This is a genomic window from Duganella paludis, from assembly GCF_054461335.1.
Genome location: NZ_CM136922.1, coordinates 3,681,378 through 3,796,720, shown reverse-complemented (window position 1 = coordinate 3,796,720; position 115,343 = coordinate 3,681,378). Strand labels below are relative to the sequence as shown.

The 115,343-nt window shown below is 64.9% G+C and carries 87 protein-coding genes, 1 tRNA gene and 1 pseudogene (2 of these 89 cut by a window edge); 46 read left to right on the top strand and 43 right to left on the bottom strand.

From position 1 onward, the window contains the following. From ACXZ1M_RS16790 to ACXZ1M_RS16775, 4 genes are all read right to left on the bottom strand, one after another. Nucleotides 1-3,084 carry the 5' portion of a S8 family serine peptidase gene (locus ACXZ1M_RS16790; protein ID WP_459048806.1) on the bottom strand. It extends 90 nt beyond the left edge of the window, so the window shows 3,084 of its 3,174 coding nt (coding positions 1-3,084); it begins with the start codon at nucleotides 3,082-3,084; its stop codon lies beyond the left edge, outside the window. Nucleotides 3,085-3,100: 16 nt separating this feature from the next. Beyond that, complete coding sequence (locus ACXZ1M_RS16785; RefSeq protein ID WP_459048805.1) at nucleotides 3,101-3,862, bottom strand: NF038120 family PEP-CTERM protein; 762 nt, start codon at nucleotides 3,860-3,862, stop codon at nucleotides 3,101-3,103. Nucleotides 3,863-4,306: 444 nt separating this feature from the next. Beyond that, nucleotides 4,307-6,361, bottom strand: a complete 2,055-nt coding sequence (locus ACXZ1M_RS16780; protein ID WP_459048804.1) for a S9 family peptidase — start codon at nucleotides 6,359-6,361, stop codon at nucleotides 4,307-4,309. A 111-nt stretch (nucleotides 6,362-6,472) separates the two neighbouring features. Then, entirely contained in the window at nucleotides 6,473-7,195 is a 723-nt protein-coding gene (locus tag ACXZ1M_RS16775; protein ID WP_459048803.1) for a hypothetical protein, read from the bottom strand. Nucleotides 7,196-7,287: 92 nt separating this feature from the next. Here ACXZ1M_RS16775 and ACXZ1M_RS16770 point away from each other — a divergent pair, with 92 nt between their 5' ends. The 3 genes from ACXZ1M_RS16770 (at nucleotide 7,288) to ACXZ1M_RS16760 (ending at nucleotide 9,628) form a co-directional block, all read left to right on the top strand. Then, nucleotides 7,288-7,866: a TetR/AcrR family transcriptional regulator gene (locus ACXZ1M_RS16770; protein WP_459048802.1), complete on the top strand. Its 579-nt coding sequence runs from the start codon at nucleotides 7,288-7,290 to the stop codon at nucleotides 7,864-7,866. A gap of 75 nt (nucleotides 7,867-7,941) precedes the next feature. Then, entirely contained in the window at nucleotides 7,942-8,646 is a 705-nt protein-coding gene (locus tag ACXZ1M_RS16765) for an SDR family oxidoreductase (protein WP_459048801.1), read from the top strand. 412 nt (nucleotides 8,647-9,058) lie between these two features. Further along, on the top strand, nucleotides 9,059-9,628 hold the full coding sequence (locus ACXZ1M_RS16760; RefSeq protein WP_459048800.1) for a hypothetical protein: 570 nt from the start codon (nucleotides 9,059-9,061) through the stop codon (nucleotides 9,626-9,628). Here ACXZ1M_RS16760 and ACXZ1M_RS16755 read toward each other — a convergent pair. Beyond that, nucleotides 9,625-10,836, bottom strand: coding sequence for a glutamate carboxypeptidase (locus tag ACXZ1M_RS16755; RefSeq protein WP_459048799.1), 1,212 nt, complete (start codon nucleotides 10,834-10,836; stop codon nucleotides 9,625-9,627). The two genes, ACXZ1M_RS16760 and ACXZ1M_RS16755, sit on opposite strands and share 4 nt — an antisense overlap. A 194-nt stretch (nucleotides 10,837-11,030) precedes the next feature. On the opposite strand from ACXZ1M_RS16755, the gene ACXZ1M_RS16750 reads away from it, so the two are divergent. The 4 genes from ACXZ1M_RS16750 to ACXZ1M_RS16735 all read left to right on the top strand — a co-directional run bounded on the left by ACXZ1M_RS16750 (nucleotide 11,031) and on the right by ACXZ1M_RS16735 (nucleotide 17,151). Next, on the top strand, nucleotides 11,031-12,434 hold the full coding sequence (locus tag ACXZ1M_RS16750) for an MFS transporter (protein ID WP_459048798.1): 1,404 nt from the start codon (nucleotides 11,031-11,033) through the stop codon (nucleotides 12,432-12,434). 72 nt (nucleotides 12,435-12,506) lie between these two features. Continuing rightward, nucleotides 12,507-14,870: a S9 family peptidase gene (locus tag ACXZ1M_RS16745; protein WP_459048797.1), complete on the top strand. Its 2,364-nt coding sequence runs from the start codon at nucleotides 12,507-12,509 to the stop codon at nucleotides 14,868-14,870. Nucleotides 14,871-14,881: 11 nt separating this feature from the next. Further along, nucleotides 14,882-16,180: an alpha-amylase family glycosyl hydrolase gene (locus ACXZ1M_RS16740; RefSeq protein WP_459048796.1), complete on the top strand. Its 1,299-nt coding sequence runs from the start codon at nucleotides 14,882-14,884 to the stop codon at nucleotides 16,178-16,180. Continuing rightward, entirely contained in the window at nucleotides 16,177-17,151 is a 975-nt protein-coding gene (locus ACXZ1M_RS16735; RefSeq protein WP_459048795.1) for a DUF3616 domain-containing protein, read from the top strand. The genes ACXZ1M_RS16740 and ACXZ1M_RS16735 overlap by 4 nt, the downstream gene beginning before the upstream one ends. 3 nt (nucleotides 17,152-17,154) lie before the next feature. Here ACXZ1M_RS16735 and ACXZ1M_RS16730 read toward each other — a convergent pair whose 3' ends face one another. Further along, nucleotides 17,155-18,555, bottom strand: a complete 1,401-nt coding sequence (locus ACXZ1M_RS16730) for a M20/M25/M40 family metallo-hydrolase (RefSeq protein ID WP_459048794.1) — start codon at nucleotides 18,553-18,555, stop codon at nucleotides 17,155-17,157. Nucleotides 18,556-18,678: 123 nt separating this feature from the next. Between ACXZ1M_RS16730 and ACXZ1M_RS16725 the strand changes: the two genes are divergently transcribed. The 3 genes and pseudogenes from ACXZ1M_RS16725 to ACXZ1M_RS16715 all read left to right on the top strand — a co-directional run bounded on the left by ACXZ1M_RS16725 (nucleotide 18,679) and on the right by ACXZ1M_RS16715 (nucleotide 20,855). Then, nucleotides 18,679-18,754 (top strand) — tRNA-Phe (locus ACXZ1M_RS16725). A gap of 229 nt (nucleotides 18,755-18,983) precedes the next feature. Continuing rightward, nucleotides 18,984-20,366: pseudogene (locus tag ACXZ1M_RS16720) on the top strand (FAD-binding oxidoreductase); the annotation flags it as partial. A 45-nt stretch (nucleotides 20,367-20,411) separates the two neighbouring features. Further along, nucleotides 20,412-20,855 carry a nuclear transport factor 2 family protein gene (locus tag ACXZ1M_RS16715; RefSeq protein WP_459054029.1) on the top strand — a complete coding sequence of 148 codons (444 nt, stop codon included), beginning with the start codon at nucleotides 20,412-20,414 and terminating at the stop codon, nucleotides 20,853-20,855. A 60-nt stretch (nucleotides 20,856-20,915) separates the two neighbouring features. On the opposite strand, the gene ACXZ1M_RS16710 is transcribed toward ACXZ1M_RS16715, so the two are convergent. Beyond that, nucleotides 20,916-21,458: a hypothetical protein gene (locus ACXZ1M_RS16710; RefSeq protein ID WP_459048793.1), complete on the bottom strand. Its 543-nt coding sequence runs from the start codon at nucleotides 21,456-21,458 to the stop codon at nucleotides 20,916-20,918. A gap of 195 nt (nucleotides 21,459-21,653) precedes the next feature. Between ACXZ1M_RS16710 and ACXZ1M_RS16705 the strand changes: the two genes are divergently transcribed. Next, nucleotides 21,654-22,070, top strand: a complete 417-nt coding sequence (locus tag ACXZ1M_RS16705) for a YidB family protein (protein WP_459048792.1) — start codon at nucleotides 21,654-21,656, stop codon at nucleotides 22,068-22,070. A gap of 6 nt (nucleotides 22,071-22,076) precedes the next feature. On the opposite strand, the gene ACXZ1M_RS16700 is transcribed toward ACXZ1M_RS16705, so the two are convergent. Both ACXZ1M_RS16700 and ACXZ1M_RS16695 read right to left on the bottom strand, forming a co-directional pair. Then, nucleotides 22,077-22,817: an anti-sigma factor gene (locus tag ACXZ1M_RS16700; protein ID WP_459048791.1), complete on the bottom strand. Its 741-nt coding sequence runs from the start codon at nucleotides 22,815-22,817 to the stop codon at nucleotides 22,077-22,079. Continuing rightward, a complete protein-coding gene (locus ACXZ1M_RS16695; RefSeq protein ID WP_459048790.1) occupies nucleotides 22,814-23,317 on the bottom strand; it encodes an RNA polymerase sigma factor in 504 nt (167 codons plus the stop codon). The genes ACXZ1M_RS16700 and ACXZ1M_RS16695 overlap by 4 nt, the downstream gene beginning before the upstream one ends. Nucleotides 23,318-23,410: 93 nt before the next feature. On the opposite strand from ACXZ1M_RS16695, the gene ACXZ1M_RS16690 reads away from it, so the two are divergent. From ACXZ1M_RS16690 to ACXZ1M_RS16670, 5 genes are all read left to right on the top strand, one after another. Beyond that, nucleotides 23,411-24,727 carry a S8 family serine peptidase gene (locus tag ACXZ1M_RS16690; RefSeq protein ID WP_459048789.1) on the top strand — a complete coding sequence of 439 codons (1,317 nt, stop codon included), beginning with the start codon at nucleotides 23,411-23,413 and terminating at the stop codon, nucleotides 24,725-24,727. 97 nt (nucleotides 24,728-24,824) lie between these two features. Further along, nucleotides 24,825-25,469, top strand: a complete 645-nt coding sequence (locus ACXZ1M_RS16685; RefSeq protein WP_459048788.1) for a hypothetical protein — start codon at nucleotides 24,825-24,827, stop codon at nucleotides 25,467-25,469. Between the two features lie 154 nt (nucleotides 25,470-25,623). Continuing rightward, complete coding sequence (locus ACXZ1M_RS16680; RefSeq protein ID WP_459048787.1) at nucleotides 25,624-26,379, top strand: substrate-binding periplasmic protein; 756 nt, start codon at nucleotides 25,624-25,626, stop codon at nucleotides 26,377-26,379. Between the two features lie 23 nt (nucleotides 26,380-26,402). Continuing rightward, on the top strand, nucleotides 26,403-26,867 hold the full coding sequence (locus ACXZ1M_RS16675; protein ID WP_459048786.1) for a helix-turn-helix domain-containing protein: 465 nt from the start codon (nucleotides 26,403-26,405) through the stop codon (nucleotides 26,865-26,867). Nucleotides 26,868-26,887: 20 nt separating this feature from the next. Continuing rightward, nucleotides 26,888-27,295, top strand: a complete 408-nt coding sequence (locus ACXZ1M_RS16670; RefSeq protein WP_459048785.1) for a VOC family protein — start codon at nucleotides 26,888-26,890, stop codon at nucleotides 27,293-27,295. A 198-nt stretch (nucleotides 27,296-27,493) separates the two neighbouring features. Here the strand turns inward: ACXZ1M_RS16670 and ACXZ1M_RS16665 are convergent, their stop codons facing one another. Beyond that, a complete protein-coding gene (locus tag ACXZ1M_RS16665) occupies nucleotides 27,494-27,778 on the bottom strand; it encodes an AbrB/MazE/SpoVT family DNA-binding domain-containing protein (protein ID WP_459048784.1) in 285 nt (94 codons plus the stop codon). A 143-nt stretch (nucleotides 27,779-27,921) separates the two neighbouring features. Here ACXZ1M_RS16665 and ACXZ1M_RS16660 point away from each other — a divergent pair, with 143 nt between their 5' ends. Further along, nucleotides 27,922-29,595 carry a GH39 family glycosyl hydrolase gene (locus tag ACXZ1M_RS16660; protein WP_459048783.1) on the top strand — a complete coding sequence of 558 codons (1,674 nt, stop codon included), beginning with the start codon at nucleotides 27,922-27,924 and terminating at the stop codon, nucleotides 29,593-29,595. A 30-nt stretch (nucleotides 29,596-29,625) separates the two neighbouring features. Here ACXZ1M_RS16660 and ACXZ1M_RS16655 read toward each other — a convergent pair whose 3' ends face one another. Next, on the bottom strand, nucleotides 29,626-30,114 hold the full coding sequence (locus tag ACXZ1M_RS16655) for a hypothetical protein (RefSeq protein ID WP_459048782.1): 489 nt from the start codon (nucleotides 30,112-30,114) through the stop codon (nucleotides 29,626-29,628). 216 nt (nucleotides 30,115-30,330) lie between these two features. Between ACXZ1M_RS16655 and ACXZ1M_RS16650 the strand changes: the two genes are divergently transcribed. Continuing rightward, nucleotides 30,331-32,343 carry a S9 family peptidase gene (locus ACXZ1M_RS16650; RefSeq protein ID WP_459048781.1) on the top strand — a complete coding sequence of 671 codons (2,013 nt, stop codon included), beginning with the start codon at nucleotides 30,331-30,333 and terminating at the stop codon, nucleotides 32,341-32,343. A gap of 19 nt (nucleotides 32,344-32,362) precedes the next feature. Here the strand turns inward: ACXZ1M_RS16650 and ACXZ1M_RS16645 are convergent, their stop codons facing one another. Both ACXZ1M_RS16645 and ACXZ1M_RS16640 read right to left on the bottom strand, forming a co-directional pair. Further along, nucleotides 32,363-33,376, bottom strand: coding sequence for a LacI family DNA-binding transcriptional regulator (locus ACXZ1M_RS16645; protein ID WP_459048780.1), 1,014 nt, complete (start codon nucleotides 33,374-33,376; stop codon nucleotides 32,363-32,365). Beyond that, nucleotides 33,363-34,166 (bottom strand): polysaccharide deacetylase family protein, encoded by an 804-nt coding sequence (locus tag ACXZ1M_RS16640; RefSeq protein WP_459048779.1) that lies wholly within the window; start codon nucleotides 34,164-34,166, stop codon nucleotides 33,363-33,365. The genes ACXZ1M_RS16645 and ACXZ1M_RS16640 overlap by 14 nt, the downstream gene beginning before the upstream one ends. A gap of 244 nt (nucleotides 34,167-34,410) precedes the next feature. Here ACXZ1M_RS16640 and ACXZ1M_RS16635 point away from each other — a divergent pair, with 244 nt between their 5' ends. The 5 genes from ACXZ1M_RS16635 to ACXZ1M_RS16615 all read left to right on the top strand — a co-directional run bounded on the left by ACXZ1M_RS16635 (nucleotide 34,411) and on the right by ACXZ1M_RS16615 (nucleotide 42,222). Next, on the top strand, nucleotides 34,411-37,347 hold the full coding sequence (locus ACXZ1M_RS16635) for a TonB-dependent receptor (RefSeq protein WP_459048778.1): 2,937 nt from the start codon (nucleotides 34,411-34,413) through the stop codon (nucleotides 37,345-37,347). 105 nt (nucleotides 37,348-37,452) lie between these two features. Beyond that, on the top strand, nucleotides 37,453-38,979 hold the full coding sequence (locus tag ACXZ1M_RS16630; RefSeq protein ID WP_459048777.1) for a tryptophan halogenase family protein: 1,527 nt from the start codon (nucleotides 37,453-37,455) through the stop codon (nucleotides 38,977-38,979). Nucleotides 38,980-38,993: 14 nt separating this feature from the next. Further along, entirely contained in the window at nucleotides 38,994-39,698 is a 705-nt protein-coding gene (locus tag ACXZ1M_RS16625; protein ID WP_459048776.1) for a SapC family protein, read from the top strand. Continuing rightward, nucleotides 39,691-40,695 (top strand): cupin-like domain-containing protein, encoded by a 1,005-nt coding sequence (locus ACXZ1M_RS16620; protein WP_459048775.1) that lies wholly within the window; start codon nucleotides 39,691-39,693, stop codon nucleotides 40,693-40,695. The genes ACXZ1M_RS16625 and ACXZ1M_RS16620 overlap by 8 nt, the downstream gene beginning before the upstream one ends. Before the next feature lie 12 nt (nucleotides 40,696-40,707). Next, nucleotides 40,708-42,222: a tryptophan halogenase family protein gene (locus ACXZ1M_RS16615; RefSeq protein ID WP_459048774.1), complete on the top strand. Its 1,515-nt coding sequence runs from the start codon at nucleotides 40,708-40,710 to the stop codon at nucleotides 42,220-42,222. 115 nt (nucleotides 42,223-42,337) lie between these two features. Here the strand turns inward: ACXZ1M_RS16615 and ACXZ1M_RS16610 are convergent, their stop codons facing one another. Both ACXZ1M_RS16610 and ACXZ1M_RS16605 read right to left on the bottom strand, forming a co-directional pair. Beyond that, on the bottom strand, nucleotides 42,338-43,096 hold the full coding sequence (locus tag ACXZ1M_RS16610) for an MGMT family protein (RefSeq protein ID WP_459048773.1): 759 nt from the start codon (nucleotides 43,094-43,096) through the stop codon (nucleotides 42,338-42,340). Between the two features lie 4 nt (nucleotides 43,097-43,100). After that, nucleotides 43,101-43,637, bottom strand: coding sequence for a superoxide dismutase family protein (locus ACXZ1M_RS16605; protein ID WP_459048772.1), 537 nt, complete (start codon nucleotides 43,635-43,637; stop codon nucleotides 43,101-43,103). A gap of 174 nt (nucleotides 43,638-43,811) precedes the next feature. Between ACXZ1M_RS16605 and ACXZ1M_RS16600 the strand changes: the two genes are divergently transcribed. From ACXZ1M_RS16600 to ACXZ1M_RS16575, 6 genes are all read left to right on the top strand, one after another. Next, nucleotides 43,812-46,928 (top strand): alpha-1,6-glucosidase domain-containing protein, encoded by a 3,117-nt coding sequence (locus ACXZ1M_RS16600; protein ID WP_459048771.1) that lies wholly within the window; start codon nucleotides 43,812-43,814, stop codon nucleotides 46,926-46,928. An 80-nt stretch (nucleotides 46,929-47,008) separates the two neighbouring features. Next, nucleotides 47,009-50,398 carry a DUF4214 domain-containing protein gene (locus ACXZ1M_RS16595; RefSeq protein WP_459048770.1) on the top strand — a complete coding sequence of 1,130 codons (3,390 nt, stop codon included), beginning with the start codon at nucleotides 47,009-47,011 and terminating at the stop codon, nucleotides 50,396-50,398. 58 nt (nucleotides 50,399-50,456) lie between these two features. Continuing rightward, entirely contained in the window at nucleotides 50,457-50,741 is a 285-nt protein-coding gene (locus tag ACXZ1M_RS16590; protein ID WP_459048769.1) for a PsiF family protein, read from the top strand. Nucleotides 50,742-50,945: 204 nt separating this feature from the next. Next, entirely contained in the window at nucleotides 50,946-53,393 is a 2,448-nt protein-coding gene (locus ACXZ1M_RS16585; RefSeq protein ID WP_459048768.1) for a chemotaxis protein CheW, read from the top strand. Nucleotides 53,394-53,517: 124 nt separating this feature from the next. Beyond that, complete coding sequence (locus ACXZ1M_RS16580; protein WP_459048767.1) at nucleotides 53,518-54,144, top strand: GIN domain-containing protein; 627 nt, start codon at nucleotides 53,518-53,520, stop codon at nucleotides 54,142-54,144. Nucleotides 54,145-54,230: 86 nt separating this feature from the next. Further along, nucleotides 54,231-56,519: a putative bifunctional diguanylate cyclase/phosphodiesterase gene (locus ACXZ1M_RS16575; RefSeq protein WP_459048766.1), complete on the top strand. Its 2,289-nt coding sequence runs from the start codon at nucleotides 54,231-54,233 to the stop codon at nucleotides 56,517-56,519. On the opposite strand, the gene ACXZ1M_RS16570 is transcribed toward ACXZ1M_RS16575, so the two are convergent. Further along, nucleotides 56,516-57,394, bottom strand: coding sequence for a head GIN domain-containing protein (locus ACXZ1M_RS16570; protein ID WP_459048765.1), 879 nt, complete (start codon nucleotides 57,392-57,394; stop codon nucleotides 56,516-56,518). The genes ACXZ1M_RS16575 and ACXZ1M_RS16570 overlap by 4 nt on opposite strands. A gap of 127 nt (nucleotides 57,395-57,521) precedes the next feature. Between ACXZ1M_RS16570 and ACXZ1M_RS16565 the strand changes: the two genes are divergently transcribed. Continuing rightward, a complete protein-coding gene (locus ACXZ1M_RS16565; protein ID WP_459048764.1) occupies nucleotides 57,522-57,857 on the top strand; it encodes a nucleotide pyrophosphohydrolase in 336 nt (111 codons plus the stop codon). Here ACXZ1M_RS16565 and ACXZ1M_RS16560 read toward each other — a convergent pair. The 8 genes from ACXZ1M_RS16560 to ACXZ1M_RS16525 form a co-directional block, all read right to left on the bottom strand. Further along, nucleotides 57,850-57,999, bottom strand: coding sequence for a hypothetical protein (locus tag ACXZ1M_RS16560; protein ID WP_459048763.1), 150 nt, complete (start codon nucleotides 57,997-57,999; stop codon nucleotides 57,850-57,852). The two genes, ACXZ1M_RS16565 and ACXZ1M_RS16560, sit on opposite strands and share 8 nt — an antisense overlap. A 52-nt stretch (nucleotides 58,000-58,051) precedes the next feature. After that, on the bottom strand, nucleotides 58,052-58,948 hold the full coding sequence (locus tag ACXZ1M_RS16555) for an alpha/beta hydrolase (RefSeq protein WP_459048762.1): 897 nt from the start codon (nucleotides 58,946-58,948) through the stop codon (nucleotides 58,052-58,054). Nucleotides 58,949-59,036: 88 nt separating this feature from the next. Next, complete coding sequence (locus ACXZ1M_RS16550) at nucleotides 59,037-61,481, bottom strand: TonB-dependent receptor plug domain-containing protein (protein ID WP_459048761.1); 2,445 nt, start codon at nucleotides 61,479-61,481, stop codon at nucleotides 59,037-59,039. Nucleotides 61,482-61,535: 54 nt separating this feature from the next. Further along, nucleotides 61,536-62,048, bottom strand: a complete 513-nt coding sequence (locus ACXZ1M_RS16545) for a RidA family protein (RefSeq protein WP_459048760.1) — start codon at nucleotides 62,046-62,048, stop codon at nucleotides 61,536-61,538. 34 nt (nucleotides 62,049-62,082) lie between these two features. Then, on the bottom strand, nucleotides 62,083-62,502 hold the full coding sequence (locus ACXZ1M_RS16540; RefSeq protein WP_459048759.1) for a c-type cytochrome: 420 nt from the start codon (nucleotides 62,500-62,502) through the stop codon (nucleotides 62,083-62,085). Next, the gene (locus tag ACXZ1M_RS16535) at nucleotides 62,499-64,106 is read right to left on the bottom strand and encodes a flavin monoamine oxidase family protein (protein ID WP_459048758.1); all 1,608 of its coding nucleotides are present in this window, start codon (nucleotides 64,104-64,106) and stop codon (nucleotides 62,499-62,501) included. Before ACXZ1M_RS16535 ends, ACXZ1M_RS16540 begins: the two co-directional genes overlap by 4 nt. A gap of 243 nt (nucleotides 64,107-64,349) precedes the next feature. After that, on the bottom strand, nucleotides 64,350-66,173 hold the full coding sequence (locus ACXZ1M_RS16530; protein WP_459048757.1) for a Mu transposase C-terminal domain-containing protein: 1,824 nt from the start codon (nucleotides 66,171-66,173) through the stop codon (nucleotides 64,350-64,352). A gap of 371 nt (nucleotides 66,174-66,544) precedes the next feature. Further along, nucleotides 66,545-68,815, bottom strand: coding sequence for a DEAD/DEAH box helicase (locus ACXZ1M_RS16525; RefSeq protein WP_459048756.1), 2,271 nt, complete (start codon nucleotides 68,813-68,815; stop codon nucleotides 66,545-66,547). Between the two features lie 135 nt (nucleotides 68,816-68,950). Between ACXZ1M_RS16525 and ACXZ1M_RS16520 the strand changes: the two genes are divergently transcribed. Beyond that, complete coding sequence (locus tag ACXZ1M_RS16520) at nucleotides 68,951-69,931, top strand: alpha/beta fold hydrolase (RefSeq protein WP_459048755.1); 981 nt, start codon at nucleotides 68,951-68,953, stop codon at nucleotides 69,929-69,931. 87 nt (nucleotides 69,932-70,018) lie between these two features. On the opposite strand, the gene ACXZ1M_RS16515 is transcribed toward ACXZ1M_RS16520, so the two are convergent. The 3 genes from ACXZ1M_RS16515 to ACXZ1M_RS16505 form a co-directional block, all read right to left on the bottom strand. Beyond that, nucleotides 70,019-70,285, bottom strand: a complete 267-nt coding sequence (locus ACXZ1M_RS16515) for a hypothetical protein (protein ID WP_459048754.1) — start codon at nucleotides 70,283-70,285, stop codon at nucleotides 70,019-70,021. Between the two features lie 39 nt (nucleotides 70,286-70,324). Then, complete coding sequence (locus ACXZ1M_RS16510; protein ID WP_459048753.1) at nucleotides 70,325-70,564, bottom strand: hypothetical protein; 240 nt, start codon at nucleotides 70,562-70,564, stop codon at nucleotides 70,325-70,327. Nucleotides 70,565-70,670: 106 nt separating this feature from the next. After that, entirely contained in the window at nucleotides 70,671-71,474 is an 804-nt protein-coding gene (locus ACXZ1M_RS16505) for an SDR family oxidoreductase (protein WP_459048752.1), read from the bottom strand. Nucleotides 71,475-71,539: 65 nt separating this feature from the next. On the opposite strand from ACXZ1M_RS16505, the gene ACXZ1M_RS16500 reads away from it, so the two are divergent. The 3 genes from ACXZ1M_RS16500 (at nucleotide 71,540) to ACXZ1M_RS16490 (ending at nucleotide 77,155) form a co-directional block, all read left to right on the top strand. Continuing rightward, nucleotides 71,540-73,147 carry a M28 family peptidase gene (locus tag ACXZ1M_RS16500; protein WP_459048751.1) on the top strand — a complete coding sequence of 536 codons (1,608 nt, stop codon included), beginning with the start codon at nucleotides 71,540-71,542 and terminating at the stop codon, nucleotides 73,145-73,147. A 58-nt stretch (nucleotides 73,148-73,205) separates the two neighbouring features. Continuing rightward, nucleotides 73,206-76,385, top strand: coding sequence for a DUF6701 domain-containing protein (locus ACXZ1M_RS16495; RefSeq protein ID WP_459048750.1), 3,180 nt, complete (start codon nucleotides 73,206-73,208; stop codon nucleotides 76,383-76,385). A 68-nt stretch (nucleotides 76,386-76,453) separates the two neighbouring features. Beyond that, nucleotides 76,454-77,155 carry a dienelactone hydrolase family protein gene (locus ACXZ1M_RS16490; RefSeq protein WP_459048749.1) on the top strand — a complete coding sequence of 234 codons (702 nt, stop codon included), beginning with the start codon at nucleotides 76,454-76,456 and terminating at the stop codon, nucleotides 77,153-77,155. Nucleotides 77,156-77,255: 100 nt separating this feature from the next. Here the strand turns inward: ACXZ1M_RS16490 and ACXZ1M_RS16485 are convergent, their stop codons facing one another. Next, nucleotides 77,256-79,091, bottom strand: a complete 1,836-nt coding sequence (locus ACXZ1M_RS16485) for an EAL domain-containing protein (RefSeq protein WP_459048748.1) — start codon at nucleotides 79,089-79,091, stop codon at nucleotides 77,256-77,258. Between the two features lie 56 nt (nucleotides 79,092-79,147). After that, nucleotides 79,148-79,633, bottom strand: a complete 486-nt coding sequence (locus ACXZ1M_RS16480; protein WP_459048747.1) for a hypothetical protein — start codon at nucleotides 79,631-79,633, stop codon at nucleotides 79,148-79,150. Between the two features lie 118 nt (nucleotides 79,634-79,751). Here ACXZ1M_RS16480 and ACXZ1M_RS16475 point away from each other — a divergent pair, with 118 nt between their 5' ends. Continuing rightward, the gene (locus ACXZ1M_RS16475) at nucleotides 79,752-80,195 is read left to right on the top strand and encodes a thioesterase family protein (RefSeq protein ID WP_373990291.1); all 444 of its coding nucleotides are present in this window, start codon (nucleotides 79,752-79,754) and stop codon (nucleotides 80,193-80,195) included. An 18-nt stretch (nucleotides 80,196-80,213) separates the two neighbouring features. Here ACXZ1M_RS16475 and ACXZ1M_RS16470 read toward each other — a convergent pair whose 3' ends face one another. Further along, nucleotides 80,214-80,708 (bottom strand): DUF3016 domain-containing protein, encoded by a 495-nt coding sequence (locus ACXZ1M_RS16470; RefSeq protein ID WP_459048746.1) that lies wholly within the window; start codon nucleotides 80,706-80,708, stop codon nucleotides 80,214-80,216. A 178-nt stretch (nucleotides 80,709-80,886) separates the two neighbouring features. Here ACXZ1M_RS16470 and ACXZ1M_RS16465 point away from each other — a divergent pair, with 178 nt between their 5' ends. The 5 genes from ACXZ1M_RS16465 (at nucleotide 80,887) to ACXZ1M_RS16445 (ending at nucleotide 89,228) form a co-directional block, all read left to right on the top strand. Beyond that, the gene (locus ACXZ1M_RS16465) at nucleotides 80,887-82,812 is read left to right on the top strand and encodes a PhoX family protein (protein ID WP_459048745.1); all 1,926 of its coding nucleotides are present in this window, start codon (nucleotides 80,887-80,889) and stop codon (nucleotides 82,810-82,812) included. 135 nt (nucleotides 82,813-82,947) lie between these two features. Then, a complete protein-coding gene (locus tag ACXZ1M_RS16460; protein ID WP_459048744.1) occupies nucleotides 82,948-84,036 on the top strand; it encodes a PQQ-dependent sugar dehydrogenase in 1,089 nt (362 codons plus the stop codon). A gap of 253 nt (nucleotides 84,037-84,289) precedes the next feature. Then, nucleotides 84,290-85,795: a DUF3369 domain-containing protein gene (locus ACXZ1M_RS16455; RefSeq protein ID WP_459048743.1), complete on the top strand. Its 1,506-nt coding sequence runs from the start codon at nucleotides 84,290-84,292 to the stop codon at nucleotides 85,793-85,795. Between the two features lie 86 nt (nucleotides 85,796-85,881). Next, entirely contained in the window at nucleotides 85,882-88,317 is a 2,436-nt protein-coding gene (locus ACXZ1M_RS16450) for a TonB-dependent receptor plug domain-containing protein (RefSeq protein WP_459048742.1), read from the top strand. 8 nt (nucleotides 88,318-88,325) lie between these two features. Then, a complete protein-coding gene (locus ACXZ1M_RS16445) occupies nucleotides 88,326-89,228 on the top strand; it encodes an SAM hydrolase/SAM-dependent halogenase family protein (RefSeq protein WP_459048741.1) in 903 nt (300 codons plus the stop codon). Nucleotides 89,229-89,243: 15 nt separating this feature from the next. On the opposite strand, the gene ACXZ1M_RS16440 is transcribed toward ACXZ1M_RS16445, so the two are convergent. The 4 genes from ACXZ1M_RS16440 to ACXZ1M_RS16425 all read right to left on the bottom strand — a co-directional run bounded on the left by ACXZ1M_RS16440 (nucleotide 89,244) and on the right by ACXZ1M_RS16425 (nucleotide 93,212). Continuing rightward, complete coding sequence (locus ACXZ1M_RS16440) at nucleotides 89,244-89,825, bottom strand: hypothetical protein (protein ID WP_459048740.1); 582 nt, start codon at nucleotides 89,823-89,825, stop codon at nucleotides 89,244-89,246. 63 nt (nucleotides 89,826-89,888) lie between these two features. Continuing rightward, nucleotides 89,889-91,832, bottom strand: a complete 1,944-nt coding sequence (locus ACXZ1M_RS16435; protein ID WP_459048739.1) for a GAF domain-containing sensor histidine kinase — start codon at nucleotides 91,830-91,832, stop codon at nucleotides 89,889-89,891. 156 nt (nucleotides 91,833-91,988) lie between these two features. Continuing rightward, a complete protein-coding gene (locus tag ACXZ1M_RS16430; RefSeq protein WP_459048738.1) occupies nucleotides 91,989-92,537 on the bottom strand; it encodes an FxDxF family PEP-CTERM protein in 549 nt (182 codons plus the stop codon). 186 nt (nucleotides 92,538-92,723) lie between these two features. Next, on the bottom strand, nucleotides 92,724-93,212 hold the full coding sequence (locus ACXZ1M_RS16425) for a hypothetical protein (protein WP_459048737.1): 489 nt from the start codon (nucleotides 93,210-93,212) through the stop codon (nucleotides 92,724-92,726). Between the two features lie 79 nt (nucleotides 93,213-93,291). Between ACXZ1M_RS16425 and ACXZ1M_RS16420 the strand changes: the two genes are divergently transcribed. Beyond that, on the top strand, nucleotides 93,292-94,359 hold the full coding sequence (locus tag ACXZ1M_RS16420) for a porin (RefSeq protein ID WP_459048736.1): 1,068 nt from the start codon (nucleotides 93,292-93,294) through the stop codon (nucleotides 94,357-94,359). A 76-nt stretch (nucleotides 94,360-94,435) separates the two neighbouring features. On the opposite strand, the gene ACXZ1M_RS16415 is transcribed toward ACXZ1M_RS16420, so the two are convergent. Beyond that, nucleotides 94,436-94,678, bottom strand: a complete 243-nt coding sequence (locus tag ACXZ1M_RS16415) for a hypothetical protein (protein ID WP_459048735.1) — start codon at nucleotides 94,676-94,678, stop codon at nucleotides 94,436-94,438. Nucleotides 94,679-94,907: 229 nt separating this feature from the next. Here ACXZ1M_RS16415 and ACXZ1M_RS16410 point away from each other — a divergent pair, with 229 nt between their 5' ends. Next, nucleotides 94,908-95,300, top strand: coding sequence for a hypothetical protein (locus ACXZ1M_RS16410; protein WP_459048734.1), 393 nt, complete (start codon nucleotides 94,908-94,910; stop codon nucleotides 95,298-95,300). Between the two features lie 4 nt (nucleotides 95,301-95,304). Here the strand turns inward: ACXZ1M_RS16410 and ACXZ1M_RS16405 are convergent, their stop codons facing one another. Both ACXZ1M_RS16405 and queC read right to left on the bottom strand, forming a co-directional pair. After that, nucleotides 95,305-98,364: a CHASE domain-containing protein gene (locus ACXZ1M_RS16405; RefSeq protein WP_459048733.1), complete on the bottom strand. Its 3,060-nt coding sequence runs from the start codon at nucleotides 98,362-98,364 to the stop codon at nucleotides 95,305-95,307. After that, complete coding sequence (gene queC, locus ACXZ1M_RS16400) at nucleotides 98,365-99,072, bottom strand: 7-cyano-7-deazaguanine synthase QueC (protein ID WP_459048732.1); 708 nt, start codon at nucleotides 99,070-99,072, stop codon at nucleotides 98,365-98,367. 189 nt (nucleotides 99,073-99,261) lie between these two features. On the opposite strand from queC, the gene ACXZ1M_RS16395 reads away from it, so the two are divergent. Together ACXZ1M_RS16395 and ACXZ1M_RS16390 are read left to right on the top strand one after the other, a co-directional pair. Next, nucleotides 99,262-101,016 (top strand): autotransporter assembly complex protein TamA, encoded by a 1,755-nt coding sequence (locus ACXZ1M_RS16395; RefSeq protein ID WP_459054028.1) that lies wholly within the window; start codon nucleotides 99,262-99,264, stop codon nucleotides 101,014-101,016. Continuing rightward, the gene (locus ACXZ1M_RS16390; protein WP_459048731.1) at nucleotides 101,016-105,530 is read left to right on the top strand and encodes a translocation/assembly module TamB domain-containing protein; all 4,515 of its coding nucleotides are present in this window, start codon (nucleotides 101,016-101,018) and stop codon (nucleotides 105,528-105,530) included. Before ACXZ1M_RS16395 ends, ACXZ1M_RS16390 begins: the two co-directional genes overlap by 1 nt. A 138-nt stretch (nucleotides 105,531-105,668) precedes the next feature. On the opposite strand, the gene ACXZ1M_RS16385 is transcribed toward ACXZ1M_RS16390, so the two are convergent. Then, nucleotides 105,669-108,125, bottom strand: coding sequence for an alpha/beta hydrolase family protein (locus tag ACXZ1M_RS16385; RefSeq protein ID WP_459048730.1), 2,457 nt, complete (start codon nucleotides 108,123-108,125; stop codon nucleotides 105,669-105,671). 121 nt (nucleotides 108,126-108,246) lie between these two features. Here ACXZ1M_RS16385 and ACXZ1M_RS16380 point away from each other — a divergent pair, with 121 nt between their 5' ends. After that, a complete protein-coding gene (locus ACXZ1M_RS16380; RefSeq protein ID WP_459048729.1) occupies nucleotides 108,247-108,774 on the top strand; it encodes a hypothetical protein in 528 nt (175 codons plus the stop codon). Nucleotides 108,775-108,860: 86 nt separating this feature from the next. Continuing rightward, on the top strand, nucleotides 108,861-109,355 hold the full coding sequence (locus ACXZ1M_RS16375; RefSeq protein WP_459048728.1) for a hypothetical protein: 495 nt from the start codon (nucleotides 108,861-108,863) through the stop codon (nucleotides 109,353-109,355). Here ACXZ1M_RS16375 and ACXZ1M_RS16370 read toward each other — a convergent pair. The 5 genes from ACXZ1M_RS16370 to ACXZ1M_RS16350 form a co-directional block, all read right to left on the bottom strand. After that, on the bottom strand, nucleotides 109,352-112,186 hold the full coding sequence (locus tag ACXZ1M_RS16370) for an ATP-binding protein (RefSeq protein WP_459048727.1): 2,835 nt from the start codon (nucleotides 112,184-112,186) through the stop codon (nucleotides 109,352-109,354). The genes ACXZ1M_RS16375 and ACXZ1M_RS16370 overlap by 4 nt on opposite strands. Before the next feature lie 3 nt (nucleotides 112,187-112,189). Beyond that, a complete protein-coding gene (locus tag ACXZ1M_RS16365; RefSeq protein WP_459048726.1) occupies nucleotides 112,190-112,957 on the bottom strand; it encodes a hypothetical protein in 768 nt (255 codons plus the stop codon). Beyond that, nucleotides 112,950-114,308 (bottom strand): hypothetical protein, encoded by a 1,359-nt coding sequence (locus tag ACXZ1M_RS16360; RefSeq protein WP_459048725.1) that lies wholly within the window; start codon nucleotides 114,306-114,308, stop codon nucleotides 112,950-112,952. The genes ACXZ1M_RS16365 and ACXZ1M_RS16360 overlap by 8 nt, the downstream gene beginning before the upstream one ends. A gap of 83 nt (nucleotides 114,309-114,391) precedes the next feature. Next, nucleotides 114,392-115,132 (bottom strand): DUF3108 domain-containing protein, encoded by a 741-nt coding sequence (locus tag ACXZ1M_RS16355; RefSeq protein ID WP_459048724.1) that lies wholly within the window; start codon nucleotides 115,130-115,132, stop codon nucleotides 114,392-114,394. Next, nucleotides 115,129-115,343: the end of a DUF3108 domain-containing protein gene (locus ACXZ1M_RS16350; RefSeq protein WP_459048723.1), read on the bottom strand. The gene runs 958 nt beyond the window's last position; only the last 215 of its 1,173 coding nucleotides appear in the window; the start codon falls outside the window, past its right edge; it ends in the stop codon at nucleotides 115,129-115,131. Before ACXZ1M_RS16350 ends, ACXZ1M_RS16355 begins: the two co-directional genes overlap by 4 nt.

Sequence of the window (115,343 nt, the reverse complement as noted above, 5' to 3'; positions counted from 1 at the left end):
GACGCCGCTCAGCAGGTAATTCACCGCGCCGACGTAACGCTTGCCAACCGCCAGGCCAGACCAGCTGAAGCCCACGCTGGCGGTGCCGCCAACCGTCGCCGAGCTTGGTGCGGAAACCTTGAAGTTGCCGCCCGTCGAGCTCGAATTCACCAGCCAGCTCGACAGCGCATAGCTCGCCGAACCGCCGCGTGGCGCATAGCCGATCACGCACACCTTGTACTCGCCGGCAGCCGGATTGACCAGTTGCGCCGATTCGTTGGCCGTGTCGCCACCGCTGCTGGCCACCACGGTCGTGCCCTTGATGACCACCAGATCGAGGTCGCTCAGGCCCGCAGTCGCACCCTGCACTTCGTCGTCATACAGCGCGAAGCGCGCGGTCAGCGTGCCGCTTGGGATGGTCACGCTGTGCAGATTGACGCCGGCCGCACCACCGGCCGCGCACTGCGCATTGGCGGTCGACAGGCTGCTGCCCTGCACCACGGTGCGGGTTTCCTTGGTGGCTGGAACCAGGCCGCCCTTCACCGTGCTCATGGCGCCGGCAAAGCCGGTGCCCACGGTGATGACCTTGGCGCCGCTGGTCGCTTCGCTGTACACGCTCGATGCGGCCGCCAACGCGCTGCCGCGCACGGTCAGCGGACTACGTACCACGTGGGTGCCGTCGCTCCAGGTCAGCTTGCCGTACACCCAGGTATCGATCGGCGCGTCGGTACGCGTGACCTTGACCGTGAAGGTGCCCTTGGCGCCCGATGCCAGCACCAGCTGCGACGGCGAAACCACCACCGAGTAGCCAGGCACGGCGGCTACGGCGTTGTAGGTCGCCGCAGTGTCGCCGACGTTGGTCACGGTGCGGGTCATGGTCAGCGAACCGAGCACATTGCCTGCGGTCAGCGAAGCCAGGTTCAGGTTCTGCGCGGCCAGCGAGCCACCGAAGCCGGCGCACTGCGCGGTCGTGTAGATCAGGCCCTGGCCGCACAGGAAGCGTGCGTAGTCCACCGGGGCGATGTCGTACACCAGGCCGGGATCGGCGGCGGTGCTCGGCGCGACGTGGCCGGCGCCCTGTGCCCATGGCAGCGTGCCGGTGTTCTTGGCGGTCGCGTCCCACGCCACGCCGCTGGCCAGGCCGTCGGTGTAGGTGTCGTAGGCGGTGGTCATCAGCGCCGACTTGATGGCGGCCGGGGTCCAGTCCGGGTGACGCTGCTTGAGCAGCGCCGCCACGCCCGCCACGTGCGGCGAAGCCATCGAGGTGCCGGTGTAGAACGCCCAGTCGGTCACCGGCGCCACGCCGCCTGCCGCCACGGCGTTGCGCTGGTCCTTGGTCAGGCCGGCGGTCACGGCGGCCAGGATGTCGGTGCCGGGTGCGGTCAGGTCGGGTTTCAGGATGTTGGCGCTGGCCACGTTCGGGCCGCGCGACGACGAACCGTTCATGATCGGCGCCCGCACGCTGGTGTCGACGGTGGCGCGCAGATTGGCCAGTGCGCCCTTGGCCGACGCATCGGCCAGCACGTAGTCCTTGACGATCTTGCCGTTTTCCTTGGTGATGTGGATGGTCGAGATGGTGTGCGCCTGGGTCAGCGTGGTGGTCGCGCCGCCTTCCACGTTGGCGATGATCACGCCCACCGCGCCGGCGGTCGCACCGTTGGCGCTCTTGTTGACCAGCACGTTGTTGCCGCGATCGCAGACCAGCACCTTGCCGGCCACCTTGGCCGGATCGAGCAGTTGGCCCACGGGTACGGCGACGGTGGAGTCGGCGGGGCCGAAGCACTGCGCCAGCTGGGCCGGATTGGCGCCCGGCAGGCCGGCGTTGGACGACAGGATCAGCGGCGCCGACGGCGTGTTGGCGTTGCTCGACACACCGGTCACGCTGGCGCCGTTGGCCAGCAGGGCGTCGGCCAGGTACAGACGGTTGTGGGTCGAGTTGCCGACGGTGGTCAGCCATGGGCTGATATGGGCTACGGGCGCCGGCGCCGCTGCGGTCGGGCCGGAGTTGCCTGCCGATGCCGCCACGAACACGCCGGCCGCCGCCGCGCCGAGGAAGGCTTGCTCGGTCGCTTCGTTGAACTGGCCGCCGCCGCTGCTCGGGCCGATCGAGAAGTTGATGACGTTGACGCCATCCTTGACCGCCTGGTCGATCGCCGCCACGCTATTGGCGGTGGCGCAGCCATTCTTGGCGGTCACGCCGTCGGTCCAGCACACCTTGTACGCGGCGATGCGGGCGCGCGGCGCCACGCCGGCGGTGCGGCCCAGGTTCAGGCCGCCCGTCAGCACCGCCGTGTTGGCGTTGCCGCCGGCGGTGCTCGAGGTGTGGCTGCCGTGGCCGCCGGAGCCTTCAGTGCCGGCCACCGAGTCGCGTGCCGAGTTGAACTCGGTCCAGTGCAGGGTCTGCGATGGCTGCTTGTAGAAGCGCGCGCCGATCAGCTTGTTGTTGCAGTTGGCCACGCTGAAACCTTCGCCGCTGTCGCAGCCGCCCTTCCAGTTGGCCGGCGGCGCGCCGTAGGCCAGGGTCGAGCCGCTGTGGCTCGGGTTGCCGCTGTCGTCCACGCGATCGGCGTAGCTGGCATTTTCCGGCCAGATGCCGCCGTCGACGATGCCGATCACGATGTCTTCGCCGGAGGAACCCTTGCCGCCGAGCTGCTCCCACAGGCCGCCGGCCTTGTCCAGGCCGATGAACGAATTCACGTAGCTGTCGTCGAGCTGCATGATGGAGTCGGCGGTCACCGCCGCCACGCCGCTGTTTTTCTTCAGCGCACGCACTTCATCGTCGGTCAGCAGGGCGGCGAAGCCGTTGAACACCACGTCGTACTTGTGGGTCACTTCGGCGTTGGCGACGGTGCTGATGACGTCATTTTTTTTGCCGTCCAGGTAGCTGATGTAGGCCTGCACGTCGGCGGCGTCCACATTCAGGCGCTGGCCCTGCTGCGGCATGGTGGCGGCCAAGCCGCTGACCTGGCCGGTGTAGGTGGCGGCCGGCTTGTCGACCAACTGCACGATATAGGAACGGCGCTCCGCTTCAGCGTGGGCAGTGGCGCTCATGGCCGCCAGCATCAGCAGCACGGCGGTGGAGACAGGACGAAGTTTGAGTTTCATGGTGTGGTCTCCCCGCTTAAACGTTGTGGTTTTTCTTGGCGCGACGACGCGCTACCAGGCTCATCACCGCCAGCCCCATGCCCATCATGGCGTAGGTGGTCGGCTCCGGCACCGGCGCCAGGGTCAGGTTGTCGAACGCAAACTGGGCCTGGTTGCCATAGGGGTTGAGGCAATCGTTGCCGTCGAAGATGCAGGAGCTGATGGTGACGTTGCTGAACAGGGCGTTGCCGAACTTGCCGTGCAGGTCGGCCGTGATAAATGGCGAAGCGCCGCCATCCAACTCAGGGAAATCGAAGGCGTAGCTGACCGTGCCGCCGCCGGCCTTGGTGGCGCTGACCGTCAATTGGCCATAGGAATAGCTGGGCAGATTGTCCAGCGGCGCCAGGAACGCGAAGTCCACGCTGCCCAGGCGGAAGGCCTTGCTGTCGCCGCGCGAAATTTTCACGCTGCCGTCGTTCACGCCGAGGTAGTAGAAGCTGCCATTGCCGGTCGGGCAGGCGGCGATCTGGCACAGGAAAGGATCGCTGCCGTTGCCGATGGCGCCGGCAAAGCCGGTGCCATCCGGACCCGAGGCCGGGGTGTCGATGATCTGGAAGTGATAGGCGCCGGCGTCGAAGGTTTCGAGGCCGTTGTAGATGTTCGGGTCCAGGGAGTCAAAGTCGATGGTATCGGCCATGGCGGGCGCGGCGCCCATCAGTGCCAGGGCGCCAACGGCGGCGGCAACCATTTTTTTCAGGCCCGGCGTAGACGGTGCCTGGAATTGCATGAAGTCGTTCATTTCTCTGCCTTGTGGTTAAGGGATGGAGCCATGGCCCGCCCGGTCGATCCGCCTGACTGGACCCTGATTACTTTTCTTAAAAAGTAACAATCAATATAGCTAAACCCCGTGACCAAAGTAACGAAATGGTAACGTTTATTATTAATTTATGTTTTCAAAAACCAAATTTAATCTTGCTTGCGCTATGACAGCCATGTCATGACGCGGTCACCCAAATGGGTTAAAAACCCCTCATTTTCGTTGTAATTGTGCAAAAATTTCTTCAGATAAGCGTAAAAAAGGCCAGCGCGAAAGGCTGGCCTAATGTGGTACGACAACTTTCCGATTAAAATATTGTCATTACTTTCTTGACAGCAACGAAACGTTCGCCATCCTTTTTATTGCCATAAAGGAATGTTGCGTTCCCTTCGGAAATTTTTTGAATTTAACAATTGTCGCTTCCAATTACTTCTTGATGTAGGTATCGAGCCAGTCGATCACCGTGTGATGCCACAACACCGAGTTGGCCGGCTTCAGCACCCAGTGGTTCTCATCCGGGAAGAACAGGAACTTGCTCGGAATGCCCTGGCGCTGCAGCGCGGTGAAGGTGCCCAGGCCCTGCGCGGTCGGAATGCGGTAATCGAGGTCGCCCTGCACCACCAGCATCGGCGTCTTCCAATTCTTCACCTTCAGTGCCGGATTGAACTTCTCATGCTGTTCCGGCACGTCGTAGTAAGGACCGCCGTTTTCCCATTCCGTGAACCAGATTTCTTCGGTCGAGTAAGCCATGCCGCGCGTGTCGAACACACCGTCGTGATTGACGATGCACTTGAAACCGTCGGACCAGTTACCCTGGATCCAGTTCATCATGAAACCGCCGTAGGAGGCGCCCAGCGCGCAGCTGTTCTCGCGGTCCAGCCACGGGAATTTCTGCACTGCGGCCGCCAGGCCTTTTTGCAGATCTTCCAGCGGCTTGCCGCCCCAGTCGCCGCTGATGGCGTCGGTGAACTTCTGGCCGTAGCCGGTCGAACCGTGGAAGTCGATGAACACGGTCGCATAGCCGGCGCCCGCGTACACCTGCGGATTCCAGCGATAGCTCCACGAGTTGCCGAAGCTGCCCTGCGGGCCGCCGTGCACCAGGAAGGCCACCGGATATTTCTGGCCCGGCTGCGCGTTCCATGGCTTCATCACGTGGCCGTACACCGTCTCGCCGTTGGCGCCGGCAAACGAGAACTGCTCGTACTCGCCGAACTTGACGTCGGCCAGCGCGGCCTCGTTCAGGCGGGTCAGCTGCTCGGCCTTCTCACCGGAAGTGCCCAGCTTGAACTTGTACAGCTGCGCGCCCGAGGCCAGGTTGGCTTGCGCCATCACCACGGTGTCCTTGACGACGTCGAAGGCGCTGACATAACCCTTGCCGCTCAGCGCGCTCACCTTGCCGCTGGCGGCGTCGATGGCGAACAGGCGGTGCTGGCCGATATCGTCCGCGGTGGCCAGGATGGTCTTGCTGTCCGGGGTCCAGCGGAAGTCCGCGATGGAGCGGTCCCAGCTGTCGGCCACGGTGCGCTGCTTGCCGCTGGCGACGTCGATCAACACCAGGTGGAAGCGGTCGGCCTCGAAGGTCGGCTTGTCCATCGCCACGTAGGCCAAGGTCTTGCCGTCCGGCGAATAGATGGCCTTGGTGTCCCAGGCCTTGTTGTCGGCGGTCAGGTTCTTCGGCTCGCCGCCGCTGGCCGCCACGGTGTAGATGTCGAAGTTGGTCGACCACGCTTCGGTGCGGCCGGCGATGCGGGCCGAGAAGGCCACGGTCTTGCCGTCCGGGCTGAAGTGATACTCGTCGTGGTCGCCGAACGGCTTGGACGGCACGTCGCCATCGAGCTTGCCGCTCAGGCTGACCGGCTGCGCGCTGACCTTGCCGCTGGCGTCGATCGGCGCCGAGTACAGCACGTTGTTGCGGCCGTCGGCCCAGGTATCCCAGTGGCGCACGAACAGCTTGTCGTAGACCTTGCCGCTGGCCTTGTTCTTGGCCTGCTCGTCGAGGCGCTGCTTGCTGCACGCCAGGTCGGCGCAATCGCGGTAGACGGCCATGCTGAACAGCAAGCGGTCGCCCTGCGGCGACAGGCGGAAGTTGTCAACGTCGAGCGGCAGGTCGGTGACCTTGACGGCCTCGCCGCCACTCAGCGGCAGGCGCCACACCTGCGACGAACCGGAGCGGCCCGACAGGAAATAGATGGCGTCGCCGTTCGGCGACCATTCCGGATCGGTGGCGCTGGCGGCGGCCTGGGTCAGTCGCAGCGGCGCCGCTTTCGGATTGCGCAGGTCCAGCAAGCAGAGTTGGGTGTTGCCACGGTTCTTGTCCATGTCGGTGGCGCGCACGGTGTACACCACGCGGCTGGCGTCCGGCGACAGCGCCGGGCTGCCGACGCGCTCCATCTTCACCATGTCTTCAACGGTAAAGCCGCGCGGCGCGGCCATCGCGCTGGACGCCATCGCGGCGCCCAGCAGCAGCAGGGGGAATCTCATTCGGGGATCTCCGATGTTATAAGAAAGTTACCGGCTGGTGGCCGGGCATCGGACATGATACCAAGAGAGACGGGCGCGGCGGAAGTTGTTACGTTGCTGTTACTTACGGACCTATTTGGCCGAGCGCACCTGGCGGATCGCCTCCCAATAGCCATCGATCTGCGCCTGGTGCTTCTGATAGAAGGCCTTGTTGACGATCAAATACATGGGCGTGACGACCAGCGGCGTCGGCAGCATCTCGATCTCGCCCTTGTACTTGCGGCTGATGATCTGCTCGCCCTCGCCCTGCTGCGTGACGACCGCCGCCACCCGGTTCTGCGCCAGCATGGAAAACGCCTGCTCGGGGCTGGACGCGCTGTCGTCGATCACCACGTTGAGCTGGCGCAGCAGCGCCACATGCAGCAGGCCGGGCTGGGTGCCCACCGGCTGCCGGCCCAGGTTGATGAACTGCTTGCCGTCCCACTCCACCGTGCCGCCGCGCCGGCGCGACACGGAAAAATTCAGCTCGCCGACGGCGCGGCCGGCATCGGCCTGCGAATCCTTCATCGGAAACGCGCTATACGAGGTGCGGTCCTCGATGAACGCCGCCAGCATCGCATGGACCTGGCCGGTGCGCACCTGCTCCATGCACTGGAAGCGCGGCGCCACCACGGTCTGGATCTGCACCGGCGCCAGGTGCGAGGCGCGGCGCAGCACTTCCTGCGCCTGGCCGGAGCCGTCGGGATTGGTCATCGGCGGAAAAGGATGGTCGAAGACGCACATCTTCAACTCCAGCGGCGCGGCCAGCACCGATAGCGGAACACACAGCAGCAGCGACAGCAGAATCCGGCGCACGGCGGCCTCCTTTCATTGTTGACAACGCTGAGTTTATCGCGCCGCACAAAAAAGTTCTTGACTTAATTAAGACGACCGGTCATATTACAGTCATGGGCAAAGCAAACGTCAAAGAGCAGATCGTCACCACCAGCTTGCAGCTACTGCACAGCAAGGGCTTCAACGCCACCAGCGTGCAGGATATTACCGACGCAGCGGGAGTGCCGAAAGGCTCGTTCTACAACCACTTCACCAGCAAGGAAGCGCTGGGGCTGGAGGTCGTGCAGCGCTACATCGACAGCGTGGGCCAGTTGACGGCCGTGCTGAAGGACCGCTCCCTGGCGCCGCTGCAACGCCTGCAACAATATTTTGCCCGCATGATCGACGGCAACGCCGCCAATGAATTCAACCATGGCTGCCTGCTGGGCAATTTCAGCACCGAACTATCGAACCAGATCCCGGCCGTGCGCAGCGCCATGCGCGACGCATTCGGCGGCTCGACCGGCGTGCTGGCGGCGGTGATCGCCGAAGGCCAGCAGGACGGCAGCATCCATGCCGGCGCGCCGGCCGAGGAACTGGCCGGCTTCGTCAACGACGCCTGGCAAGGCGCCGTGCTGCGCGCCAAGGCCGAGCAAAGCCGTGAACCGCTGGACCGTTTCACCCGTATCGTATTGGGCCGCGTCCTGGCCTGATTTTTTTTCGGCCGTTTTTAAGACGACCGGTCATATTGCAGTCAAATTAACAACACCAACCTGAAAGGAAACATCATGAACTTCAAAGACTCCGTCGTCCTCGTTACCGGCGCCAACCGTGGCTTGGGCAAAGCCCTGGCGCAGGCCGCCATCGCCGCCGGCGCGCGCAAAGTCTACGCCGCCGCCCGCAACCCGGACACGGTGGACATCGCCGGCGTTACGTCGATCAAGCTGGATGTGACCAACGCGGCCGACATCGCCGCGGCGGTGCAAGCGATCCCTGACCTGACGATCCTGGTCAACAACGCCGGCATCTCCACCGGCGCCGGCGTCACCACGCCCGATGCGCTGACGGCCGCGCGCGCCGAGCTGGAAACCAACTTCTTCGCACCGCTGGCGTTGAGCCACGCCTTCGCCCCGGTCCTGGGCCGCAACGGCGGCGGCGCCATCATCAACGTGCTGTCGGCGCTGACCTGGATCAGCCTGCCGAGCACCGGCACCTACAGCGCCTCCAAAGCGGCGGCCTGGGCGCTGACCAACGGCCTGCGCGGCGAACTGCGCGCGCAAAACACGCACGTGCTGGGCGCGCACATGGGCTACATGGACACCGACATGACGGCCGGCATCGACGCGCCGAAATCGGCGCCGGCCGACATCGCCGCCGCGATCGTGAACGCGCTGCAAGCGAACGAAGACGAAGTGCTGACCGACGCCATCTCGCAGCAAGTCAAAGCCGGCTTCTCCGCCCCGCGCGCCGCCTACCTCGGCGAACCACGCTAGCAAGCTCAAGATTCGGGGTCAGTTCCGACAATCGGACACGAGCCCAACCGTAGCGCCTGCTACGGTTGGGCTCGTGTCCGATTGTCGGAACTGACCCCGAAGCGGGAAGCGATAGAGATAATTGTGGGCGCATGCAATAAATCGCGTATTTTCAGGCGCCGAAAAAAGGCATAATCGTTGACTCAGCCAAGTGAAAAAGCGCACGTTGCAGCCGGCTTGACGTGCGCACAAGTCATTTTCCCCGCCGGTAATGCTCCGTTTTGTATTGCCTCACAACTAGTTGTGAACAATTGTAACCGGGCGTTGTATGAGCCCGCCGCGCACGCTAAGGTAGAAGTCTTACCTCGGGGCGTGCGGGCTCCTCTGCGATGACCTCCGCGCAGCCGAAGTCTCACGGAATACGGGAAACGCTATGCTTACTGCCACCTACGTCTTGTTGACGCTGTCTATCGAACAAAAAAAGGAACGCCATTTTATTTCGCGTCTGCTGCAATACGTGCAGTCGATCGCGCGCCGTCCACAGGAAATCGATCCTGTGTTCATCGAGTCCCAACTCAAGGAGTTGACCAGCTTTGCCGAAGCGCGCCACCAACGCAAGGTCGAGGCCTGCCTGATGCCTGCCGTGCGCGCCGCCGCACCCAATTGCACGCCGCTCATGAACGACCTCGAATCGCTGAGCAAGCATGGTAGCGCCATGCTCAAGGCCGTCTACCGCTGCCTGCATCGCGCCATGCGCCGCAGCGCGTCACAGGGACGCTTCCTGTGCAAGACGGTCGACCTGTATTGCAACAACCTGCTCAAGCGCCTCGACAAGGAAGAACAGGAATTGCTGCCGCTGGCGCAGCGCGTCATTTCCAGCGAGGAGTGGTTCGAGATCGGCAGCAAGTTCCTGGCGCAGGACGACGACGATGCGGCGTCGCGCCCGGAACTGCGTCCGAGCCGCGCTTATCCGCACCAAAGCCACGGCCACGTTTCCGCCTAGCGCGAGGCGCCGGCCTCCTGCAACATGCGGCTCAGCAGGTAGAGGCGCGGCAGCACCGAGTCGAGCGTGATGTACTCGTCGTTGCCGTGCACGCCATCGCCGCCCAGCCCGAACGACTCCAGCACGATGGCCTTGCCGGAACGGCTGGCGTAACCGGCGTCCGTGCCGCCGCCCGAGCCCGGATACAGCGCCAGCTCGCGTCCGATCTCGGCGTAGATGCCCTGCGCCTTCGCCGCCCACATGCGCCCCGCTTCCGTCGCCAGATACGCCGGCCGCCCCGCCTTCAACTCGACCGTGGTGAAGGTGTCCGGCACCAGCGGCGTCGCCACTTTCTCGCGCAAGGCCTGTTGCAGGCGCTGCACGCCGTCGGGCGCGCTCAGGCGCACATCGCCGAGCGCGGTGGCGCTGGCCGGAATCTGGTTGGTCACCATGCCGACGTTGGCGCGCGTCCAGTTCAGCTGCGTGCCCGGCACCTCGATGTCCTTGGTCTGCAGCAGCTGGTGCGACAGCTCGATCAGCGCATTGCGGCCAGCCTTGGCCGCCACCCCGGCGTGCGAGGCGCGGCCCTGCACCGTCATGGTGGCGGTGGCGATGCCGCTGGCGCTGAGCAGGATGCCGTCCAGTTGCGCGCCGTGCGGCTCGCATGACAACACGAAGTCGTGCTCGCCGGCCTGCGCGGCGATCCAGTCGCCGGAAGCGCGCGAGCCGATCTCCTCGTCCGAATTGAACACCACCGTCAGCTGTGCGTAATCGCGCCAGCCGGCGGTGCGCAGCACGGCCAGCGTATGCAGGATCAAGGCGATGCCGCTCTTGTCGTCGGCGATGCCGGGACCATACACGCGGTTGCCGTCCACGCGGTAGGGCTGGCTCGCCAGGATGCCGGGCTGGTACACCGTGTCCATGTGCGCCATCAGCATCAGCTTGCGGACGCCCGTGCCCTTGAAGCGCGCGGTGACGATGCCGTCCTTGCGCTCGAGCGCCGCGCCCAGCTCCTTCAGGCGGCGCTCGGTGTAGTCGCCCATGCGCGCCAGGCCGGCGATGTCGCTGCTGCCCGATTCGATCAGCACCAGCTCCTTGAGCGTGGCCAGCAGCGGCGCTTCGTGGCGGCGCGCGGCTTCCAGCAACGCCTCGTCGGCAGCGGCGGCACACACACCGGAGTTGGCGGCCAGTGCCGCACCCAGCATCATCGCGTGTAGTAATTTTTTCATTGTTCCCCTTATTAAATGCGCCACAATGGTGCGGGAATTCGCCGCATTTGACCACTGTTGTTTTGATTTTGCCGCGCATGACTCTAATGCTTGCCTAAGCCAAAACGGGCGGCTAATATCGGCCATATGCAGACCCATTCCGCCACCGACCTTGCACCGCTCGCTGTGCACCCGCTGCCGGGGAAGAAGGCATCATGAACCACGGCGCCAGGATATTGCATCTACGTGGCGCCGCCGGCATGGACGCCATCTATCGAAAAATCAGCTGGCGCCTGCTGCCGCTGCTGATGCTGTGCTACGCGGCGGCTTATCTGGACCGCGTCAACGTCGGCTACGCCAAGCTGCAGATGGGCGCCAGTCTCGATTTCAGCGAACACATTTACGTCATCGGCGCGGCCGTCTTCTTCATCGGCTACTGCCTGTGCGCCCTCCCCGCCAATCTGCTGCTTGAAAAAATCGGCGCGCGCAAAACCCTGCTGCGCCTGATGCTGGGCTGGGGCGCGACCAGCGCCGCCTGTGCCTTCGTGCGCGAGCCGCTGGAATTTTACGTGCTGCGCTTTCTGATCGGCGTGTTCGAAGCGGGTTTCTTCCCCGGCGTGATTCTCTACCTGACCTGGTGGTATCCGGCCGCGCGGCGCGCGCGCGTGTTTGCCATCTTCGCCGCCGCCGTGCTGCTGGCGGGCGTGCTGGCCGGCCCGCTATGCGGCGCCACGCTGCGCCACCTGCGCGATTACGGCGTGCTCGATGGCTGGCAATGGATGTTGGTGACGCAAGGCCTGCCCGTCGTGCTGCTCGGCGTATTCGCCTGGTTCTACCTCGACGACAAGCCGGACGACGCGCGCTGGCTGTCGTCCTTCGAACAGCAGATGGTCGAGCAGGACCTCGAACGCGACGAAGACGCGCTGCGCCCGGCCGGCGACCCGACGCACGAGGACAAGCAAGAACACGAGCCGCCCTCGCCGCTGGCCACCGTCTGGGCGCTGCTGCGCCAGCCATCCTTCGCCCTGCTGGCCGTGGCCAACCTGCTGCTGACCGGCGCCGGCTACGCGCTGGCGCACCGCGCGCCGCAGTTGATGCAGCACTGGAGCGCGGGCCAGCACATGGAGCTGGGCCTGCTGACCGCCATTCCCAACCTGGTCGGCGCCATCGGCATGGTCCTGATCTGCTACGACTCCGACCGCCGCCGCGAACGGCGCGGCCACTTCATCGCAAGCGTGGTGCTGACCGCCGGCGGCCTGGCGTTGGCCATGGCCGCCGACGACCTGCTGGCCTGGTCGCTGACCGGCCTGACGCTGGCGACGCTGGGCATGGCCGCCGCCATGCCGCTGCTGTTCGCCATCCTCAGCGCCATGCTCGACCGCCGCCGCGCCGCCACCGGCATCGCGCTGGTGACCAGCATCGGCCTGCTGGGCGGCGCCGCCGCGCCGGCGTTCAGCGAGCGCATGCTGCAATGGGGCGGCAGCGCCGGCATGCTGGCCGCGCTGACCGTGCTGTCGCTGGCAGCCGGCGCCATCCTGCTGTGGGCGTGGAAGCTGGCGCCACGCCGGGGCGGCCCCGACGCCGGCCATGGCCAATCCGACAAGATGGCTCGCAACTAGCTGTTGGGCTAGAATCTGGGACGCGCCGCGATCCGGCGCTCCTGTTCACCCAACCTACAAGCGAACCTACCGATGCGTTTTGTATTGCCTCTCCTAGCCGCCGCCGTCGCGGCCAGCGCCACGGCTGCCACCTCAGCGCCAACGCCCATCACCCTCGACCAGGCCATGGCCAATCCCGACTGGATCGGTAACCCGGTGGAATCCGCCTGGTGGGGCTGGGACAGCCGCCAGGTCTACTTCAAGCAAAAGCGCAGCGGCTCCGTGGTGCGCGACACCTGGCAGATCGCCGGCGCCGCCGCCAAGCGGGTCGAAGAAAAACAGCTGGCCAACCTCGATAGCGCGGACCTGGTCTACAACCGCGAACGCACGCGCGCCATCGTGCTGCGCAACGGCGACCTGTTCGAGCGCGACCTGAAGACCGGCGCGCTGACGCAAATCGTGCGCGGCACCACCCCGGCCGCCGACCCGCAATATGCAGCCGACGGCAACCACGTGCAATTCCGCTCGGGCAGCGACTGGTTCAGCTGGAGCCGCAGCGAGCGCTTGGTGTCGCCGGTCGCCCTGCTGCGTACCGCTAAAGATCCAGACGCCGCACCGGACGCCGACTTCCGCCGCGACATGCAGCTGCGCCTGATGTCCACGCTGGCGCGCCTCAAGCAGGAAAAGGATGAAACCCGCGACCAGCGCAACGCCGAGCGTGCCGCCGACGCCACCCGCGCGCCGCAGCCGATCTACCTGGGCGAAAAAGTCACCATCGAAACCAGCTCGCTGTCGCCGGACGGCCGCTACCTGCTGGTGGTTACCGCCGTCAAGGACGGCGACAAGCGCCGCGTCGGCAAGATGCCGCGCTACGTCACCGAATCGGGCTACGAAGAAACCGACGACGAGCGCAAGCGCGTGAGCGAAGCCGGCCCGCTGCAGCAGCAATTGAAGCTGATCGAAGTCGCCACCCGCAAGGTCACCGAACTGTCGCTGGACGACCTGCCCGGCATCAAGACCGACCCGCTGGCCGAGATGCGCGCCGCGCAAAAACTCGACGCCCTGAAAGGCAACCGCGCCGTGCGCTTTGAAGGCCGCGAGGAATCGATCCGCTGGAGCGCCAACGGCGCCCGCGTGGCCGTGATGGCGCAAGCCATCGACAACAAGGACCGCTGGATCGCCAGCGTCGACCTGGGCGCCGCCAAGCTACAGCCGCTGCACCGCCTGAGCGACACCGCCTGGGTCAACAACCGTGGCAACGACTTCGGCTGGCAGCCGGACAACAGCACCTTGTGGTTCGAATCGGAAGAAAGCGGCTACTCGCACCTGTACCTGCAAGCCGCCGACGGCAAAGCGCGCGCGCTGACCTCGGGCAAGTGGGAAGAATCGAACGTCACCTGGTCGGGCGACGGCCAGACCGCCTACTTCATGTGCAACCCGAAACTGCCGGGCACCTATGAAGTCTGCTCCACCAACACCAAGGACGGCGCGCTGAAAGAGCTGACCTCCCTGGGCGGCGTGGAAAGCTTCGCGCTGTCGCCGGACGGCCGCAAGCTGCTGGTGCGCTACTCCACCGCCTACATGCCGACGCAGATCGGCACCGTCGCCAGCACCGGCGGCGCCGTCACCCAACTGACCGACACCCGCAGCGCCGACTTCAAGGCACGCGAGTGGGTCCAGCCGGAGCTCGTCGCCGTGCCATCGACCCACGGCGCCGATCCGGTCTGGGCCAAGCTGTACCGCCCTGCCACGCTGGAACCGGGCAAGAAATATCCGGTCGTGATGTTCGTGCACGGCGCCGGCTACCTGCAAAACGTCACCAAGCGCTACCCGGTCTACTTCCGCGAGCAGATGTTCCACAACCTGCTGGTGGAAAAAGGCTACATCGTGCTGGACATGGACTACCGCGCCTCGCTGGGCTACGGCCGCAACTGGCGCACCGCCATCTACCGCCAGATGGGCCACCCGGAACTGGAAGACTACGTCGACGGTCTGAACTGGATGGTCGCCAATCACCAGGGTGATGCCAAGAATGTCGGCATCTACGGCGGTAGCTACGGCGGCTTCATGACCTTCATGGCGCTGCTGCGCGCACCGGAACAGTTCAAGGCCGGCGCGGCGCTGCGTCCCGTCACCGACTGGACCACCTACAACCACGAGTACACCGCCAACATTCTGAACTCGCCGGAGCTGGACCCGCAAGCCTACAAGGTATCGTCGCCGATCGAATACGCCGACAAACTGAAAGGCCATATCCTGATCGCCCACGGTATGATCGACGATAACGTGTTCTACCAGGATTCGGTGCGCATGGCCCAGCGCTTCATCGAACTGAAGAAGGATAACTGGGAACTGGCCTCGTATCCGCTGGAGCGCCACGGCTTCGTCCATCCGGAAGCGTGGTACGACGAATACCGCCGCATCTACCAGCTGTTTGAACGCACCCTGAAACAATAAACAGGAGAGTTATGAAAAAGCTTGCCGCCTCGCTGATACTGGCGACCTTGTTCACCGCCGCCCACGCCGAGCCGAAACACCCGGCCTGGTCGCGCAGTTCCAATGTGTATGAAGTCAACCTGCGCCAGTACAGCAAGGAAGGCACGCTGAACGCCTTCAGCGACGGCCTGCCGCGCCTCAAGGCTATGGGCGTGGACATCATCTGGCTGATGCCGATCCACCCCATCGGCCAGAAGAACATGAAAGGCACGCTGGGCAGCTACTACGCGGTGAAGGACTACAGCGCCGTCAATCCGGAATTCGGCAACCTCGACGACGTGCGCAAGCTGGTCAAGCAGGCGCACGCGCTGGGCATGCACGTGATCCTCGACTGGGTGGGCAACCACACGGCCTGGGACCATCCATGGGCCGAACAGCATCCGGACTGGTACAAGAAAAACGACAAGGGTGAAATCGCCTCCGTCAGCTTCAAGAACGGCGCCGGCGAAACCGAGGAATGGGCCGACGTCATCGGCCTCGATTACGGCAACAAGGAACTGTGGCCGGCCATGACGGCGGCGATGGCGTTCTGGGTCAAGGACGTGGGCGTGGACGGCTTCCGCGCCGACGCCGCCAGCATGGTGCCGACCGAATTCTGGAACCAGGCGCGCACCCAGCTGGACAAGATCAAGCCAGTGTTCATGCTGGCCGAAGCGGACGCCACCGACCTGCACGACAAAGCCTTCGACGCCAGCTACGACTGGACGCTGAACGGCATCATGAAGAAGATCGGCAAGGGCCAGGCCGGCGCCGCCGAACTGCGCGCCTACGTCAGCAGCCCCGCCAAGACCTACCCGCGCGACGCCTACCGCCTGCAATTCACCAGCAACCACGACATCAACTCGTGGGAAGGCACGGACAACGAACTGTACGGCCCGGCGCGCGGCGCCATGGCGGTGCTGAGCTACACCCTGCCCGGCATCCCGCTGATCTACAACGGCCAGGAAGCCAAGCTGGACAAGAAGCTGGCCTTCTTCGAGAAAGATCCGATCGACTGGAGCAACGAGGAGCTGGTGGGCTTCTACGCCGGCCTCAACACCTTGAAGAAACGCCACCCGTCGCTGTCCAACGGCACGGCCGGCGGCGCGGTGCAATTGCTGGAGGTCGGCAACGACCAGCTGTTCGCCTTCAAGCGCCAGCAAGGCGCGGACAATGTACGCGTCATCGTCAACCCCACCGGCCAGCTGCAGAAATACAAGCTGGCCGGCGACGAAGGCCAGGCCTACCTCAAGCCGTGGCGCTGGCGCATCGTCGTGCCGACCACGCCATGAGCGGCCCGCGCGGCATCGCCGGCGCCTCGCTGATGTGCGCCACCCTGCTGGCCGATGCCGCGCCGCTGGAGCACGCCGGCATCTGCAACGCCTCGGCCGCCGTCGCCGTCGGCGCCAACCGCTTCCTGGTGGCCGACGACGAGGACAACATCCTGCGCCTGTACGACAGCGAGCGCTCCGGCGCCGAGCTGGAACGCTACGACCTGTCGGCCATGCTGCAACTGGCCGGCCAAAAAGAGAAATGGGAAGTCGATATCGAAGGCGCGGCGCAGATCGGCCAGCGCGTCTACTGGATCGGCTCGCACGGCACCAACGCCGACGGCGAGGCACGGCCCAAGCGGCAGCAGATCTTCGCCACCGACCTGGGCGAAGCGCAAGGCAAGCTCACCGTCACCTGGGCGGGCCGCTACACCGGCTTGCTGGAGGCCATGAACGCCGTGCCCGGCATCGGCCGCAACACGCTGCTCGACGCCTCGAAACGCGTGCCGGAAAAGGACAATGGCGTCAGCATCGAGGCGCTGGCGGCCTCGCCGGACGGCCACCTGCTGATCGGCTTTCGCGGGCCGCTCATCGATGGCAAGGCGCTCATCATGACGCTGGAAAATCCGGCCACGCTCACCAGCCCAACGCCGGCGCCGCGCTTTGCCGCGCCGATCACGCTACAACTGGGCGGCAAGGGCATCCGCAGCATGGAATATGCGCCAGCGTTGAAAGCCTACCTGATCGTGGCCGGGCCGAATGGCGGCGCCGGCGACTTCAAGCTCTACGCATGGTCGGGCCAGGCATCGGCCGCGCCCGAGGCGCTGGCCTTCACCCTGCCTGCCGGCATGCGGCCGGAAGCCATGTTCGCGCGGGCTGACGGTGTGCGTTACACGCTGCTCAGCGACGACGGCGACGAATTCTGCAAAGACAAGAAAACGCCAGCCGCCCGCAAGAAGTTCCGCAGCTTCACCATCAGCATCAAGCCCTGAGGTTTACTCGGTGGCGAGGCGCTTGCCGAGGCGGTACAGGTATTCCTGACCGTCGTACAGCGACTTCACGCGGATGTGCTCGTTCAAGCCATGCGCGCCGCTGCCTTCAGGGCCATGGAACATGCCGCTGATGCCATAGGTCCAGATACCGGCGTTATTCAAGAAGCGGCCATCGGTGCCGCCGGTCGACATGGTCGGAATCACCGGCACGCCAGGCCACATATCGTTGCTGATCTCCTCCACCGCCTTGAGCAGCGCCGGCGTCATCGGCGGCATCGCGCCGTCCACGCCGTCGCCCACGCGGGTGATCTTGATCTTGTCATTGGCCACCACGCGCTGCAGCGTCGCCTGCACTTCGGCGATCGGCTCGCCCGGCAGGATGCGGCAGTTGACGGTGGCGCGGGCGCGCTGCGGCAGCGCGTTGTCGGCATGGCCGGCATCGACCTTGGTCGCCACGCAGGTGGTGCGCACGGTGGAATTGTGCACCGGGCTCACCGCGTACAGGCGATCGAGCGCGGCCTGGTCCGGCGGATCTTGCAGGATCGCCTTCATGTCCGCCGCCACCTGGCCTTTTTCAACCGTGGACATGCGCTCGTAGAAGGTGCGCGTCACCGGCGACAACTTGAACGGGAACGAGAACTGGCCCAGGCGCGACAAGCCTTCGGACAATTGGTAGATCGCATTGTCCTTCGGCGGCGCCGAGCTGTGGCCGCCCGGATTGGTCACCTCCAGCTGGAAACTCTGGTAAATCTTCTCGCCGGCCTGGATACCGTGACGCACCGGTTTGCCTTCCTTGTCCAGCAGGCCGCCGCCGCCTTCGTTCAGCACGATCTCCGCATCGACCAGCGCGCGGTGGTGGGTGACCAAGTACTCGGCGCCATCGAACTTGGACGGCACCAGCTCTTCATCGCAGGTCAGCGCCATGACGATGTCGCGCTTGAGCGGCAGCTTTTCTTTCTTGTACAGCAGCATATTGTTGACGAAGGACGACGCCATGGCCTTGTCGTCGGACGCGCCGCGCGCGTAAAACATGCCGTTTTCCTCGACCAGCTTGAACGGATCGCGCTCCCAGTCCTCGCGGTTGGCCTCGACCACATCGATATGGGCCAGCAACAGCAGTGGCTTCTTGCTGCCGTCGCCCTTCAGGCGCGCCACGAGGTTGCCTTTTTTCGGGCCGCCGGGCGGCACGATGATCTGTAGCTCGCTATCCTTGAAGCCGCCGGCTTTCAGGCGCTTGGCCATGCGTTCCGCAGCCACGGTGCAGGAGCCGACCGAATTGGTGGTATTGGTTTCCACCAGCTCCTGATAAATCGCCCGCATCTGCTTTTGCACCGGCGTCAACTCCGCGCCGTGCGCAGCGCCCGCCACTGCCAGTCCCGCCAACAACCAAGTTGCCTTCTTCATATCGTCCTTGTTCTGATGAGATTGCACAATCGGTCAAATTTATACCTCGACCATATTGCTGTCAATAAAATGGATTCAGGGACTTGCCAAACTATGGAAGTGGTCGCTATAATTGCGGCCCTTGGCCTGGTAGCTCAGTTGGTAGAGCAGAGGATTGAAAATCCTTGTGTCGGTGGTTCGATTCCGCCCCGGGCCACCAAGAACATACTTCACGCAACGCCCACTCCTGCCAGTGGGCGTTGTCGTTTCTGGGATACGCAGCCTTCGGCTCCGGTCCATCTCCGTGAGCGCCTGTGCTTGCGTGAACGCGCACCGGCTTCCTATCATGAATCACGCCCCACCAAATCTTGTCAGTGCTGGCTGCGCGTCGACAACCAAGCCTGGCCCAACGATTTTCTTCATCGTCAGCAGTCACTTGGAGATGCCCTATGAATACTGTAACGAACGATCAGCTCAATGAACTTCGAACCTCGCTTAGGGGACAACTATTCCAAGCCGGCGATGCGGACTATGACGCTGCGCGCACGATCTGGAATGGGATGATAGACCGCCGACCGGCCGTTGTCGTGCGTTGCGCGGGCACAGCCGACGTCCGCACCGCGCTGGCTTTTGCGCGCGACCATGGCTTGCGCCTTGCCGTGCGCAGCGGCGGCCACAACATCGCCGGCAGCGCGTTGTGCGACGATGGACTGGTGATCGATCTTTCGGCCATGAAGTCGGTCCAGATCGATCCGGCGCAGCGCAGCGCCTACGTCGAAAGCGGCGCCACGCTCCACGACTTCGATCACGAAGCGCAAGCCTACGGGCTGGCCACGCCGCTGGGGATCAACTCGACCACTGGCGTCGCGGGGTTGACGCTCGGCGGCGGATTCGGTTGGCTCAGCCGAACGCTGGGCCTGGCGGTGGACAATCTGCTGGCGGCAGACCTGATCACGGCCGACGGCCAGCGCCTGCACGTCAGCGCCACCGAACACCCCGAGCTATTCTGGGCGATACGGGGCGGTGGCGGCAACTTCGGCGTGGTCACCCGGTTTGAATTCCAACTGCATCCGGTCGGCCCCAGCATCACCGCCGGGTTGATCGTTTTCCCCTTGGCCCAGGCCAAGGCCGTCCTGGCGCAGTACCGCGCTTTCGTCGACCAGATGCCCGATGACCTGACGGTCTGGGCCGTCTTGCGCAAGGCGCCACCGCTCCCCTTCCTGCCGCCGGATGTGCATGGACAGGACGTGCTGGTGCTGCCCATCTTTTCGCGCCTGTCACCCGATGCCGTTCAAGATGCGATCGATCGCATCACCTGTTTCGGCGAGCCGCTGGGCATGCACGTCGGCGCCATGCCCTACCTCGCCTGGCAACAAATGTTCGACCCGCTGCTCACCCCGGGCGCACGCAACTACTGGAAATCGCATAACTTCACGCAGATTAGCGATCCGGCCATCGACACCGTCATCCGCTACGCCGGCGAGCTGCCGACGCCGCAATGCGAGATCTTCCTCGGGCTGCTGGGTGGGCAGGCCGGTCGGCCGGCATCCAGCGACATGGCCTATCCGCATCGCGATGCGCTGTACGTCTTGAACGTGCACACGCGCTGGGAAGATCCGGCCGACGACGCCCGCTGCATCCAATGGGCACGCGACTTTTTCAGCGCCGCCGCGCCCTATGCCACCGGCAGCGTCTATGTCAATTTCCTGACCCAGGATGAGAGCGAGCGCACCGCCGATGCGTATGGCGCCAACTATCAGCGCCTGGCGCAGATAAAGCAACAATACGATCCCGACAATCTGTTCCGCACCAACCAGAACATCCGCCCGGCTCCGCCGTCGGCGGCCACCGGTCAACCGATATCATCTGGAGGCATCATGAACACGCAGCAAAACAAGCAAGTGGTGGCGGAAGGCTACCAGGATTTCCAAAGCGGCAATATCCAGCAATTGCTGGACCGCTATCACGACGACGCCGAATGGAGCACGCCGGAATCAGACGTGGTGCCTTTTTCCGGCAACTTCCATGGCAAGTCAGGCATCGCCGAATTCTTCGCCAAGCTCAACGACTCCGTGCAGCCCCTCCGGTTTGAACCCAAACAGTTCATCGCCGAGGGCGATAGGGTGGTCGTCACTGGCGATGCGAGCTGGCTAGCCAAGCCAAGCGGCCGCACCTACGACAGCCCTTGGGTTCATGTGTTCACTTTGCGCGACGGCAAGGTGGCACGGTTTGAGGCGTATTACGACACGGCGGCAAGCGAACGGGCGTTCCAGCCGGGGCAGACGGGCCGCCCATCGGCCGCCACCGAGATACATCATTGAGCTCAAGGATTGAAAATCCTTGTGTTTGCAATACAGCGATCACCGACGCGCGATGCGGGGTCACTTTCCCGGCGCATCCAGGTAGAAGATGGCGTAGACCTTGGCACCGGATTTTTCGGTCGGTTTCTCAATCTGAATCTGCGCGCAGTCTTCAGCCACCAAGCTGCGCCAGTTGGCGATGCCCGCATTGGCGAACACTGAATTGACCTTGCACGCCAGGCTCATGTCGAGCGCCAGGCGGGCGTTACGCTGCTCTGGCTTGGCGTAATTGACGCCGCGGATCTCGATGCCGAAAGCGCTCATCCACGGCTCCCACAAACCCAGCTCCACGCCTTGCACAATGCGTCCCAACATGACCTCCAGCGACTGGCCCTTTTTCACGACTGCACGCAGCAATTGCAGCGACGGCGCCGTGCGCATGTCGGTACTTTGCTTGCCCGCACCGGCGGCGGCGATCGCTGCCAACTCCTTCGAAAAGGCGGCGTCACGTTCGGTGTAGTCACGCATACGGTTGTAGAACTCTGCGTTCAGGAAGGGGTTTCCCACCCGCCCGGCGGGCGCCTCGGCTGGCTGTTTGGAAGGAGGCTGTTTTTTGTTGGTCATGGCAGAGCCTTTGGAGTGTAAGGGCGCAGTGTATCACCCCACGCCCTGGCGTTTTTGTTTGCGTTCTTCAGTTAGTTGATCCCCCGGCGCCGAAGCGCCTCGTAAAATCGGCAAGCGAGTGCTTGTGCCCTACTTGCAGGTCGAAGTAGTATGGGTATGTCACCGTTTTCCAACCACCACCACCGGGAGCACAAGATGGGACTACTAGATCAACTGGCAGGACAAGTCATCGGTTCACTAGGCGCGCAGAAGCAGGATCCCGTGTCGCAAACCGATTTGCTCGGCGGCGTGATGAACTTGATCAACAGCGCTGGCGGCGTGCAAGGGCTGTTGCAGCAGCTGCAATCCAGTGGCATCGCGGATCAAGTGATGTCATGGATAAGTACCGGAGAGAACCAACCGGTGTCCGGAAACCAGATCTCGGAGGCCTTGGGCGCGGAACAGATAACGCAGATCGCCCAGCACGCCGGGGTTGAACCCGAACACGCGGCGACAGGACTGGCCCAGTTGCTGCCTCAAATCATCGACAAACTCACACCGGATGGCCAGGTGCCGCAAAACGAATTGCTGGCGCAAGGCCTGAACCTTCTGCGCGGAAAACTTTTCGGCTGATACTTTTCAGCGTTGCCACCCCTTGGTTCGGGCGAGTTGTTCGGCTGGGGCATCGAGCGTCTGGCCGGCGATGCGCGCATCGATGGCGTCGCTGACGGCGGGCGGCATGGCGCTGCCTGCTTGCTGGTAGGCGCCACCGGCCTGCTTGTCGGCCTGCGTCATCACGGGCAATTGCCAGCGATTGCCCTGGCGGCAAGCCAGGCCGGCACCCTGCCCCATGATGAAGCTGCGGCAGTAATGTCCGTCGCTGCCGACAAAGCTCACACCGATGCGTATCCCCTGCGCCGACGGACCTGCAGCGGCAAGTTGCTCCGACAAGGCGGTCGCCAGCACCCCGTCCGCATACAGCGCACCATCCACACCGGCGATCGATGCCGGCGCCTCGCCGCCCTTCAAGCTCAGGCTGCCGACGCTGCCGGCCAGCACGCCCACCAGCAAGGTCGCGGCCATGGCGCCCCATTCCGGCCATGCCCAGCGCCGGGGCGGCGCAACGGAATTCAACCGGGCTGCGCGCGCCGCCCCCAGGTCGACCACACCGGCCGCCGCCGCGTTCAGGCGTGCCGGCACCGGCTCGTCGAGAATCGGGGCGAAAGCGGCGAACACGTCGCCGCGCAAGGCCTGGTGTTGGCGCACGCGGGCAGCCAGCTCGGCGTCGGCGGCAATCGCCAGGGCGACGGCGGCGCCGGCCTCTTCATCGAGCTCGCCATCGGCGTAGGCCATCAAGGTTTCATCGGAAATACTGTTCATGCCTTCCTCGTTTGATCGGATAAAGACGCTTGCAACGCTGCGCGCGCACGCGCCAGACGGCTCATCAACGTGCCCAAGGGTAAATCCAACACATCTGCGGCCTCCTGATACGCCATGCCGTCCACCAGCACCAGGCCGACCACCATCCGATGGTCTTCCGAGAGCAGGCTGATGGCCTGCTGGATGGCCATGCGCTGCTGGTGGGCTTCGGCAAAGCCGTCGCCGACATGCTCACCCGCCTCCTCCGGCGCAAAAATATTGTCGCGCCGGATGCGCGCACGCACCTCGTCGATCCAGGCGTTCTTCATGATGCGGAACATCCAGCTGTCCAGCCGCGTGCCCGGCTCCCACTGCATACTGCGGTTCAGCGCCCGCTCGACAGCGACCTGAACCAGATCGTCGGCATCCTCGCGGTTATATACAATGGTGCGGGCGAAGCGGCGCAGCCTTGGCAGCAGGTCGGCGATTTCGCCGTGAAGCGGAGTAGCGGCAGAAGTCATCGTAGTTATAGAACGTTTCGCGGTGGGACTTTAATCCCTGTCTCAGACGTTTTACCCTATAGAAATTTCAAACCATTATATGGCCAAGCCCGTATGAAACCCTATCCCTTCTCCCTGTGTATGTTGCTGCTGCTCGGCGCGGCGCCGGCGCAGGCCCAGTTGCGCCTGCCATCATTGAACCTGCCCTTGCCGCAGACGCAGGGCTTGATCGGCACCGACACGCTGCGCGACCGTGGCGCGCGCCTGCTGGCCGGGGTCGATACGCGCGCATTGGGTGATCTGCGCCTGCTGCAGGTGAACGAGCTGCTGCGCCGCCACCGCGACGTGCTGGAACCGGACCTGCGCGGCGAGCCGGTGGTGCGCAGCCAGATTCTGGCCTGGTCGCCCAGTCCGGCCAGCCTGCAGGCCGCCGAGGCGGCAGGGCTGAAGGTCATCAAGGTCAGCGCATTGGACGATCTGGGCGAGACCATCGTCGTGCTGGAGGTGCCGGCCGGCATCAGCACCACCGCCATGCTGGAACAATTGCGCGCACTTGATCCGGACGGCCAGTATGACTTCAACCACGTCTATACCGCCAGCGCCTCCCGGCCCCAAGCGCTGTCGGCGCCGGGCAGTACCCCGGCCTCGCCCGCTCCGCCCCCGCAACAGGCCGCGCGCATTGGCCTCATCGATGGCGGCGTGGCCGACAACCACCCGGTCTTTAGCGAAGCGACGATCACGCGCTGGGGCTGCGAGGGCAAAGTGGTTGCCGATGCGCACGGCACGGCGGTGGCGGCCCTGATGGTCGGCCACTCGCCCCGCTTTCGCGGCGTGGCGCCGGATGCGGCACTGTACGCGGCCGATGTATATTGCCAATCGCCGGTCGGCGGCGCGGTCGAACGCATCGCCGCAGCGTTTGGCTGGCTGGCCAGACAACAAGTCGCCGTGATTAATATCAGCCTGGTCGGCCCGCCGAACCTGATGCTTGAGCGCACCGTTGCTGCGCTGGTGCGGCGGGGCCATGTGCTGGTGGCGGCAGTGGGCAACGACGGCCCGGCCGCCGCGCCGCTGTATCCGGCCAGCTATCCGGGCGTGGTCGGGGTGAGCGGCGTCGACCGCAATGGCCGGCCCTTGCCGGAAGCGGCGCGCGGACCGCAGGTGATGTTTGCCGCGCCGGGCAATCAGATGGTGAGCGCGGCCCTGGGCAGCCCGCCGTACCGCGTGGTGCGTGGCACCTCCTTTGCCGCGCCCATCGTCGCAGCGATGCTGGCCGGCGAGCTGGGCAAGCCAGAGCCGCAGGCCGCAAGGCAGGCGATCGACACGCTGGCGCGGCAGGCGACCGGCGTGCCGGCGAATGGCGCCAGCAATGAAATCGGACGCGGCGTGCTCGGGGCCGCGTTCCGCAATGATCCATCCGCCTTCCGCGATTGAAAAAATATTTTTGCGAGCATGGATTAACCGGCGTCGCCCGAGCGTTCTCCTTGTAAGCACTGCAGATTGTCTGCGGTAATCAACAAGGAGAACGAACATGAAAGCCATCTACATCGCCAAGCAACTGACCCTGATCGCCACCATCGGTCTGGCCTTCTCAGCCCACGCCCAATTGCTCGGCGGCCGTGGCGGCCCCATCGGCGGCATGATCGGCGGCAGTGGCGCCGGCAGCTTCGGCGGCATGGGCCGGCTGGATCAGGCGACCCAGATGTCGGGACGCGGCGGCATCATGGGCGACGCCAATGGCGCCGCCGAGATCACCCGTAACAGCGTACGCAAATCGGCCAGCACCAGCGGTGACACCACCGCTGGCGGTGCAACAAGCAGCGCTGGAGCATCGGGCAACGGCAGCGGCAGCGCCGGCCTGGGCCTGGAGACGAGCGGTGGAGCGGGCGCACTCGGCAGCGCCGGGCAGGCTGCCGGCAGCGCGGCGCAAGCCACGCGCCAGGGTGCGCGCACGCAGGCGGAAACCACCCGCTCCTTCGCCCAGGCAAGCGGCGCGAATGCCCAAGACACCGTCGGCCAGACGAATGCCGCCGGCAATGCGCGCCAGATCGCCAGTGCGGCGCGTGCCACCTCCGTCCAGCCGCAGTTGACGGCAAACGGCAATGGCGCGACCCAGGGTACGGCGAGTGGCAACACCGCCGGCAACAACGACGCCGGCACAAAAAAGGCCGAATAGCCATTGAATAGCAAAAAAGGAGTGCCCGGGATTTCTTCCCTGGGTGCTCCAAGCTGAGGGCTTGATAAACCAAAAAGCCGCAGCGATGGTGTCCTGACGCGCCAGAAGGTATAAAATCAAGACCGGCTCCCGCCAGGAAATAGAAAGTCATCACATGATGCTCGGTCGACGAATTGCCCTGGCCGCATTGGTCTTTGCAGTAACAACCAACTCGCGTGCAGAGCCGCTACGTATTCTCACCACGGAAGTCCCGCCGCTTGCCTTCATAAAGGATGGAAAAATAAGCGGTTTCTGTGTGGAGATTGTCGATGAAATTCAACGTCGCCTGGGCCGCGATTTTTCGATCGAAGTACTGCCCTGGGCGCGTGCGTATAGACTAGCGCAAGAGGGACGCAACACGGTACTCGTATGTCCCAAGCGATCCCTGGAGCGAGAGCAGCTGTTTCACTGGGTGGGTCCGCTACTCACTGCAAAGACGGCCATTTATACCAAAGCTGAATCTCATCTTACTCTTCACCGGCTTGAAGATGCCAAACAGCTTTCGACCATACTTGTGCTCCGTGAGTCGTACTCCCATCACCATCTCTCAGCAAATGGTTTCCAAAATCTTTATCCGGTCAAAGATCCCAAAAGCATGCTCCACATGCTGACGGCAGATCGAGCGCCGGCCATGGTCCTTGAAAGCATTCAGCTCGATGCCTTGTTGCGGGAGGAGGCAATCCCCAAGAGCACAGTGGTACCCATTTTAACCGTACAATCGCCATCCAGCTTTCTCGCTTTTTCTCTAGACGTTCCGGATACAATTGTTAAGCAGTGGCAAGCGACTTTAGATTCGATAAAAAAAGATGGCAGTTACTCCAGAATTCATGAAAAATGGTTTTCTGTATCAAATGGAAGCAACAAGCCATAATATCCACTTGCAGGTCGACGCATATGGCGCAAAGCCCACCGATGCTACGCCGCCTGTTGCGGGCAAAAGATAAAATGGACGCCGCTCCGCACGAGGAGTGGCCAGTCCAGCGGCTGGCCGAAGTGAGTGCGGTCTCGCCCGCCTACTTCGCGCGCGAGTTCAAGCAAGCTTTCGGCCTGCCGCCCCATCGCTACCTGCTCACGCGCCGCATCGAACGCGCCAGCGCGCTGCTGCGCGACACCGACCTCTCCATCACCGACATCGCGCTGCAGACCGGCTGGACCAGCATCGGCACCTTCGGCCGCATCTTCCGCGACATCACCGGCGCCAGCCCGAGCGAGCTGCGCGAGCAGGCGGGCGAGCCGGCGCCGGCGCCGGCGCCGGCGGCGGCCCATATTCCCGAATGCGTCGCGCGTGGCGCGCAACGTCCCGACCTCAATATCGCAGTTTTGGAGAAGCGCCGCCGCAAGGCCGCTGGCACACTGTAATCTCTACTCAAGGAGGCGATATGACTCAAGGTATCAATGTGGCAGGAATTTACGTACGCGACCAGGACGAGGCGCTGGCGTTCTATGTGGACAAGCTGGGCTTCGTAGTCCACACCGACGTGCGCAACGGCGACTACCGCTGGCTAACGGTGCAGCATCCGGACCAGCCCGCAATTCAGCTCGGCCTGTTCAAACCCGGACCGCCGGTGCATGACGCCGCCACCGCGCAGACTCTGCAGCAGATGGTGGCCAAGGGCGCGATGCCACCGCTGGTGCTGCAAGTGGACGACTGCCGCGCCGCCTTTGAAACTTTGCACAAGCGCGGCGTTGAATTCACCCAGGAACCGGTGGACCGCTACGGCACGGTGGACGCCGGCTTCCGCGATCCTTCGGGCAATGGCTGGAAGATGATCCAGGCGCGAGCATAGTTACCCATGAAACCGCACTGACATCTGACGCATAAAAGCGCCACTTATCTCCAAGTGGCGCTTTTGACTTACAACAAGCGCGCCGATTGACCTAGTCGAACAAGTCGCGCAACGGCCTTTTTATCAAAAGACATAAACGTTTCTCCGCCGAGGCATTGCCCTTCATAGGCAATCACACCATCTGCAAAATCCCCTCCCTCATCCAGCATCGCCAGCCCCGCAGCAACCGCCGGCCTCTTCACCTGCCCATCCCAACTCCGCCGCCTCGTTGATTTCGTCCAAAGTAGCGACCTTCGCGGTTCGCCCTGCGAGCAAACCGATAAAACCATCTATGGTGGCACCGGGCGGAGCAGCTCTCAGCATGCCTCTGGCATCCGGCAGCAAGTCGATTTCAACCTTGCCGCCAGGCTTGATGCCTAAGTGCTCCAGCACTTCTTTTCTCAAAGTGACCTGTCCACGTGCTGTAACCGTCAGTATCGCCATGATGTCCTCCTGATCCTTGATTCAGAGTGTAATGTAACTCCGATATTCACTTCGATATACTAACCACAAGAAAATTCATTAGACCACGGTAGCGTATCGGCCTACTGTCGCAGCAACGGCTCCCCGTTCTACGAGAAAAAATAATGAAGAGACTGCTTTCCTCCCTGTGCCTGCTCGCCAGCGCGCAACTGTGCCTGGCCGCCACGCCGGCGCCCGTCAAGCTCAACGTCGACGCCACCCAGGTGCAGGGGCCGATGACCCCGATCTGGGCCTGGTTCGGCTACGACGAACCCAACTACACCACCGCCCCCAACGGCAAGAAGCTGCTCAGCGACATCGCCGCGCTCAGCCCGGTGCCGGTGTACGTGCGCGCCCACAACCTGATGACCTCCGGCGACGGCAGCTACGCCCTCAAATGGGGTTCGACCGGCATGTACAGCGAGGACAAGGACGGCAAGCCGGTCTACAACTGGACCATCGTCGACCAGATCTTCGATACCTACGTCGAGCGCAAGATGAAGCCGCTGGCGCAGATCGGCTTCATGCCGCAGGCGCTGTCGCAACGGCCGCAACCGTATCAGCATCAATGGAAGCCCGGCACGCCCTACCAGGACATCATGACAGGCTGGGCCACGCCGCCCAACAACTACGACAAATGGGCCGAGCTGATCTACCAATGGGTCAAGCACAGCGTGGCGCGCTACGGCCGCGAAGAGGTGGAGAGCTGGTACTGGGAAGTGTGGAACGAGCCGGACGGCTTCTACCTGATCGCCCCCGACACCAAGCTCGAATACTTCAAGATGTACGACTACGCCGCCGACGCCGTCAAGCGCGCGCTGCCGACCGCGCGCATGGGCGGCCCGCACACGGCCGGCGCCGGCCGCTTCATGGACGACTTCCTGCAGCACGTCCTGCACGGCCAAAACTACGCCACCGGCAAGACCGGTTCGCCGCTGGACTTCGTCGCCTTCCACGCCAAGGGCGCGCCCAAGGTGGTCGACGGCGTGGTGCGCATGGGCATGGACACCCACTTCAAGCGCCTCGACGAGGGCTTCGCCATCGTCGCCAAGTATCCGGAGCTCAAAGGCATGCCCGTCATCATCGGCGAGTCCGATCCCGAAGGCTGCGCCGCCTGCGGCATGCAGACCAATCCAGAGAACGCCTATCGCAACGGCACGCTGTACTCCAGCTACACCGCCGCCTCCATCGCGCGCGAATACGAGCTGGCCAGCAAGCGCGGCGTCAACCTGATCGGCGCCGTCAACTGGTCGTTCGAGTTTGAAGACCAGCCCTGGTTCGCCGGCTTCCGCGACCTCGCCACCAACGGCATCAACAAGCCGGTGCTGAACGTATTCCGCATGTTCGGCATGATGCGCGGCGAGCGCGTGGCCGTCAGCGGCGAGCGCGCCTACGATGCGGCGCGCATCTTGGCGCAAGGCGTGCGCGGTGCGCAGACCGACATCAACGCCCTGGCCAGCCGCGACCAGCACAGCATTGCCGTCATGGTGTGGAACTATCACGACGACGATGTGATCGACGCCGGCGCGCCGGTCGAACTGCAGATCGCCGGCATCCCGGCCAGGCAGGCGCGGCTGCGCCATTTCCGGGTCGACAACGACACCAGCAATTCCTACAACGCCTGGAAACGCATGGGTTCACCGGCCAGGCCGAGCGCCGCCCAGATCGCCGAACTGCAGCAAGCGAGCGAACTGGCCCAGCTGGGCCAGCCGGCCACGCTGGCCACGCCGGACGGCAAGGCCAGCGTGAAGATGCAGTTGCCGCGCCAGGCGGTGTCACTGATCGTCATCGACTACTGAGCGACTCTCGCCGGCGTCGGCGTCGAGCGCTCAGGCGCGTTCGGTTTGACGGCTGGCGAGGCGGGCGCGCAACACTTTGAGTTCGTCCGCGTAATTGTCGCGCGCGGTGACGGCGCCCACCAGCTCCATCTCGGCCGCCAGGCGGGCGTCGGACAGCGCGGCGGCGGCGGCCACGTTGCGCTCGATCTGCGCGCGCAGGTCGGCCAGTTGGGCGTCCTTGCCCTCGATGGCCAGCTGGTCCTTGGCCTTGCCGACCAGGGCGTCGGTGGCGATGCTGCGGGCGTTGCGCAGTTCGGCCATCAGCTGGTCGATTTCCTCCTGCCGCTCGGCCGCCTGCGTCCGCGCGGCGTCACGCGCGCTGCTGGCCTCCGCCAGCTCGCCGCGCGCGGCGGCCAGTTCCTCCTCGGTGCGCGCCAGCGCCGCGCGCGGACCGGCGCCCGCTTCCTCCGCCATCTGTTGTACCCAGTCGCCCAGGGCGGCGACGAGTGGTTCGGGGATTTCCAGTTTGGCTGCGGTCATTGCGGACTCCGGTAAAAGACAGCCCACACGATAGCGCATGAAATTGCCGTGAGGCAATAGCAATCAACGCCGCCAGCGCACACCTCAGGCGGCGCCCCACGGCCTGTTGCACCAAAGCCGCAATTCGTCGCAGCCGATGGCAGTCTGTCGCGGCAATCGGACTGGAAGATGCAAAATTGCTATGCTGGTTCCTCTTACATCAACCTCGAGGTCTCCATGATCCGCTACGCTCTGCCCGCCCTGCTGCTTGCCAGTGTTCTGCCGGCCCAAGCCCAATCTCCCGCCGCCGATGTGCCGCTGATCGAGCGCGCCAAGATCTTCGGCAATCCCAGCAAGACCGGCGCCAAGCTCAGCCCGGACGGCAAGTGGCTGTCCTGGATCGCGCCGCGCGACGGCGTGCTCAACGTGTGGGTGGCGCCGGCCGGCGACCTCTCCAAGGCGCGTGCGCTGACCGAGGAAAAAGCCCGCCCGCTGCGCAACAGCTTCTGGTCGCCCGACTCCAAATACGTGCTGTTCATCCAGGACAAGGGCGGCGATGAAAACTTCCTGCTGTACGGCGTGGATGTGGTCAGCGGCAAGCAAACCAACTACACGCCGTTTGAAAAAACCCGCGCCGCCGTGCTGCACATCAGCAGCAAGATCAAGGACCGCATCCTGGTCGGCGTCAACAACCGCGATCCGCGCTGGCACGACGTCTACAGCCTCGACCTAGCCAGCGGCAAGCTGACCCTGGTGCAGCAGAACGACGGCTACGGCGGTTTCCTGGCCGACGATCAGCTCAAGCTGCGCATCGCCGAAAAGCCGCGCAGCGACGGCGGCACCAGCTACTTCCGCATGAGCGACGGCAAGATCGAAGCCACGCCGCTGGTCGAAGTCGGCCTGGACGATTCCCAGACCACCAGCCCGTGGGCCTTCACGGTGGACGGCAGCACCCTGTACTGGACCGACTCGCGCAACCGCAACACCGCCGCGCTGGTGGCCCAGGACGTCGCCACCGGCAAGACCACCGTGGTGGCCGAGGACGCGCGCGCCGACATCGGCGACACCCTGTTCGACAAGCGCACCGGCCGCGTGCAGGCCTACAGCGTCGAATACCTCAAGCAGGAATACATCCCGCTGACCAACGACCTCAAGGCCGATCTCGCCTTCCTCAAGCAAAACACCAAGGGCAAGTTCACCGTCACCTCGCGCACCGAGGCAGACGACAAGTGGCTGGTGGCGGTCGATCCGGTCACCGCGCCGGCCTCGACTTGGCTGTACGACCGCAAGGCCAAGAAGCTGACCCAGCTCTACGTCAGCCGGCCGGAACTGGAAGGCGCGCCGCTGGCGGCCATGCATCCACAGGAAATCAAGACGCGCGACGGCCTGACGCTGGTGTCCTACCTGACCCTGCCGAAATCGGTGGACGCGGGCGGCAGCGGCAAGGCCGCCAAGCCGGTGCCGATGGTGCTGCTGGTGCACGGCGGCCCGTGGGCGCGCGACAGCTTCGGCTACAACAGCTACCACCAGTGGCTGGCCAATCGCGGCTACGCCGTGCTGTCGGTGAATTTCCGTGGTTCGACCGGCTTCGGCAAAAACTTCATCTCGGCCGGCGACCTGCAATGGGGCCGCAAGATGCATGACGACTTGCTGGACGCGGTGCAATGGGCGGTCAAGAGCGGCGTCACCAACGCCGACCAGGTCGCCATCATGGGTGGTTCCTACGGCGGTTACGCCACGCTGGCGGGCATGGCCTTCACGCCCACCAGCTTCGCCTGCGGCGTCGACATCGTTGGCCCATCCAACCTGTTCACCTTGCTGCAAACGATTCCGGCGTATTGGGAAGCGGGCAAGCAGCAGTTCTACAAGCGCATGGGCGACCCGACCACGGACGACGGCAAGGCGCTGCTGAAGGAACGCTCGCCGCTCAACTTCGCCGCCAACATCCAGCGTCCGCTGCTGATCGGCCAGGGCGCCAACGACCCGCGCGTCAACGTGCGTGAATCGGAACAGATCGTCGATGCGATGGCGGCCAAGAACATACCGGTGACCTACGTGGTATTCCCCGACGAAGGCCACGGCTTCGCGCGTCCGGTCAACAACATCGCCTTCAATGCAGTGACGGAAAACTTCCTGGCCAAATGCCTGGGCGGCCGCGCCGAACCGATCGGCGGCGCACTGAAAGCCTCCACCGCCCAAGTCAAGCACGGCGCCGAATTCGCGCCGGGTTTGGTGGAAGCGTTGAAGTAAGCGTCGCAGTGAAGCTGGCTCAGGCCTGATCGGCCCGGGCCAGCGAGGCGCGCAGGGTCATTGTTACCGGGTAGTTGCGGGTGACAGGGCGCTGCAGGCCGTAGCAGCGGTTGAGCAGTTCGCTCACGCCGTTCTGCGTCATCTCGCGCCACGGCATGTGCACCGTGCTCAAGCGCGGGGCCGAGAATTCAGCGCTCGGCGTATCGTCGTAGCCGATCACCGACAACTCGTGCGGCACGCGGATGCCGGCCTCCTGCAGATACGACAGCGCACCGGCCGCCATTTCATCGTTGGCGCAGAACATGGCCGTGCAGCGCCGGCCCGATTCCACCAGCTCCTTGGCTGCCGACCAGCCGCCCGCCGGCGAGAAGTCCTTTTCCACCATCCACATCTTGCCGGTATCGACGCCGCCCGCCGCCAGCGCGCGCTTGAACGCTTCCACCCGCTCGACGTTGTCGGGCAGGCTGGCCGGGCCGGACACCAGCGCGATGTCGCGGTGGCCGTGGTCCAGCAGGGTGCGCGCGGCGATGGTGCCGCCCAGCGTGTGGTCGACCGTGAAGCATTGTGCGGCGATGCTGTCGAAAGCGTGGTTGAGCACCACCATCGGCGTCGGCCTCGGCCCCAGCGCGGCGATGTCTTCCTCCAGCAGCACATTGCTCATCAGGATCAAGCCGTCGCAGCCGCGCTCGACCAGGAAGGCCAGCCCTTCGATCGCCTGCTGGCGCGCGCCGCCCAGGCCGGCGCCGAAAGCCACCACCATGTGCAGCCCCGCCGCCCGCAACTCGGTATCGATGATCTGCAGGATCGGCGTGTAGAAGGTGCCGCTCAGCACAGGGATGTAGACGCCGATCATCTTGCTGTTGCCGGACAATAGGGTGCGCGCCGCATGCGACGGCCGGAAGCCCAGTTCGTCGATGGCGGCCCGCACCTTGGCCAGCGTCGCCGGCGACACGGAACCCTTGCCGCTGACCACGCGCGACGCCGTGCCCAGTCCCACGCCCGCCAGGCGGGCCACGTCTTTAATGGTCGCCACGTTGTTTTTTCACGTAAGTCATGATGTTGAGGAAAGTATCGGTCCAATAAAGCTGCCGGTTCGCAGCCAGATACTGTACCAGTTCCTCATGCGCCTGTGCGCTGGTGCTCAGGTAATCGCCGCCGACGCCGTGGAAGGTGAAGTTGACCATGGTGCCCTGCTCGCCCGCCTGCTTGACCATGGCGATCAGCTGCTGTCCGCTCAAGCCCTCCGGCGCCGCCACCCCTACCGCATACGGATCGAGCGCCCGCATCGACGGCGTGACGGCCGCGCCGCCGACCTTGATCGCGGCCACGCTGTCGCGCAGCAGCGGCAGATACGGCGCGCCTGCCGCCAGCAGGTCGCCGCACGGCGCCGTGTAGGTGCGCTCGCGCTTGCCGTCGATGGCGTACAGCATGGTATTGGCCAGCAGCACCTGGTCGCGCATCTGCGCCGCCGTGGTGGTGTCGAGGTCGCGGTGCGGCTGCACCCAGTCGTGCCCCGGCGCCTTGCGCGAACACTGGTGGAACAGGCTGTGGTTGCCTAGCTCGTGGCCGTTGGCCGCCGCGCGGCGCCAGCCGTCCATGCGCTGGTCCACCGCCGGATTCGACATCTGCAGGTAGAAGCTGCCCTTCAGGCCGTATTTGTCCAGGGTCGGAATGGCAACGTCGAGCTGCGAGTCGAGCGCGTCGTCGTAGGCCAGGCTGACGGCGGCGCGCGCGCCTTGGGGCCAAGGGAAACTCACATCGGCGGCGGCCAGGTGCGGCGCCATCAACATCGCTGCCAGGGTAAAGCAGGTGCGTAGTGTCATCCGGGTCTCTCGTTTGGAAACGTTCCCAGATAATGGCACCGGCTTCCCCCTGTGTCAACGCCGGACCGAAATTGGAAACGTTGCCAATTAGCGTCACTTCCCACGGTTTACGACCAAACTGCTGCGCTGCGAATTGACTTTGATTTTTGATGAATGCTATATTCATCACATTATTGGAAAGCTTTCCAACTAGTTTTCCAAGCGGTAGGCAGTCGGAGTTATTTACAAAAACACAGGAGATAACATGCATTATCCAAAGGCACGACAAACACTCATGAGCCTGGCGGTCGCCAGTGCCTGCGCCACGGCGGCCCTTCCGGCCTTCGCCCAGGAAACCCAGATCAAAGCCGGTGAAGACGTTCCGGTGCAAAGCGTGGTCGTTACCGGCCTGCGCGCCTCGCTGTTCTCGTCGATGAACCTGAAGCGCAATTCCGACGGTATCGTCGACGGCATCGTCGCCGAAGACATCGGCAAATTCCCGGACACCAACCTGGCCGAGTCGCTGCAGCGCATCTCGGGCGTGTCGATCGACCGCTCGATCGGCGAAGGTTCGAAAATCACCGTGCGCGGCGTCGGCCCCGACTTCAACATGGTGCTGCTGAACGGCCGCCAGATGCCGACCTCCAACCTGGGCGACCTGAATGGCCGCGCCTTCGACTTCGCCAACCTGGCGTCGGAAGCGATCTCCCAGCTGCAGGTGTACAAGACCAGCCGCGCTGAAACCGCCACCGGCGGCATCGGCGCCACCGTCAACGTCATGACCGCGCGTCCGTTCGACCGTCCGGGCCTGCACTCGAGCGTCGGCGTCAAGGGCGTGTACGACACCTCGAACGGCAACCTGCCGGGCGACGTCAAGTCCAGCAGCTCGCTGACGCCTGAAGTTTCCGGTCTGTACAGCAACACCTTCGCCGACAACACCTTCGGCGTGGCGCTGACCGGCAGCTACCAGGAACGCAACCTGGGCTACAACACGGCCGCCGTCTCCAACGGCTGGAAAGGCCCTTACCTCGGCAACGCCGGCCCGCTGCCGGCCACCGGCGCCACCAACCGTCCCGGCCCGACCGACCTGTACTCGCTGCCGCAGAATCTGAACTACAACTTCAACGGCGTACAGCGCCAGCGCACCAACGCCCAGCTGACCCTGCAGTACAAGCCGAGCACCACCCTGGTCACCACGCTGGACTACACCTATTCGGAAAACAAGATCCAGACCAAGCGCAACGACATCTCGGCCTGGTTCAACCACGGCGATTCGAAGAGCTCTTGGACCACGGGCAAGGTCAACAGCCCGCTCAGCTACACCGAATTCCTGCCGGGCGGTTCGGGTGACATCGCCATGGGCGGCGCCAACTTCGCCACCAAGACGCAGAACAAATCGCTGGGCTTCAACGCCGTGTGGAAACCATCGGCCGACCTGCGCTTCGAAGTCGATAGCCACCACTCGACCGCCACCTCCGGCGCCGACAGCCCATTCGGTTCGAGCAACACCCTGGCCACCGCCAGCTTCAGCCGCGGCAACACCACCGCCGATTTCAGCAAGGACTTCCCGGTGCTGATCATCGAAGGCGCCGACTTCGTGCGCGCCGGCCAGCAGGTCACCGGCTCGGTCTTCACCAATTCGTACATGCGCGGCGAAGTCGACCAGCACCAGGTAAAAGGCGCATGGAAAGTGCTGGAAGCGTCCGAGCTGAAGTTCGGCCTCAACTACAGCAAGGTCGACAACCGCTCGGCCTTCTCGAACAACCAGCGCGACAGCTGGGGCGGCGCCACCAAGCCGTCCGACTACCCAAGCAGCGTCTGGCACAAGGACAGCATCCGCCAGTACTTCGACAACATCAGCGGCAGCGACAACCCTGCCATGTTCAACACCTTCTACACCTTCAACTTCGACGAGGTGCGCAAGCTGGTGGCGGCCGCTTCGGGCCTGCCGGGCCTGTACATGCCGAAGTCCACCTTCGACAACGACGCCCGCACCGGCGAGAAGTCGAAGGCCGGCTACCTCCAGTTCAACACCGACTGGGATACCGCGCTGCCGATCCGCACCGCCATCGGCGTGCGCTACGAGAAAACCGACGTGGTCTCGACCGCGCTGGTGCCGTCGGCCACCGCCATCAACTGGGGTTCGCAGAATGAGTTCCCGATCGAGTTCGGCACCCCGACCTTCACCACGCTGACCGGTTCCTACCACCACCTGCTGCCGAGCTTCGACTCCGACATCGAGCTGACGCCGAGCCAGAAGGTGCGCTTCAGCCTGGGCGAAACCATCGGCCGTCCGCGCTACGACCAGATCCAGGGCGGCCAGACGCTCGACCGCCTGGTGCGCGTCGACGGCGGCACCGGTTCGCAGGGCAATCCGGCGCTGAAACCGGTCAAGTCCAAGAATCTGGACCTGTCCTACGAGTGGTACTACGGCCAGCAGAACTTCATTTCGCTGGGCTACTTCCGCAAGAACCTGGAGAACTACGCTGGCCAGACCCAGATCAACGCCACCCCGTTCAACCTGCACACCCCGGTGGGCGGCGCGTTCTGGAACGAAGCGCTGTCTAGCGGTTGCGCCAAGGCCGACACCACTTGCATCCGCAACTTCATCCTGCGCAAGTACAACGGCACGGCGGGCGTGACCATGACCGGCACCGACCAGGTCGGCAACGCCACCGGCAACATCATCGGCCAGCCTGGCGATCCGGTGGCCCAGTTCCGCATCAACTCCTTCTCCAACCAGAAGAAGGCCAGCCTGGACGGCCTGGAGGTCAACCTGCAGCACATGTTCGGCAACAGCGGCTTCGGCGTGTCGACCAACTACACCTACGTCAACTCGGGCCTGAAGTACGACGACGCCAAGCTGGGCGAGCAGTTCGCGCTGGTTGGCCTGTCGAACTCGTCGAACGTGGTCGGTATCTACGAAGACAAGAAGTTCAATGCCCGCGTGGCCTACAACTGGCGCGGCAAGTTCCTGTCCTCGACCTTCGACGGTTCCGGTCCGAACCCGCAATACGTGGAGTCGTATGGCCAGGTCGACATCAGCCTCGGTTATCAGTTCAACGAAAACCTGAGCTTCCAGCTCGAAGCCATCAACGTCACCGACGAAATCCAGCGCGTGCATAGCCGCACTAAGAACCAGCTGGAATCGGTGACCCAGGCCGGTCCGCGTTACATGATAGGCGCCCGCTACAAGTTCTAATGCGGTAAAAACGTTGTAAGAACGCCACGAAAAGGCCGCTGTTCCGTCAGCGGCCTTTTTTCGGTTAAACTTTGTGTAACCCATTACGTAATAAAATAAAAAAACATGTTGAGACGCATCGTGATCGTAGGCGGCGGTTCTGCCGGCTGGATGACCGCAGGCCTGATCGCTGCGGAGCATCGCGCCCTGCAGGTCACGCTGATCGAATCGCCGGACGTGCCGACCATCGGCGTCGGCGAAGGGACCTGGCCCAGCATGCGCGACACGCTGCGCCGCATCGGCGTGTCCGAATCGGACTTTTTCCGCGAGTGCGACGCCTCCTTCAAGCAGGGCTCGCGCTTCAACCGATGGGTCGACGGCGGCGACGCCGACTGCTATTTCCATCCATTCTCGCTGCCGCAGGGCTATGGCGAAGTCAACCTGCCCGAACAATGGCAGGCCCAGCATCCGGGCGTGCCGTTCGCCGACCTGGTCAGCTTCCAGCCGCACCTGTGCGTGCAGGGCCGCGCGCCCAAGCAGGTGGTCACGCCCGAGTACGCCTCCGTGGCCAACTACGGCTACCACCTGGACGCCGGCAAGTTTGGCGTGTTCCTGCGCAAGCACTGCCTGGAGCATCTGGGCGTGCAGTACGTGCCGGACCACGTGGACACCATCAACAGCCATGCCAACGGCGACATCGCCTCGCTGCAAACGCGCACGCACGGCGCGCTCGAGGGCGACCTGTTCATCGATTGCACCGGCATGCAGTCGCTGCTGCTGGGCAAGCACTACGGCATTCCGCTGATCCCGCAGCATCACGTGCTGTACAACGACTCGGCGCTGGCGGTGCAGATCCCGTATCCGGACGAGCACTACCCGATCGCCTCGCAAACCTCCTCCACCGCGCAAAGCGCGGGCTGGATCTGGGACATAGGCCTGCCGACCCGGCGCGGCGTCGGCCACGTCTACGCCGGCCGCTACATCAGCGACGACCAGGCCGAAGCGGAACTGCGCGCCTACATCGTGCAGACCGGCGGCCCGGCCGACATCCCGCAGCCGCGCAAGCTGAGCTTCCAGCCCGGCTACCGCGAGCAATTCTGGCACCGCAACTGCGTCGCCATCGGCCTGTCGGCCGGCTTCATCGAACCGCTGGAGGCATCGGCGCTGGCCATCGTTGAAATGTCGGCCGCCATGGTCAGCGACGACATGCCGGCCTCGCGCGCAGCGATGGACATTGTCGCCAAACGCTTCAACGAAGCCTTCACCTACCGCTGGGAACGGGTGATCGATTTCCTCAAGCTGCACTACGTGCTGAGCCGCCGCCGCGACACCGCCTACTGGCGCGACAACACCGCGCCCGAGGCCGTGCCCGAGCGCCTGCGCGAGCTGCTGACCCTGTGGCAGCACCGCGCGCCCTCGCGCAGCGACTTCAACCGCATCGAGGAAGTGTTCCCCTCGGCCAGCTATCAATACATCCTGTACGGCATGGGCTTCCGCAGCGACTTCAGCCGCGCACCCAAGCCGCAGGAGGCCGCCATGGCCGACAACTATTTCCAGGAAGCTGCAGCAATCACCAGGAAAATGCTGGGCGCCTTGCCCGACAACCGCGCCCTCATCAACCACATCAAGCTTCACGGCTTGCAAAAAATCTAGAACGAGAGACAGAGATGCCTAAACCAGTTTTACTGAACAACCTCGAACACCGCGACGTGCGCGTCATCACCCGCCGTGGCGCGGAATTCGGCGACCGCGTCATGGCGGCCCCGACCTTCCCGGCCGAGTTCCGCGACGTCCAGGCCTGCTACCCGATCGTGTTCCGCAAGACCGTGGACGGCCTGGGCTTCGAATCGATCGCCCTGTTCGGCCTGCAGGAAGGCGAGAACCTGTTCCTCAACGGCGACCGCTGGGATGCGTCCTACCTGCCGATGATGGTCGAGCGCCAGCCTTTCCTGATCGGCCTCAACGGCGAAGAGCTGATGATCAACATCGACATCAACCACCCGCGCGTGAGCCTCACCGAAGGCGAGCAAGTGTTCAAGCCGCACGGCGGCAACAGCGAATTCCTGGAACGCAGCAACTCGCTGCTGTTCACCATCCACAACGGCCTGCAAGCCATGCCGGGCTTCCTGGCCGCGCTGCTGGAGCACGAGCTGCTGGAAAGCTTCGTGCTGGAAGTGGAACTGAACGACGGTTCGCAGAACCAGCTGGTCGGCCTGTACACCATCAACGAAGACCGCCTGCAGGCGCTGGGCGACGAGGCCGTGGTCAAGCTGCACCGCGCCGGCTACCTGCAGTCGATCTACCTGGTGCTGGCTTCGCTGTCCAACTTCCGCGCCCTGATCGACCGCAAGAACGCCACGCTCCATGGCTAAAACGATCCGCGAAGTCGGCGGCCTGGGGCCGGCTGATCTGACCAACGAGATCCTGGCCGCCACCACGCCGCTGGTGTTGCGCGGCCTGGCGTCCAGTTGGCCGATGGTGCAGGCCGCGCGCGAATCCGATCGCGTCGGCCTCGCCTACCTGCGCAGCCACTACCAGGACGCCACCGTCGGCGCCATGCTGAGTCCGGCGGACGCGGGCGGCCGCTTCTTCTACAACAGCGACATGAGCGGCTTCAACTTCCAGGCCGTGCGCACCAAGCTGAGCGGCGTGCTGGAAGAAATCGACGCCAAGCGCGAGATGAACCCGGCGCCGACCATCTACGTCGGCTCGACCACCATCGACACCTGCCTGCCCGGCTTCCGCGAATTCAACGATATTCAGTTGGGTGAGCGCGACGCCCTGGCCAGCATCTGGATCGGCAACCGTACCCGCATCGCCGCCCACTACGACCTGCCGGACAACCTGGCGGTGGTGGCGGCCGGCCATCGGCGCTTCACGCTGTTCCCACCGGAGCAGCTGCAAAACCTGTACGTCGGTCCGGTCGACTTCACGCCGGCCGGCCAGGCCATCAGCCTGGTCGATTTCCAGAATCCCGATTTCGACCGCTTCCCGAAATTCAAAGAAGCGCTCGAGAACGCGCAGACCGCCGAGCTGGGACCGGGCGATGCCCTGTTCATCCCCAGCATGTGGTGGCACCACATCGAGGCGCTCGATCCGTTCAACGTACTGGTCAACTACTGGTGGCGGCAGTCGCCGGACTACATGGACACGCCGACCAACGCGCTGATGGCGGCCTTCCTCGCCGTGCGCGACCTGCCGCCGGCGCAGCGCAAGGCCTGGCAGGAAATCTTCCGCCACTACATATTCGAAGCCGACGACGCCACGGCCGCGCACATCGCGCCGCACGCGCGCGGCGTCATGGCGCCGCTGAACGAAGCCGGCGCCCGCGCCCTGCGCGGCCAGCTGCTCAAAAGACTAAACCGCTAAGGAGACAGAACCATGCGTGACCCGAACAATCGCAAACCCATCCGCCGCGTCGTCATCTGCGGCGGCGGCACCGCCGGCTGGATGGCGGCGGCCGGCATTTCCAAGGTGCTCGGCAAACTGCTCGACATCAAGCTGATCGAGTCGGAGGAAATTGGCACCGTGGGCGTGGGCGAAGCCACCATCCCGACGTTGATGAACTTCCACAACGTGCTGGAGATCAACGAGCAGGAATTCATGGCCGAGACCCAGGCCACCTTCAAGCTCGGCATCAGCTTCGAAGCCTGGCGCAACGTCAAGGAAGACTACATCCACTCGTTCGGCGTCACCGGTACCGACCACTGGACCGCCGGCTTCCAGCACTTCTGGCACAAGGGCGTGGAGCGCGGCGTGGCCGGCGACTACGGCGACTACTGCCTGGAGCTGAAGGCGTCGATGGAAAACCGCTTCGCCCACTTGCCCAACAACGGCATGAACTACGCCTACCACCTGGACGCCAGCCGCTACGCCAAATACCTGCGCCGCCTGAGCGAACCGCGCGGCGTGCAGCGCCTCGAAGGCAAGATCGTGCGCTACACCAAGCACGACAATGGCGACGTGCGTTCGGTGGTGCTGGAATCGGGCGTGGAAATCGAAGGCGACCTGTTCATCGACTGCACCGGCTTCCGCGCGCTGCTGATCGGCGACGCCATGCAGGAAGAGGTGGAGGATTGGTCGGAATGGCTGTTCTGCGACCGCGCCATCGCGGTGCAGACCTCGTCGGTGGGCGACGCCGTGCCGCTGACGCGCTCCATGGCGCACCAGGCCGGCTGGCAGTGGCGCATTCCGCTGCAGCACCGGGTCGGCAACGGCATCGTGTTTTCCAGCCGCCACATGGATGAAGAAACGGCGCACAAGCAGCTGCTGGCCAACGTCGAAGGCAAGACCCTGATCACGCCGCGCGTGATCAAGTTCAAGCCGTGCCAGCGCCGCCAGACCTGGAAGGGCAACGTGGTGGCGATCGGCCTGGCCAGCGGTTTCCTGGAGCCGATCGAATCGACCAGCATCCACCTGATCCAGCGCAGCGTGATCCGCCTGATGCAATCGTTCCCGGCGGACGGCATCCAGCAGGCCGAGATCGACGAATACAACGACCAGTGCAACCGCGAGATCGACCACATCCGCGACTTCATCATCCTGCACTACCACGTCAACAACCGCACCGACTCGCAGTTCTGGATCGACGCGCGCGAGATGAGCATCCCGGCCTCGCTCAAGCACCGCATCGACCTGTTCAAGGAAACCGGCCGCGTGTTCCGCATTCCGAACGAACTGTTCGCGGAAAACTCATGGATCCAGGTGATGCTGGGCCAGGGCATCATGCCGAAGTCGCACCACCAGACCGCCGACCTGATGGGCGACGAGGAATTGAAGGCCTTCCTCGGCGGCATCAAAGGCCGCATCGACCGCACGGTGGTGCAGCTGCCGACGCACCAGGCCTACGTCCAACGCTACTGCGGCCGCCCGGACGCCGGCGCCAAGGCGGCATAACCCAACTCCGTCGTTCCCGCGCAAGCGGGAACCCATGCCGAAGCAGCACGCACGCGGCCTATGGATTCCCGCATGCGCGGGAATGACGGTTTTCGCGGTACAAACAAGCGGGCTCCTAGGCCGCACTCCCGTTCCACAGATAGCGCGTCAGATCGACAGCAGGGTGGTCGCTGCGCAACTGCACGCCTTCGGCGCGCAATCGCGCGGCCTGCTCCGGCAACAGCGGCAGCAGTTCTCCCCGCGCGTTGACGATGCGGTGCAACGGCAGGCCCATGCCGCCGCTGCGCTTGATATAGCCGGGCAGAGCCCGCACAAAACTGTCTGCCGCGCCGATGGCGATGGTGATGTCGCGATAGCGCACCACCCGCCCCGGCGGCACCGTCGGCAGGAACTCCAGGAATTTCTGATACGGCGATTCCGGCAGCGCCGGATATTTGTCGGCGATCAACTCGATACGCTCGCCCGGCCGCAGTTCGCCGCCGGTTGCAATCACGCCCAGCACACCGCGCCTGCGCAGCAGCGTGGACAGCTTGTGGCCGACAGCGGCAATGCGCTGGCAAGGCTCGCAAAACATGGTCAGACGGATCTCCACGCCGGACGCCGTGACGATGGCCGCCCCCGGCTGGAACAGCGCCGGCTCATCGCAAGCAATCACGATATTTTCCAGCAGCGCGCCGGGCGCAATGCGCAGCGCATCGAGCTCGCCGGCCAGAGTCACCAGCACCTGGCGCGGGCTGAGGCGGTTGGCGTGCACATCGCCGAGCAGGCCATAGCCCGCCACGCACGCCACAAACTCGCCGGCGCCAACCGCTTGCATCGGTTTGCCGCGCGCCGGCTTCAAGTACAAATGCTGGATCGTTCCGGTCGCGCGCAAGCGCTTACTTCCCTGCCACCACCACGCCGCAAGCCACGCGCTTGCCGGCGTTGCCGGTCGGCTGGGTGACGAAATCGTCGGGATCGGCATGCACGATGATGCCGCGCCCGATGATGCTGTTGGCCACGCCGGTTTCCAGCGTGATCTGGCTGGTCGGCACGCTCAGGCGCAGCGAGGCCTTGCCGTTGGCGTCGGCCGTGATGTTGCCGAAGTCGCCGCCATGACGCGCGCCATGCTCAGGCCCGCCATGCTGCAGCCCGGCCGGATTGAAGTGACCGCCGGCGCTGGTGCCGTCCGGCGCGCTGCAATCGCCTTTCTCGTGCAAATGGAAACCATGGACGCCCGGCGACAAGCCGGCGATGTCCGCATCGATCTGCAATTTGCCATCCTGCTGCGTGAAGCGCACGCTGCCGGCGGTGGCGCTGCCCTGCGTCGGTTTCAGCACCACGTCGGCAGTCAACGGCGCCGCCTGCGCCACGCCCAAGGTCATCCATGCCAGGATGGCGGCCAGCACGCCGGCTGTAGTCGAAATACGTTTCATCGCACGCTCCATTTCAAGAAGTGGTTAAAAAAGCCATTGTCACACCCTTGTGCCCGACACGCCACACTCCAGAAAAATATTTAGCATTTTCCTATTTTTTAAGTAGTAATATTACAAACCCATCCAGTCACGAGAAGCTGGAGGCTAAATCACTACAACAACACGGAGACAATTATGAAACTCAACTGTAGTTTAGTTTCAGGGCTGAAACTCGCCCTGGCCACCGGCACTCTCGCCGTGCTGGCCGCTTGCGGCGGCAGCGACGCCGCCGTCGAGACGCCGGCCGTCAAGTCGCTCGGCAACCGCATCCAGGGCGGCCCCGCCGCCGCCATCGCCGCCGCCCCGGTCACGGCCGGCAACATCCGCATGCACTTCCACCGCACCCAGGGCGACGCCGCCCAGTGGGGCGTGTACTCGTGGGACGGCCCGGTCAACCCGAGCCCGGCCTGGATCAGTGGCCGCTTCATGATGACGCAGAGCGACAGCTTCGGCGGCTACGTCGACATCCCGGTCGACACCGGCAAATCGGCGATCTGGTTCCTGGTCACCGACGGCAGCGGCAATAAAAACTGCGGCAACGACCAGTCCGCCGCCTTCAGCGGCAACATCGCCACCGCCGGCCAGGAAGTCTGGATGCTGGAAGGCGATTGCACCGTCTACAACAGCCAGCCGGCCATCAGCTTCGGCAACCTCAACAGCGCCAACGCCCACTGGCTGAGCGCCTCCACCCTGGCCTGGCCCGGCGTGCCGGCCAGCGGCGCCAGCTACAAGCTGTACTACGCCGCCAATGGCGGCCTCGGCTCCGGCGTCGACGGCATCAGCGGCGCCGACGGCAGCATCGTGCTCACCAGCGCGGCCGCCCTGCCCGCAGCCCTGCAGCAAAAGTACCCGCACCTGGCCGGCGCCACCGCGCTCGCCATGTCGGACGCCGACAGCAACAGCATCGCCGCCAAGGCCAGCCATCAGTTCGCCATCGCCCAATTCGACGCGGCGGGCAAGCTGGTGCAGGTGACTTCGCTGCAAACCGGCGGCATGCTCGACAGCGTATTCGCCGGCGCCGCCCGCAACGCCACGCTAGGGCTGAGCTATGCGCGCAACGGCGCACCGACCTTCCGCGTATGGGCGCCGACCGCCAAGTCGGTCAGCCTCAACCTGTACCCGGACGCCAGCAGCGCCGCCACCGCCACGCGCGCCATGAGCAAAGATGCGGCCAGCGGTGTGTGGAGCTACACCGCGCCGGACGCCAGCTGGGTCAACCGCTACTACTACACCTACAACGTGCAGGTGCTGTCGCGCTGGGCCAATAACATGTTGGTCAACAACACGGTGACCGATCCCTATTCGCTGAGCCTGAGCGCCAACAGCCAGCGCAGCTTCGTCGCCAACCTCGACAGCCGCGAGCTCAAGCCGGACGGCTGGGACCACCACCCGCTGCCGCGCCTCGCGCATGCCACCGACATCTCGCTGTACGAGCTGCACATCCGTGATTTCAGCGTCAACGACAGCAGCGTGCCGCCGGCCCATCGCGGCAAATACCTGGCCTTCACCGATGACAACTCGAATGGCATGCGCCACTTGAGCGACATGCAAAAGGCCGGCCTGAGCCACATCCACCTGCTGCCGGCGTTCGACATCGCCAGCGTCAACGAAACCGGCTGCGGCACGCCGACGGTGCCGAACGCGGCCGCCAACGGCACCGAGCAGCAGGCCGCCGTCGAAGCGGCGCGCGGCACCGACTGCTTCAACTGGGGTTACGATCCGGTGCACTACACGGCGCCGGAAGGCAGCTACTCGTCCAACGCCGCCGACGGCGCGGTGCGCGTGCGCGAATTCCGCGCCATGGTGCAAGGCTTGCACAAGCAGGGCCTGCGGGTGGTGATGGACGTGGTCTACAACCACACCAGCAGCTCGCAGCAGGGCCCGCTGTCGGTGCTCGACAAGATCGTGCCGGCCTACTACTACCGCCTGAACGCCGGCGGCGGCATCACCAACGACAGCTGCTGCGCCGACACCGCCTCGGAAAACGTCATGATGGCCAAGCTGATGATCGACTCCACCAGCACCTGGGCGCGCGACTACCGGGTCGACGGCTTCCGCTTCGACATCATGGGCTTCACGCCGCTGGCGGTGATGCAGCAGTTGCAAACGGCCGTCAACCAGGCCGCCGGGCGCGACATCTACCTGTACGGCGAAGCCTGGAACTTCGGCGCCGTCGCCAACGACAGCCGCTTCGTGCAGGCGCGCCAGGCCAATATGTACGGCAGCGGCATCGGCTCGTTCAACGACCGCATCCGCGACACCATGCGCGGCGGCGGTTGCTGCGACAGCGGCGATGCCCTGCTCACCCAGCAAGGCCTGATCAACGGCGTCTACTACGACCCGAACGGCCGCTCGACCCAGACCAAGGACGACCTGCTGCGCCTGGGCGACCTGGCCAAGGTGGCTCTGTCCGGCACCTTGCGCGACTACCGCTTCACCGACCGCTTCGGCGTGCAACGCAAGAACTCGGAGATCGATTACTTCGGCCAGCAGGCCGGCTTCGCGGCGCAGCCGTCGGAGACCATCAACTACGTCGAGGCGCACGACAACCAGACCCTGTTCGACCTGAACGCCTACAAGCTGCCGCCGAACACCAGCGCAGCGGACCGCGTGCGCGTGCAGAACCTGGGCGCGGCCTTCACCGTGCTGTCGCAGGGCCTGCCCTTCCTGCACGCGGGCCAGGAAATCCTGCGTTCGAAGTCGATGGACCGCGACAGCTATGACGCCAGCGACTGGTTCAACAAGCTCGACTACAGCTACCAGTCGAACAACTTCGGCGTCGGCCTGCCGCTGGCGGCCGTCAACCAGGGCAACTGGCCGCTGATGGCGCCGATCCTGGCCAACCCGCTGATCAAGCCGGACACCCGCTCCATCATCACCGCACGCAACGCCATGAACGAGCTGCTGGCGATCCGCCAGGACAGCAGCCTGTTCCGCCTGCGCACGGCGCAGGACGTGAGCCAGCGCCTGCGCTTCCACAACACCGGACCGGCGCAGGTGCCAGGGGTGATCGTGATGAGCATCGATGGGCGCGGGTATGCGGACGCCAAGTACAAGTCGGTGGTGACGCTGTTCAACGTGACCAAGACTGCGCAGACGGTGGTGGTGCCGGAGTTGGCCGGCCGCAAGCTGGCCGGGCACAAGCTGCAACGCAAGCTAGACAGCGCCAGCTACGTCAGCGCCAGCGGCAGCTTCACCATCCCGCCGCGTACGACGGCGGTGCTGGTGGAAAAAGACGGGCGCAACGACTAGCGGAGTAGATGTGAGGATGTGTGAGTTTTCCAGCTAAGCAACAATGCTATGCTGCAGCTCCCACATCTTCCCCCGTCTCCATGCCGCCTCTCGACGACGACTACAGCAACGATTCCTCCACCACCGGCGAACTCGTCATCGGCGGCACCATCAACGGCAAGCTCGACTACAGCTACGACCAGGACACGATCAAGGTATGGCTGCAGGCGGGCGTGAGCTATATGTTCTCGCTGGCCGACAGCATGCCTTACCAAGGCCTGGCTGAAGCGGTGGGGCTGCTCCTCAGCGACTCGCAAAGTATCGTGGCCAAAGCAGACGGGCTCTATCCCAGCACCGGGCCGGCGTTCGAGTTCACGCCCGCCACCAGCGGCCAATACTACCTGAGCGTGCATTCCTGGTACGGCGCCACCGGCGGCTATATCGTGAGCGGCGCCATCAAGCCACCCGATCCGATTGGCAGCGACATCCACACCACCGGCGTGCTGAACGTAGGCGAAACCGTGCGCGGCGTGTTCGAAGTGGCGGGCGACACGGACTGGTACAAGATCCATGTGGAGGCGGGAAAGCACTACGGCTTTACCGTGCCGAAGGACGGCGCCACCACCTCCGTCAACGGTTTCCAACTCTACGACGCCAGCGGCAAGGCCTTGGACGGGACCGTACTGGAATCGGCCACGGCCGGCGACTACTTCGTTGGCGTCAGCGGCTACCGGCCGGGTGACTACAATCTGAAGGCAACAGTGCTGGAGGACGACTATTCGCAGAACCAGAGCTCACCAGGCGTGCTGCGGCCAGGCGCTTCAATCAGCGGCGAGATCCAGTATGCTGTCGACGTGGACCGCTTCACGCTGGACGTCGAGGCCGGCAAGATCTACACGCTGCAACTGGCCGGCAGCACGGTGGACTTGCGCACGCTACAATTCGAGCTCTACGACGAGGCCGGCAAAGTCATCGACCGTCTCGGCGAGCAGTACAACTACGACGGTGTACGCACCGTCGGCTTCACCGCCGCCGCCAGCGGCACCTATTCGGTGCTGGTCAGCGCCAGCAGCGCCAGCCTGACCCTGCACCGCGCTTACACACTGAACGCCAGCGCCGGCGTGGTCGATGATTTCGGCGATACGCCGGACAAGGCCACGACGGTGGCGCTCGGCGCCACCATCCACGGCGTCAACACCTATAAGGGCGACACCGATGTGGTCAAGCTGCTGCTGTCGGCCGGCACCACCTACGCGCTGCAGCTACAGCCCGACGCCGGTGAAACCCAGCTGCTGAGCAGTCTCACCCTGTCCGGCGCCGACGGCGTCAAGCTGGGCAACATCAACGGCGGCGGCTCGGAGTACACCTACACGCCGTCGGCCACCGGCTACTACTATGCCAGCATCAAGGCCAACGGCGCCGCCCACTACCAGTTGACGCATGTCGAGGCCGTCGACGACTGGGGCGCCAACAGCGCCAAGGCCGGCCGCCTGGCGCTCGGCGCCAGCGTCACCGGCACCCTGGAGACAGGCGGCGGCGACCGCGACAGGTTCGCGCTCGACATCGGCGCCGGCGAAACCTATGCGATCGCGCTGCAGAAGGCGCCGACCGATACTGCGCCGGCCTCCGGCTACCTGGAACAGGCGGTCAAGCTCAACATTCTCAACGCGCAGGGCCAAGTGCTGTCCACCGTGACCAGCGGCAACGGCGGTACCGCGCCCTTGCTGGCCTACACTGCGGAGCAGGCCGGCACTTACTACGTCGAGATCGCCTCCACCTACGGCTATCCAAACAACTTCAAATACCAGCTGAGCGCCAGCAGCGTCCCCCGCGACGTCGTCGGCGACACGACCGCCAGCGCCACGCTGCTGACCGACAACGTGCCCACCAAGGGCGTGCTGGAGGTCAGCAGCGACATCGATATGTACAAGCTAAGCGTGACGGCCGGCCACACCTATGCGATCCAGTTCAGCGCCAGCGCCCTGCTGGCCGGTCAATGGGCGGACGTCGACCTGACCGCGTCCGACAGCGGCGGCACCGTCTACCTGCGCAGCGTGAGCGGCAACAGCGGCACCAGTGGCGGCGAATCATTGCTGTACACCGCCAGCAAGGACGGCGAGCTGTATCTCAAGATAAACGAACGCTACGGCGATCCGGCGCTCGGCTACCAGTTGAGCGCGACCTCGCTGGGCGCCGATGACTATGTGGGCAACCGAAACACCACGGCTGTACTGCCCATCGGCGGCACACTGCGCGGCACGCTCGGCTATGCCGACGACATCGACATGGTCAAGCTGGCGCTGACGGCGGGTCAGTCCTATCAGTTCGATCTACTGGACAAGGGCGACGGCCAGGGCACCTTACCCGGCAACAGCGCGGGCCTGAAGCTGTACGCCGCCAATGGCGCCCAGATCTACGACGGCTTGGGACGCAGCGGCACCACACTGGGCTATACCGCTACCGACAGCGGTGATTACTACCTCGCGGTCGGCTCGCCCTCCGCCAGCATCTACGCCATCGGCAGCTACGCGCTGCAGGCGACAACGCTCAGCCCGGTCCCGCTGCTACAGGGACCGACGTCCGGCGTCCCCGGCCTGCATCGGGTCAGCGACAACATCCTGCTCGATTTCAATCAGCAGGTACGCGTAGCCGATTCCAGCGGCATCCGGCTGTTCGATGCAAGCGGCCAACAACTGGGCTTCGGCGGGTTTTCGTCCAACAATCCACTGAACTCCCACCTGACGATCAATCCGAGCTGGACTCTGGCACCGGACACCACCTACACGCTCAACATCGCCGCCGGCGCGATTGTCGACGCGGCCGGCCACCAGTTCGCCGGCTTGCAGCGCTACACCTTCACCACCGCGTCGGCGGCAGCGGCCGCCACCGATGGCAACGACCTCCTCGTCGGCGCGCACAACGGCGCCACGCTGCACGGCGGCGCCGGCATCGACACCGTGCTCTACAAAGAAGACGGCCTTTTGTTCTACATCCTGCGCAACGGCAGCCAGACGGAAGTAAGGTATTCCTTCGGCGCGACGCCTGGCACCGATCTGCTGGACGGTGTCGAGCGCCTGTTGTTCAGGGACAGCGCCTACGCCCTCGACATCGACGGCAATGGCGGCCAGGCCTACCGGCTGTACCAGGCGGCCTTCAACCGCACGCCGGACCAGGCCGGCCTCGGCTACTGGATCGACGCCATGGACCACGGCGTCAGCCTGCACCAGGCGGCCAAGGATTTCATCGCCAGCACCGAATTCAGCAACCGCTACGGCAGCGCGCCGAACGACGATGCTTTCCTCACGCTGCTCTACAACAACGTGCTGCACCGCGATCCCGACGCCGCCGGCAAGGATTACTGGCTCGGCGCCATGCACGACGGTGTCAGCCGCGCCGGCGTGCTGGCCTCGTTCAGCGAAAGCGCCGAGAATCAGGCCGCCCTGATCGGCACCATCGGCAACGGCTTCGAGTACACAGTCTACGGCGGCTAGTGACGATGGCCGCACAAAGCCGTATAGTAAAGCTGTTGTCCAACCCTTTGGAGTGACCATGAAAAAACTGTTCGTAGCCAGCCTGATGCTCTCCCTGTGCGGCGCCGTGTTTGCGGCCGAACCGACCGCGCAGCAGAACAAGATGAAAACCTGTAACGCCGACGCCGCCGGCAAAAAAGGCGACGAGCGCAAGGCCTTCATGAAAGAGTGCCTGACCGCCAAGCCGGCCGAAGCGCCGAAGATGACGCAGCAGGACAAAATGAAAAAATGTAATGCGGACGCCACCGGCAAAAAAGGTGATGAGCGCAAGGCCTTCATGAAGGAATGCCTGAGCAACAAATAACGCCGCGCATATCTCCGGCCGACGCCGCCCAAGGGCGGCGTTTTCCATGAACGGCAATATTTCTCTTGGCACATGATTTGCTTAAACACTTTGTTTTAGCGAAAACGAGCGATGAGCACTTACCAAGTAGCCAACGCTGGCATGTTCCTACCCCATATGCCTGACGTTGCCCGCTGCGAATTATCCCTGCGGGAATTGAACCAAATGTGGCGACTTATCGAGTCGTCCGCCAAAATGAATTGCCCGGCCGAGGCGCGCCTGCTGTTACCGGCCATGGTGGCCACGCGCACCGGTTTCGCGCACCTGGAACAGGCGCTGGTGGCCAATCTGGTGCAAGAGAAGGTGCGCCAGGTGCTGGCCGAACTCGGCACCCAGGCGCGCTACGCCATCGACATCCTGGTGCGCAACCTGTTCGAGCGCACCGCCGATGTCGGCTTCCTCGCCACCGACGTGGAACTGTGCCGCTTCGTGGCCGGCCTCGACGACGGCGAGCCGGCCCGCGAGGCCGCACGCCGGCGCCTGTCCGACTACCGCGACAAGTACACCGTCTACGATGAAATCGTGCTGCTCGACACCGCCGGCCGCGTGCTTGTGCAGGCCGATCCGGCCACGCCGCTGACGCATAGCCGCGACCCGCTGCTGGCGCAGACGCTGGACGCCGACGGCTACCTGGAAACCTTCCGCGCCACCGACCTGCGTCCCGGCAAATCCCGCGCTCTGGTGTACTCGCACCGCATGCTGCATCCGGAGACGGGCGCCCCGGCCGGCGTGCTGTGCCTGTGCTTCAATTTCGAGCAGGAGATGGACGCCATCTTCGCCGCCTACCGCGACCCGTCGCAACGCGCCAACATGCTGCTGCTCGATGCGCAGGATTGCGTGATCAGCAGCGCCGATCCGCTCTGGATACCGGCCGGAGTGCGGGTGCCGGTCAACACCGGCGGCGAACCGCATTTGCTGATGTTCGGCGGCCGCGAATACCTGGTGCGCACCTTCGGATCGGCCGGCTACCAGGGCTATCCCGGCCCGGCCGGCTGGAAGGCGCAGCTGATGGTGCCGGTCGACCTGGCCTTCCGCACCGGCGGCGAGCAGGCGCTGTCCGACGTCGAGCCGGCGCTGATGCAGGGCCTGCTGTCGCACGCGCAAGCGTTCAGCCCCGCGCTGCACGAGCTGATGAATTCCGTCACGCGTACCACCCGCACCATCGAGCGCATCGTCTGGAACGGCAAGGTCACCAGCGCCGCCAATGATGGGGGCCAAGGCGGAACCAACAAGCTCAACACCGTGCTCGACCAGATCACCGAAACGGGCGAACGCAGCGACGCCCTGTTCTCGCACTCGATCCGCGACCTGTACCAGACCGTGCTGGCCTCCAGCCTGAGCGAAGCGGGACTGACCTCGCAGCTGCTGGTCGACATGCTCGACCGCAATCTGTACGAGCGCGCCAACGACTGCCGCTGGTGGGCGCTGTCGGCCCAGCTGCGGCGCGGGCTGGCGCAGCCATCGGAACAGCAATACGCGGACATCGCCTCCGTGCTGCGCTACATCAACCGCCTGTACACGGTGTACGCACGGCTGTTCGTCTACGACCGCAGCGGCCGCATCATCGCCAGCAGCGGCGACCAGCAGGCGCTGGGCGCCAGCGTCGACGCCGAAACGCTGGCCCGGGTGCTGGCCCTGCGCAGCGAACTCGATCACTACCCGGAGCCGTTCGCGCCGTCGCCGCTGTACGACGGCCGCCACACCTTCATCTACCACGCGGCGATCCGTCATCCGGAGCACAGCGCCAACGTGGTGGGCGGCATCGGCATCGTGTTCGACGCCGAGCCCGAGCTGCGCAACATGCTCAACAGCGGCGTGGCCGGCCGCCCCAATCTGCGCGCGTACTTCGTGACACCGGACGGCCACGTGCTGGCCAGCACCGACGACGCCTGCGCGCCGGGCGATCTGCTGCAACTGGACGACGGCCTGCTCGAACAAACCGCCGCCGCCGGCAGCGACGCGCCGAGCGTCACGCGCATCCTGCGCCACGACGGCCAGTACGTGATCGCCGCCTGCACCCGCGCCGCCGGCTACCGCGAATTCCGCGCCGCCGACGGCGTCGAGCAGCCGGTGATCGCCGTGCTGCTGCAAGCCTTCGGCCCGCTGCGCGACAGCCTGCCGGCGCCGGCCGGCGTGCGCATCGAGCGGCTGCGCGACAGCGGCCCGGACTACGCCATCTTCAGCGCCGGCGGCGCGCTGATGGCGCTGCGCGCGTCCCACATCCAGGAAGCGGTGCCGTTCGTCAAGGTGCAGCGCACCAGCAGCGCCGGTGCCGGTGCGGCAGCGGCCCGCATCGGCATGCTGGACGTGGCCCTGGCCCGCGGCCACAAGCATTTCGTCTGGGTCTTCGACCTGACGCAGCTGACGGCCGGCCGCGCCGCCGTGGCCGGCGACAACAGCCAGGTGATGCTGGTGCGCCTGGGCCAGGCCACCATCGGCCTGCTGGTCGACGACCTGCATGCGGTGCAGCAGTTCGACGCCGCCGACCTCACTGCCTCGCCGCTGGGCGGCGGCGAGGACACCCTGGCGCCGCGCCTGATCCAGGCCAACGGCGGCGCGCTGCTGATCCAGGAACTCGATGTCGAGCGCCTGTTCGCCCGCCTGCGCGGCTGAAGCTCGTAGTCCGGGCGCAACACAGCCCCGGATTTACGCAGTTCGTCGTAAACTTGTCGGCGCATGACAATAAGTTCAGTAAAATTAATATTGTAGGATTTGTTAACTTTACCGAGGAATTCTCATGCGCCGTACTGCTGTCGCCGTCCTGATCCCTGCCCTGTTCGCCGTCCATGCCCACGCGGCCGAATCCACCCGCACGCTGCCCGGCTTCATCGCCATCAACGCCAAGGGCGCCTTCGCCATGAAGGTCGAGGTGGGCAAGGCGCAGTCGGTGGTGATCAGCGGCGAGGACAAGTTCGTCGCCGCCCTCAGGACCGAGGTGGTCGACAACGAGCTGCAGGTCATCCTGCCGGAGAAACAGTTCAGCGGCAGCAAGGGAGCGCCGACCATCACCATCACCATGCCCTCGCTGAGCCGGGTCAAGGTGGAAGGCGCCGGCGAAACCCTGCTCAGCAAGGTCAACTCCGACCGCCTCGACATCAGCTACCTGGGCGCTGGCCACCTGGCCGCCGACGGCAAGGTCAAATACCTGCGCCTGAACGCCAAGGGCGTGGGCGAGGTCGATACCAGCAAGCTGCGCGCCGAGCGGGTCGATGTCCAGTTCGAGGGCGTGGGCAATGTCAGCGTCTACGCCTCGGAGCTGCTGAACGCGGTGGCCAAGGGCATCGGCGGCCTGACGTATTACGGCAAGCCGAAAACCGTGAACAAGGACGTCTCCGGCATCGGCAACGTGCGCGCCGGCGACTGAGGTACTTAATTGCCACGGTGACACGAAGTGCGAATGCAGGTACTATAAGTTCCATAAGAACATAACGCATCTGGAGGTTTTTCCCCGTGGCTGTGGCAAACGACATAGCGCACTGGCGCGCGCAGATCTTCGCCAAGCTGCTGCTGGTCGTGTTCCTGCTCGGACTATTCACGGCGGTGCCCAGCGTGCTGCTGGCCGTCAGCGAGGGCATGTGGTCGATCGCCGTCGTCGACAGCGTGGCGCTGGTATGGATAGGCGTGATCTGGCGCTGGCGCAGCCTGGCCTACACCGTACGCGTGATCAACTTCCTGGCCGTAGCCTTCGTGGTCGGCTTGGCGTTGCTGCTCAAGGTGGGGCCGGTCAGCCAGATCTACCTGATGGCGGTGCCGGTGCTGGCCGCGCTGCTGCTCGGCCTGCGCCCGGCGTTGTGGACCCTGGCCCTGGCCGGCCTGGCCGTCATGGTGCTGGGCTTCGAGGACAACGCCAGCCTGCATATGGAAGGCCTGCCGGACTACGGCTTCCTGAAGGCCGCCATCATCTCCATCAACTTCATGTTCATGACAGCGGTGCTGACGCTGTCATGCGCGGTGCTGCTGCAGCACCTGGAGCGCTCGCTCGACAAGCTGTCCGAGCTCAACGCCGAACTGCGCCTGACCGCCGCCGCCGTGGCCCGCCTCAACGACATGGTGCTGATCGCCGAAGTCGACAAGGACTCCACCACGCCGGAAACCGCGCAGCACATCATCTTCGTCAACGAAGCCTTCGAGCGCCGCACCGGCTACACGCGCGCCGAGGTGCTGGGCCAGAACCTGCGCATGCTGCGCGGGCCGGACACCGAGTCGTCCGTGGTCGACGACATCGAACGCCACATGGCGCGCAGCGAACCGGTGCGCGCCGAGCTGCTCAACTACACCAAGGGCGGCGAGGCCTACTGGGTCGAGACCGAACTGGTGCCCTTCGCCGACGAGGGCGGCGTCAACACCCACTGGGTGGCGGTCGAACGCGATATCACCGAGCGCAAGAAATCGCAGGACGACATCCACCGCCTGGCCTTCTTCGACGTGCTCACCGGCCTGCCCAACCGCCGCCTGCTGATGGACCGCATCGACAAGCTGCTGGCCAGTTCGGAACGCGGCGGCACCTACAGCGCCGTGATGTTCATCGATCTTGACCGCTTCAAAACCATCAACGACGCGCGCGGCCATGCCATCGGCGACGCCCTGCTGTGCAACGCCGCCGCCCGCCTCAGCAAATTGATGCGCAAGGCCGACACCGTGGCGCGCATCGGCGGCGACGAATTCGTGGTGCTGCTCGGCCACCTGTCGCACGAGCTGCCCGGCGCCACCCACGCGGCGCAGACGGTGGCCGAAAAAATCCGCCACGCCATCGGCCAGGATTTCGAGATCGAGGGCCAGAGCTACACCTCCACCGCCAGCATCGGCGTGACCATGCTGCCCAAGGCCGGCGCCGCCGCCGAAAGCCAGAGCGCACACGACCTGCTGCGCGAAGCCGACACCGCCATGTACCGCGCCAAGTCCGACGGCCGCAACGGCGTGGCCTTCTTCGAAGCGGCGATGCAGGCCGACGTCGAGCGGCGCCTGACCATCGAGCGCGACCTGGCCGCCGCGCTGGCCGCCGGCGACCTGCAGATGCATGTGCAGGCGCAGGTGGACCGCAACGGCCGCGCCGTCGGCGGCGAATTGCTGATGCGCTGGCCGCAGGCCGGCGGCGGCATGGTGCCGCCGAACGTCTTCATTCCGGTGGCCGAGGAATCGGGGCTGATCGTGGAGTTGGGCGCCTGGGCCCTGCGCCAGGCCTGCGAGGCCGTGCTGCGGCTGCAGGCGGCGGGACTGGAGATGCCGCTATCGGTCAATGTCAGCCCGACCCAGTTCCGCCAGGCCGACTTTGTCGAGCAGGTGCAGCGCACGCTGGCCGACACCGGCGCGCCGGCGCGGCTGCTGGTGCTGGAGGTGACCGAGGGACTGTTGATCGACAAGATGGACGACACCATCGCCCGCATGCACCAGCTGACGGCGATGGGCCTGCGCTTCTCGATCGACGATTTCGGCACCGGCTATTCCAGCATGGCCTACCTGAAGAAGATGCCGTTGTACGAGCTGAAGATCGACCGCAGCTTCATCATGGACACGCCGGAAGACGCCAACAGCAAGGCGCTGGTGCAATCCATCCTGGCGATGGCGGGCCACCTGGGCCTGCGCGTCGTGGCCGAAGGCGTGGAGACGCAGGCGCAGGCCGATTTCCTGATCGCCCACGACTGCAACTGCATGCAAGGTTATCTGTACGCCCGGCCGATGCCGCTGGCGGCCATGATCGCGCAGATAACCGAAAAAGCCGCCTTGGCGGCGGCCGGTTAATTCACAACGGTCACGCGCTTGCCGCTGACATTGCGCTGCGACGGATTGCCGTAGACGGTCACGCCGCCGGAGCCGTTGGTGTTGGCCACCAGCGACTGCGTCACGGTGGCGGCGATGCTACCCGAGCCGTTGCTGCTCAGGTCCGCGCTCTGGCTGCTCAGGCTCACCAGGTCGGCGCTGCCGGAACCGTTCACGCGCACTGTCATATTACGCACATTGCCGCTGGCGTTGGCGCCGCCGGAGCCGCGCAGGTCCAGGTTGAGCGTATCGCCGTTGATCTGGCCCAGGTCCAGTCGTCCGGAGCTGTTCAGGCGCGCCACGGTGGCGCCGCTGCGCAGGCCGGAAGCATTCAGCCCGCCGGAACCGTTGAGGCGCACGTCCAGGCGTTCCACGCTGCCGTGCAGGCGCACCGAGCGCGAGCCGTTGAGCGACAGCTCCAGCGGACCGCCATTCAAGCCATTGACCGACAGCGAGCCGGAACCGTTGGTTTCCAGATGGCGCAGCGACGGCGTGGTGTAGGTCACGCGCAGCGGATTCACGGTGCGCACATTCCCTTCGACCCACACGCGCAGCGTGCCGCCGCTGGCATCGGTGCGCAGCAGCGGCAGGATATTGCTGTCGCCTTCCACCTGCAGTGTAGCGGCCTGGCCGACGCGGATCTCGACCTGCATCGGGCCGTTGATATCGACGCCGTCGAGCGTGGCGATCTGGCGGTTCTCGACGGCGCTTTGGCCATTGCCCTGCACCGCATCGGCGCTGAAGGCGGACTTGAAATTGACGCTGCCGTCGCCGTTGTCCGGCACCACGATCACGGCGCAGCCGGCGAGGATGGAAAAGGCGGCGATGGTGGCGAGAGCGATGGAAGTGCGGCGCATGATGGGTGTCCTGTGAGTTTAAAGTAGCGCCACTATAGCCAGCAGCGCCGGCGCTCACCGGGGCCGTGCGACGAACGGTAGAAAATCGTGGATGAAACGCGCAAACGCCGGTGCTACCATAGCGGGCATGAAAACCTCTGATCTGAACGACCTGCGCGAACGCACGCGCCAATTCGCCCGCGAGCGCAACTGGGCGCCCTACCACACGCCGAAAAACCTGGCCATGGCCATGTCGGTGGAAGTGGCCGAAGTGGCGGAACACTTCCAGTGGCTGCAAACGGGCGCCGGCGACGAACTCGATGCCGCCACCCGCGCCGCCGTGCGCCACGAACTGGCCGACGTGCTGCTCTACCTGGTGCAGCTGGCCGACAAGCTGGACGTCGACCTGCACGCCGCCGCCGTCGAAAAAATGGCCCTCAACGCCATCAAATACCCGCCGGGACAAGGCTCCACGCTTACTTGACCTTGGGCGGCTCGGGCTTCTTCTTCCGATCGTCGACGATCAGCACATGCTTGTCGACGGCGCCGGATTTCTGCTGCTTGACCACCTGTACAGCCACCGGACGCGAGTCGTGCACTGACCGCGGCGCTTTCGGAACGAGCATCGTATTTCCCCATTGTTGTTGGTGAAAACGCAAATGGGAGCGCTTAAGGTTTTTACAAGCCCAGCGCCTTGCGGATTTGTGCGGAGACGATGGTCCATGACGGCGAGGTGGCGGCCACTTCGTCGTAGTGACTGCCACCGGGGAGCACCAGCACCTCGGCGGTATCGCCGGCGGCTTGTGCGCGGCGCGCGTAATCCTGGCCCACGCGCAGCGGCGAGATGGTGTCGTGCTCTCCGTGGATCAATACCGTGCGCACGCCGGCCGGCAGCAGTTCGGCCGGCGAGGTGTCGCTGAAGATGTCGGGACGCGCGGCGCTGGCCACGCCGGCCAGTTGCGTCATGTCGCGGTCGCAGCTGCTCTTGATCAGCGCCTGCTCGTTGCGCAGGTCGGCCAGGCCGCCAAGGCTGATCACCGCCGGCACCGGCAGCGGATCGGCCACGTAAAGGGGACTGCTGCGCGGCAGCCTGGCGCGCGAGCCGGCCCACTGCGCCAGGTGTCCGCCGGCAGAATGACCGATCAGCACAATGCGCGACAGATCGAGCTTGTGTTCAGGCGCCAGGGTGCGCAGCCGGTCCATGGCGCTGGCCACATCGCGGTACATGCCGGGGTAGCCGCCGCCCTCTTCATCGTAGCGGCGATACTCCACGTTCCACACCGCGATGCCTTGGGCGGCAAGGTCGCCGGCCATATTGCGCATCTGCGTGATGCCGCCGAACTCCTTGGTCCAGCAGCCGCCGTGGATGATCACGGCCACCGGGAACAAGCCCTCGCCGGCCGGTTGGAACAGCTCCGCAAACTGCGACGGCGCAGCGCCGTAGGCCACATGCCGCGTGGGAGCCGGGCCGTTCAAGGCCAGGTAATCCTGCAAAGTCATAGGCGCGGCGGCGACACCACCCACACCACCGGCGATGGCCGCAGCCAGCAAAGTCCTGCGCATTTTCTTCAGCATGCATCACTCCTTGATCGATCCCGCATGCTACACCACAAATAAAAAAAGGCCACCCTGAAACAGGGTGGCCCAAACTAAACGCCCCCGCTTAGAACTTGTAGTTGGCGCGTGCGTAGTAGTAGCCGCCGTTGATACCGAACGGCGAGAACGTCGCCAGCACGTGCACCGCCGCGTTGTCGCCCGCCGCGCGCTGGTCGGCCAGCAGCGCAGGATTGACGCCGTTAGGATAGATGTTGAACAGGTTGTTCGCACCCACCGCCACCGACCACGCGTTGCTGATCTTGTAGCCCACTTCCAGATCGGTGATGGCCTTCGGCTTGATCTCCGTCAGGTGATACACCGAGCCGTCTTCGCTGCCGTACTCCGATGCCTTGCCGTAGATCGCTTCGCGCAGGTTGACGGTCCAGTTACCGATCTTCCACAACGCACCCAGGTTGACGCGCATCTTCGGCGATGCGGTTTCCAGATCCGAAATCGCGGTCTTGTCGAGCAGCGTTTGCGGCAGCAACTGCGCCGGCGCCTGGTTGATCTTGGTGACTTCAACCTTGTTGTAGTTGGCCGCGATCGACCAGTCCACCTTGCCGGCGGTGCCGTAGTTGGAGTTCACCGTGGTCACGAACTCCAGGCCGCGGCTACGGGTGTTGACCGCGTTCGAGAAGATGTTGATACCGGTCTGGCTCACGGTGCTATCCAGCACGTTGCCGTTGGCCTTGATCGCCGCGATCACGGCCGGCGAGTTGGTGCCGCCGCCCGAACCGTACAGCGCGCCCGAACCGACGATGCGGTCGCGGATCGAGATCTGGTACACGTCCATCGTCACGGCCACGTTGCTGGCCGGGTTGAGCACCAGGCCCATGCTGAAGTTGGTCGAACGTTCAGGTTTCAGGCCATCCACGCCCACCAGCTTGGCGCCGGCCGAATTCGGCGCCAGCTGCACGAAGGCCGAGGTCGGGCCGACGTTGGTGGCCGAGTAGTAGGACTCGGCCAGCGTCGGCGCGCGGAAGCCGTTGGAGAAGGTGCCGCGCAGCGCCACCACCGGCGAGAAGTCGTAGCGGCTGGTCAGCTTGCCGACCTTGGCGTTGCCGAAATCGCTGAAGTGCTCATAGCGTCCGGCCAGGTCGACCGTCAGGTCGGCGATCGGGCTGCCGGCGAAGTCGAGGTAGGCCGCCTGGTTGGTGCGGCGATGGCTGCCGGCGTCGGTCAGCGAGAAGCCGGGATAGGACTGCGAACCTTCCTTGTAGCGCGAAGCAGGGTCGCCGGCTTCGATCTCGTACTTGTCGATGCGGTGCTCGATACCGCCGGCGATGTTCAGCGGCTTGCTCCAGCCGATGTCGAACTCCTTGCTCGCCTCCAGCGTGGTGGTCAGCTGGCTGGCGATGAAGGTGCCGGCCTTGAACACGGTCGGCGTGTAGCCGGTGTCGTTGAACAGCGAGACGTTGCCCGAATCCTCGACGCCGATGCGCGACTTGTCGCGGCCGTAGGTGGTGCTCAGGTCCAGGTTCCAGCCGGCGGCCTTGCCTTTCAGGCCGGCGGTCAGGCCCATGTCTTCCTCGCGGATGGTTTCCTTCGGCGAGAAGCCGGTCGGATAGATCTTCGGCAGGCGGCTCGGCAGGCGGTAGTTCTCGAACGCGCGCGCTTCCTTGCGGCCGGCCGTGGCGATCGCGTACAGCTGCGTGTCCGGCGAGATGTCCCAGCCGAAGTTGGCGGCGAAGATGCTCAGGTGGTACTGCGCGTCGCCGGAAATGTGGTTGACGTGCGGGTAGCCGGGCTGCTGGAACATGCCGGGGTAAGCGGCCTGGTTGGCCGGCGTGATCACGCGCGGGTCGATGCCGCCACGGTCGCTGTAGCCGTGGTACTTCGATTCGGCCGTCAGGCTCAGAAAGGCGTCCGTGAACGGCTCGGTGCCGATGTTGGCCGAGGCGCCCAGGGTGCGGCCGCCGCCGTCGACGTAGCCGCCGGCGTTGGCGGTGGCGGTGCCGCCGTGGTTGTTCGATTTCAGGATGATGTTGACCACGCCGGCGATCGCGTCCGAGCCATATTGGGCGGCCGCGCCATCCTGCAGCACTTCAATGTGGTCGATGGCCGAAACGGGAATGAAGTTCAGGTCGGCCGCTGCGCCGCCCTGGTATGGTCCGCCCAGCACCGCCAGGTTCGAGGTGCCGTGACGGCGCTTGCCGTTGATCAGGACCAGGGTGTTGTTCGGGCTCAGGCCGCGCAGGCGGGCCGACAGCGTCAGGTTGGCGGTGTCGCCGCCGAAGGCCTGCGCCGTGAACGACGGCAGGTTCTGCGCCAGCGCCTGGATCAGGTCCGGCTGGCCGGTGCGCTGCAGCGATGCCGCATCGAGCACCTGGATCGGCGAGGCGCTGTTCTCCACCTTGATGCCGCTGGTGCGCGTACCCGTCACGATCACCGCGCCGACGTTGGGCGTGGCGCCCGCGTCGGCCGCTGCGGCGACGTCATCTTCAGCAAAAACACCGAATGCCAGCGTGGACAACACGGCTGCGACGCCGATCTTTAGTGTGGCCTTATGCATATTTATATTCCCCGTTTTTGAATGAAAAAAGTTAAGACCTGAAGCACGAACAAATTATTTTTTAGCGGCGACCACCTCGATCTCCACCAGCCAGCCCGGATTGCTCAGTCCCGCCACCTGCACCACGGCGCGCGCCGGCAGGTTGAGCTGGGGAGCAGGTTGGGCGGTGGCGCCGAAGTACTGGGTGTAAGCCTCCATGAAGCCCTTGGTGTCGGCCTTGCCGCCCTTGGCCGGATCGCCGACCAGGAACACCTGCATCTTCACCACGTCCGACATGTCCAGCTTCATGCCCTGCAGGATTTCCTTGATCTTCTTGAGCACCGTTTCGGTCTGGGTCTTGGTGTCGCCGAAGGCTTCCAGGGTGTCGCCCGCCACGTCCTTGTTGACCACCCCCGGCACCTGGCCGCTGATGAAGTGGATGGTGGCCGTCGGCGGAATCGTCACCGCCAGCGCGATCGGGAAGTCCGAACCCGGAATCTTATGGCGCACGATGTCGGCCTTGGGGGCTGCGGCGTGGGCGCTGCCGAAAGCGGCGCAGATCGACAGGGCGGCAAGTGCTTTTTTCATGGTCATGGTCTCTCTTAAAATTTTCAGTGTTGGCTCAGTGTTTATTCGACATCACGGAATTACCGAACGGGTCGATGCCCAGCGTGGCGCGCAGCGAGCCCACGTCCGCCTCGCTCAGGCCATCGGCCTTGTTGCCCCAGTTCGAGCGCACGAACGTCAGCACGGTGGCGATATCGCGGTCGCTCAGCGAGTCGCTGAAGTCCGGCATGCCGCCGCGTCCCTTGAGCAGGACGGCGGCCACCTCGGTGCCTTTGCCCTGCACGAACTTGCTGTTGGCCAGCGCCGGGAAGGCGCCCGGGATGCCCTTGCCGCCGGCCTGGTGGCAAGCCGCGCAGTTTTTCTGGAACAGCGCCTTGCCGTCGACGGCCGCCTCCTGCGCCCGCAAGGGCGAACTGGCCGCCGCCGCGAACGCCGCCACCACCACCATCGCCGCCTTGATCAATACGACCTTCATGCGCTGGCCCTTTCATGGATCTTGGCGATCTGCTGCCACGCCGATTCGATGGCGCCGGCCTGCCAGCCGGTCAGGTAGCTCAGGTGCTCGCCGGCCAGCAGCACGCGGCCCTCGCCCTCTACCAGCGTCGGGTAGGCGGCGGCGCGGGTCTTGTCGGTCCACTCGGCCCAGCCGCCCAGGTTGTACTGCACGCGGTGCCACGCCACTGAGAACGCCGTCTCGAAGCTCTCCTTGTACTGCGGGAAGATCTTCTGTCCGGCCTCCAGCGCGAACTGCGCGCGCTCCTGCGGCGACAAGGCGCTGATTTCAATCGCCTGCGTCTGATACTGGTAATAGCCGAGCAGCACGCCCTTCTTCTTCTGGAAGCCGTAGGACGGCACGGAAATGGTGTTGATGCCTTTCAGGTCGGTCATGATGTGACCGCCGTAGATATGGTCGTCCTCTTCCCAGAAGCGGCGCTTCATCTGCAGGCCGATCTTGCCCACCGGCGCATACGCCACGGAGGCCACGGCCTGCTTGAATTTGTCCGAGAAATCGGTGTCGAGCTGGCGCAGCACCGACAGGGGAATGGTACACAGGCAGTAGTCGGCCTTGATGGTGCCGAGCTGGTTGGTGCCGGTGTCCTTGTAGGTCACCGTCACGCCCTTGCCGTCCTGGCGCAGGGTCTGTACTTCCGCCTTGTAGCGGATGTTCTTGCCGACGCGTTTTTCAAACGCCTTCGGAATCGCGTCCATGCCGCCGACCGGCTGGAACATGGTGGCCTGCATCGGAAAGTCGTGCACGGCGGTGTAGACATTGCCCAGCTTCGAGGCCAGCAGGTCCTTGAAGCCCAGCGGATCGGACGGCGTGCCCGGTCCCGGCGACAGGCCGGCGCCCGGATTGACCGTGAAACCACGGCCGCTGCGGCCCTTGTATTGCAGCTCGCCCGGCGTCAGCGCGCCTTCGCGCGCCAGGTAGTCGAGCAGCAGGCGCTGGTCGTCGGCGGTGAGCTCCTGGTCCAGCGCATGATTCTTGACCGACTTGGCCAGCAGTTCGGCCACGTGGCCGCGCATGTCGGCCTTGATCTCCTTGACGCGCATGCGCTTGCCGGCGAACGGCCCGGCGTTCTCGGAGTAGACATAGGCGTGGTCGTTATCGTTGACCATCACCTCCAGCGGCACCTCGAACAGCTTGGTGTAGTGCAGCGTCGACTGGTGGTGCAACGGAATGCGCCATGGACCGTGGTTGATGTAGTGGCCGTCGTCGAAGGCGCAGGTCTGCTTTTCGCCACCGAGTTCGGTCAGGCTGAAGCCCTTGCGGGCGGTCTGGCAGCGGCCGCCGGCGAAGGCGCGCGCCTCCAGGATCTGCACCTTGTAGCCCAGCTTCTCCAGCTCGAAGGCGGCGGTCAGCCCGGCCAGCCCGGCGCCCAGGATCAGCACCTTCTTGCCCTTGCCGCTGCCGCTCAGGGCCGGCGGCGCCGAGGCGGTGGATTCGATGCCCATGCCCCACGCGCTCATGGTATTCAACAGCAATCCCGTACCGCCGACAGCTGCCGCGCGATACAGGAAGTCCCTCCTCGTAAATGAGCTAAACGATTTATACTGTTTTACGTTTTTACTATCCATCTGCTTCCTCACCAGTCTGCTGAAAGATCCTTGGGCGACTTGCTATCCCATAGTTCCCATCTAGCAATTGGCGTGCCACAGCATGACCAGAAAATAAAGACGTTTCGCAGCTCAGGGCTTCCCTTACGAAACTAGATAAACAATATAAAACAATGTTTGTTCACACGTGTCAGCGCCGCCGTCCGGACACGCGGAAATGCGTGACCGGACGGCGGCGGTGAACAGACTTTATTTGAAGGACGGTCAGGCGACCAGGCTGCGCGGGCTCTGCGTAGTGCTACGTAGCGCCGTTGCGGCAAGCGCCATTTGGGTGCGTGGCAGGCGCGCGATCTCGGCCGCCGACAAGTGCTGGTGCGCCGCGCTGGCGTCGGCCAGGTGGCAGGCGTGGAACTGCAGCGGCGCGGCCGGATCGAGGAAGTAGATCGTATCCAGGTTGGCCGGATCGTAGGCCACCCGCACCGGCCATGGACCGCGCGTGCGCGCCCGTTCGAACCAGCGCTCGTCGATGGCGCGCGTGCAGCAATAAAGACTGTCGAACAGCGCGATGCCCTGGCTGGTGACGGTGGCCTGGGCCACCGGCATCAGGCTGCAGCGGATCAAGTGTTCGGGATAGATCTTCAAGCCGCCGCCGCGATGCTCGCGGCCCCAGTCCCACAACTGCAAGGGCGTGGCGCCGCTGGCGTGGGCGCATTGCAGGCGGCTGTTGTAGTACAAAATACAGTCGACCACGATGCGGGTGAACTGCTCGATATCGAGCACGCCGTCGAGCCGCCCCGGCGCACCGGCCTGCGCCGGCGCCAGCAGGCGAAAGCGTTTTTCCAGCACGGCGCGCCAGTCGTCGGGACCGCTGTCCGCCGCCACGCAGCGCAGATTGAAGTTGTTGAGCAAGGTGTCGCCGCTCCAGCCCAGCGTCAGCGCCGCGTTGGCGAACAGCGCCTCGGGCAGGTGGCGGCAGGGCCACTGCTCGGCCTCGATGCGGCGGCCGAACTGCTGGCTGAAGCGCTGCTTGTCGGCGCTGCAATTGGCCAGGGCCAGCATGCCGTGTGTCCACTGCACCTCGCCCAGGGCGACGTACACGCCACACACCATGTGGCTGAAGCAATCGGTCACCAGGTAGACCAGCGGCCGGCCGATGGCCTGGTTGCGGTCCGCTCGCGACACCAGCTGCACCTCGGCGCGCACCGCGTCCAGGTAGAAGCCGGCGCCGGGGCGGCCCGGCGGCAGTGCGGTCGCCGGCAGCGACGGCGGTGCGACCTGCAAGCTGGCCGGCAGCACGCTGGGCGCGCGTCGCCCCACTTCCGGCGGCCGGTCGTCGTCGTGGTCGAGCCAATAGTTGAATTGGCCGAAGGTCGGCAAGGCCTGCACCGGAGCCGGCATGGTCAGCACCCGGCCGGAGTCGGGATCGATACGGCGCTCGACAAAGAAGTCGGTCAGCATTTGCTGGTAGGCGCCCAGGCGCGAGAACTTGGGGTTGGCGGCCGCGTAGCGGGCCGTGGCGACGCGGAAGGTGCGGCGGATGTCCTCGTCGGCATTCAGTCCGGCGCCGGCGTCAGCGGCGTTTTTACGCGGCCTGCCGCGCTTGACGCCGTCCGAGGACTGGCGCACCTTGCCGCGCGCGCCGGAATTGCTGTAATCGGGCAGCAGCGCGTTGGGGGTCTGGCCGCGCTGCCAGTAGCGGCGCAGGTAGCGGTAAATGGTGGGATGCGACACCTGGTGCCGCGCCGTGGCCTGCGCCACCAGCTGGCCGCGCAGGCGCGGCTCGTAGATCTGCGGCTCCTGCGCCACCAGGCCTTCGATGATCTCCCAGGCCCGCGCGCGCAGTTGCAGGTGTTTCGCCGGCAGCAGCTCCTGGCTGACCACCATCAGATAGGGATCGGCCGGCAGCACGCTGGCGCGGCCGGCACGAATGTCGGCGAGCACCGCCGGCAGCTGGATCAGCTCCACATCGACCGTAGAGGTCGCCACGTCGAAGGCATAGGCGTGGCTTTGGTCGGGAGCAATCCACAGAATGCGGACAGTGCGCGGCGACGGATCCGTATATTGCAACAAATCGTTCCGCAGCAGCATTTACCGCTCCTGGAAATTGGCGACGTTGAAAGGCCGCGTATCGACATGGAATACATGCCGGTCTGCGGAAGGAACCGCGCGTGCTGCCTGCGGCGTAATCGCGTCAACCAAGGTCGTCCACAGTTTCCTGAATGAAGTCATTGCCAAGCTCCCATGCCCAACGTCTCCAGGTTAAGGGGCTTCGTTGCCGCCTTTTATCACGATGTGCTATCACATATGCAATAAACGGGCCAGCGACCTTCTACTATGACAACAATATGAGCGTGTCACTATTTGATCTTTCTTAAGCTTTGTTTTGGTGCAATGCAGCACAGGAACTGTGCAGTGCGCGCCCAATGAAAAACGGGGCCTTGCGGCCCCGTTGTATTGACTTAGTATTTCTTGGACTTCGGCTTGGCGCCCGGCGCCGGCTTCTTCGGTGGCGTGTGCTTGACCGACTCCGGCGGCATGCGGTCGATCTGGCTGATCTTCAGCTGCGCGCCGCCGACCCAGACCTTGCCCAGGCTCTTGAACATATCGTCCGGCATGCCGTCCGGCAGTTCCAGCATGGTGTGCTTGTCGAAGATCTCGATGCGGCCGATGTACTTGGCTTCCAGGCCGGTCTCGTTGGCGATGGCGCCGACGATATTGGCCGGGGTGATCTCGTTCTCGCGACCGACTTCCACGCGGAAGGCCGACATCGGCACCGTTACCTTGCCCGGCTTTTCCTTTTTCTTCTTGGCCGGGGCATCGCTGTCGCTATCGACAGCGGCCGCGCGCACGGTCTGGTCCAGCGACGACGCGGCCGGCTTGGCCGGACGCTCCTGCGGTTCCGCACGGGCCGGCGCTTCGGCACGCACCGGCTTCTCGGCGCGCGCCGGCTTGGCGAACGACTGCGACGGCGCCGACGCTGGGGCCGGGCCCTGGCCGTCGATGCTGATGCGCAGCGCCTGGCCGGCCACACGGATGCCGGCCATCAGGTCCAGCGCATCCTTGCTCAGGGTGTCCGGCATGTCGAGCACGGCGTAGTCGTCGTAGATCTCGATGCGGCCGATGTTCTTGGAATCGATGCCGCCTTCGTTGGCGATGGCGCCGACGATATTGCCCGGCTTGACGCCGTGCTGGTAACCGACTTCAATGCGGTAGGTGCGCATGCCCGGTTCCGATTCGCGCACGATGCGTTCTTTTTTCGGGAAATTGCGCTCTGGACGGTCGCCGCGATCGAAACGGTCGCCGCGCTCCGGGCGGTCGCCACGGTCGAAGCGGTCGCTGCGTTCAGGACGGTCGAACGAGGCGGCGCGGGCCGGACGCTCTTCCCACTGGGTGACCTGCTTCTTGTCCAGCAGCAGCGGCACATCGCCACGGGCCAGCTTGGCCAGCGCGGCGGCGATTTCCACCGCTGGAATGTTCTGCTCCTGCTCGAAGTCCTCGATCAGCGCCTGGAACTGCTCCAGGCCGCCTTCGGCCAAGGTCTCGGTGATCTGCTGCTTGAACTTGGCGATACGCACGTCGTTGACGGCCTGGATGGTCGGCAGTTCGAGCTGGCCGATCGGCTGGCGGGTCGAACGTTCGATCATCTTCAGCAAGCCTTTTTCGCGCGGCGTGATGAACAGGATGGCTTCGCCGCTGCGGCCGGCGCGGCCGGTGCGGCCGATGCGGTGGGTGTAGCTTTCCGGATCGTGCGGCACGTCGTAGTTGACCACGTGCGAGATGCGTTCCACGTCCAGGCCACGGGCGGCGACGTCGGTCGCCACCAGGATGTCGATCTTGCCGTCCTTCAACTGGGCGATGGTGCGCTCGCGCTGGGCCTGCTGGATGTCGCCGTTGATGGCGGCGGCCGAGAAGCCGCGCGCCTGCAGCTTCTGCGCCAGTTCCTCGGTGCCAAGCTTGGTGCGCGAGAAGATGATCATGCCGTCGAAGTTCTCGGCTTCCAGGATGCGGGTTAGCGCGTCGAGCTTGTGCATGCCCGAAACCAGCCAGTAGCGCTGGCGGATGTTTTCGTTGGTGCCGGTCTTGGCGGCAACGGTCACTTCCTTCGGCTGGCGCAGGTAGGTGTTGGCGATGCGGCGGATGGCCGACGGCATGGTGGCCGAGAACAACGTGGTCTGGCGCGACTCAGGGGTTTCCTGCAGGATGCGCTCGACGTCGTCGATGAAGCCCATGCGCAGCATTTCGTCGGCTTCGTCCAGCACCAGGGTTTTCAGCTTGGACAGGTCGAGCGAACCCTTGTCCAGGTGATCGATCACGCGGCCCGGAGTGCCGACCACCACGTGCACGCCGCGGCGCAGGGCCGACAGTTGCGGGCCGTAGCTCTGGCCGCCGTAGATCGGCAGCACGTGGAAGCCAGGAATATGCTTGGCGTAGGTCTGGAACGCCTCGGCGACCTGGATCGCCAGTTCGCGGGTCGGCGCCAGCACCAGCGCCTGCGGCGTGGTCTGTTTGATATCGATGCGCGCCAGGATCGGCAGCGCGAAAGCGGCGGTCTTGCCGGTGCCGGTCTGGGCCTGGCCCAGCACGTCCTGGTTGTTCAGCAGCAGCGGGATGGTCGCGGCCTGGATCGGCGAAGGCGACTCGTAACCGACGTCGCTCAACGCCTTCAGCAGCGGAGCGCCAAGATCAAGGTCGGAAAAAAGGGCAATAGGGGAGACTGGAGTTTCAGACATGGCGTCACTCAAAAAGATTGTTCGAATCGCCGAATTGCGAAAGAAATTTGTGCGTAGTTTACTCTGTCTGGGCCGAACCAGCTGTTTTTTGCAATAATTAGGCTCAACTTGCACGCTTTTCCGGAGAAATTCGCCATGCGCACCCTGCTTTTCACCGCCCTGCTTGCAGGCTCCGCGTCTGCCGCCCCCTATGGCCCGCAGCTCGAAGGTTTCGCCTATCCGCACCCGCTCCACAAGTACAGTTTCGCCTCCCAGGGGCTGAACCTGCAGATGGCCTACATGGACGTGGCGCCGACCGGCGCGGCCAACGGCAAGACGGCGGTGCTCCTGCACGGCAAAAACTTCTGCGGCGCGACTTGGGAGCAGACCATCACGGCGCTGAGCCAGGCCGGCTACCGCGTGGTCGCCCCGGACCAGATCGGTTTTTGCGCCTCCACCAAGCCCGAGCACTATCAATACACCTTCCAGCAACTGGCGGCCAACACCGACGGGCTGTTGAAACACCTCGGCGTCAAGCAAGCCGTCCTGGTCGGCCACTCGACCGGCGGCATGCTGGCCACGCGCTACGCGCTGAGCTACCCGGACGCGGTGGCGCGGCTGGTATTGGTCAACCCGATCGGGCTGGAAGACTGGAAGGCGCTGGGCGTGCCGTCGCAAAGCGTGGACCAGTGGTATGCGCGCGAACTCAAGCTCAGCGCCGACAGCGTGCGCGCGTATGAGCGCGCCACCTACTACAGCGGCAACTGGAAGCCGGAATATGAAAAATGGGTCGACATGCTGGCCGGTCTCAACAACGGTCCCGGCAAGAAAGTCGTGGCATGGAATTCGGCGCTGATCTACGACATGATCTTCACGCAACCGGTGGTGTACGAATTCCCGCTGCTGAAAGTACCGACCACGCTGCTGATCGGCGACGCCGACACCACGGCCATCGGCAAGGACGTTGCGCCGCAGGAAGTCAAAGCGAAGATTGGCCGCTACGATGTGCTGGGCAAGGAAACCGCGAAGAAGATACCAGGCGCGCGGCTGGTGGAATTCAAAGGCATGGGGCACGCGCCACAGATGGAAGACCCAATGGCCTTCCATCGCACGCTGCTGGAGGAGTTGAATCGCTAAACGCAGAAAAGACGGAGTTGGAATCCGTCTTTCCTCTTGCGCCGCCCAGGCCCTGCGGGTCCGGGGCGGCACGTCAGGCCACTACACTTACTTGCTGGCTGCCGGCGCTGCTGCTGCCGGTGCTGGCGCCGACGCTGCGGCCGATGCCGAAGCCGATGCACTGGCTTTGTGGTGAGCTTTCTTGTGTGCGGCTTTCTTGACCACCGGCGCCGAAGCGGCCGGTGCCGAAGCTGCTGGTGCCGAAGCGGCCGGCATCGATGCGGCGGCCGAAGCCGAGGCGGAAGCGGCTGGAGCTTGTGCGAAGGCAGCGGAAGCGAACAGGCCGGCGATCAGGGTGGCGATTACTTTTTTCATGATTTAATCCTCTTTAGTTTATACGGTTTATATCGTTAATTACTTGGCTGGTGCCGAAGGTGCTGCTGGAGCTGCTGGTGCTGCCGGCGCGGCGACCGCTGTGGCCTCCGCCGGCTTGGATTCTTTGGCCAGCTGCACTTCCTGCTTGGCGGCCGGTTTCGCTTCGTTTTTTTCCACTGCCGGCTTGCTTGCAGGCGCCGTAGGAGTGGTCGCAGGCGTTTGAGCGAAGGCTGCGGTTGCGAACAGGCCGGCGATCAGAGAAGCGATTACTTTGGTCATGGTGGTTTTCCTTTTCGGAGTTCGGCGTCGGGACAATTCCCGTCTCGCATGAGCAAAAAACGCGGCCTGTAATGGATGAGTTGACGGACATTACAAATGCTTACAATCAAGGTTTCACATCATCCTTGAGCGCCGCCAGCGCCATCTTCTCCACCAGCCCCGGCGCGATAAGTTTCATCCAGCGTCCCAGCTTGCCCTTGGCCGACATCACCACCTCGCGCTTGCGTGCTTCCATGCCGTCGACGATCAGCGACGCGCACTCCTCCACCGGCATGGCCTTGTCTTCCTTCAGGCTGCTGCTGCCCAGCGCACCGCCGGCGGCGTTGAAGCCGCGATGGCGGATCTGCGTCGCCACCACGCCCGGATAGGCGGTGGTCACGCTCACGCCGAACGGCTTCAGCTCCGCGCGCAGCGCTTCGAAGAAGCCACCCATGGCGAACTTGGTGGCGCTGTAGGCCGTGCGTCCCGGCACGCCCACCAGCCCGGCCAGCGACGACACCGCGACGATGCTGCCGCGCGCCTTTTTCAGGTAAGGCAGCGCGGCGTGCGTGCACCATACGCTGCCCCACAAATTAATCCGCATCAGTTCTTCGTACCAGGCCAGGTTCTCCACCTCCGAGAACAGCGCATGCGCCGAGCGCCCGGCGTTGTTGATCAACGCGTCGATGCGGCCGAAGCGCGCCACGCAGGCGTCGACCAACGCCACACACTGCGCCTGCACCGAGACGTCGGTGGCCACCACCAGCGTTTGCGCGCCCGCCGCCGCGCACTGCGCCGCCACCTGCTCCAGCATGGCGGCGTTGCGCGCCGCCAGCACCAGCGCCACTTGCGCACCATGCCTGCGCGCCAGTTGCCGCGCGACTTCCGCGCCGATGCCGTCCGATGCGCCGGTGATGATGATGGTTTTCATAGGTCTCCTTGATTGGTCGATTTACAGTAAGATTACCGCCTTCCGTACCAAACCATGGAGTAAATATGCGTCTTCCAGTTATCGCCCTCGCCGCCGGCCTGGCCTTGCAGGCCCACGCCCAGCAACCGATCGTCGCCGAAGCGCCGCTGCGCGCCCACCTGTCCTTCCTGGCCGACGACCTGCTCGAAGGCCGCGGCACCGGCCAGCGCGGCGGCGATCTCACGGTGCGCTACCTGGAAACGCAGGCGGCGGTGCTCGGCCTCAAGCCGCTGGCCGACGGCACCTACCGCCAGCTGGTCAAGGCCGAAGGCAGCAAGCTGCTGCCCGGCAGCTTCGTGCGCGTCACCGCCGATAACGGCAAGGTGCTGACGCCGGCCATCGGCACCGAAATCCTGATCGGCACCATGGGCGGCAAGGAAGACATCACGGTCGATGCGCCGGTGGTGTTCGTCGGCTACGGCGCCATCGCCCCGGAAGAAAAATGGGACGACTACAAGGGTGCCGACATGAAGGGCAAGCTGCTGGTGATGATGGTGAACGATCCGCAGCCGACCGCCGCCGAGCCGAACCGCTTCGCCGGCAAGGCCTACACCTACTATGGCCGCTGGATGTACAAGTATGAAGAAGCGGTGCGCCAGGGCGCGGCCGGCGTGCTGCTGATCCACACCACGCCGTCCGCCTCCTACGGCTGGAGCGTGCCCGCCACCAGCTTCGCGCACGAGCGCTTCCACCTGGCCGGCAGCGGCAATCCGCTGGAAGGCTGGCTGCAGGAAGACACCGCGCGCGCCCTGTTCGCCGCCGGCGGCTTCGACCTCGACAAGCTGCGCGCCGACGCCGAGCGCAGCGACTTCCGCCCGGTCGACCTCAAGCTCAAGCTGCGCGCCGAGGTGAAGAGCAAGATCCGCCAGATCGAGCAATACAACGTGGTCGGCATCGTGCCCGGCACCGACGCCAAGCTGAAATCGGAAGCCGTGGTCTACTCGGCGCACTGGGACCACCTGGGCATTGACACCAGCAAGCAGGGTGACAATATCTGGAACGGCGCCATCGACAACGGCTCCGGCGTGGCCGCCCTGCTGGCCATGGCGCAGGAGGCGGTCAAGCATCCGGCCAAGCGCAGCCAGGTGTTCCTGTGGCCGGCCGGCGAAGAAACCGGCTTCCTCGGCAGCATCGCCTACATCCGCAACCCGGCCTGGCCGCTGGACAAAACCTCGGCCGACCTCAACCTCGACTCCATGAACTTCGTCGGCAAGACGCGCGACATCGGCGTCGCCGGCGCCGAACGCAGCAGCCTGTACGCGGCGGCCGAGGTGGTGGCCAGGCAAATGGGCCTGAAGCTGGCGCCGGCCATTCCCGACCTGTCGGGCGCCTACTTCCGCGCCGACCACTTCAGCTTCGCCAAGGCCGGTGTGCCGGCGTTCAACGTCGGCTCGGCCGTGTTCTCGGGCGACGGCTACTTCGACTTCACCGACAACCTGGAGCGCAACCGCGCCCGCCTGGTGGCCTTCAAGCAGGACTACCACCAGCCGAGCGACGAATACCACGCCGACTGGGACCTGTCGGGCATGGTGCAGCAAGCGCAGTTCACGCTCAACCTGGGCTACCACGTGGCCAACGCGCCGAAGATGCAAACGTGGAAGGCAGGCGACGCTTTCGGCAAGATCAAGCGTTAATTGCACGGTGGCCGGGCATGTCCGCCTATAATTCGGGCAGGCATGCTCAGGTGATCGAATGAAATCAATTTTCGGATGGCTTATCGTTTTAACCACGTTGCTGGCGACCGCGCCGGCGTCTGCGGTCAATGTCGATTTCAACGGCGGCGCCGTCGCCCACTGCACGCTGAGCGGCAGCACCTATAACTGCAACAACGGTTTTACCATGGGCGCCACCGACGTCGTCGTCATCGCCGGCGGTTACACGGTGGTCATGACCAGTTTCACGCCCAGCTACAACCAGGGCCTGACGATCAGCGGCACCGGCGCGCTGCAAACCAGCGGCAACCTCGACCTCTCGGGCATCAATCCGGCCAGCGTCAGCACCGGCGGCAGCACCCTCACGGCGGGCGGCAGCTTCAAGCTGGGCTCCAGCGTCACCATCAACGGCTCGATCGTTGCGGCCAGCATCAGCACCAACTCGGGCGTTACCATCACCGGTTCGGTCACCGTCAGCGGCTTGGCGGACCTGGGCTCGGCCATCAAGGTCAATGGCAACGTCACCGCCAACGCGGTCCAGACCAATTCGCCCGGCACCATCGGCGGCGCCATCGTCGCCACCACCACCGTCGCCATGGGCTCGGGCCTGACGGTGGGCGGCAACGTCAGCGGCACCACCATCACCTCGACGTCGCCGGTCACGGTCAATGGCAGCGTCACGGCCAGCACCTCGTTCACGCTGGCCTCGGGCAGCACGGTGAACGGCAACATCACTTCGCCGGTGGTCACGCTGAGTCCCTCCAGTTCCACGGTCAAAGGCAATATCACCGCCAGCACCTCGCTCGACATCGGCAGCGGCAACACCGTCACCGGCACCGTCAAGGGCGGTACGCTGACCATGCGCGCTTCCGGCGCGGTGATCAACGGCAGCGTCACCATGACCGGCGACGTCGACATGGGCTCGGGCACCACCATCAACGGCGACCTGTCGGCGCGCAACGTCAACACCCGATCGAGCAACGCCACCATCAACGGCAACGCGGCGGTCAACGCCATCTACCTGGACTGGGGCGCGGCCGTCACCAAGACCATCACCTGCACCGGTCCCGGCGCCGTGGGTTGCAGCTGCGTGACCAAGGCCGACTCCAGCTACAACCCGACCTGTGGCTCGCCGCCGCCCAGTTTGCCGCACCACTTCCAGATCAGCCACAGCGGCACCGCCCTGACCTGCCAGCCGCAGACCGTGACCGTGACCGCCTGCGCCAACGCCAACTGCACCGCGCCGCACTACACCGGCAACATCGACGCCACGCTGCAGCCGGGCGGCAAAGTCTTCACCATCAGCGGCGGCGTCAACACCGCCGCCACGGTGGAGAACAAATCGCCGGGCATCTCCACCCTGTCGGCCAGCGGCGCCAGCAACGCCAGCACGTGCGTCAACAGCGGCAGCGGCGCAGCCTGCGATATGGATTTCAAGACCACCGGCCTGAAGGTCAGCGGCACCAACCACATCTCGATGAAGCCGGGCGCGCTGGTGACGGTCGAAGCGCTGACCGCCTCGGCCGGCAACCAGAGCTGCGTACCGCTGGTGACCAACAAGACCGTCAACGTCGACATGAGCTGCAGCTTCAAGAACCCCGTCAATGCGACCGGTGCGAAAGTCAAAATCGGCACACAGGACACGATCTGCGGCAGCGGCCAGGCGGGGGCGACCGTCAGCGTGCCATTTACCTTCAACGGCGCCGGCCTGGCGACAACGGCGCTGCAATATCCCGACGTCGGCCAGGTCGGGCTGGGCGCCAGTATCACGACGTCGACCGCTACCGCCACCGGCACCGGAGTTTTTATCGCCGCACCTGCCCGCTTGCAATTGCGGGCCATCAGCGCACGCACCACCATCGACGTATCGCCGTCCCTGACCTCATCGCCCACCACGGTGTTTGCCAAGGCCAGCGAAAAGTTCACCCTCGGCGTCGTCGCCACCGGCTACACCGGCGCCATCACGCCCAGCTTCGGTAAGGAAAGTCCGCTCGCGGACGTGGCCATCGCCCTTTCCGTGGTCAACCCGGCGGACAGCAACAACAAAGGTGCGCTGACGGTCGACGCCTTCGGCTATTCCACCGCCTCCAAAACGCTGAACGCGCAAACCAGCTTCAGCGACGTGGGTTCCATCATGCTGACGCCGTCGCTGGCGGCGACCTACTACATGGGCTATCAGTCCGCCGAATTCCAGCCGCAGGGCATTGCGCAATATGTGGGACGCTTCATTCCCGATCACTTCGACACGGTGCTGCTGACCGATGCGGAAATCACTGCAATCGATCCCACCATCAAAGCAGGCCGCGCCATGAAATGCAGCCTCGCCGTCGGCAGAAGCCCTTGCGACTACGCCAGCGGCACCCTGACCGACACTTTCATCAATGCCCAGCAGCCCTTCTTCGTCGTGGTAAGCGCCTACAACGGCGAGTCGCCGCCGCAGCCGACCCTCAATTACATGGGCTCGCTCGCCAAGGAAATCACCCTGAGCGCCTGGACCGCGAACGATGGGGGCACGCTGGTCAATCCTGCGGCAGACGCCGTCAGCTGGACCGGGGAGGCGAACACCCCCAAGCCAGCGCGCTACACCTTCACCAAGGGGGTCGGCGCGCTGGCCTTTCCGGGGCCGCTCAACTACAACCTGCCAGTGTTCAAGTTCGCCTATCCCTACCCGCAGGCAGACACCAAGCCAACCACGATCTACCTGCGCGCCGTCGACGCGGACCTGGCGAGTTCGCTACGCACGACCGCCAGCGCTTCGGTGCAAGCGCCCATGACCGTGGTCAGCGGCCGCCTGAACCTGGGCAACGCGCACGGCTCGCCTACCGCAGCGCTGCCGATGCCGGTCAGGGCCGAGTACTACACCCAGGCCGGCTACGTCTTCAATCCGCAAGTCAACGAAACCAGCACGCTCAAAATCAGCGCGACGGTCAACTTCAAAAAATGCCAAGGTGGTTTGGATACAGGCGGCGGCAACTGCCCGGGCGACAGCACACTGCACGCCGCCGATGCGGTGCTGACGCTGAGCGCCGGCAAAGGCAACTTCCGGCTTGCGGCGCCTACACCGACCTTGACGAAAATCGGCTCGGTCGAGGTCAACCTGAGCAGGCTCAACGGCACCACGCCGGTCGACCTGATCCCCGGACTGCCCTCGACGAGCGGCCGCGCGACCTTCGGCGTCTACCGTTCCGGCCCGGTGATCTACACGCGCGAAGTGTATTGAGGCGCGCTGCAAGGCGGCGCGTTTCGGGTTACGATGGCCGCTTTGCGAATTTCAGACCAAAGGACACCATGGAAACCAACGCACAGTGGATCGATATTGAAACGGCCGATGGCAAGTTCGGCGCCTACCTGTCGCTGCCGCGCGGCGGCAAGGGCCCGGCCATCGTGCTGCTGCAGGAAATCTTCGGCGTCAACCAGCACATCCGCAACGTCGCCGACCAGTACGCCGCCGACGGCTACGTGGTGCTGGCGCCGGATCTGTTCTGGCGCGAAGGCGCCCGCATCGAACTGGGTTACGACGACGCCAGCTGGAAGCGCGCCGTGGAATTGATGCAGGCCACCGACTTCGCCAAGGCCCAAGCCGACATCGCCGCCACCATCAAGGTGCTGCGCGGCCTGGACGGCGCGGCCGGCCAGAAGGTCGCCTCGATCGGCTACTGCTTCGGCGGCCGCCTGTCCTTCCACGCCGCCGCCAACGGCCTGGTCGACGCCGCCGTCTGCTACTACGGCGGCGGCATCCAGAACGCGCTGCAGCGCGCGCCGGAAATCAAGGTGCCGATGGTGATGCACTTCGGCGCGGCCGACAGCCACATCCCGCTCGACGCCGTGAAGAGCATCGCCGAAGCCTTCGACAGCAATGAGGAAGTCGAGATCCACGTCTACGACGGCGCCGAGCACGGCTTCAACTGCAACCACCGCAGCGCCTACAACCAGCGTGCCGCCGCCCAGGCGCACGGCAACTCGCTGTTGTTCCTCGGCGAGCAGCTGTAGTCAGCTCCGTCATTCCCGCGCACGCGGGAATCCACAGACCGCGTGATTGCCAGCTCGGCATGGATGCCCGCTTGCGCGGGAATGACGGCGGGAGGCCATGCTAAGTCCGCAGCAAGGCGCGCAGCTGCGCCACCGTCAGCGGCTGCGCATCGGCCGCGCGGTCGCGCAGCTGCGTCAGGATGCGCACGATGGCTTCCGGCGTGCGCGCCGCGCTGAAGTACCAGCCCTGCACGCGGTCGGCGCCACGCTGCGCCAGCCATTGCAGGTCGTCCTCTTCCTCCAGCCCCTCGCACAGCAGCTCGGCCTTGAACAGTTCCGCGATCCCCTGGATCAGATGGAACAGGCCGGCCACCTTCTCGCTTCCCGCCACGCCATTAACGAACTGCCGGTCCACCTTGAGCCGGTCGAACGGGAAGCTGCTGATCGCATCCAGATTGGAATAGCCGGTGCCGAAATCATCGACCGCGATGCGCGCACCGAGCGCGCGGAACTCCGCTACACGCGGCGCCACCAGCTCCACGGTTTCCAGCAGCTGGCTCTCGGTCACTTCGAACTCCAGCATGTCGCCGGGGATCTCGTAGCGCGCCAGCAGCCGCGTGAGGTCGCCGATCACCTGCGGGTGCAGCAGTGAACGGCGCGAAAAATTCAGCGACACCGGCACCACCGGCAGCCCGGCGTCCAGCCAGGCGCGCATGTCGCGGCACACCTGCGCCAGCACCACCATGTCGAGCTGGTAGATCTTGTCGGTGCTTTCGGCCAGCGGAATGAAACTGTTGGGGAACACCATGCCGCGCGCCGGATGCTGCCAGCGCACCAGCGCCTCCAGCCCGATCAGGATGCCGCGCGTGTAATCGACCTGCGGCTGGTAGTGCGCCACCAGCGCGCCGTGCCGGTCCTCGCCGTCGAGCGCGCCCTGCAGCTCGAACACCATGTGCGAGCGCGTCAGCAATTCGGCGCCGTATTCCTTGACGGTGGTGCGCTGCAGATGGCCGGCGATGGACGACGAGGCCGTGTCGGCCGCATCCAGCAGCGCCACCGCCGAACCGCTGTAGGGCGTGTCGTGATGCTCGATGCCGACCCGCGCATGCAGCACATGGGCGCCGCCCTGCCCCAGCGGCAGCGGCCGGCTGATCACCTCGCGCAGCTGATCCAGCAAGGCCGCGTGTTCTTCGCGCTCGCCGAACAGGGCGAAGGCAAAACGGTCGCCGCCCAGATGGCCGACCAGGTTTTCCGCGCCGGCCCACACGGCCAGGCGCTCGCCCATTTCACGCAGCACCAGATCGCCCTGTGCCCGGCCGAAAGCCTCGTTGAGGCGGCGGAAATTGGCCAGGTCGACAAAGCCCACCGCCACGTGCGGACGCGTGGTCTGCTCCAGGCCCAGCTGCAGGTGGTGCAGGAACACATGGCGGTTGGACATGCCGGTCACTTCGTCGCAATAGCGCAGCTCCAGCGTATCGACCACCAGCCGCGCCATGCCCTGCAACATCATCACCTGTTCGGGATCGAGACGGCGCGAACGCGCGCCCATCACCCACAGGGTGCCCAGCAGATAGCCGCGCGCGCCCAGCAGCGGCACGGCGGCGTAATGATGGTAATGGGGGGCGTGCGTGACCAGCGGATTGTGCTGGAAGCGCGCGTCGGCGCTGGCGTCCTCCACCTCGAAAAAATCGGCCTCGGTGGCGGCGCCCACGACCCAGGTGCAAAACGACCCCGAGCGCGGCACGTGGCGCGCCTCCATGCCCACCCGCGACGGCAGCCAGATCTGCGACTGGTACACGATGCTGATGCCGCCGATGTCCGCCCCCACCGACTTGATCGCCAGCGAAGTGATCAGGTCCAGCTTGGGGTCGGATTCATCGAGCGTAATGGCATAGCGGGACAGTTCGGCCAGGCGTCGTTGCTCGGCCTCTGGCTCCTGTAAGGTGCTGCTTTCCATGCGCGCTCCCTGCAAAGGCTAGCTCCCATGGTGACATAAAAATGTGCTTATTGCATCTATTTTCCCTGTGCTTTCAGGCGCCGTAGCTGCAATGTCACGCCGGCCAGGAGCAGCAGCAACATCACGCCGGTGATGGCCTTCAACTCGGGCGCTTCGGGGCTCGGCAACAGAGGCGCGCCCAGCGGCAGGCGGGTGCTGGTTTCGGTCACGGCCGGAATCATGTGGAAGAAAAACGTCAGCGAATAGCTGATGACGGCGACCTTGGCCGAGGCCGCGCCGAGCTTGCGCTGGTCGGCCAGCCAGGCCACGCCCAGCACCAGCAAGGTCAAGATGCCCAGCACGTGCGGCTTGCCGAAACCGCCATGCTGGAAAATGCCGAAGCCGGTCAGGCAGGTCAGGACCGTGGTCCAGACGTATACCTTGCCGAGCGTGCTGGGGCCGACGATGCCCTTGTCGCGCGCGAAGGCGATCAGCGCCGCCGCCACCGCGACCAGGCTGATCAGGGTGTGGATCACTCCGAGGGTGGTAAGTCCGTAGATCATGGCGCATCCTTTCGTAAAAGATGAGCTGATCGTACACACTATCGGCAGTGCGGTCTTACCACTAAAGGGCTATTGCGGACTGCGTTAGAATGGCGGGATCATTAACGAGGATCGCATCATGGCCCGCCTGAAACTGGATTTCCCGGACGAGTTGTTTATTTTTTCCACGCAGCTGACGGTGCGCGTGACCGACATCAACGGCGCCAACCACCTGGGCAACGACTCGATGATCTCGATGATCTCGGAAGCGCGGGCGCGCTTCCTGTATGAACACGGCGTGCCGGAGACGGGCCAGGACGGCACCGGCATCATCGTCACCGACCTGGCCACCACCTACCGCGCCGAAGCCCATGCGCGCGACCAGCTGGTGTTCGAGGTCGGCGTGATGGACTTCAACCAGTACGGCGGCGACATCATCTTCCGCATCACCCGCCCGCGCGACGCCAGGCTGGTGGCCATGGCCAAGTACGGCTTCGTCTTCTTCAACTACAAAAGCAGCCAAGTCACGCCGATGCCGCCGGAATTCCTGGCCAAGTTCCCGAAAGTGAACCGGCTCGATTAAGTATTAAGCATCAATGCGTCAGCGCTTCGCCACCTTCGGCACGATCGACTTGTTGAACCAGTCGTCCAGCATCTGCTTCTCGTAGCGCAGCGGATCGCTGTCGAAGTAGCCGCCCAGCCGGCCCTGCTGGTAGTTCATATTCGACAGCTGCTCCTCGCCGCTGCGCAGCACCTGGCCGTCCTGCTCCAACGTGTACTTCAGCTGCATGCGCGGCCAGTCTGCGCCGCCGTTCATGACGCGGATGTCGTCGGCGGCGCGGCGCGGATACAGGCGCCCGGCCAGGTCGATATCAAGCACTTCTATTTTCAGTTGCTGTCCGGGCGGCAGCTTCTTGTCCAGCGACTTGAAATAGTCGGTGAAATCCTTGAGCGTGCGATCGCGGTCGATCACGCCACGCGGCACATCGCTGAAGTCCTCCGGTTTGACGTACGTCACCGAGACTTGCGCCATCACGGCGCTGGAAGCCAGCAACGCCGCTACGGCGGCCAGCACGGTTTGTTTCAACAGGCGCATGATGCATCTCCTTCAATGAAATTCATATATCCAACAAAGCCAATATAGACCTTTTCGCCGGGCCGCGCCCGCGCTGAATAAGTTTGTTACCAATCGGCTTGCAGGAAGCTTGTCACAGTCCTGTCATACCTTCTCGATAATATTGCGCCCGGCCACCCACTACTCAAGGTAACCCTCCATGACCGAGCAATTAGATTCATCCCGTCGCAGCCTCCTCAAATTCCTGTCCGGCGCACCCTTGCTGCCGCTGGCCGGCGGCAGCGCCACCGCCGCCTTGCTGGCCGCCTGCGGCGGCGGCGACGCCTCGACCCCGCCCGCACAACTGATGTCGGTGAGCTTCTCCGGCATGGCCGCGCCATCGCTGGCCGACGCGCCGAAAATGGCCACCACCACCGTGGCCTCGGCCATGCAGGCGCTGTATTCGGACGGCAAGACCGTGCCGTACAATCTGGCATACCAGACCTTCTTCATCACCGGCGCGCAAGTGCCGAACGGCAGCGGCGGCACCACCCTGGCCGGCGGCTACTGGGACATCAACAACAAGCCCATCCTGGACAAGACCGATGCGAACTCGCGCCAGTTCTTCTCCGACGCGCCGGACGGCACCTCGCTGCTGAAACTGGCCTCGACCACCGTGCCCAACATCAAGGGCAACGCCGTGTTCGCCGTGGTGCAGTTCGAATACACCACCCGCAACGTCAAGGGTGACTCGGTGTACGGCATGCTGCCGTCGCCGATCGCCATCCTGACGCTGGACCAGGACAAGACCACCGGCGCGCTGACGCTGGTGAAGTACCACAACGTCGACACCAGCCCGGCCAACGGCCTGTGGATCACCTGCGGCGCCAGCCGCTCGCCGTGGAACACCCACCTGTCGAGCGAAGAATACGAACCGGATGCGACCGTCATCGCCAGCAACACCCAGTTCGCCAACTTCAGCACCAACCTGTACGGCGACGCCACCAAGGCCAATCCCTACCACTACGGCCACATGCCGGAAATCACGGTCAACCCGGACGGCACCGGCAGCTGTAAGAAGCACTACTGCATGGGCCGCATCTCGCACGAGCTGGTGCAGGTGATGCCGGACGAACGCACCGCGCTGATGGGCGACGACGCCACCAACGGCGGCCTGTTCATGTTCGTGGCCGACAAGGCCAAGGACCTGTCGAGCGGCACCCTGTACGTGGCCAAGTGGAACCAGACCACCACCGACAACGGCGGCTCGGCCACGCTGTCGTGGATCAAGCTGGGCAGCGCCACCTCGGCCGAGATCAAGGCCCTGGCCGACACGCTGAAAGCGGCCGACATCATGGACGTGAAAACGGCCGATCCGGCGGACGCCTCGTACACCAAGATCCCGTTCAACGGCAAGTTCAACTGGATCAAGATCATGCCGGGCATGGAGAAGGCCGCCGCCTTCCTGGAAACCCACCGCTACGCCGCGTTCAAGGGTGGCAGCATGGGCTTCACCAAGATGGAAGGCACCACCGTCAACGCCAAGGACAAGATCGCCTACTCGGCCATCGCCGCCATTGGTTCGGCCATGACCAACGGTTCGGGCGGCATCGCGATCAAGGGTCCGAGCGCCGGCGCCGTGTACGCGCTGAACATGAAGGCCGGCCAGATCGACCTCGGCGCCGCCGCCATCAACAGCGAATGGGTGCCGGTCGACATGGCCGCCGTGCCAGCGCTGGTCAGCGAAGACCTGAAGACCGCCGACGCGCTGGGCAACCTGGCCAACCCGGACAAGGTCGCCAATCCGGACAACATCAAGTTCTCGGAAAAACTGCGCACCCTGTTTGTGGGCGAAGACAGCGGCACCCACGTCAACAACTTCCTGTGGGCCTACAACGTCGACACCAAGGCGCTCACGCGCATCCTGTCGACGCCGTCGGGCGCGGAATCGACCGGCCTGCACGCGGTGGACGACATCAACGGCTTCGCCTACATCATGAGCAACTTCCAGCACCCAGGCGATTGGGAAGCGGCGCTGCACAGCAAGGTGCAGACCACGCTCGACCCGCTGATCCGCGCCAACTACCGCGACCGCTTCGGCGCGGCGGTCGGCTACATCACCGGCTTCCCGGCGCTGAGCTTCTAACCGTTTTCCTCCTTAGGGAATTCACAACCCGCGAGCGCTCCGGCGCTACGCGGGTTTTTTTATGGCCGCCTACCGTGCGGCGCACGCCCTCCGATCAGACCGATAATGTGGCTAGCCTGTTCAAGGAGAGCGATCATGCTGAAAAGCACAGCGTCGGCAGCGGCCGTTTGGGCGTTCATGATGTCGTTGGGTATAGCCGGCTGCGGCGGCAGTTCCGGCAGCGGCGGCTCTGCCGTCGACGTGACGCCGCCGCCGACACCCCCCCCTCCCACGCCCGCCGGCCCGACCGTGCTGGCCTCCGGCCTGCAAATCCCGTGGTCGGTCGCGTTTCACGGCAGTACGCCGCTCATCAGCGAACGCGGCACGGCGCGCATCCAGGCGGTGGACACTAGCGGCACATTGACCACCATCGCCACCATTGCCGGCGTCAACGGTACCGGTGAAGGCGGCCTGCTCGGCATCGCCGTGCGCGACAATTTCCTGTATGCCTACTTCACCGCCGGCGTCGAGAACCGCATCGTGCGCTACCCGCTTACCGGCGCGGGCTCCGCCACGCGGCTGGGCGCCGCGCAGGCGCTGCTCGGCGGCATCCCGTCGGGCAGCAACCACAACGGCGGGCGCATCGCCTTCGGCCCCGACGGCATGCTGTACGCCGCCACCGGCGATGCCGGCACCAGCAGCCGCTCGCAGAATCTGGACTCGCTGGGCGGCAAAATCCTGCGCATGACGGCGGACGGCCGCGTGCCTTCGGACAACCCTTTCCCCGGCTCCTACGTCTACAGCTACGGCCACCGCAATGTGCAGGGCCTGGCCTGGGCCGCAGACGGCAGCATGTACGCGTCCGAATTCGGCCAGAACACCTGGGACGAACTGAACCAGATCAAGGCGGGCGCCAACTACGGCTGGCCGGATGTCGAGGGCAAGGCCGCCAACAGCAAGTACACCGATCCGCTGCAGCAATGGGCCACCGCCGACGCCAGCCCGAGCGGCATCGCCATCAGCGGCGCCAACATCTACATCGCCAACCTGCGCGGCGAGCGGCTGCGCAAAGTGCCGCTGGCGGCCCCCGGCACCGCCACCGAATTCTATGTCCGCGAATACGGCCGCCTGCGCGACGTGGTGGCCGCGCCCGGCGGCCGGCTCTACCTGCTCACCAACAACACCGACGGCCGTGGCACGCCCAAGCCCGGCGACGACCGCCTGCTGAGCGTCCCTCTGCCGTGAGCAAAACAACACTAGCGTTTAAAAATCTTTGTTTAATGATAGCAATATTGCCAAAAACGAAGTATTGTTATCGGCGCGCAGATGGGACGACCTGACCAGCATTGCGCCGTCAAAATTTTGCTTGGCGTACAATAATTTCACCCCAAGTGTTGTGCACAGCAACGGGAATTTTTATTGCCTGTTGTTAATGGCTGTGGGTCGGTCTACAATCGGAAAATTCACTCTGTCGTGTCACTTTGCGGAACTCGTTCATATGTCTTTTTTGTCCTCTGCTGCGCCCAAGTTAGCACCGTGGAAAGTTCTGTTGGTCGACGACGAACCAGACATTCATGACATCACCAAACTGACCCTGAGCCGCTTCCGTCTCGACGGCCGCGCGCTGACCTTTTTGCACGCCTACAGCGGCGCCGAAGCCAAGGAAGTGCTGGCGCGCGAAACCGATATCGCGCTGGTGTTCCTCGACGTGGTGATGGAGAAGGAAGACAGCGGCCTGGAAGTGGCGCGTTGGATGCGCGAAGACCTCGACAACCAGTTCACCCGCATCGTGCTGCGCACCGGCCAGCCCGGCCAGGCGCCGGAAGAACGCGTGATCGTCAACTACGACATCAACGATTACAAGGAAAAGACCGAGCTCGACCGCACCAAGCTGTTCACCACCACCTTCGCCGCGCTGCGCGCCTACCGCGACATCATGAAGGTGGAGGAAGCCCACCGCGCCCAGCTGAACTACCGCGAAGGCCTGGAGCGCGTGATCGCCGCCTCGGCCCACATCTTCCAGCAACGCAACCTGAAAGACTTCGCCAACGGCCTGCTGCAGCAAGTGGTGGCGCTGCTGCGCCTGGAACACAGCATGCTGCTGCGCCTGCGCGGCGCCACCGCCATCAGCGGCGAACACGAGTATGAAATCCTGGCCCAGATCGGCGACGAGCAAGGCAGCCTGCTGACCCCGGACGTGATCGCCCAGCTGGACGCCGCCAAGAGCAACAAGATCTCGCGCGTGGAAGGCGACACCTACATCGGCTACTTCCCCAACAACAGCGGCAAGGCTTCGCTGCTGGTGCTCAAGGGCGTGGCGGAAATCTCGGAGATCGACACCAAGCTGCTGGAAGTGTTCTGCTCGGGCGTGGCCATCGCCTTCGACAACATCCTCTTGAACCAGGAAATCACCGACACCCAGGCCGAACTGATCCTGCGCCTTGGCGACGTGGTGGAGTCGCGCTCGAACGAGGCCGGCAACCACGTGCGCCGCATGTCGGAAGTGTGCCACCTGCTGGCGAAGGCCTCGGGCATGCCGGAAGACGAAGTGGCCGTGCTGCGCCACGCCGCGCCGATGCACGACATCGGCAAGATCGCCACGCCGGACGCCGTGCTGCTGAAACCGGGCAAGCTCGACGCGGCCGAGTGGGAAATCATGAAGCAGCACCCGACGGTCGGCCTGTCCATCCTCGACGGTTCGCAGCGCCCGATCTTGAAGGCGGCCGCCGTGATCGCCCACCAGCACCACGAGAAATTCGACGGCAGCGGCTATCCGCAGGGCTTGAAAGGTGAGCAGATCCACCTGTACGCGCGCATCGTCGCCGTGGCCGACGTGTTCGACGCGCTGATGCACAAGCGCTGCTACAAGGAAGCCTGGCCGATCGCCAAGGTCATCGAACACCTGCGCGAAGTCGCCGGCCACCATCTGGACCCGGTGTATGTGGACCTGCTGATCAAGAACATCGACCAGGCCATGGCCATCAACGAACGCCTGCCGGACTAACTGCATAAGCATATTAGCAATTGTTCGTAGGAACTACATTTCCTAGCTCGTAAGATCGTAGTCTGTCTTCAGACCAGGATCTTACGATGCACAAACATGTACTCCCACCACTGATGCTGCTGGCCGCCTTGCCGGCCGCGCTGCACACCGTTCACGCGCAGGAAAGCGCCGCCATCGACGAAGTCACCATCGTCGGCTCGCGCGCCCGCAACCGCACCGTGTTCGACAGCGCCGTGCCGATCGACCGCTTTGGCGCGCGCGAGGTGGAGAACGCCCTCTCCAGCGGCGAAGTCGGCGCCGCCCTGCAGGCGTTGGCGCCGTCCATCAACTTCCCACGCATCGAATCGAGCGGCGCGGCCGACTCCGTGCGCGGCGTGCAGCTGCGCGGCCTGGCGCCGGATCAGGTGCTGGTGCTGATCAACGGCAAGCGCCGTCACGCCAGCGCCGTGCTGGACACCGAGAGCAGCTTTGCCGGCACCGTGCCGGTGGACGTCAACGCGATTCCGCCGGGCGCCATCGACCACATCGAGATCCTGCGCGACGGCGCCGGCGCGCAATACGGCAGCGATGCCGTGGCCGGCGTCATCAACATCGTTCTCAAGCAGCAGCGCACGGGCGGCTCGGCCTCGGTCAGCTACGGCGCCAACCACACCGACTTCGAGCCGACCAGGGAAAAGAAAACCGACGGCCAGACCAAGATCGTCAATGCCGACTACGGCATTCCGCTGGGCGACGCCGGCTTCTTCCGCTTCGGCGCCGAGAGCCGCAGCCGCAATCCGACCCAGCGCGCCGGCTTCAGCGACGCCGGCTGGACTTCGTGGAATGCCACGCCGGCCGACCTGGCGCTGGACGGCAAGGTGGTCTTCAAATCCGGCGACTCGCAGTCGCACAACAACTACCTGTTCTACAACGCCCTGCTGCCGCTGACCGAAGGCGTGGACGCCTACTCCTTCGCCACCGCCAACCAGCGCCAGTCGGACGGTAGCGCCTATTTCCGCTATCCGGGCGATCCGTCCAACGTGGCGGCGCTGTACCCGAACGGCTACCGCCCGGTGACGCACGGCGAAGCCAGCGACCTCAGCGTGGTGGCCGGCCTGCGCGTGAGCAGCGGCGCCTGGAACTGGGATCTCAGCGCCCGTCACGGCAGCAACATCTTCCACTACGACCTGAGCAACTCGGCCAACGCTTCGCTGGGCGCGCAAAGCCCGACCAGCTTCCACCTCGCCACCTTCGACTATCGCCAGAACGCGGTCAACGCCGACGTCACGCGCGAATTCGACTTCGGCGTGCCGATCAACCTGGCGCTGGGCGCCGAGTACATCCGCGAGACTTACACCAGCTCGCCGGGCGACGCCGCCTCCTACGCCGCCGGCGCCGTCTCCGATGCGCCGCCCGGCGCGCAAGCCGGCCCCGGCCTGCGCCCGCAGGACGCGTTCGACGGCAGCCGCAACATCGGCTCGGTCTACGCCGACATCGAAAGCGACATCACCAAGCAGCTGCTGGTGGGCGCGGCCGCGCGCTACTCGGACTACAGCGATTTCGGCAGCGCCAGCACCGGCAAGCTGTCGGCGCGCTACAAGTTCACCGAGCAATTCCTGCTGCGCGGCTCGCTGTCGAACAGCTTCCGTGCACCGGCGCTGGTGCAGACCGGCTTCCGCTTCTCCACGCTCAACTTCAACAGCGACGGCAGCGCCTTGCAGACCGCCTCGCTGCTGCCGGCCAGCGATCCGCTGGCGCGCGCCTTCGGCGCCCAGGCCTTGAAACCCGAGAAGTCGACCAACCTGTCGCTGGGCCTGGCGTGGAAACCGGCGCGCAACACCAGCTTCACGCTGGACGGTTACCGCATCAAGATCAAGGACCGCATCACCCGCACCAGCGATCTGCAAAGCGACGCCGCCACCGCCTACCTGGCCGGCATCGGCCGCAGCGACATCCAGTCCGTGGCCTACCTGGCCAACCTGCTGGACACCACCACCACCGGCCTGGACGCCGTGCTGAACCACGACCTGGCGCTCGCCGGCGGCAAGCTCAACCTGAGCGCCGCGCTCAACCTGAACAAGACCCGCATCGACCTGGTCCACCAAAGCTCGGCGGCGCTGGCCAAAATCGATCCCGAGCTCACCGTGCTGACCGACACCAGCCTGTTCCGCATCCGCAATGCCTCGCCCAGGAACAAGCTGGTGTTGAGCGCCGATTGGCAAGCCGCGCAATGGAGCCTGCTGGCGCGCGCCACCCGCTTCGGTCCGCTGAAAGATTTTTCCTACGATGAAGACGCCGAAATCATCGACGGCGTGCATGCGCAGCGCTTCGGCGCCGTCTGGACGCTGGACCTGGAGGCGCAATACAAGCTGACCAAGCAGCTGACGCTGGCCGTGGGCGCGGACAACCTGCTCGACCGCTATCCGCAGCGCGTGCGCGAAACCAACAACGCCACGTATGGCGGCGCCCTGCCCTACAACTTTATCAATCCGATCGGCGTCAACGGCGCATACTTCTACGGCCGCCTGCGCTACACCTTCTAAAGGACACCATGAAAAATTTGATTACCGCCCTCGCCCTCGGCGCCGCGCTGGCCGCCCCGGCCTTTGCCCAGCATGCGCTGGTGTTGCAGACCGACTTCGGCACCTCCGACGGCGCCGTCTCCGCGATGCGCGGCGTGGCCTATGGCGTCGACGCCAAGCTGACCGTGGCCGACCTGACCCACAACATTCCCGACTACGACATCTGGGTCGGCGGCTACCGCCTGTTCCAGACCGCAAACTACTGGCCGGAAGGCACGGTGTTTGTCTCGGTGATCGATCCGGGCGTGGGCACCACGCGCAAGTCGGTGGTGCTGAAAACCAAGGGCGGCCGCTACTTCGTCGGTCCGGACAACGGCCAGTTCACCCTGATCGCCGAGCGCGACGGCGTGGCCGAGCTGCGCGAGATCGACGAGTCGGTCAATCGCCTGGCCGGCTCCGGCGAGTCCTACACCTTCCACGGCCGCGACGTGTACGCCTACGTCGGCGCGCGCCTGGCTTCGGGCGCCATCGGCTACGAGCAGGTCGGTCCGGTGCTGCCGGTCGATTCCGTGGTCAAGATCCCGTATCAAAAGGCGGTACGCAGCGGCGACACCATACGCGGCATCATCCCGGTGCTGGACGTCAAGTACGGCAACGTCTGGACCAATGTGCCAAAGGCACTGTTTGAAGAATTGAAGATCGGCCTGCACGACAAGGTGCAAGTGCGCATCCTGCACAAGGGCAAAGAGGTCAACAAGGTGGTGGCGCCGTTCGAGCACACTTTTGGCGGCGTGGCGAAAGGCAAGCCGCTGGTTTACCTGAACAGCCTGCTCGACGTGGCGCTGGCCACCAGCCAGGGCAACTACGCCGCCAAGTACAAGATCGACTCGGGCGTGGATTGGGAAGTGGAAATCAGTAAAGCCAGGAAGTGATCTGGCGTTGACGACCTAGCGTGAATTTTCCTGCTGTTTCACCAGCCGCTCAGTCGTTGAACGCAGCGACTTGAGCGCCTGGGTCACATATTCCAACAGCTTCTCGTCTTCCGCGCGCTGCGCATCGAAGGGCGCGGCGGGCGGCGAGTAGGAGCCGGAGGCTTCGGCCTCGACCGAGGCCTGCTGCTCGGCGTAGGCGCTGCGGCCTTCCGAATAGGCATCGGAGGTTTCCGCCTCGGCCGAAGGGACGCCGGCGTCCGACGCCACGGCGCTCACGTCCGGCAGGCCGCTGTCGGACGCGGTCTTCAACACGCCGGCCGCCTGTTTCAGCTGGGCGGCCAGCGTTTTCAATTGCTGCAACACCGCCTTGGCGTCCTTGCCGCCAAACAACAGCAACATGCGGCGCAGCGCTTCAATCTGCTTCTTGATCTCGATCACGCGGTCGCGCGCCTGGGCCTTCTGGTCCTGATCGGCGCGCATGGACAGTCCATCGACTGTCGCAGCGTTCTTCTTGGCAATATCGAGCTGTTTTTGCAGCAGGTCTTGATAGGCGTCGCTATTAAAGCCGGCGCTGGAGGATGATGGTATGGCAAACATAGGAAAGTCCCACGAGAGGCTGGTCTATCTATACAGGCGACGTGACCAGCACTTTCGTTAAACTTACTTGCGCTTGATCTTGGGGAAGCGCAACTTGTAATGCAAGCCCATGCCCGGCGCGCTCACCACTTTGACCGTGCCGCCCAGCGCGCCGGTCACCAGGTTGAACAGGATGTGGGCGCCCAGCCCGCTGCCGCCCGAACCACGCTTGGTGGTGAAGAAGGGGTCGAACAGCTGCCCCAGCGTGCTGCTGTCCATGCCGGCGCCATCGTCGCTGTAGTCGAAGTCGACGAAGTCGCCGTCCACCTTGCCGCTGATGGTGATCTTGCCCGACTGCCCGTCCTCGAAGCCGTGCACCAGAGAGTTGACCACCATATTGGTGACGATCTGCGAAATCGCGCCGGGGAAGCTGGCCATGTTGATGTGGTCTTCGCAGTTGATCTCGATCTGGATCGGCTTGCCCTTGAGCTTGGGCTGCAGCGACAGCAGCACCTCGTCCAGGTACTTGCGCAGGTTGAAGCTGCGGATATCGTCAGAAGACTGGTCCACCGCCACCTGCTTGAAGCTGCGCACCAGGGCCGCCGCGCGTTGGGTGTTGGTGGTCATGATCTTCAGCGACTGGTCGATGATGTCGAAGAACTGGTTCAGGCCGTCCTCGTCGAGCACGCCGTTGGCCATGTCTTCGCGCGTCAGCTTGAGTTCTTCCACCAGGTGGCTGGTGGCGGTCACGCAGATGCCCAACGGCGTGTTGATCTCGTGCGCCACGCCGGCCACCAGGCGGCCCAGCGAGGCCAGCTTCTCCTGCCGCACCAGTTCGCCCTGCGCGTCCTTGAGCGAGGTCAGCGCGCTTTCCAGCGCGGCGTTCTGCTCTTCCAGCTGCTCCTTGGACATGCGGATCTGGCGGTCGGCCTGCATGCGCGCGATGGCCACCGCCACGTGGCTGGCCATGAAGGCCAGGATGTCGAGGTCGGCCTGGGTGTATTGCACCGTGTCGTCGTAGCTTTGCACGATGATCACGCCGTAGGCCTGGTCGCCCAGCAGCATGGGCGCGCCCATCCAGCTGGCGATGCCGACGTGGCCCAGCGGGTGCTCCATCTCGCCGCTGTCGACCAGCGCGCGGAAGCCGTCGCGGTCGAGCAGCATGGCCTGCTTGCGCTGCAGCACATAGGACGACATGCCGACGCCGTAGTCGAAGCGCTTGACGGGCGCGTGCTCGTCCTTCTCGTCGACAAAATACGGGATGCTGATTTCCTGGGTGTCCGGGTGGTACAGCGCCATCAGGAAGTTCTTGGCGGGCACCAGCTCGCTGATGATCTGGTGCAGGCGCATGTTCAGGCGGCTGCCGCCGGTGGCCGTGGCCGACAGGTTGGCCAGCTCGTACAGGCCGCGCTGGATGTTCTCGGCGCGGCGGCGCTCGGCCACCTCGTGCTGCAGCTGGGCCGTGCGTTCCAGCACCGCGCGTTCCAGCCGGTCCATGCTCTGCAGGCCTTGCAGCGCGCTCGACACGTGATTGGCGATCAGCGCGAACAGCGCCTGGTCTTCATCGCTGAAGGTGTGTTCCTTGTCGTAGCTCTGGATCACCACGGCGCCCACCGCCTGGTGGCTCTGGTCCAGCAGCGGGCAACCCATCCAGTGCTCGGCCACGGTGCCGATACCGAAGCCGGCGTTGTCCTCGCGCTTGGAGTGGTGCTCGGCCGCCGTCATGACGATGGTTTCGCGGCTCAGGATCACGGCCGCCGTCGGCGACTCACCGGCCACCAGCTCGAACAATTCATCGCGGTCCGGCGCCTCGTCGACCTCGTCGACGTAGTACACGAAACGCACCATATTGGCCGGCCGCTCGTGATCGCTGAGCGCGACGAAGAAGTTGGCGGCATACATGATGCGGCCAAGTGCCGAATGCACGGCCTGCAGGAATTCGCTGATATCGGTACAGCTGCTGGATTTACGCCCGATTTCGAGCAGCACGGTTTGAACGGCTTCCAGCCGGGTGAGGCGACTTTCCATCAGATTTCCTATGTTGTGACCGGGATTGCGGCCATGAGGTACATGCGCATAGGAAATACTAGCAGGTACTGCCCCTCCAGGGCCAGCGCCTTGATGATGTTGTGCCGGGCCGCGCAACGCGCCGCCCGGCTGTGCGCTTGCGCGCGGAACGTCTACTTATGCAACGTCCGAGGATTTACGCTGTCGTCGCACGGCCAGCGCGCCGACCAGACCCAGGCCTCCCAGCAGCATGCCGTAGGTGGCTGGCTCGGGCACTGCGCTCACGGTGGCGCTACCGGTGTAGGTGCCGGCGGCTTTGGACAGCACGGTGCCGCTCACCAGCAGGAAGTAGCTGCCTGCGGCCAGCGGGGCCGAGCTCAGTTCCCACTGGTCGGTTTTGCCGGTCGACAACTGCGTGCCTTTCAGCACCAGGCCATCGGCATTGAACAGGCTCAGACCCAGGATATCCAGGCCGTTCTTTTCATTGCCCGACGACGAGAAGGTGTCGGCGAAGATGGAGCCGGCGGTCGTCAGCGTGAAGTTGTAACGCTCGGCGAAGGTGTTGGCAGCGTTGTTGCCGGTGAAATGCTGGCCGAAAATGTCGGCGCCGGCGGTCAGGTCCAGCGCGGTGTCCACGTGGCTGATGTCGGCCGCCATGGCGCCCTGCGCCATGAATGCTGCGCTGGCTACGGCGATGGCGCTGGCAATGCGTTTTGCTGATTTCATAGGTAATCCTCCTTGGGCTAACAAAAAAAAACGGCGTACGAAATACACCGCTCAGGAGGTCCAAAATGTATCAGCCGAGCTCGCTCAAACCGGGCGCGCACGATAGAGTGTTACATCCCCTTACACGTTTATTTAACGAAATCTTAATTCTTCAAAGGCACACAAGCTTGCATAACTGAAGTGACTTTAGGGTTTTTTATAACTGTTTTCTATCCACGCCGAGGCCGAGGTGGCGCTCAGTTTGAAGGTCGGCGCCACGCGCACGCGGGCCAGTTCTTCGCCGTACTGGTCGAAGGCGCTCAGGGTGGCGTAGGGGTCGTCCTCGTCGGGCGTGATGTCGAGGCATACCTTGACCGGGCCGTCGTCGGTGCCGACCGTCACGTTCTTGTGCAGTTGGGCGTGCAGCTGCTGTTCGTGGCGACGGAGCACTTCGTTGGCGGTCTTGACCAGGGTGTTGAAGGCGTTGACGTCCAGCGGCTTGGGATTTTTCTTGTCGCGGCCCATGGTCCACGGCCCCACCAGCGCCGGCTCTGGTTCACCGTCCTTGATCATGGCCACGGCCCAGCCGTCGTCGTCGTCGTTCTTGATCACGCGGGCGGTCCAGCCGTTGCCTTGCCACAGGCGGTCTTCCTGTACCAGGGCGTTCTCATCCGCATCGGGGTAATCGTTACTCATACTTATGGTCGTTTCGAAATGAAAGTGGGGGTGGAATAATAAGCCCCTCGCAGCGTAACAACAATAGGAACCCGGCACCATGCGCAAGATTTTCCCCCTCCTGCTCGCCGCCGCCTGCGGCGGCGCCCACGCCCAGAGCGAGGTGCAGATTTACGGCCGCCTCAACGTCGCGCTGGAAAGCCTGCAAAACGACGGCGCGCGCGTCACGCGACTGAGCAACAACCGCTCGGTGCTGGGCTTTCGCGGCACCGAGGACGTCGGCGGCGGCGTCCGCATCCTGTTCCAGATCGAAGGCACGTTGTCGCCGGACACCGGCGCCGGCAGCCCGGCCGCGCGCGACACCCGGATCGGCATCCAGGGCGCGGCCGGCACGCTGTTCGCCGGCAACTGGGTCACGCCCTACAACGGCGCCACCGCCGGCCTCGATCCCTATTACCCGACCACCGCCGGCTACATGAGCATCATGGGCAACGGCGCGGCGGCCAGCGTCAGCAACACCAGCGACACCGCCTCCTTCGACCGCCGCCAGCAGAACAGCGTGCACTACTGGAGCCCGGCCTGGAACGGCCTGCAGCTGCGCCTGGCCCACGGCCTGAGCGAAGAGCGTCCGGCCAGCGGCGCCAAGCCTTCCCTGAGCTCGGGCGCGCTGGTCTACGAACAGGGACCGTGGTACGCCAGCGCCGCCTACGAACGCCATCGCGCCTACCAGGGACCGGGCCTGGACGACAGCGCCGCCCGGCTGGGCGCGGCCTACCGCTTCGGCGCCACCCGCGTGGCGCTGGTGGCCGAGCGCTTGCGCTATGAAACGGCGACCGGCACGCTGACGCGCAACGACGCCTTCGTCGCCGTCACTCACCAGGTCGGCCGCCATGCCTTCAAGGCCAGCGCCGGCCACGCCGGCGACGGTGGCGGCAGCGCGCCGGACGGCGCCACCATCGGCTTCGTCCGCAAGGGCGCGGACACCGGTGCCAGCCACTACACGGCAGGCTACGACTACACCCTGTCGCCGCGCAGCGCCGTGTACGCCTACTACAGCCACCTGTCGAACCAGCGCAACGGCGTGGTGGACTTCGCCATTAACAGCCTGGGCGCCCGCCCGGGGGCCACCCTGAAGGGCCTGGCGGCCGGGCTGCGCCACAACTTCTAGGGCCGTCCCGAGGCGGAAAGACCAGCGCAAAAGCCCGCAACGCATGCGGGCTTTTTTGTATTCGGATGTTGCGACCTCAGCAGGTCATGCAGGGGCGCCGCTCGATGATCGGCGGTTTCAGCGGCGTGACGCGCGGATCGATGGCCGGCTCCGGCATCTCGTAGCTGAACGGCGTGATGATAATCGGCGGTATCGTGGGAGGCGCCGAAGGGGGGCCTTTCGGGCCGCCGCCGGACAGGCGCAGGGCGCTACGCTGGCGCCGCGTGTAGTTGCATACCGAAGGGATCGATTGCCCTTCGCTCATTGCTAGCCAAGCCATGTTAATGCCCTCCAGAAGGAAGTGAGATTATCAGTTTAGATCAGCATATCTTTAAATCAAGGTCGAATACGGCTGTTCGTCGTGGCCCTGATGCGTTCCATCCTGCAAATCCGCCGGTCTGTCGCAATCCGATGGCTGGCGCGGGGCGTCGCCGGTACAGTTCAACCATGCCAAACGGCATTAACAAGTAACGACAACATCGCTGACACACACTACACGAGGTAACGCCATGAACACCAAAGCCAAAAAACTGATCTTCGCCGCCGTGATCTTCCTGATGGTGGTTGCTGTCTGCCAATCGACGTTTGGCGACGGCATGTCCGTCAACTTCGACGGCGATGAAATCGACGGCCCGCTGGGGGCGTTGCTGGCGGTGGTGTTCGGCGGCGCCGGCATGCTGCTGGCCGGCGTGGTGCTGACCTGCGTGGCGATCTTCCTGTGCATCCTGTTCGCCAGCCTCGGCATCCTGGCCGTGTTCGGCGTCGGCCTGGCGGCCGTGGTGGCGATGGCGGCGGTGTCGCCCCTGTTGCTGCCGCTGCTGATCCCGTTCGGTCTCTACTGGTTCCTGGTCAGCCGCCCACGCAAGCAACGCCTGCAAGCGACCATGCAACAGCCAGTGTAAAGTTTCAACCGGAAGCGGCCGGGACTTGAAGCCCCGGCCGATCCGCCTCGACATCCATCAGTTCCACCCGGTTGCGCCCGCCACGCTTGGCGCAATACAAAGCCTGATCGGCGCGGATCAGGGCCGGGTCGCCAGCGGGCGTCTTGCCGCCCATCGCCGCGATGCCGATGCTGACCGTAATCGCCAGCGTCCGGCCATCATCGAGCACCATCGGCGTCTGCTCCACCTTCAGCCGCAAGCGCTCGGCAAACACCGCCGCCGCATCCAGGTCGGTCCCCGGCAACAACACCGCGAATTCCTCGCCGCCGATGCGGCCCAGCATGTCGATCTTGCGCTGGCCTTCGCGCATCAGCTCAGCCAGCTGGCGCAGCACGGCATCGCCGGCCGCGTGGCCGTGCTCGTCGTTGATGCGCTTGAAATGGTCGATGTCAAGCAACAGCACCGCCGCGCCGGCGCCGATATCGCGCTGCAGACGCCCCTGCTCTTCGTGCAGCCGGCGCATGAATTCGCGCCGGTTCGGCAGGCCGGTGAGGAAGTCGGTGGTGGCCAGCACGCGCAGCTCGTCGTCCATGCGGCGCCGTTCGGTGATGTCAAGCGTCGAGACGATCACGAAGTCGAGGCTGTGGGTGTGGCCCGGCATCACCAGCAGGGTCAGTTCGTTGAGGCGGGCCACGCCGTCGAGCCGCTCGAAACTGCCTTCGCAGGCGAAGAAGTGGCGGCCCTGCGCCAGCGCCGTCACGGCCTGGGCGAAGTTCGGCATGGCGGCGGCGTCGAAGTTCTGCGCCAGCGTCAGCTCGGCCAGATCCTTGCGGCCCGGCGGCGCCGCCACCTGCTCCAGCGCGGCGGCGTTGACGTCCAGGATGCGCACCAGCGACGCCAGCCGCCGCAGCTGGCTCGGATTGGCCTGCAGGTAGGCCTCCAGGTCGTCGATGCCGGAACTTTCGAACTCCGCCAGCGCATTGCGCACCGCCGACCAGTCCTGCTCCCACAGCGCCACCGGCGCGTGGTCGTACAGGCTGCGGAAGCGCGCTTCGCCGGCGCGCAGCGCCACCGCCGCCTGCGCCTGCTCGATGGCGATGCCGGCCACCCGCGCGCCCTGTTCGATCAGGGCGATGTTGGCCATGCTGGGCAGGCGCGCGTCGCGGTGGTAGATGGCGAAGGTGCCGAGCACCGCGCCGCTGGTGCTGATGATGGGATCGGACCAGCACGACCCCAGCCCGGCCTGCAGGGCCTGGTCGCGGTATTCGGCCCACGACGGCGCGCTGCGGATATCCTCCACGATCACGCGGCTGCGCGTGAGGATGGCCTGGCCGCAGGCGCCAAGCCCGCTGTGGATCGACTTGCCGTGCAAGGCGGCGTTGAAGAAGGCCGGCAGGCTGGGCGCCGCCCCCACCAGCAGATGCTCGCCGCTTTCATCGAGCAGCAGGATGCTGCACAACATGTCCTCGTTGGCCGCTTCGACACCCAGCACCACGCTCTCCAGGATGGTCTGCAGCGGCGCGCCGGTGGCCAGCAGCTCCAGCACGTGGCGGCGGGCCTGCTCGCGCTGTTCGATGCTGGTGCGCTCGGTGATGTCGCGGAAGGACCAGAGCCGCGCCGGTTCGCTGCCCATCTGCAGCGCGCGCGTGTGCTTCTCGATCACGCGGCCGTCCTTCAGGAGCAACACCTCGTGCTCCTCCGCCAGCGCCGCGCCGCGCTGCACGCCGGGCAGCACCAGCTGCGCCGGTTCGTCCAGCCGCAGGCCACATTCGGGATGGCGCAGCTGCGCGCACATGTGGGCCATCAGCACGGCGCCGTCGCCCTGCCAATCCAGCTGCTCGGGCACGTTCCACAACTCGCGGAAACGGCGGTTGGAGTTGAGCACCGTGCCTTTCAGGTCGTCGACCAGGATGCCGTCGACGGTGGAGTCCAGGATGCTGCGCAACATCGCCTGGCTGCGCTGCGCGCTGTCGGCCAACACCATCAGCGCGTGCTGGCCTTCCTTCAGTTCCTCGGCCAGCGCGTGGCTGCGCTGCTGGCCTTGCCGCGCTTGCCGGCGGCCGCGCGCCAGCAGCCAGGTCAGCCCGGCCAGCAGCACGCTGATCGCCCCGCCGAAGCCGGCGATCTGCTGCGCCTTGTCGCTGCGCACGGACGGCGCCGGCAGCATGGAAATGCGCAGCGTCCAGCGGTGGCTGGCGATGCTGATCTGCTGGCGCGTGGAGCGCAGGCCGTCGCCGGCCTTTGCCTGCGGCGCGCTGTCGTACATCAGCGCCTCCGGCGCCACAGCATCGCCGTCGTAGATCTCCACGTCCAGCGCGGCCGCGCGCGGCCCGCCCAGTCCCGCCATCAGGTCGCCGACGCGGAACGGCGCATACACCCAGCCGTTGATGGCGGCGCGGCGCTGCGCCAGCGTGGCGATCGGCTGCGGATGGTTATACACCGGCAGCACGATCAGGAAACCGGCCTGCTCCGGCGTGCCGGCGATTTCCTGTACCAGCTTGATGCTCGCGCTCATGGCCGGCAGGCCGGAGTCACGCGCCTGCTCCAGCGCGGCGCGGCGGCGCGCCTCCGAAGCGGGATCGAAGCCGAACGCCAGGCGGTTGTTGTCGGTGAACGGTTCGAGGTAGATGATGGGCGAGTACCAGTCGCGCTGGCCCGGCGGGAACACGCGGTAGTCGGGATGGCCGCCGCGCCGCACGATGGCCTGGTGCACCTCGATCTGCTGCGCGCCCACCAGTTGCATGTAGCCGACGCCGTGCACGCCGGGGAAATGGCGGTTCAGGTCCTGGCCGGCGAGGTAGGTCTGGAATTCCTCGCGGTCCACCTGCTGGGAGCTGGCGAACAGGCCCTGCACGCCGTACAGCACCTGCACATAGGTTTGCATGCGCTGATCGAGATTGTTGACCAGTTCGCGCACGCGGCCGTCGAAGTCGGCCTGCGCATCCTGCTCGGCGTCGGCGGCGGCGCCGCGCCACAACACCGCCGTCACACCCAGGCAGCCGCTGAGCACCAGTGCCGGCAGGACGCCCGGTGCGAGCAAGTCCTGCAGCAGGCGGCGCAGCCGTGCCTGGATGTCGGAGGGCATCTACACCTCGGCGCCGACGAACTGGTGGTAGCCCCGGGCGCGCAAGGCGCACGCCGGACAGGTGCCGCAGCCGTAGCCCCAATCGTGCAGCGCGCCGCGCTCACCCAGGTAGCAGGTGTGGGTGCCGTCGCGGATCAGGTCCACCAGGCGCTGGCCGCCCAGTTCCATGGCCAGTTCCCAGGTTTGTTTTTTATCGCGCCACATCAGCGGCGTTTCCAGCTTGAGGCGCGTGTCCATGCCGAGGTTGAGCGCCACCTGCAGCGCCTTCATGGTGTCGTCGCGGCAGTCCGGATAGCCGGAGAAATCGGTCTCGCACATGCCGCCGACCAGCACCGTCAGGCCGCGCCGATACGCCACCGTGGCGGCCACCGTCATGAACAGCAGGTTGCGGCCGGGGACGAAGGTGTTGGGCAGGCCGTTGGCCTGGGTTTCGATGGCGATGTCGTGGGTCATGGCGGTGTGCGAAATGGCCGAGATCAGCGACAGGTCGATCATGTGGTCTTCGCCCAGCTTGGCGTTCCACTCGGCGGACTGGCCGCGCAGGCTCTCCAGCAGCGCCGGGCGCACCGTCAGTTCGACGGCGTGGCGCTGGCCGTAATCGAAGCCGATGGTTTCGACGCGGGCATAATGTTTCAGCGCCCAGGCGAGACAAGTGGTGGAGTCCTGGCCTCCGCTAAACAGGACCAGGGCGGTATCGGTAGGCAGCATAGTTCTTTCCAGATGAAGCAATATTATTAGTACGCCATCTTTCTGGGCAATCCGGTAACATGCTCATTAGCGTACACCTTATGGAGTCTCATGTTACCGGCATCACCAGCAAAAAAACGGGCAGGATCACGAATTTTGGCACAAGTTGTGGCAAAAGGGTCGGCCTGCCTCGGCGCGGCCGTGCTGGCGATGGCGGCGCAGGCGGCCGATGGCTTCAACTACGAGGTCCGCATCGACGCGCCCGGCGACGTGCGCGAACTGCTGGAGAAAAACCTGGACGTGGTGCGCTTTCGCGGCAACGACCGCATCGACCGCGAACAGCTGCAACGGCTGGTGCGGGTGGCGCCGGAGCAGATCCGCACGCTGGTGGCGACCGACGGCTACTATTCGCCGGTGGTGAGCGCGCAGCTGGACCGCGAAACCGGCACGCCGCTGGTCAACATCAAGGTCACGCCGGGTGAACCGGTGCGGGTGGGCGAAGTCGATCTGCAGCTGCAGGGCTTTGCCGCCCATCCCGACCAACCACCCGACAAGCAGTTCGACGTGAATGCGCTGAAGGCCGCGTGGCCGCTGAAAAAAGGCGCGGTGTTCCGCCAGGACGCATGGGAAAGCGCCAAGCGCGGCATCCTGCGCTCGGTGGTGCAGACCCGCTATCCGCGCGCGCAGCTGGTGGAAAGCCAGGCCACGGTGGACCCGGAATCGCACATTGCCCTGCTGCGGGTGGTGATCGACAGCGGCCCGGAGATGCGCTTCGGCGAACTACGCATCGAGGGCCTGCAACGCTACCCGGCATCGGTGGTGCGCAATCTCAATGAGATCGATCCCGGCGACTACTACAGCGAGGCGGCGCTGCAATCGTATCAATCGCGCCTGCAGGACACCGGCTACTTCGCCAGCGTGGACGTGAGCGCCGACATGAGCGCCATCCTCAACGAGCAGCTCGACGCCGCCAGCATGACGCCGGAGCAGAACGCGGCCACCGCCATGGCGCCCTTGCCGCTGCTGGTGCGCGTGGTGGAGAACAAGCGCAAGAACGTCAGCGCCGGTGTCGGTTATTCGACCAATACCGGCAACCGCACTTCGGTGACCTATGACGACTTGTCGGTGTTCGGCCTGCGCCTGAAAAGCGCGCTGACGCTGGAGACCAAGAAGCAAACCGCCACCGGCAGCTTCTATTTCCCGGTGACGCCGGAAGGCTACAACGACAGCATCGGCGCGTCGTTCGAGCGCAGCGACATTTCCGGCGAAGTCACCAGCGTCTCCAGCGTGGCCGCCAAGCGCGCATGGGGCACGCCGCTCCAGGAGCGCAACATCACGCTGGAGCTGCTGAGCGAGACCAAGACGGTGGGCGGCATCCCGTCCAGCCAGAGCAAAAGTTTGCCGCTGACCTACGGCGTCACCTGGCGCAAGCTCGATAACCTGCTGTTCCCGACCAAGGGCTATGCGCTGAACGCGCAGCTGGGCGGCGCGCTGCTGCCGATCCTGACCGACGAAGCCTTCGTGCGCGGCTATCTGCGCGGCGTGGCCTATCTGCCGTTGGGCGTGAGTTCCAACGCGATCTTCCGTGGCGAGGCTGGCGCGCTGGCATCGCGCGAGAAGAACGGCGTGCCGGCCGTGTACCTGTTCCGCGCCGGCGGCGACCAGTCGGTGCGCGGCTATGCGTATCAGGAGTTGGGCGTGCCGGTCGATGGCGCGATCACCGGCGGCCGCTACCTGGCCACGGCCAGCGCCGAATACCAGTATTGGTTCAAGCCGCAGTATGGCGCGGCGGTTTTCTATGACGCGGGCAATGCCGGCGACAGTTTCAGCGCCCTGCATCCGAAATCGGGTTACGGCATCGGCGCACGCTGGAAGAGTCCTGTGGGGCCGATCAACGTCGATGCGGCGTATGGGCACGCGGTCCGCAAATATCGTTTGCACTTCTCGCTGGGATTCACTTTCTGATGGCTGACCAAGACCAAACTCCACAATCTGATACGCCGCCGGCGCGCCGACGCTGGCCGCGCCGCGTGGCGATCGGCGTGGCCGCCGTGGCGTTGCTGCTGCTCGGCGCGTTCTGGCTATTGGGCCGCGAGTCTACGTTGCAGCAGTTGGTGCAGCGCGTGGCCGCCGCCAGCGGCGGACAGATTACCGTCAGCGGCGTGAGCGGATCGCTATACCACCGCATGCACATCGATAAGCTGGTCTATCGCAGCAAGGATAGTGTGGTGACGGCGGAGCAGATCGACATCAACTGGTCGCCGCTGCAGTATTTTTCCGAAGGGCTGACCATCAGCGAGCTGCATGCGCGCAGCCTGCTGGTGCAGAGTACCGGGCCGTCGGAGCCGGCGAAGATGCCGGAGTCGCTGGCCTCGCCGATTAAGCTCAGCATCGCCGACGGACGGCTGGACAAACTGACGCTGACCGGAGCCGACGCCGGCGGCAAAGTAAGCAGCACGGTGATCGACCGCCTGCGCTTCCAGCTGGACGGCGACCGCAGCGCGTGGCAGCTGCGCCAAGCCTCGGCACACACCGCGTTTGGCGACGTCACGGCGGAAGGCACCATCGCAGGCGCCAAACCGTTTGCGCTGCAAGCCAAGGCGTCGCTGGTCTACGGCGCGGCGGGCCCGAGTCAGGCGCGGCTGGCCCTGCAAGCAGGCGGCGACCTGGCGCTGCTTAAACTGAAGTCGCAAGGCGCAGCCAATGGCGCCAGCGGCGAAGCCACGCTGGCGCTGGCGCCGTTCGACGCCATCATCCTGCGCGCCATCGACCTGACCGGCCGCGATCTCGATCCCGCCAGCTACAACGCCGCCTGGCCGCAAGCGAAGCTCAGTCTGAAGCTGTCGGCAAACATCACCAAAGACCAACAACTCTCCGGCCAATTCGCCCTGCTCAACCAGGGCAAGGCCGCGCCGCTCGACCAGAACGGCCTGCCGCTGCAAACCTTCAGCGGCCGCCTGGACGGCACCCTTACCGCCGCCCTACTGGACAACGTCCTGCTCGACTTCGGCCCCGCCGGCAAATTCACCGGTAGCGGCAAGGTGCAGCGCAGCGGCCCGGACGCCGGCATCGACGCCGCCAACTTCAAGCTGCATACCGACCGCTTCGACCTGAAGAACATCCACACCAGCATCAACAAAACCGCCGTCGCAGGCGACATCGCCGTCACCAGCACGCCGAAGCAGCAAGCCCTGAACGCCACCCTGGCCGAGAAAGGCCTGCGCCTCGACCTGCAAGCCACACTGGCCGACGCCCTGCTGCAACTGCACCAGGCACGCCTGCTAGCGAAGAAAGGCAGCATCACCGCCACCGGCCAGGCCAGCCTGAAAGACAAGCAGCCCTTCAGCGCCAAGCTCACCCTCGACCACTTCGATCCCTCCGCACTGGGCACCCGTTACCCGATCGCGGACCTGAACGCGGACATCAACGCCAACGGCGCGCTGTCGCCGGCATGGCAAGTGGCGGCCGGCTTCCAGATCAAGGCCAGCAAGTTGATGGGCCAAACGCTGACCGGCAACGGCAAGCTGAATGCCGACGCCCGCCATATCAGCGGCGTCGACGCCCACCTGGCCATGGCGCAAAACACCGCCGACATCAGCGGCAATTTCGGCGCACCGGGCGAGCAGTTGCGCTGGAAGGTCGATGCGAAACAGCTGTCCGCCGTCAGCAGCGATTTGCTGGGCGCGATCGCCGCCAGCGGCGTGGTCACCGGCAGCATGGAAGCGCCGCGCAGCAGCTTCGACGCGGACGCGCGCGGCCTGGCCCTGGCCTCGGCCAAGCGGCCTGGCGATAGCCTGATCCACGCGGCCGGCGAAGTGGCGGTCATCAAGGGCACGCCGGAGTTGAAATTGAACGGCACCATACAGCGACTGAATCCAGCGAGCTTCGGCGCGGCGCAGGCAGGCGCCATCAACGCCAGTTTCAGCGGCGACGCCCACCTGGCCGCCGACTGGCGCGCGGCCGTGAACCTGACCTTGCAGCCATCGACTTTCGCCAACGCGCCGCTGTCCGGCTATGCCAAACTGACGGCGGCCAAGGGCAGCATCAGCAATGCCGATGTCGATCTGCGGCTGGCGACCAACAGCCTGCAGGCCAAGGGCAGCTTCGGCAGCGCGCTCGACAAGCTGGAATGGAAACTCGACGCGCCGCAGCTTGGCGCGCTCGGGCCGCAGTTCGGCGGCACGCTGCGCGCCAGCGGCACGCTGTCCGGCACCAGCGCGCGACCAGCCGTCGCAATCGCGCTCGACGGCAGCAAGATCCGCACGCCAGGCCAACAGGAAATCGGCGCCATCAAAGGCAGCGCCACGCTGGGCAACACCATCGCCATGGCGAGCGGCACCCCGGCAGGCGCGGCGCAAGGCGGCGCCGGACGCGGAACGGCGCGCGGCAGCGCTGGGCGCGGAACGCCGGCGGGCGGCGCGGCATCCGACGTAATGGCCGACGTGCCGCTGGTGAGCGACATCGAGATCACGCGCTACGTATCGCCCGCCATCTCGCTCGACAAGGCGCGCCTGCAAACCAGCGGCACGCGCTCGGCGCACATCATCCAGCTCAACGCCAGCAATCCCGACTTCGACGCCGCCCTGCGCGTCAAAGGCGGCTGGGCCAACGACACCTGGACCGGCGCCATCGACACCCTGCAAAACAAAGGCCGCTTCGCCCTCACCCTCACCGCCCCGGCGCCGCTGAAACTGGTGGCCCCCGACGACACCGGCGTCGCCGGCCTGCTCAAGCCTGAACAGATCGCGCTGGGCGCCACCACCATCCAGCTGCCGTCGGGCTCCGTGCGCATAGACTACCTGGAAAAAGCCGGCGCCACCTGGCGCAGCAAAGGCCAAGCCGCCGGCGTGCCGGCCAACTACCTGGCCCAACTCTCCGAAGCCTGGCGCGACAACGTCCGCAGCAACATGACCATCGGCGCCGAATGGGGCCTGAACCTGCAAGCGGCTACCCGCACGCTGGCCGGCATGGTCCACGTCTACCGCGAACAGGGCGACCTCACCATCATCGGCGCCGACCTGCCGCAGGCGCTCGGCCTGCGCACGCTCGACGCCCGCGCCGACGTCACCGACGGCACGCTGCGCGTACAACTCAACATCGACGGCACGCGCGCCGGCCAGGCCAAACTTGACGGCAGCGCGCAACTGATCGACGGCCGCCTGGCCGATGACAGCACCTTCAACTTCACCGGCAGCGCCAACATGGGTTCCCTGGCCTGGCTGGCGCCGCTGGCCGGCCAACCGGGCCTGGAGATCGACGGCACGCTGAAGATGGCCGTCGGCGGCACCGGCACCATAAGCGCACCGCAGCTGAACGGCGACATCACCGGCGACAAACTAAGCGTCAACTGGCTGGACCAGGGCATCAAGCTGCGCAACGGCCAGCTGCAAGCCCACCTGACCGGCGACCAGCTGCAACTGCAAAAACTGGCCTTCGACGGCGCCCAAGGCCGCGCCCAGGCCGACGGCTGGATACGTTACGCCGCCAACGAGGCGACCATGCAGCTCAAGCTCAGCGCCGACAAGCTGGAGATGCTGTCGCGCCCCGACCGCATCCTGGTCATCAGCGGCACCAGCAGCCTGACGCGCGACGCCAAGCACTTCCAGCTGGACGGCAAATTCCGCGCCGACCGCGCCAACATCGAACTGGCCGGCGCCGACACGCCGACCTTGAGCGACGACGTGGTCATCGTCGGCAAGGGCAAGGCGCCGGTCAAGACGGCGCAAGGCATGCCGCTGAATATCGACGTCGAAGCGGACCTGGGCGACAACTTCAAGCTCAAAGGCAAAGGGCTCGATGCGGAACTGGCGGGCACGCTGCGCATCCGCGTCGCCGACCGCCGGCCGCCGCGCGTCAACGGCAGCATCCGCGTGGTCAGCGGCACCTATGCGGCCTATGGCCAGAAGCTGGCGATCGAACGCGGCGTCATCAACTTCACCGGCGCTTACGACAATCCCGGCCTGAACATCCTGGCCGTGCGCCGCCGTCCCGAAGGCGAGGCGCTCAGCGAAACCAATGTGGAAGCTGGCGTGGAAGTACGCGGCACGGCGCTGGCGCCGCAGGCCAAGCTGGTGTCGACGCCGGCCGTCTCCGACAGCGACAAGCTGGCCTGGCTGGTGCTGGGCCACGGCATCGAGAACACGGCCGGCAACGACATGGCCTTGCTCGGCACCGCCGCCGGCGCGCTGTTCGGCGGCGCCGGCCAGGGCAAGCTGGCCAACGCGCTGGGCGTGGATGAATTGGGCGTGGGACAGGCGGCCGGCACCTCGACCGCCGGCGCGGCCACCGGCTTGCAGAACACCGTGGTCACGGTGGGCAAGCGCATCTCGTCGCGCGCCTACCTGAGTTTCGAGCAGGGCGCCGGCACCGCCACCAGCCTGGTCAAGCTCAAATACAAGCTCAATCCGCGCATCACCCTGCAATTCCAGACCGGCACCAACAACGCGCTCGACATCCTCTACAACTGGGCGTTCGACTAACTCGGATTATGGTCCGGCACCGGATCGTCCTGCGCCGGATGCGGCACGTTCGGCGGTGCGGGATCGTCCACGGGGACAACGGGATCGGGTGCGCGGTGGAAAAGTTTCATGGTGGGCTCTCCTGTCGAAGAGCCCATTCTACGCCGTTGCGTTTTTCACGTATTTCTCCAGCCAGGCATTGGTCTCGTACAGCATCTGCATGATCGATTCGCGCGCGCGGTAGGCGTGCGATTCGTTGGGCAGCATCACCAGTCGCGCCGTGCCACCCAAACCCTTGATGGCCTGGAACATGCGCTCGCTTTGCAGCGGGAAGGTGCCGGAGTTGCTGTCTTCCGCGCCGTGTATCAGCAGCATGGCGTCCTTGATCTTGTCGGCGTTATTGAACGGTGACATGGCCTGATACACCTGCGGCGCCTGCCAGTACGGCCGCTCCTCGGACTGGAAGCCGAATGGCGTCAAGGTGCGGTTATAGGCGCCGCTGCGCGCTATCCCGGCGCGGAACAGGCGTGTATGCGCCAGCAGGTTGCCGGTCATGAACGCGCCATACGAATGCCCACCAATGGCGATACGATGACGGTCGGCCACGCCGCGCCGCACCACCTCCTCCACCGCCGCCTCGGCAGACGCCACCAACTGCGGCAGATAGGTATCGTTCGGTTCATCCTCGCCGCCGCCGACGATGGGGAAGGATGGATTGTCCAGCACCGCATAGCCCATCGCCAGGAACACCGCCGGCCCCCAGTAGCTGACCGCATTGAAGCGGTACGGCGAACCGGTCATCTGGCTGGCCGCGCCGGCCGACTTGAATTCCTGCGGATAGGCCCACATCAGCATCGGCAGCGGGCCGTCGCGCGCCGCATCGTAGGCGGGCGGCAGCATCAGGGTGGCGGTCATCTCCACGCCGTCCGCGCGCGGATAGCGGATCTGCTCCTTGATCACATCCTTCAGCTGCGGCGTTGGATGCGGATAGCTGGTCAGCGCCGTCAACTGCTCGCCTTCCGGCTTGGTCAGATCGCGCAGGTAGTAATTGGGCCGCTCGGTCGGCGACTCGCGCGTGGTGAGCAGCAGCGTGCCGTCGTCATTGAGCACCGCCGCCACGTTCTCGAAATACGGCGCGGCGCTCTGGAACAGGCGCTCCTTCTGCCGCGTGGTCAGGCTCAGGCGATCGAGGAAGGGACGGTCGCCTTCCGGCGTGGCGCCGGCGCCGTCCAGCAGCACGGTGGTGCCGGGACCGATCAGCAGGCGCGGGAAGCCGTTGACGTCGGCGCGCATCACCGGCGAACCGGGGCTGCTGTAGCGGTCCTCGTAGGAGCCGGCGTATATCAGTTCCGGCGGCGAAGACAAATGGGCGGGTGCGATCATCCACTGCTTGTAGTCGCGCGTCTTGTGCCAGCGCTCATTGATCAGGGCGACGTCTTCGCGCCCCCAAGCGATGCCGGCGTAGCGCATGGTCAGGCGCGCCAGCACCAGCGGCGGTTCGCGGAACGGCGCCGCGTGCAGCAGCACCAGGTCGCGAATGCCGTCGATGACTTCGCGCGCGGGGTCGCCGCCATCCTGCGCCTCGGTCCATACCAGGCTGGCCGGCGCATCGGCGCGCCACGACACATGGCGCACGCCGGCCGACACCGCGTCGTTCCCCGGCGGCAGGCCTTCTTCCAGCGGCAGGTCGGTCACCAGGTGCAGCACTTCGCCGCGCAGGTCGCGCACTTCCACCCGTTCGCCGAAACTCGACGCCGGCACGATGTAGGAATACGGCCGCGTGATGCTTTGCGTGAGCAGATGTTCGCCGCCCGGCGCGATCGAGGTGCGCGAATATTGTCCGGGCCCGCCGACCAGGCGCGTCTTGCCCTGCAGGTCGACAATCGCCATCTGCACCGTGACGTAGTATTCGAACAGGCGCGCGTCGTCCTCGTTCTTCAGCAAATCCTGATAGGTGCGCAGCTGGCGCACATGGCCGTCGGCCGTGCTGTCCTGCTCTATCGGCCCGGTGGGAATGCCGTCCGACACAGGCGCCTTGCCGATGCCGGCAGGACGCCAGTGCACCAGCAGCCCGCTGCTGTCGGGCAGCCAGTTGAAACCGCGCGTGAGCACCGCCGACAAAGGCTGCGGCGACAGCTTGCGCGCCTTGCGTTCGGCGATATCGAGCACCCACAACTCCACCGCGCCGTGATCGCCCTGCAAGGCCACGTGCGTGAAGGCGAGGTGGCGCTGGTCGGGTGACCAGCTCAGGTCCGCCAGCCGCAGATTGCGCGGCAGGCCGCGCAACTTGCTCTCCTTGCGCGTGCCGACGTCCAGCAGCGACAGGTCGGTGCCGAACGAAAAGCGCGACGAGGAACAGGTGCGCGGATTGATGCGCAGGCCGGCCAGTTTCAATTCCGGTTGCGCCACTTCGGCGATTCCGGGCAGCGGCGGCGTTTGCACGACGGCGACCAGGTTGCGTTGGGGGCTCAGGCTCAGCGCCGGTGCACGCGGCGCGTCGACGATGGCTTGCAGCGCGGCCGGCGGCAGGCGGTAACCGCCCTGCTGGGCGCCGGCTTGCGGCGAGGCGGCCATCAGGCCGAGAGTCAAAGGCAGCACGGGTAACGGTTTGTTCATGGATATCCTTTCGGTCCAGAAGCGAGGGCTGCTGCGGTTCAGTTTGCTTATGCTATCCGCTATTGTCAATCGGTGCCGTACAATCACGTTTTCAGATTTCGCTTTTGGACAGATTATGGAAATGACCACACTCGTACTCCTGCTGCTGGTGCCGCTGGCCGTATGGCGCATCTATTCGCGCCTGCGGATACTGCTGGGCCGCACCAAGTCGGAACTGTGGCGCCACTACGCCACGCTGGCGGTGATGGCGGTAATGGTGCTGGGCGTGGCCATCCACAATATCGGCAACTGGGTTGCGCTGGCGGCGCTGCTGGCCGGCGCCGTGGTGGGCGCCCTGCTCGGCCAGCGCAGCATGAAGCTGACGCGCCTGGAGAACCGTCCGGACGGATTCTTCTACACGCAGAACCGCAAGCTCGGCCTGCTGGTCATCATGCTGTTCATCAGCCGCCTGATCTACCGCCTGTTCGAGGCCTATCTGCACATGCACAACGGCCTGCCGCTCGATCCCGACTACCTGGGCAATCCGATTTCGGCCTGGCTGTTTGGCCTGCTGGGCGGCTTCTACGGCCTGTACGCCTGGCGCCTGATCGCGTGGCGCCGCACGCAAAAACCGGTGCCGCGTCCGGTTGATATTTTCGACATCAAATAAAGCGACAGTGCTATCTTAAGTACGCCGTGCGCGGGTGATTTGGTGGTATTCTGAATCTATCCGCACGGCAACAAGATTGCGCTGCTATGAACACCTCAATTTACGACAAGACCGCCAAAGGCAGGGAGGAGATTGCGACCCGCAAGTTCCAGCTTGCGTCGCGTCTGCGTGCCTTGCTGGTGTTGGTGGATGGCCATCGGGCCGAGGATGAACTGCTGCGCAATGTGGCGGGACTGGGCCTGACTTCCAGCGCCTTGCAGGAGCTACTGGACCAGGGCTACATCCTGCTGGCCGCCAGCTACGCCTCGCTGCCGGAGCCGGCACCTGAAGTCACCGCGCCGCCTGCTCCCGTTGCGGATCAGGTGCAGCAATTCCGCTCCGTGTACGACTTCTATAACAAAACCATCAAGAGCACCATGGGCCTGCGCGGCTTTCCGCTGCAAATGAAGGTGGAAAAAGCCGCCTCGGTGGATGAACTGCGCCAGCTACGCGATCCCTACGTTCAGGCCGTGCAAAAAGCAAAGGGCCGCGATACCGCGACCCTTCTTGCCCAACAACTCGACCAACTGCTTAACGCTTAAGCGGCGGCCTTCTCTGCTTCGGCCTTGCGGCGCTGTAGCACGAAGATCGGCGCAGCCCATTCCGTGTCCTTCTTCTTTTTGCTCGTGATGAGCGTCAGTTCCGAAGGATCGTAGACGTCGGTGTTGTGCGTCAGCGGCGTCGTCATCAGGTACTGGGCGTCGGTGTTCTTCAGGAACTCGCCGACCAGCTGGATGTTGCGGATATCCAGGTGGGCAAACGGTTCGTCGATGAACACGAAGCCGCCGGAACCGTCTTCCGACTTCAGCAAACCAATCAGCAGCACCAGCGATTTCATCACCTGCTGGCCGCCGGACGCTTCGCCGTCGTTCATGCCGATCACACCCTTGCCGTCGAACTTGAAGCGCACGTGCAGGCCTGCCTGCGACAGCTGCACATCGTCGTTCTCCAGCTTGACCGGGTCGGCATGCACCTCGATGCCGGCCAGCTGGCCCAGCTCCTTGATGTTGGCCGCGTAGGTCTTGATGGTGTAGCGCAGGCGCTCGATGTAGGCGCCGCGCGCATTGCCGGTAGCCTCGATGGCGCGGTTGTTCTGGTAACGGCGCTCCTCGGTTTCCGACTGGCGCGAATGCAGCTGGTCGTTCAGGCGCTGGTACTGGTCGATCACGGTGGCGTCCAGTTCCCAGTCGCTGCGCGCCAGGCTGGCTTCCAGGCTGTGCACGCGCAGGGTGACCTGGTGCGCATTCTGGTGTTCCTTGACCAGCGCGGCGCGGCGCGCGGGACGACGCCAGCCTTGCGGCAGGTGACGCCAGCTCTTGCGCAGGGCCAGCAAGGCCTTGCCATGATCGCTGCGCTGCTCCAGTTGACGCTTGTGGTTCAGGCGCATGCCGGCTTCCGCTTCCGACAGGGCGAAGCGGGCGTTCTGCCAGGTGGTGTCGGCGCGGGTGCGCGTGACCACGGCGGTCTTGATCAGGTTTTGCAGCTCGCCCAGGCGCGCGCCCACTTCGGTGCGTTCGGCGCGCAGCGGCACGGCGTTGCGTGCGGCTTCGTCGAACTCCTCTGCGCGGGCCGCCAGTTCCTTGGCGGCGTCGACGCCGGCCAAGCGGGTTTTCAGCGAACTGATTTCGGTGGCCAGCTTGGACACCATCAGCGTCAGCTGGTCTTCCTGCGCTTCCAGCGCCGGCAGCGATTTCTGGATCGCTTCCATGCGCTGCGTGCGGCCGGCGGAGCCGAAGCGGTAGCGCGAGGCTTCCACGAACAGCGAGCGGCCACCGCGACGTTCGCGGTGGTAGGCCTCCGGCGTGATCCACTCTTCGTGGCTGCCCATCTTCGCGCCCTGGTCCACGCTGTCCACGCGGGTGATGCGCGACAGCTGTTCCACCAGCCATGCCGGCACCTTGGCCGAGAACTTCACCACCGACATCAGCGTGTCGTCCTTGACCGTCGGCGCATGCACCAGGTCCGGCACGATGAAGTGGCGATAGCGTTCCTTCTCCGCCAGGCGGTAGGCCGCAGCGGCGTCGGACGATTTATCCAGCAGCACCACGGAGGCGTAACCACCCAGCACGCCTTCGATCGCGCCTTGCCATTTCGGGTCCGTCACTTCGACGATATCGGACAGCATGGCGTGGCTGATGCCGGCGTCGTTCAGCGCGCGGCGCATGGTGCGCTGCACTTCCGGCTCCGGCATGGCGGTCTTGCCCTGCAGCGCCGAGATGGTCGACAGTTCGCCGGCGATCTTGGCCGCCACCGCGTCGCGCGCGGTGCGCTGGCGTGCCAGCTCGATTTCCTTTTCCTGCAGCGTCTTGGCCACTTCGGCCAGGTCCGAACCGGAGTCCGAGGCCAGCTTTTCCAGGCGCGCTTTCTGTTCCAGCAGGCTTTCCAGCGGCTTCAGTTTGCCGTTGACGTGCGTCAGGCGGGTCTGCAGCGAGGTCGATTCCTGCTCCAGCACCGTCTCGTGGCTTTGCGCGTCCGACAGCGCCTTGGCCTGCGCGGCCAGCATATTGCGTTTGTCGGCCAGTTGGGCGTCGGCCTGCATCAGCGGCTTGCGCGCTTCGCGCAGCTGGCGACTCAGGTTGGCGTGCTTCTCGCGCGCCTCATGGTACTCCAGCGACGGCAGCACTTCTTCCTGCAGGTTGCGTCGTTCCTTGTTCAGGTCTTCCCACTGGTGGTAGTTGGCCACGCGCAGGCGCAGGCCTTCCAGGTTGGTGCGGGAAGCTTCCAGTTCGCTCTCGAAGCGCTTCAGCTCCGTTTCGGTGTCGCGCTGGTGGCGCTTGGCTTCGTCGTAGGCGTCCAGCACTTCCTTGTCGCCGAAGACCTGGAACACCAGGTCCAGCAACTGGCGCGGCGCGTATTCGCACAGCTTGTCGGTCTCGCCCTGCTCCAGGGCCAGCACCTTGGCCATGGCGGGCGACAGGCCGGCGTTGGCCAGGCGCTTGCGGTAGTTTTCCACGCCCAGCCAATCGCTGCCGGCTTCGCCGATGTCTTCGATCTGCACGTTACCGGGACGCATCAGGTACTGGCGCTTCCAGTCGCCGCCGTTCTTCTGGATCTGGCAGAACAGCGTGACTTCGTCGTCGCTGAAGAAGCCGGAGCTGCGGAACGGACGGTTGGACAGCTGGCGACCCATCGGCTTGTTGTCCACCACGGCGCGCAGCCAGGCGGTTTGCTGGCCGCTGTGGCGCGCGTAGTGTTTGTAGGTGCGGCCCATCGAGCAATCGAGGCCGAACAGGGTGCGCAGGGCATCCAGCAAGGTGGTCTTGCCGGAACCGTTCTGGCCCGCGATGGTGATGATCTTGGCGTCCAGCGGGATGTTCTTGATGCGTTGCCAGTAATCCCAGTGGACCAGTTCTAGCGATTTGATATGAAACATGGCTTAGTCCTTGGCTGGAGTTTCGTCGTCCTCTGGGAGGTCGATCGGTGCGGGCGGCGGCGCGTCGAAGGCGGGCAGGATTTCTTCTTCCGGCTCGTCGTTGGCGGCGATCGGCGGCGCGCTGCGCGGCACCGGGATGATCTGCGCCGGCGCGCGCTTGAAGACGTCGGCCAGCGCGCCGTTGACGATGCGCTCTTTCAGCACGTCGGTATCCATCAGCAGGTCCAGCAGCGGGCCTTCGACGATGATGTCGCCACGGCGCTCGATGAAGCCCAGCTTGGACAGGATGCCGAGGTTCATGTCGAGGCGGGTCTTCTTGCCCAGCTTGTCGCCGAAGTCGGCCAGCAGCGCCTTGTAGGCGATGCCGATCGAAGTGTCTTCAGCGCGCGGCAGCGGCTTGTCGACGCCGAACATGTCGTTCTGGTCGTCCTCCGCGTGCTGGTGGGTCTCCTGGCGCTCGCGCTTGGGCAGGATGATCTGCGCCCACAGCACCACCAGCAGGGCCACGCCGTCGCGCGACAGGCCGAAGTTATTGTTTTGCCAGATGTCCTTGGCGCCGAAGATCTTCGGTTCGATGGCGCGGTGCAGGGCCAGCGTCACGTGGTCGGCATAGACGTTGTCGAGCAGCTTGAGGCCGACGGCCAGCAGGCGGGCGTCGACTTCGGTGCGGAACTGTTCGTCCGACAGCACGCGCTTGACCAGTTTGTCGTCGCGGCGCAGGGTCTGGTGCGACAGCAGGCGCGCGATCAGGATTTGGGAATCGTCATTCATCAGACTTGTCGCCTTCCGGATTCAAAGACAGTGAGAGGGAGGCTAGGGACATGGCGGCTACTTCGAGGTCGGGCAGCTGCACCATTTCGTCCTGCGGCGAGAAGGTCACCGGCAGGCGCGCCAGTTCGGCGGTGGCGCCTTGCAGGCGCGCTTCGTCGGCATCGCCCAGCAGCGGCAGCAGCGAGGCGCGGTACGAGGCCACGGCGAAAGTCGCCGGCAGCAGCGATTCGTGCGCCTGGATCTGTTTCGGGCCTTCGTCGGCGATGCTGGGGAAATTCCCCAGCGCGGCGAAGTCGGACAGGCGCGCCAGCCACTCGTCCAGCTCCTGCTGCATGGCCGGGCCTTCGCTGATGGTGGTCGGGGCGTCGGTGCCGGTGGGCAGGCCGTTGGATACGATGGTGTTTGCGCGGTCGGCCATTAATTCAGTTTCTGCTACGTCGATCATTTCTGCGGGGGTGATGAACAGCGGGACCACCGGCTGGTCGATGGCGTCCACCGCCAGCGAGGCCAGGTCGTCATGCTCCAGCAGCCAGCGCTTGATGTCGGTGGTGGACAGGCCGGACTGGCCCAGGTGCACGCGCTGGCGCTCGATCTGGTTCAACGCGCGCGAGAACATGCCCTGCATGTTCAGCAGCGCCGATTGCGCGCGGCCGATGGCCTGCGCCGCCTTGTGGGTGGCGCTGTCGGCGTTTTCGTCGGTGGTGATGGCGCGCAGGATCTCCGAGCCCTTCTCAACCCAGTCGCAAGCCATGTGCCACTTGGCCTGCGAGGCGCGCAGGCGGAATTCGGAGCCGGAGGCGATGGCGTCCGAGAATTCCTCGGTCAGCTCCACCAGACGGCCCAGCAAGTGATTCAGCTGGTCGACCGTGACGCCGCCCATCACCTGGGCGCCGGCCACCTGCGACAGCAGGAAGCCCATGTCGGCGCCGTCTTCCTCTTTGCCCAGCGCCAGCAGGCCGTCGATGGCCGACAGCACGTTGCGCGCCACCGGCGTGACGCGGTACACGGCTTGCTGCGCGTCCCAGGCCAGCAGCTGGTTGGAGCGCAGGCGCATCAGCACCGTCTCCAGCGATTCGGGCAGCAGGTAGCCGAGGCGGGTGTTGATGTCGCCGCGCGTGAAGCTGGTGGCGGCCGTATCGGCGGCCAGCTCGCGCAAGACCAGCAGGCGTACCAGCACGCCGTCGAAACCGCCGTGGAACAGGGCGGTAAACACCTGCAGCAGCGGCTGCGCGCGCTTCAGGTGGTAGACCTGCTCGATTTCATCGGCGGATATGTGCGGCTGGAAGTGGGCCTGCAGGCTGTCTTGTACCTGCGGGTCCGATGCGGCTTCACTAATTATAGGTTCGATCATTCTTTGCCATTCTGTACTCCGCTGAATTAGTAAAAATGAAACAACTCGTCATTTTTTCGCGGGGGCGTCAGTATAGCAGGAGCCTACTTTTTCACGACCTTTTCCAGCGTCTGGTCGACGAAGTCGCCGTCGGCGTCGTTAAAGCGCACCCGTACCGGGTACCAGTCCATCGACGGCGCCAGCCACAGATCGACCTGCTGGCCCGGCGCATCGGGCGGCGGCGCCTTCACCAGATGGACCGCGCTGACCTCGGCGCCGGCGATCTGCAGCGTCTCGCCCTTGACGACTTTGAAGCTCCACACCTCGGCATCCTTGCGGCCGGCCACGAACAACTGCCATTCGCTGCCCGGCTTGAACTTGTCCGGCGCGGCGCGCGCCATCGACGCCAACTGCCATTGCGCGCTGCTGCGGTCCTGCTCTCCCCCCAGAATGGGATAGGTGGTGGCGCTTTCAGTGAACGCAATGGCCTTGGCGTCGCGCTTGAAGCTGGTGGTGTAGGGCTCCTTGCGGATGCGCTTTTCATTGAAGGTGACCGGCGCCAGGCCGTATTCGTCCACGCCGCCTTCGCTGTGGTTTTCCACCACCTTGCCGAAGATGGCGGCGCGGCTTTCGGTGGCGATGGAATACTTGCCGTCACCGGCACGCCACTGCACGGTCGCCACGCCATTCAGCGACAGGCCGCCTTGCTTGATCTTCAGGTTGTAGCTCAAGTCCGCCGACGGCGGCGGATTGGTCGCGCGCTTGACGCTCGGATGCTCGGCTTCCGCCGCGTGAACGGTTGTGGCCAGCATCATGGCGGCGCATAGGGTGGTGAACTTCTTCATTTATCGGTCAATTTAATAGTGGAGACGGTCTGCGTGGTCAGCGCACCGCTGGCCTCCGTGTTGCGGATCTGGACCGGGTACCAGTTCATGCCCGGCGCCAGCCAGATGTCCAGTTTCGAGGAATAGCTGCCCGGCTTGGGCGGCCGGCTCAAATGCCAGGTCAGCAGCTTGCCCGTCTTCGTATCGATTTCTTCCTCGCCCACCAGCTGGA

What these genes read in the sequence shown, in the direction of transcription:
- ACXZ1M_RS16785 (WP_459048805.1), bottom strand. Translation starts at nt 3,862, where the DNA reads ATGAACGACTTCATGCAATTCCAGGCACCGTCTACGCCGGGCCTGAAA.
- ACXZ1M_RS16780 (WP_459048804.1), bottom strand. Translation starts at nt 6,361, where the DNA reads ATGAGATTCCCCCTGCTGCTGCTGGGCGCCGCGATGGCGTCCAGCGCG.
- ACXZ1M_RS16770 (WP_459048802.1), top strand. Translation starts at nt 7,288, where the DNA reads ATGGGCAAAGCAAACGTCAAAGAGCAGATCGTCACCACCAGCTTGCAG.
- ACXZ1M_RS16765 (WP_459048801.1), top strand. Translation starts at nt 7,942, where the DNA reads ATGAACTTCAAAGACTCCGTCGTCCTCGTTACCGGCGCCAACCGTGGC.
- ACXZ1M_RS16760 (WP_459048800.1), top strand. Translation starts at nt 9,059, where the DNA reads ATGCTTACTGCCACCTACGTCTTGTTGACGCTGTCTATCGAACAAAAA.
- ACXZ1M_RS16755 (WP_459048799.1), bottom strand. Translation starts at nt 10,836, where the DNA reads ATGAAAAAATTACTACACGCGATGATGCTGGGTGCGGCACTGGCCGCC.
- ACXZ1M_RS16750 (WP_459048798.1), top strand. Translation starts at nt 11,031, where the DNA reads ATGAACCACGGCGCCAGGATATTGCATCTACGTGGCGCCGCCGGCATG.
- ACXZ1M_RS16745 (WP_459048797.1), top strand. Translation starts at nt 12,507, where the DNA reads ATGCGTTTTGTATTGCCTCTCCTAGCCGCCGCCGTCGCGGCCAGCGCC.
- ACXZ1M_RS16740 (WP_459048796.1), top strand. Translation starts at nt 14,882, where the DNA reads ATGAAAAAGCTTGCCGCCTCGCTGATACTGGCGACCTTGTTCACCGCC.
- ACXZ1M_RS16735 (WP_459048795.1), top strand. Translation starts at nt 16,177, where the DNA reads ATGAGCGGCCCGCGCGGCATCGCCGGCGCCTCGCTGATGTGCGCCACC.
- ACXZ1M_RS16730 (WP_459048794.1), bottom strand. Translation starts at nt 18,555, where the DNA reads ATGAAGAAGGCAACTTGGTTGTTGGCGGGACTGGCAGTGGCGGGCGCT.
- ACXZ1M_RS16715 (WP_459054029.1), top strand. Translation starts at nt 20,412, where the DNA reads ATGAACACGCAGCAAAACAAGCAAGTGGTGGCGGAAGGCTACCAGGAT.
- ACXZ1M_RS16710 (WP_459048793.1), bottom strand. Translation starts at nt 21,458, where the DNA reads ATGACCAACAAAAAACAGCCTCCTTCCAAACAGCCAGCCGAGGCGCCC.
- ACXZ1M_RS16705 (WP_459048792.1), top strand. Translation starts at nt 21,654, where the DNA reads ATGGGACTACTAGATCAACTGGCAGGACAAGTCATCGGTTCACTAGGC.
- ACXZ1M_RS16700 (WP_459048791.1), bottom strand. Translation starts at nt 22,817, where the DNA reads ATGAACAGTATTTCCGATGAAACCTTGATGGCCTACGCCGATGGCGAG.
- ACXZ1M_RS16695 (WP_459048790.1), bottom strand. Translation starts at nt 23,317, where the DNA reads ATGACTTCTGCCGCTACTCCGCTTCACGGCGAAATCGCCGACCTGCTG.
- ACXZ1M_RS16690 (WP_459048789.1), top strand. Translation starts at nt 23,411, where the DNA reads ATGAAACCCTATCCCTTCTCCCTGTGTATGTTGCTGCTGCTCGGCGCG.
- ACXZ1M_RS16685 (WP_459048788.1), top strand. Translation starts at nt 24,825, where the DNA reads ATGAAAGCCATCTACATCGCCAAGCAACTGACCCTGATCGCCACCATC.
- ACXZ1M_RS16680 (WP_459048787.1), top strand. Translation starts at nt 25,624, where the DNA reads ATGATGCTCGGTCGACGAATTGCCCTGGCCGCATTGGTCTTTGCAGTA.
- ACXZ1M_RS16675 (WP_459048786.1), top strand. Translation starts at nt 26,403, where the DNA reads ATGGCGCAAAGCCCACCGATGCTACGCCGCCTGTTGCGGGCAAAAGAT.
- ACXZ1M_RS16670 (WP_459048785.1), top strand. Translation starts at nt 26,888, where the DNA reads ATGACTCAAGGTATCAATGTGGCAGGAATTTACGTACGCGACCAGGAC.
- ACXZ1M_RS16665 (WP_459048784.1), bottom strand. Translation starts at nt 27,778, where the DNA reads ATGGCGATACTGACGGTTACAGCACGTGGACAGGTCACTTTGAGAAAA.
- ACXZ1M_RS16660 (WP_459048783.1), top strand. Translation starts at nt 27,922, where the DNA reads ATGAAGAGACTGCTTTCCTCCCTGTGCCTGCTCGCCAGCGCGCAACTG.
- ACXZ1M_RS16655 (WP_459048782.1), bottom strand. Translation starts at nt 30,114, where the DNA reads ATGACCGCAGCCAAACTGGAAATCCCCGAACCACTCGTCGCCGCCCTG.
- ACXZ1M_RS16650 (WP_459048781.1), top strand. Translation starts at nt 30,331, where the DNA reads ATGATCCGCTACGCTCTGCCCGCCCTGCTGCTTGCCAGTGTTCTGCCG.
- ACXZ1M_RS16640 (WP_459048779.1), bottom strand. Translation starts at nt 34,166, where the DNA reads ATGACACTACGCACCTGCTTTACCCTGGCAGCGATGTTGATGGCGCCG.
- ACXZ1M_RS16635 (WP_459048778.1), top strand. Translation starts at nt 34,411, where the DNA reads ATGCATTATCCAAAGGCACGACAAACACTCATGAGCCTGGCGGTCGCC.
- ACXZ1M_RS16630 (WP_459048777.1), top strand. Translation starts at nt 37,453, where the DNA reads ATGTTGAGACGCATCGTGATCGTAGGCGGCGGTTCTGCCGGCTGGATG.
- ACXZ1M_RS16625 (WP_459048776.1), top strand. Translation starts at nt 38,994, where the DNA reads ATGCCTAAACCAGTTTTACTGAACAACCTCGAACACCGCGACGTGCGC.
- ACXZ1M_RS16620 (WP_459048775.1), top strand. Translation starts at nt 39,691, where the DNA reads ATGGCTAAAACGATCCGCGAAGTCGGCGGCCTGGGGCCGGCTGATCTG.
- ACXZ1M_RS16615 (WP_459048774.1), top strand. Translation starts at nt 40,708, where the DNA reads ATGCGTGACCCGAACAATCGCAAACCCATCCGCCGCGTCGTCATCTGC.
- ACXZ1M_RS16605 (WP_459048772.1), bottom strand. Translation starts at nt 43,637, where the DNA reads ATGAAACGTATTTCGACTACAGCCGGCGTGCTGGCCGCCATCCTGGCA.
- ACXZ1M_RS16600 (WP_459048771.1), top strand. Translation starts at nt 43,812, where the DNA reads ATGAAACTCAACTGTAGTTTAGTTTCAGGGCTGAAACTCGCCCTGGCC.
- ACXZ1M_RS16595 (WP_459048770.1), top strand. Translation starts at nt 47,009, where the DNA reads ATGCCGCCTCTCGACGACGACTACAGCAACGATTCCTCCACCACCGGC.
- ACXZ1M_RS16590 (WP_459048769.1), top strand. Translation starts at nt 50,457, where the DNA reads ATGAAAAAACTGTTCGTAGCCAGCCTGATGCTCTCCCTGTGCGGCGCC.
- ACXZ1M_RS16585 (WP_459048768.1), top strand. Translation starts at nt 50,946, where the DNA reads ATGTGGCGACTTATCGAGTCGTCCGCCAAAATGAATTGCCCGGCCGAG.
- ACXZ1M_RS16580 (WP_459048767.1), top strand. Translation starts at nt 53,518, where the DNA reads ATGCGCCGTACTGCTGTCGCCGTCCTGATCCCTGCCCTGTTCGCCGTC.
- ACXZ1M_RS16570 (WP_459048765.1), bottom strand. Translation starts at nt 57,394, where the DNA reads ATGCGCCGCACTTCCATCGCTCTCGCCACCATCGCCGCCTTTTCCATC.
- ACXZ1M_RS16565 (WP_459048764.1), top strand. Translation starts at nt 57,522, where the DNA reads ATGAAAACCTCTGATCTGAACGACCTGCGCGAACGCACGCGCCAATTC.
- ACXZ1M_RS16560 (WP_459048763.1), bottom strand. Translation starts at nt 57,999, where the DNA reads ATGCTCGTTCCGAAAGCGCCGCGGTCAGTGCACGACTCGCGTCCGGTG.
- ACXZ1M_RS16555 (WP_459048762.1), bottom strand. Translation starts at nt 58,948, where the DNA reads ATGCTGAAGAAAATGCGCAGGACTTTGCTGGCTGCGGCCATCGCCGGT.
- ACXZ1M_RS16550 (WP_459048761.1), bottom strand. Translation starts at nt 61,481, where the DNA reads ATGCATAAGGCCACACTAAAGATCGGCGTCGCAGCCGTGTTGTCCACG.
- ACXZ1M_RS16545 (WP_459048760.1), bottom strand. Translation starts at nt 62,048, where the DNA reads ATGAAAAAAGCACTTGCCGCCCTGTCGATCTGCGCCGCTTTCGGCAGC.
- ACXZ1M_RS16540 (WP_459048759.1), bottom strand. Translation starts at nt 62,502, where the DNA reads ATGAAGGTCGTATTGATCAAGGCGGCGATGGTGGTGGTGGCGGCGTTC.
- ACXZ1M_RS16535 (WP_459048758.1), bottom strand. Translation starts at nt 64,106, where the DNA reads ATGGATAGTAAAAACGTAAAACAGTATAAATCGTTTAGCTCATTTACG.
- ACXZ1M_RS16530 (WP_459048757.1), bottom strand. Translation starts at nt 66,173, where the DNA reads ATGCTGCTGCGGAACGATTTGTTGCAATATACGGATCCGTCGCCGCGC.
- ACXZ1M_RS16525 (WP_459048756.1), bottom strand. Translation starts at nt 68,815, where the DNA reads ATGTCTGAAACTCCAGTCTCCCCTATTGCCCTTTTTTCCGACCTTGAT.
- ACXZ1M_RS16520 (WP_459048755.1), top strand. Translation starts at nt 68,951, where the DNA reads ATGCGCACCCTGCTTTTCACCGCCCTGCTTGCAGGCTCCGCGTCTGCC.
- ACXZ1M_RS16515 (WP_459048754.1), bottom strand. Translation starts at nt 70,285, where the DNA reads ATGAAAAAAGTAATCGCCACCCTGATCGCCGGCCTGTTCGCTTCCGCT.
- ACXZ1M_RS16510 (WP_459048753.1), bottom strand. Translation starts at nt 70,564, where the DNA reads ATGACCAAAGTAATCGCTTCTCTGATCGCCGGCCTGTTCGCAACCGCA.
- ACXZ1M_RS16505 (WP_459048752.1), bottom strand. Translation starts at nt 71,474, where the DNA reads ATGAAAACCATCATCATCACCGGCGCATCGGACGGCATCGGCGCGGAA.
- ACXZ1M_RS16500 (WP_459048751.1), top strand. Translation starts at nt 71,540, where the DNA reads ATGCGTCTTCCAGTTATCGCCCTCGCCGCCGGCCTGGCCTTGCAGGCC.
- ACXZ1M_RS16495 (WP_459048750.1), top strand. Translation starts at nt 73,206, where the DNA reads ATGAAATCAATTTTCGGATGGCTTATCGTTTTAACCACGTTGCTGGCG.
- ACXZ1M_RS16490 (WP_459048749.1), top strand. Translation starts at nt 76,454, where the DNA reads ATGGAAACCAACGCACAGTGGATCGATATTGAAACGGCCGATGGCAAG.
- ACXZ1M_RS16485 (WP_459048748.1), bottom strand. Translation starts at nt 79,091, where the DNA reads ATGGAAAGCAGCACCTTACAGGAGCCAGAGGCCGAGCAACGACGCCTG.
- ACXZ1M_RS16480 (WP_459048747.1), bottom strand. Translation starts at nt 79,633, where the DNA reads ATGATCTACGGACTTACCACCCTCGGAGTGATCCACACCCTGATCAGC.
- ACXZ1M_RS16475 (WP_373990291.1), top strand. Translation starts at nt 79,752, where the DNA reads ATGGCCCGCCTGAAACTGGATTTCCCGGACGAGTTGTTTATTTTTTCC.
- ACXZ1M_RS16470 (WP_459048746.1), bottom strand. Translation starts at nt 80,708, where the DNA reads ATGCGCCTGTTGAAACAAACCGTGCTGGCCGCCGTAGCGGCGTTGCTG.
- ACXZ1M_RS16465 (WP_459048745.1), top strand. Translation starts at nt 80,887, where the DNA reads ATGACCGAGCAATTAGATTCATCCCGTCGCAGCCTCCTCAAATTCCTG.
- ACXZ1M_RS16460 (WP_459048744.1), top strand. Translation starts at nt 82,948, where the DNA reads ATGCTGAAAAGCACAGCGTCGGCAGCGGCCGTTTGGGCGTTCATGATG.
- ACXZ1M_RS16455 (WP_459048743.1), top strand. Translation starts at nt 84,290, where the DNA reads ATGTCTTTTTTGTCCTCTGCTGCGCCCAAGTTAGCACCGTGGAAAGTT.
- ACXZ1M_RS16450 (WP_459048742.1), top strand. Translation starts at nt 85,882, where the DNA reads ATGCACAAACATGTACTCCCACCACTGATGCTGCTGGCCGCCTTGCCG.
- ACXZ1M_RS16445 (WP_459048741.1), top strand. Translation starts at nt 88,326, where the DNA reads ATGAAAAATTTGATTACCGCCCTCGCCCTCGGCGCCGCGCTGGCCGCC.
- ACXZ1M_RS16440 (WP_459048740.1), bottom strand. Translation starts at nt 89,825, where the DNA reads ATGTTTGCCATACCATCATCCTCCAGCGCCGGCTTTAATAGCGACGCC.
- ACXZ1M_RS16435 (WP_459048739.1), bottom strand. Translation starts at nt 91,832, where the DNA reads ATGGAAAGTCGCCTCACCCGGCTGGAAGCCGTTCAAACCGTGCTGCTC.
- ACXZ1M_RS16430 (WP_459048738.1), bottom strand. Translation starts at nt 92,537, where the DNA reads ATGAAATCAGCAAAACGCATTGCCAGCGCCATCGCCGTAGCCAGCGCA.
- ACXZ1M_RS16425 (WP_459048737.1), bottom strand. Translation starts at nt 93,212, where the DNA reads ATGAGTAACGATTACCCCGATGCGGATGAGAACGCCCTGGTACAGGAA.
- ACXZ1M_RS16420 (WP_459048736.1), top strand. Translation starts at nt 93,292, where the DNA reads ATGCGCAAGATTTTCCCCCTCCTGCTCGCCGCCGCCTGCGGCGGCGCC.
- ACXZ1M_RS16415 (WP_459048735.1), bottom strand. Translation starts at nt 94,678, where the DNA reads ATGGCTTGGCTAGCAATGAGCGAAGGGCAATCGATCCCTTCGGTATGC.
- ACXZ1M_RS16410 (WP_459048734.1), top strand. Translation starts at nt 94,908, where the DNA reads ATGAACACCAAAGCCAAAAAACTGATCTTCGCCGCCGTGATCTTCCTG.
- ACXZ1M_RS16405 (WP_459048733.1), bottom strand. Translation starts at nt 98,364, where the DNA reads ATGCCCTCCGACATCCAGGCACGGCTGCGCCGCCTGCTGCAGGACTTG.
- queC (WP_459048732.1), bottom strand. Translation starts at nt 99,072, where the DNA reads ATGCTGCCTACCGATACCGCCCTGGTCCTGTTTAGCGGAGGCCAGGAC.
- ACXZ1M_RS16395 (WP_459054028.1), top strand. Translation starts at nt 99,262, where the DNA reads ATGGCGGCGCAGGCGGCCGATGGCTTCAACTACGAGGTCCGCATCGAC.
- ACXZ1M_RS16390 (WP_459048731.1), top strand. Translation starts at nt 101,016, where the DNA reads ATGGCTGACCAAGACCAAACTCCACAATCTGATACGCCGCCGGCGCGC.
- ACXZ1M_RS16385 (WP_459048730.1), bottom strand. Translation starts at nt 108,125, where the DNA reads ATGAACAAACCGTTACCCGTGCTGCCTTTGACTCTCGGCCTGATGGCC.
- ACXZ1M_RS16380 (WP_459048729.1), top strand. Translation starts at nt 108,247, where the DNA reads ATGACCACACTCGTACTCCTGCTGCTGGTGCCGCTGGCCGTATGGCGC.
- ACXZ1M_RS16375 (WP_459048728.1), top strand. Translation starts at nt 108,861, where the DNA reads ATGAACACCTCAATTTACGACAAGACCGCCAAAGGCAGGGAGGAGATT.
- ACXZ1M_RS16370 (WP_459048727.1), bottom strand. Translation starts at nt 112,186, where the DNA reads ATGTTTCATATCAAATCGCTAGAACTGGTCCACTGGGATTACTGGCAA.
- ACXZ1M_RS16365 (WP_459048726.1), bottom strand. Translation starts at nt 112,957, where the DNA reads ATGAATGACGATTCCCAAATCCTGATCGCGCGCCTGCTGTCGCACCAG.
- ACXZ1M_RS16360 (WP_459048725.1), bottom strand. Translation starts at nt 114,308, where the DNA reads ATGATCGAACCTATAATTAGTGAAGCCGCATCGGACCCGCAGGTACAA.
- ACXZ1M_RS16355 (WP_459048724.1), bottom strand. Translation starts at nt 115,132, where the DNA reads ATGAAGAAGTTCACCACCCTATGCGCCGCCATGATGCTGGCCACAACC.